General features: G+C 71.4%; 101 protein-coding genes (2 of these 101 only partly in view). 41 read left to right on the forward strand and 60 right to left on the reverse strand.

Annotated elements, in window-relative coordinates:
* Positions 1–640 carry the 5' portion of a protoporphyrinogen oxidase gene (gene hemG, locus AC3A3L_RS12785; protein WP_487640410.1) on the reverse strand. Its footprint begins 710 nt before the window's first position, so only the first 640 of its 1350 coding nucleotides appear in the window; the start codon lies at positions 638–640; its stop codon lies off the left edge, out of view.
* Between the two features lie 55 nt (positions 641–695).
* Between hemG and AC3A3L_RS12790 the strand changes: the two genes are divergently transcribed.
* Entirely contained in the window at positions 696–1496 is an 801-nt protein-coding gene (locus tag AC3A3L_RS12790; protein ID WP_487640411.1) for an NYN domain-containing protein, read from the forward strand.
* A gap of 58 nt (positions 1497–1554) precedes the next feature.
* Positions 1555–2520: a DUF4349 domain-containing protein gene (locus AC3A3L_RS12795; RefSeq protein ID WP_487640412.1), complete on the forward strand. Its 966-nt coding sequence runs from the start codon at positions 1555–1557 to the stop codon at positions 2518–2520.
* 102 nt (positions 2521–2622) lie between these two features.
* Here AC3A3L_RS12795 and AC3A3L_RS12800 read toward each other — a convergent pair whose 3' ends face one another.
* From AC3A3L_RS12800 to AC3A3L_RS12825, 6 genes are all read right to left on the reverse strand, one after another.
* Positions 2623–3969 carry an MFS transporter gene (locus AC3A3L_RS12800; RefSeq protein WP_487640413.1) on the reverse strand — a complete coding sequence of 449 codons (1347 nt, stop codon included), beginning with the start codon at positions 3967–3969 and terminating at the stop codon, positions 2623–2625.
* Positions 3966–4592 carry a flavin reductase family protein gene (locus tag AC3A3L_RS12805; RefSeq protein ID WP_487640414.1) on the reverse strand — a complete coding sequence of 209 codons (627 nt, stop codon included), beginning with the start codon at positions 4590–4592 and terminating at the stop codon, positions 3966–3968. The genes AC3A3L_RS12800 and AC3A3L_RS12805 overlap by 4 nt, the downstream gene beginning before the upstream one ends.
* Complete coding sequence (locus tag AC3A3L_RS12810; protein ID WP_487640415.1) at positions 4589–5179, reverse strand: NADPH-dependent FMN reductase; 591 nt, start codon at positions 5177–5179, stop codon at positions 4589–4591. The genes AC3A3L_RS12805 and AC3A3L_RS12810 overlap by 4 nt, the downstream gene beginning before the upstream one ends.
* Positions 5176–6318 (reverse strand): LLM class flavin-dependent oxidoreductase, encoded by a 1143-nt coding sequence (locus tag AC3A3L_RS12815; protein WP_487640416.1) that lies wholly within the window; start codon positions 6316–6318, stop codon positions 5176–5178. Before AC3A3L_RS12815 ends, AC3A3L_RS12810 begins: the two co-directional genes overlap by 4 nt.
* 45 nt (positions 6319–6363) lie before the next feature.
* Entirely contained in the window at positions 6364–7590 is a 1227-nt protein-coding gene (locus tag AC3A3L_RS12820; protein ID WP_487640417.1) for an SfnB family sulfur acquisition oxidoreductase, read from the reverse strand.
* Between the two features lie 181 nt (positions 7591–7771).
* The gene (locus tag AC3A3L_RS12825; protein ID WP_487640418.1) at positions 7772–9073 is read right to left on the reverse strand and encodes an acyl-CoA dehydrogenase family protein; all 1302 of its coding nucleotides are present in this window, start codon (positions 9071–9073) and stop codon (positions 7772–7774) included.
* A 153-nt stretch (positions 9074–9226) separates the two neighbouring features.
* Here AC3A3L_RS12825 and AC3A3L_RS12830 point away from each other — a divergent pair, with 153 nt between their 5' ends.
* Positions 9227–10249, forward strand: coding sequence for a LysR family transcriptional regulator (locus AC3A3L_RS12830; protein ID WP_487640419.1), 1023 nt, complete (start codon positions 9227–9229; stop codon positions 10247–10249).
* On the opposite strand, the gene hemE is transcribed toward AC3A3L_RS12830, so the two are convergent.
* Entirely contained in the window at positions 10215–11261 is a 1047-nt protein-coding gene (gene hemE / locus AC3A3L_RS12835) for a uroporphyrinogen decarboxylase (protein ID WP_487640420.1), read from the reverse strand. The genes AC3A3L_RS12830 and hemE overlap by 35 nt on opposite strands.
* A 71-nt stretch (positions 11262–11332) precedes the next feature.
* On the opposite strand from hemE, the gene AC3A3L_RS12840 reads away from it, so the two are divergent.
* The gene (locus AC3A3L_RS12840; protein WP_487640421.1) at positions 11333–11953 is read left to right on the forward strand and encodes a DUF3000 domain-containing protein; all 621 of its coding nucleotides are present in this window, start codon (positions 11333–11335) and stop codon (positions 11951–11953) included.
* A 4-nt stretch (positions 11954–11957) separates the two neighbouring features.
* The gene (locus AC3A3L_RS12845; RefSeq protein WP_487640422.1) at positions 11958–13298 is read left to right on the forward strand and encodes a ribonuclease D; all 1341 of its coding nucleotides are present in this window, start codon (positions 11958–11960) and stop codon (positions 13296–13298) included.
* A gap of 6 nt (positions 13299–13304) precedes the next feature.
* Here the strand turns inward: AC3A3L_RS12845 and AC3A3L_RS12850 are convergent, their stop codons facing one another.
* The 5 genes from AC3A3L_RS12850 to AC3A3L_RS12870 form a co-directional block, all read right to left on the reverse strand.
* Positions 13305–14726 (reverse strand): ABC transporter substrate-binding protein, encoded by a 1422-nt coding sequence (locus AC3A3L_RS12850; protein ID WP_487640423.1) that lies wholly within the window; start codon positions 14724–14726, stop codon positions 13305–13307.
* Between the two features lie 9 nt (positions 14727–14735).
* Positions 14736–15191 carry a type II toxin-antitoxin system PemK/MazF family toxin gene (locus AC3A3L_RS12855; protein ID WP_487640424.1) on the reverse strand — a complete coding sequence of 152 codons (456 nt, stop codon included), beginning with the start codon at positions 15189–15191 and terminating at the stop codon, positions 14736–14738.
* A 137-nt stretch (positions 15192–15328) separates the two neighbouring features.
* On the reverse strand, positions 15329–15925 hold the full coding sequence (locus tag AC3A3L_RS12860) for a hypothetical protein (protein ID WP_487640425.1): 597 nt from the start codon (positions 15923–15925) through the stop codon (positions 15329–15331).
* 55 nt (positions 15926–15980) lie between these two features.
* Positions 15981–19805, reverse strand: a complete 3825-nt coding sequence (gene hrpA / locus AC3A3L_RS12865; RefSeq protein ID WP_487640426.1) for an ATP-dependent RNA helicase HrpA — start codon at positions 19803–19805, stop codon at positions 15981–15983.
* Positions 19806–19847: 42 nt separating this feature from the next.
* Positions 19848–20300 carry a hypothetical protein gene (locus tag AC3A3L_RS12870; RefSeq protein ID WP_487640427.1) on the reverse strand — a complete coding sequence of 151 codons (453 nt, stop codon included), beginning with the start codon at positions 20298–20300 and terminating at the stop codon, positions 19848–19850.
* A 197-nt stretch (positions 20301–20497) separates the two neighbouring features.
* On the opposite strand from AC3A3L_RS12870, the gene AC3A3L_RS12875 reads away from it, so the two are divergent.
* The 6 genes from AC3A3L_RS12875 (at position 20498) to AC3A3L_RS12900 (ending at position 25944) form a co-directional block, all read left to right on the forward strand.
* Positions 20498–20902, forward strand: a complete 405-nt coding sequence (locus AC3A3L_RS12875; RefSeq protein WP_487640428.1) for a YciI family protein — start codon at positions 20498–20500, stop codon at positions 20900–20902.
* Between the two features lie 4 nt (positions 20903–20906).
* Positions 20907–22097: an RNA polymerase sigma factor gene (locus AC3A3L_RS12880; RefSeq protein ID WP_487640429.1), complete on the forward strand. Its 1191-nt coding sequence runs from the start codon at positions 20907–20909 to the stop codon at positions 22095–22097.
* 39 nt (positions 22098–22136) lie between these two features.
* Positions 22137–22862: a response regulator transcription factor gene (locus tag AC3A3L_RS12885; protein ID WP_487640430.1), complete on the forward strand. Its 726-nt coding sequence runs from the start codon at positions 22137–22139 to the stop codon at positions 22860–22862.
* Positions 22859–24301: a sensor histidine kinase gene (locus tag AC3A3L_RS12890; protein ID WP_487640431.1), complete on the forward strand. Its 1443-nt coding sequence runs from the start codon at positions 22859–22861 to the stop codon at positions 24299–24301. The genes AC3A3L_RS12885 and AC3A3L_RS12890 overlap by 4 nt, the downstream gene beginning before the upstream one ends.
* A gap of 21 nt (positions 24302–24322) precedes the next feature.
* On the forward strand, positions 24323–25150 hold the full coding sequence (locus AC3A3L_RS12895; RefSeq protein WP_487640432.1) for an SDR family NAD(P)-dependent oxidoreductase: 828 nt from the start codon (positions 24323–24325) through the stop codon (positions 25148–25150).
* Between the two features lie 224 nt (positions 25151–25374).
* Entirely contained in the window at positions 25375–25944 is a 570-nt protein-coding gene (locus AC3A3L_RS12900; protein WP_487640433.1) for a DUF402 domain-containing protein, read from the forward strand.
* Here the strand turns inward: AC3A3L_RS12900 and AC3A3L_RS12905 are convergent.
* Positions 25922–27343 (reverse strand): threonine/serine exporter family protein, encoded by a 1422-nt coding sequence (locus AC3A3L_RS12905; RefSeq protein WP_487640434.1) that lies wholly within the window; start codon positions 27341–27343, stop codon positions 25922–25924. The two genes, AC3A3L_RS12900 and AC3A3L_RS12905, sit on opposite strands and share 23 nt — an antisense overlap.
* A 79-nt stretch (positions 27344–27422) precedes the next feature.
* Between AC3A3L_RS12905 and AC3A3L_RS12910 the strand changes: the two genes are divergently transcribed.
* Both AC3A3L_RS12910 and AC3A3L_RS12915 read left to right on the forward strand, forming a co-directional pair.
* Positions 27423–28556: a glutamate--cysteine ligase gene (locus tag AC3A3L_RS12910; protein ID WP_487640435.1), complete on the forward strand. Its 1134-nt coding sequence runs from the start codon at positions 27423–27425 to the stop codon at positions 28554–28556.
* Between the two features lie 114 nt (positions 28557–28670).
* Positions 28671–30074, forward strand: a complete 1404-nt coding sequence (locus AC3A3L_RS12915; RefSeq protein ID WP_487640436.1) for a WS/DGAT/MGAT family O-acyltransferase — start codon at positions 28671–28673, stop codon at positions 30072–30074.
* 77 nt (positions 30075–30151) lie between these two features.
* On the opposite strand, the gene AC3A3L_RS12920 is transcribed toward AC3A3L_RS12915, so the two are convergent.
* Positions 30152–31360, reverse strand: a complete 1209-nt coding sequence (locus AC3A3L_RS12920; RefSeq protein ID WP_487640437.1) for a site-specific DNA-methyltransferase — start codon at positions 31358–31360, stop codon at positions 30152–30154.
* Between the two features lie 104 nt (positions 31361–31464).
* Between AC3A3L_RS12920 and AC3A3L_RS12925 the strand changes: the two genes are divergently transcribed.
* The gene (locus AC3A3L_RS12925; RefSeq protein WP_487640438.1) at positions 31465–32883 is read left to right on the forward strand and encodes a phosphodiester glycosidase family protein; all 1419 of its coding nucleotides are present in this window, start codon (positions 31465–31467) and stop codon (positions 32881–32883) included.
* A 34-nt stretch (positions 32884–32917) separates the two neighbouring features.
* On the opposite strand, the gene AC3A3L_RS12930 is transcribed toward AC3A3L_RS12925, so the two are convergent.
* Entirely contained in the window at positions 32918–33511 is a 594-nt protein-coding gene (locus AC3A3L_RS12930) for a hypothetical protein (protein WP_487640439.1), read from the reverse strand.
* Between the two features lie 99 nt (positions 33512–33610).
* Here AC3A3L_RS12930 and AC3A3L_RS12935 point away from each other — a divergent pair, with 99 nt between their 5' ends.
* Positions 33611–34648 (forward strand): GTP pyrophosphokinase, encoded by a 1038-nt coding sequence (locus AC3A3L_RS12935; protein ID WP_487640440.1) that lies wholly within the window; start codon positions 33611–33613, stop codon positions 34646–34648.
* Between the two features lie 46 nt (positions 34649–34694).
* Positions 34695–35867 carry a calcium:cation antiporter gene (locus AC3A3L_RS12940; protein ID WP_487640441.1) on the forward strand — a complete coding sequence of 391 codons (1173 nt, stop codon included), beginning with the start codon at positions 34695–34697 and terminating at the stop codon, positions 35865–35867.
* Between the two features lie 68 nt (positions 35868–35935).
* On the opposite strand, the gene AC3A3L_RS12945 is transcribed toward AC3A3L_RS12940, so the two are convergent.
* Genes AC3A3L_RS12945 through AC3A3L_RS12965 form a run of 5 tightly spaced genes read right to left on the reverse strand, consistent with a single transcriptional unit; the run spans position 35936 to position 41508 of the window.
* Positions 35936–36763 (reverse strand): ABC transporter substrate-binding protein, encoded by an 828-nt coding sequence (locus AC3A3L_RS12945; RefSeq protein ID WP_487640442.1) that lies wholly within the window; start codon positions 36761–36763, stop codon positions 35936–35938.
* A gap of 4 nt (positions 36764–36767) precedes the next feature.
* A complete protein-coding gene (locus tag AC3A3L_RS12950; protein WP_056906137.1) occupies positions 36768–37364 on the reverse strand; it encodes a GTP-binding protein in 597 nt (198 codons plus the stop codon).
* Complete coding sequence (locus AC3A3L_RS12955; protein ID WP_299925912.1) at positions 37345–37713, reverse strand: DUF742 domain-containing protein; 369 nt, start codon at positions 37711–37713, stop codon at positions 37345–37347. The genes AC3A3L_RS12950 and AC3A3L_RS12955 overlap by 20 nt, the downstream gene beginning before the upstream one ends.
* Before the next feature lie 13 nt (positions 37714–37726).
* A complete protein-coding gene (locus tag AC3A3L_RS12960; protein WP_487640443.1) occupies positions 37727–38164 on the reverse strand; it encodes a roadblock/LC7 domain-containing protein in 438 nt (145 codons plus the stop codon).
* Positions 38161–41508 (reverse strand): sensor histidine kinase, encoded by a 3348-nt coding sequence (locus AC3A3L_RS12965; RefSeq protein WP_487640444.1) that lies wholly within the window; start codon positions 41506–41508, stop codon positions 38161–38163. The genes AC3A3L_RS12960 and AC3A3L_RS12965 overlap by 4 nt, the downstream gene beginning before the upstream one ends.
* A gap of 192 nt (positions 41509–41700) precedes the next feature.
* Here AC3A3L_RS12965 and AC3A3L_RS12970 point away from each other — a divergent pair, with 192 nt between their 5' ends.
* Positions 41701–42870, forward strand: coding sequence for an endonuclease (locus AC3A3L_RS12970; RefSeq protein WP_487640445.1), 1170 nt, complete (start codon positions 41701–41703; stop codon positions 42868–42870).
* A 4-nt stretch (positions 42871–42874) separates the two neighbouring features.
* Here AC3A3L_RS12970 and AC3A3L_RS12975 read toward each other — a convergent pair whose 3' ends face one another.
* Positions 42875–43087 (reverse strand): hypervirulence associated TUDOR domain-containing protein, encoded by a 213-nt coding sequence (locus AC3A3L_RS12975; protein ID WP_254182300.1) that lies wholly within the window; start codon positions 43085–43087, stop codon positions 42875–42877.
* Between the two features lie 41 nt (positions 43088–43128).
* The gene (locus tag AC3A3L_RS12980) at positions 43129–43689 is read right to left on the reverse strand and encodes a helix-turn-helix domain-containing protein (RefSeq protein ID WP_487640446.1); all 561 of its coding nucleotides are present in this window, start codon (positions 43687–43689) and stop codon (positions 43129–43131) included.
* Between the two features lie 66 nt (positions 43690–43755).
* On the opposite strand from AC3A3L_RS12980, the gene AC3A3L_RS12985 reads away from it, so the two are divergent.
* On the forward strand, positions 43756–45324 hold the full coding sequence (locus AC3A3L_RS12985) for an FAD-dependent oxidoreductase (protein WP_487640447.1): 1569 nt from the start codon (positions 43756–43758) through the stop codon (positions 45322–45324).
* 9 nt (positions 45325–45333) lie between these two features.
* Here the strand turns inward: AC3A3L_RS12985 and AC3A3L_RS12990 are convergent, their stop codons facing one another.
* The gene (locus tag AC3A3L_RS12990) at positions 45334–45849 is read right to left on the reverse strand and encodes a gluconokinase (protein WP_487640448.1); all 516 of its coding nucleotides are present in this window, start codon (positions 45847–45849) and stop codon (positions 45334–45336) included.
* Positions 45846–47213 (reverse strand): GntP family permease, encoded by a 1368-nt coding sequence (locus AC3A3L_RS12995; protein WP_487640581.1) that lies wholly within the window; start codon positions 47211–47213, stop codon positions 45846–45848. Before AC3A3L_RS12995 ends, AC3A3L_RS12990 begins: the two co-directional genes overlap by 4 nt.
* Positions 47214–47378: 165 nt before the next feature.
* On the opposite strand from AC3A3L_RS12995, the gene AC3A3L_RS13000 reads away from it, so the two are divergent.
* The 3 genes from AC3A3L_RS13000 to AC3A3L_RS13010 all read left to right on the forward strand — a co-directional run bounded on the left by AC3A3L_RS13000 (position 47379) and on the right by AC3A3L_RS13010 (position 48388).
* Complete coding sequence (locus AC3A3L_RS13000; protein ID WP_487640449.1) at positions 47379–47699, forward strand: WXG100 family type VII secretion target; 321 nt, start codon at positions 47379–47381, stop codon at positions 47697–47699.
* A gap of 63 nt (positions 47700–47762) precedes the next feature.
* Positions 47763–48092 carry a WXG100 family type VII secretion target gene (locus AC3A3L_RS13005; RefSeq protein ID WP_487640450.1) on the forward strand — a complete coding sequence of 110 codons (330 nt, stop codon included), beginning with the start codon at positions 47763–47765 and terminating at the stop codon, positions 48090–48092.
* Positions 48089–48388, forward strand: a complete 300-nt coding sequence (locus AC3A3L_RS13010; RefSeq protein ID WP_487640451.1) for a WXG100 family type VII secretion target — start codon at positions 48089–48091, stop codon at positions 48386–48388. Before AC3A3L_RS13005 ends, AC3A3L_RS13010 begins: the two co-directional genes overlap by 4 nt.
* On the opposite strand, the gene AC3A3L_RS13015 is transcribed toward AC3A3L_RS13010, so the two are convergent.
* Positions 48378–49136, reverse strand: coding sequence for an MOSC domain-containing protein (locus AC3A3L_RS13015; protein WP_487640452.1), 759 nt, complete (start codon positions 49134–49136; stop codon positions 48378–48380). The two genes, AC3A3L_RS13010 and AC3A3L_RS13015, sit on opposite strands and share 11 nt — an antisense overlap.
* A 30-nt stretch (positions 49137–49166) precedes the next feature.
* Positions 49167–49676, reverse strand: a complete 510-nt coding sequence (locus AC3A3L_RS13020; RefSeq protein WP_487640453.1) for a hypothetical protein — start codon at positions 49674–49676, stop codon at positions 49167–49169.
* 155 nt (positions 49677–49831) lie between these two features.
* Between AC3A3L_RS13020 and AC3A3L_RS13025 the strand changes: the two genes are divergently transcribed.
* The 3 genes from AC3A3L_RS13025 (at position 49832) to AC3A3L_RS13035 (ending at position 52396) form a co-directional block, all read left to right on the forward strand.
* Complete coding sequence (locus AC3A3L_RS13025) at positions 49832–51130, forward strand: hypothetical protein (protein WP_487640454.1); 1299 nt, start codon at positions 49832–49834, stop codon at positions 51128–51130.
* The gene (locus AC3A3L_RS13030) at positions 51127–51459 is read left to right on the forward strand and encodes a hypothetical protein (protein WP_487640455.1); all 333 of its coding nucleotides are present in this window, start codon (positions 51127–51129) and stop codon (positions 51457–51459) included. Before AC3A3L_RS13025 ends, AC3A3L_RS13030 begins: the two co-directional genes overlap by 4 nt.
* A gap of 205 nt (positions 51460–51664) precedes the next feature.
* Positions 51665–52396, forward strand: coding sequence for a matrixin family metalloprotease (locus AC3A3L_RS13035; protein WP_487640456.1), 732 nt, complete (start codon positions 51665–51667; stop codon positions 52394–52396).
* 132 nt (positions 52397–52528) lie between these two features.
* On the opposite strand, the gene AC3A3L_RS13040 is transcribed toward AC3A3L_RS13035, so the two are convergent.
* Positions 52529–54010 carry a cryptochrome/photolyase family protein gene (locus AC3A3L_RS13040; protein WP_487640457.1) on the reverse strand — a complete coding sequence of 494 codons (1482 nt, stop codon included), beginning with the start codon at positions 54008–54010 and terminating at the stop codon, positions 52529–52531.
* Between the two features lie 35 nt (positions 54011–54045).
* On the opposite strand from AC3A3L_RS13040, the gene AC3A3L_RS13045 reads away from it, so the two are divergent.
* Positions 54046–54882: an alpha/beta hydrolase gene (locus AC3A3L_RS13045; RefSeq protein WP_487640458.1), complete on the forward strand. Its 837-nt coding sequence runs from the start codon at positions 54046–54048 to the stop codon at positions 54880–54882.
* 24 nt (positions 54883–54906) lie between these two features.
* Here AC3A3L_RS13045 and AC3A3L_RS13050 read toward each other — a convergent pair whose 3' ends face one another.
* The 6 genes from AC3A3L_RS13050 to AC3A3L_RS13075 form a co-directional block, all read right to left on the reverse strand.
* Positions 54907–55722 (reverse strand): carbohydrate ABC transporter permease, encoded by an 816-nt coding sequence (locus tag AC3A3L_RS13050; protein ID WP_487640459.1) that lies wholly within the window; start codon positions 55720–55722, stop codon positions 54907–54909.
* A 7-nt stretch (positions 55723–55729) separates the two neighbouring features.
* Positions 55730–56626, reverse strand: coding sequence for a carbohydrate ABC transporter permease (locus AC3A3L_RS13055; protein WP_487640460.1), 897 nt, complete (start codon positions 56624–56626; stop codon positions 55730–55732).
* Positions 56623–57921: an ABC transporter substrate-binding protein gene (locus AC3A3L_RS13060; protein ID WP_487640461.1), complete on the reverse strand. Its 1299-nt coding sequence runs from the start codon at positions 57919–57921 to the stop codon at positions 56623–56625. Before AC3A3L_RS13060 ends, AC3A3L_RS13055 begins: the two co-directional genes overlap by 4 nt.
* A gap of 74 nt (positions 57922–57995) precedes the next feature.
* The gene (locus AC3A3L_RS13065; RefSeq protein ID WP_487640462.1) at positions 57996–58505 is read right to left on the reverse strand and encodes a mycothiol transferase; all 510 of its coding nucleotides are present in this window, start codon (positions 58503–58505) and stop codon (positions 57996–57998) included.
* Between the two features lie 4 nt (positions 58506–58509).
* Positions 58510–58749: a hypothetical protein gene (locus AC3A3L_RS13070; protein WP_487640463.1), complete on the reverse strand. Its 240-nt coding sequence runs from the start codon at positions 58747–58749 to the stop codon at positions 58510–58512.
* 53 nt (positions 58750–58802) lie between these two features.
* Positions 58803–59936, reverse strand: coding sequence for a serine hydrolase domain-containing protein (locus AC3A3L_RS13075; protein ID WP_487640464.1), 1134 nt, complete (start codon positions 59934–59936; stop codon positions 58803–58805).
* Between the two features lie 22 nt (positions 59937–59958).
* On the opposite strand from AC3A3L_RS13075, the gene AC3A3L_RS13080 reads away from it, so the two are divergent.
* From AC3A3L_RS13080 to AC3A3L_RS13105, 6 genes are all read left to right on the forward strand, one after another.
* A complete protein-coding gene (locus AC3A3L_RS13080; RefSeq protein ID WP_487640465.1) occupies positions 59959–60786 on the forward strand; it encodes an oxidoreductase in 828 nt (275 codons plus the stop codon).
* The gene (locus tag AC3A3L_RS13085; RefSeq protein ID WP_487640466.1) at positions 60787–61404 is read left to right on the forward strand and encodes a nucleoside/nucleotide kinase family protein; all 618 of its coding nucleotides are present in this window, start codon (positions 60787–60789) and stop codon (positions 61402–61404) included. It abuts the gene before it with no gap.
* Between the two features lie 92 nt (positions 61405–61496).
* Positions 61497–62633 (forward strand): flavin-containing monooxygenase, encoded by a 1137-nt coding sequence (locus AC3A3L_RS13090; protein WP_487640467.1) that lies wholly within the window; start codon positions 61497–61499, stop codon positions 62631–62633.
* Positions 62634–62652: 19 nt separating this feature from the next.
* On the forward strand, positions 62653–64260 hold the full coding sequence (locus tag AC3A3L_RS13095; protein WP_487640468.1) for a LuxR C-terminal-related transcriptional regulator: 1608 nt from the start codon (positions 62653–62655) through the stop codon (positions 64258–64260).
* A 103-nt stretch (positions 64261–64363) separates the two neighbouring features.
* Positions 64364–64663 carry a hypothetical protein gene (locus AC3A3L_RS13100; RefSeq protein WP_487640469.1) on the forward strand — a complete coding sequence of 100 codons (300 nt, stop codon included), beginning with the start codon at positions 64364–64366 and terminating at the stop codon, positions 64661–64663.
* Positions 64664–64781: 118 nt separating this feature from the next.
* Complete coding sequence (locus AC3A3L_RS13105; protein WP_487640470.1) at positions 64782–65432, forward strand: endonuclease/exonuclease/phosphatase family protein; 651 nt, start codon at positions 64782–64784, stop codon at positions 65430–65432.
* Between the two features lie 4 nt (positions 65433–65436).
* Here the strand turns inward: AC3A3L_RS13105 and AC3A3L_RS13110 are convergent, their stop codons facing one another.
* Positions 65437–66705 (reverse strand): TY-Chap domain-containing protein, encoded by a 1269-nt coding sequence (locus tag AC3A3L_RS13110; protein ID WP_487640471.1) that lies wholly within the window; start codon positions 66703–66705, stop codon positions 65437–65439.
* A 203-nt stretch (positions 66706–66908) separates the two neighbouring features.
* Between AC3A3L_RS13110 and AC3A3L_RS13115 the strand changes: the two genes are divergently transcribed.
* Together AC3A3L_RS13115 and AC3A3L_RS13120 are read left to right on the forward strand one after the other, a co-directional pair.
* On the forward strand, positions 66909–67502 hold the full coding sequence (locus AC3A3L_RS13115) for a hypothetical protein (protein WP_487640472.1): 594 nt from the start codon (positions 66909–66911) through the stop codon (positions 67500–67502).
* Between the two features lie 132 nt (positions 67503–67634).
* On the forward strand, positions 67635–68822 hold the full coding sequence (locus AC3A3L_RS13120) for a zinc-dependent alcohol dehydrogenase (RefSeq protein WP_487640473.1): 1188 nt from the start codon (positions 67635–67637) through the stop codon (positions 68820–68822).
* A 14-nt stretch (positions 68823–68836) separates the two neighbouring features.
* Here AC3A3L_RS13120 and AC3A3L_RS13125 read toward each other — a convergent pair whose 3' ends face one another.
* The 3 genes from AC3A3L_RS13125 to AC3A3L_RS13135 form a co-directional block, all read right to left on the reverse strand.
* Positions 68837–69022, reverse strand: coding sequence for a type II toxin-antitoxin system antitoxin (locus AC3A3L_RS13125; RefSeq protein WP_487640474.1), 186 nt, complete (start codon positions 69020–69022; stop codon positions 68837–68839).
* Positions 69023–69078: 56 nt separating this feature from the next.
* Positions 69079–70056 carry an SPFH domain-containing protein gene (locus AC3A3L_RS13130; protein WP_487640475.1) on the reverse strand — a complete coding sequence of 326 codons (978 nt, stop codon included), beginning with the start codon at positions 70054–70056 and terminating at the stop codon, positions 69079–69081.
* 100 nt (positions 70057–70156) lie between these two features.
* Positions 70157–71425: a glycosyltransferase gene (locus tag AC3A3L_RS13135; RefSeq protein ID WP_487640476.1), complete on the reverse strand. Its 1269-nt coding sequence runs from the start codon at positions 71423–71425 to the stop codon at positions 70157–70159.
* Between the two features lie 87 nt (positions 71426–71512).
* Between AC3A3L_RS13135 and AC3A3L_RS13140 the strand changes: the two genes are divergently transcribed.
* Entirely contained in the window at positions 71513–72100 is a 588-nt protein-coding gene (locus AC3A3L_RS13140; RefSeq protein WP_487640477.1) for a TetR/AcrR family transcriptional regulator, read from the forward strand.
* A 13-nt stretch (positions 72101–72113) separates the two neighbouring features.
* Here AC3A3L_RS13140 and AC3A3L_RS13145 read toward each other — a convergent pair whose 3' ends face one another.
* Together AC3A3L_RS13145 and AC3A3L_RS13150 are read right to left on the reverse strand one after the other, a co-directional pair.
* Positions 72114–72734 (reverse strand): VC0807 family protein, encoded by a 621-nt coding sequence (locus AC3A3L_RS13145; RefSeq protein WP_487640478.1) that lies wholly within the window; start codon positions 72732–72734, stop codon positions 72114–72116.
* Positions 72731–73321, reverse strand: a complete 591-nt coding sequence (locus AC3A3L_RS13150) for a TetR/AcrR family transcriptional regulator (RefSeq protein ID WP_487640479.1) — start codon at positions 73319–73321, stop codon at positions 72731–72733. The genes AC3A3L_RS13145 and AC3A3L_RS13150 overlap by 4 nt, the downstream gene beginning before the upstream one ends.
* A 130-nt stretch (positions 73322–73451) precedes the next feature.
* On the opposite strand from AC3A3L_RS13150, the gene AC3A3L_RS13155 reads away from it, so the two are divergent.
* On the forward strand, positions 73452–74390 hold the full coding sequence (locus AC3A3L_RS13155; protein ID WP_487640480.1) for an acyl-ACP desaturase: 939 nt from the start codon (positions 73452–73454) through the stop codon (positions 74388–74390).
* A 62-nt stretch (positions 74391–74452) separates the two neighbouring features.
* On the opposite strand, the gene AC3A3L_RS13160 is transcribed toward AC3A3L_RS13155, so the two are convergent.
* Entirely contained in the window at positions 74453–75181 is a 729-nt protein-coding gene (locus tag AC3A3L_RS13160; RefSeq protein ID WP_487640481.1) for a hemerythrin domain-containing protein, read from the reverse strand.
* A 97-nt stretch (positions 75182–75278) separates the two neighbouring features.
* Here AC3A3L_RS13160 and AC3A3L_RS13165 point away from each other — a divergent pair, with 97 nt between their 5' ends.
* The 3 genes from AC3A3L_RS13165 to AC3A3L_RS13175 all read left to right on the forward strand — a co-directional run bounded on the left by AC3A3L_RS13165 (position 75279) and on the right by AC3A3L_RS13175 (position 81417).
* Complete coding sequence (locus tag AC3A3L_RS13165; protein WP_487640482.1) at positions 75279–78695, forward strand: ATP-binding protein; 3417 nt, start codon at positions 75279–75281, stop codon at positions 78693–78695.
* 108 nt (positions 78696–78803) lie between these two features.
* Positions 78804–80915, forward strand: a complete 2112-nt coding sequence (locus tag AC3A3L_RS13170) for an MMPL family transporter (RefSeq protein ID WP_487640483.1) — start codon at positions 78804–78806, stop codon at positions 80913–80915.
* 112 nt (positions 80916–81027) lie between these two features.
* Positions 81028–81417: a DUF2237 family protein gene (locus AC3A3L_RS13175; RefSeq protein ID WP_487640484.1), complete on the forward strand. Its 390-nt coding sequence runs from the start codon at positions 81028–81030 to the stop codon at positions 81415–81417.
* 15 nt (positions 81418–81432) lie between these two features.
* On the opposite strand, the gene AC3A3L_RS13180 is transcribed toward AC3A3L_RS13175, so the two are convergent.
* The 6 genes from AC3A3L_RS13180 to AC3A3L_RS13205 all read right to left on the reverse strand — a co-directional run bounded on the left by AC3A3L_RS13180 (position 81433) and on the right by AC3A3L_RS13205 (position 86448).
* Entirely contained in the window at positions 81433–81621 is a 189-nt protein-coding gene (locus tag AC3A3L_RS13180) for a DUF1918 domain-containing protein (protein ID WP_487640485.1), read from the reverse strand.
* Between the two features lie 70 nt (positions 81622–81691).
* Positions 81692–82102, reverse strand: a complete 411-nt coding sequence (locus AC3A3L_RS13185) for a hypothetical protein (RefSeq protein WP_487640486.1) — start codon at positions 82100–82102, stop codon at positions 81692–81694.
* Positions 82086–82334 carry a hypothetical protein gene (locus AC3A3L_RS13190; protein WP_487640487.1) on the reverse strand — a complete coding sequence of 83 codons (249 nt, stop codon included), beginning with the start codon at positions 82332–82334 and terminating at the stop codon, positions 82086–82088. Before AC3A3L_RS13190 ends, AC3A3L_RS13185 begins: the two co-directional genes overlap by 17 nt.
* Entirely contained in the window at positions 82331–82990 is a 660-nt protein-coding gene (locus AC3A3L_RS13195) for a DUF2306 domain-containing protein (RefSeq protein ID WP_487640488.1), read from the reverse strand. The genes AC3A3L_RS13190 and AC3A3L_RS13195 overlap by 4 nt, the downstream gene beginning before the upstream one ends.
* On the reverse strand, positions 82987–83673 hold the full coding sequence (locus tag AC3A3L_RS13200; RefSeq protein ID WP_487640489.1) for a hypothetical protein: 687 nt from the start codon (positions 83671–83673) through the stop codon (positions 82987–82989). The genes AC3A3L_RS13195 and AC3A3L_RS13200 overlap by 4 nt, the downstream gene beginning before the upstream one ends.
* Positions 83674–83784: 111 nt before the next feature.
* Entirely contained in the window at positions 83785–86448 is a 2664-nt protein-coding gene (locus AC3A3L_RS13205; RefSeq protein WP_487640490.1) for a winged helix-turn-helix domain-containing protein, read from the reverse strand.
* An 89-nt stretch (positions 86449–86537) separates the two neighbouring features.
* On the opposite strand from AC3A3L_RS13205, the gene AC3A3L_RS13210 reads away from it, so the two are divergent.
* Positions 86538–86726 (forward strand): hypothetical protein, encoded by a 189-nt coding sequence (locus tag AC3A3L_RS13210; RefSeq protein WP_487640491.1) that lies wholly within the window; start codon positions 86538–86540, stop codon positions 86724–86726.
* A gap of 25 nt (positions 86727–86751) precedes the next feature.
* On the opposite strand, the gene AC3A3L_RS13215 is transcribed toward AC3A3L_RS13210, so the two are convergent.
* Positions 86752–88047: an HNH endonuclease signature motif containing protein gene (locus tag AC3A3L_RS13215; protein ID WP_487640492.1), complete on the reverse strand. Its 1296-nt coding sequence runs from the start codon at positions 88045–88047 to the stop codon at positions 86752–86754.
* Positions 88048–88351: 304 nt separating this feature from the next.
* Here AC3A3L_RS13215 and AC3A3L_RS13220 point away from each other — a divergent pair, with 304 nt between their 5' ends.
* The gene (locus AC3A3L_RS13220; RefSeq protein WP_487640493.1) at positions 88352–88720 is read left to right on the forward strand and encodes a hypothetical protein; all 369 of its coding nucleotides are present in this window, start codon (positions 88352–88354) and stop codon (positions 88718–88720) included.
* Between the two features lie 53 nt (positions 88721–88773).
* Here the strand turns inward: AC3A3L_RS13220 and AC3A3L_RS13225 are convergent, their stop codons facing one another.
* The 3 genes from AC3A3L_RS13225 to AC3A3L_RS13235 form a co-directional block, all read right to left on the reverse strand.
* On the reverse strand, positions 88774–90141 hold the full coding sequence (locus AC3A3L_RS13225) for an FAD-binding oxidoreductase (RefSeq protein WP_487640494.1): 1368 nt from the start codon (positions 90139–90141) through the stop codon (positions 88774–88776).
* A 92-nt stretch (positions 90142–90233) separates the two neighbouring features.
* On the reverse strand, positions 90234–91598 hold the full coding sequence (locus tag AC3A3L_RS13230) for an FAD-binding oxidoreductase (RefSeq protein ID WP_487640495.1): 1365 nt from the start codon (positions 91596–91598) through the stop codon (positions 90234–90236).
* 19 nt (positions 91599–91617) lie between these two features.
* Positions 91618–93471 carry an ATP-binding protein gene (locus AC3A3L_RS13235; protein ID WP_487640496.1) on the reverse strand — a complete coding sequence of 618 codons (1854 nt, stop codon included), beginning with the start codon at positions 93469–93471 and terminating at the stop codon, positions 91618–91620.
* Positions 93472–93711: 240 nt separating this feature from the next.
* Here AC3A3L_RS13235 and AC3A3L_RS13240 point away from each other — a divergent pair, with 240 nt between their 5' ends.
* Positions 93712–94992 (forward strand): TIR domain-containing protein, encoded by a 1281-nt coding sequence (locus tag AC3A3L_RS13240; RefSeq protein WP_487640497.1) that lies wholly within the window; start codon positions 93712–93714, stop codon positions 94990–94992.
* On the opposite strand, the gene AC3A3L_RS13245 is transcribed toward AC3A3L_RS13240, so the two are convergent.
* From AC3A3L_RS13245 to nrdR, 9 genes are all read right to left on the reverse strand, one after another.
* Positions 94989–96617: an NAD-binding protein gene (locus AC3A3L_RS13245; protein ID WP_487640498.1), complete on the reverse strand. Its 1629-nt coding sequence runs from the start codon at positions 96615–96617 to the stop codon at positions 94989–94991. The genes AC3A3L_RS13240 and AC3A3L_RS13245 overlap by 4 nt on opposite strands.
* Before the next feature lie 265 nt (positions 96618–96882).
* The gene (locus tag AC3A3L_RS13250) at positions 96883–101517 is read right to left on the reverse strand and encodes a DEAD/DEAH box helicase (RefSeq protein ID WP_487640499.1); all 4635 of its coding nucleotides are present in this window, start codon (positions 101515–101517) and stop codon (positions 96883–96885) included.
* 87 nt (positions 101518–101604) lie between these two features.
* A complete protein-coding gene (locus tag AC3A3L_RS13255; protein ID WP_487640500.1) occupies positions 101605–103410 on the reverse strand; it encodes a UvrD-helicase domain-containing protein in 1806 nt (601 codons plus the stop codon).
* Positions 103349–104380, reverse strand: a complete 1032-nt coding sequence (locus AC3A3L_RS13260) for a DNA cytosine methyltransferase (protein WP_487640501.1) — start codon at positions 104378–104380, stop codon at positions 103349–103351. Before AC3A3L_RS13260 ends, AC3A3L_RS13255 begins: the two co-directional genes overlap by 62 nt.
* A gap of 63 nt (positions 104381–104443) precedes the next feature.
* Positions 104444–104995, reverse strand: coding sequence for a very short patch repair endonuclease (locus AC3A3L_RS13265; RefSeq protein ID WP_487640502.1), 552 nt, complete (start codon positions 104993–104995; stop codon positions 104444–104446).
* A gap of 712 nt (positions 104996–105707) precedes the next feature.
* Entirely contained in the window at positions 105708–107429 is a 1722-nt protein-coding gene (gene drmB, locus AC3A3L_RS13270) for a DrmB family protein (protein ID WP_487640503.1), read from the reverse strand.
* Positions 107429–110527, reverse strand: coding sequence for a helicase-related protein (locus AC3A3L_RS13275; RefSeq protein WP_487640504.1), 3099 nt, complete (start codon positions 110525–110527; stop codon positions 107429–107431). The genes drmB and AC3A3L_RS13275 overlap by 1 nt, the downstream gene beginning before the upstream one ends.
* 271 nt (positions 110528–110798) lie before the next feature.
* A complete protein-coding gene (locus AC3A3L_RS13280) occupies positions 110799–113699 on the reverse strand; it encodes a vitamin B12-dependent ribonucleotide reductase (protein ID WP_487640505.1) in 2901 nt (966 codons plus the stop codon).
* 105 nt (positions 113700–113804) lie between these two features.
* A protein-coding gene (nrdR, locus tag AC3A3L_RS13285; RefSeq protein ID WP_487640506.1) for a transcriptional regulator NrdR crosses the window boundary here: on the reverse strand, positions 113805–113881 show its final stretch. The gene runs 400 nt beyond the window's last position; only the last 77 of its 477 coding nucleotides appear in the window; its start codon lies beyond the right edge, outside the window — the gene reads right to left on this strand; it ends in the stop codon at positions 113805–113807.

Here is a 113881-nt window from a genome sequence, read left to right on the forward strand (position 1 = left end):
CGGGCAGGCGCCCCATCCCGCCGGGCAGGGCGGCGAAGACCGGGGCGACCGAGGTCGGCACCCCCGAGGCCTGCTCGAGGAGGCTGCCCCGGCGGGCCATCGCGAGCAACTGCGGGACGGCCGCGGCCGCGGAGATGCGGCGGGCATGGCCGGCGTACACCCCGCCGAGCAGCGGTTCGACGAGGCGGTCGACGAGCTCGTCGCCGAGCCGGGCCGCGACCAGGTCGCCGACCGAGACGTCGTCGTCGACAGCGGTGTCGGCCTCGGCGCCGGCGCGGGCCAGGCCCTCGGGGCTGAGCACGCCGCTGGCGGCGAGCTGGTCGAGGTCGAGGGGGACGCCCATCAGCGAGCGCGGCATCGCGCGCAGCGCCCCGCGCGACCACACCGCCGACGTGGCCGCCGTCGGGTGGACCACCTCCGCGCCGAGCTCCTCGGCCAGGGCGAGTCCCTCGGGACGGCGGGCGAGCATGGCCTCCGCGCCGACGTCGACGGTGAGCCCGGCGACCTCGGCACTGCGGAGCTTGCCGCCGACTTGGGGCGAGCCCTCGAGGAGCAGGACGTCGCGGCCGGTGGCAGCGATGCCGCGCGCCGCGACCAGACCGGCGATCCCGCCACCCACGACCACCGCGTCACGCCTCACGCCACCACCCTGCCAGAGGGGGTGGCGGCGCTCCGGTGCGCCCTAGGCTGCACGCATGGAGTCCCACGGAGCCGCCGACCGGGTCGCGGTCATGATCGACGCCGACAACACCCGGCCCGCCTACGCCGACGAGGTGCTGGGCGAGGTGGCGAAGTACGGCGACCCGACCATCCGGCGCGTCTACGGCGACTGGACCAACCCGCACCTCACCCAGTGGGCGCGCAAGCTCAACCGCCTCGGCCTGCGTGCGATGCACCAGAACGCCTACACGGCCGGCAAGAACTCCACCGACCTCGCGCTCGTGATCGACGCGATGGACCTGCTGTACGACGGCAACGTCGAGGCGTTCGCCCTGGTGACGAGCGACAGCGACTTCACCAGCCTCGCCCACCGGCTGCGCGAGTCGGGCAAGAAGGTCTACGTGCTCGGGGAGAACAAGGCGCCCGAGTCGCTGCGCAACGCCTGCGACAAGTTCATCGACCTCGCGGTCGTCACCGACCGGCCCGGCGACGGCGAGGACTCCGACGACGACTCCGACGACCCGAGCGGGACGGACACCCCGTCGATCAACCTGCAGAGCGCCCTCACCCGCGCCGTGAACGCGGTCTCCGACGACGAGGGCTGGGCGCTCCTGCCCGCCCTGGGCAACCAGCTGATCCGCACCCACCCGTCGTTCGACGCGCGCAACTTCGCCGGCCCGGGTGCCCGGCTGAGCACCCTCGTCACCGCGCAGCCGTACCTCGAGACCAACGGCAACGGCAACGCGATGCGGGTCCGGCTCAAGGGCCAGAAGCCGCCGAAGGTCACCACCACCACCAAGCGCACGGCGAAGCGGGCGTCGAGCAAGAAGGCCTGACACGTCACAGTTCCGTCACGGCCGGAACCGCCGCCGTCACCGGCGTCGTCGGACGGCCATGACCCTCACCGCGACCCGCACCTCGAACCGGTCCCGCACCGCGGGAGTCCTCACCGCCTTCGCCACCGCCCTCACCATGACGGCCCTGCTGGCCGCCTGCTCCGCCGACGACGGCGGCAGCGACGCGATGTCCGGGGAGGAGTCCGGATCGTCGTCGAGCGAGACGTCCAGCGACTCGGCCGGGAGCTCGGCCGGGAGCTCGTCCGGGAGCTCGGCCGACGACTCCGCAGGCGGGTCGGGCGGGGCGGACGGTCCGACCGCCCCCGAGCTGCAGCGCTCGGTGATCTCGAGCGGCACGGTCTCGCTGGCCGGCGAGGACGTCCGGACGACCCGGCAGGACGTGCAGCGCGTCGTCGACGCGCAGGGCGGCGAGATCACCGACGAGAGCACCGAGACCGACTCCGACGGCGTCACCTCCTACGTGCGGATGGTCGTGCGGGTGCCGAGCCGGAAGTTCGGCGAGACGATGTCCGCGCTGGAGCAGGTCGGGGTGCTGCGCTCGTCCGACCGCGGTTCCGAGGACGTCACCACGCAGGTCATCGACAACGGCGCCCGCGTCCGGGCGCAGGAGGCCAGCCTGCGGCGGGTGGAGCTGCTGCTGGCCGACGCACGTGACCTCAAGGACGTCATCTGGATCGAGTCGCAGCTCACCGGCCGGCAGGCGGAGCTGGACTCGCTGAAGTCCCAGCAGTCGTGGCTGGCCGACCAGACGTCCCTGTCGACCATCACGGTCGACATCGCCGCCCTGGAGGACGTCGAGCTCGAGCCGGACGAGGAGCGACCGACAGGGTTCCTCGCCGGGCTCGACGGCGGCTCGAAGGCCATGGGGACGCTGTTCACCATCGTGTCCACGATGACCGGCGCCCTGCTGCCCTTCGCCGCGGTGGGCCTGGTGCTGGGGCTGCCGGTCTGGCTCGTCGTACGACGCCGCCGGGCCACCACGCCGCGGACGCCGGCGGCGTAGCCACGCGGACGCAACCCGTCCCACGCCTGCGGCGCCAGGCGTGGGACGGGGGTCCGGTCGAGGAATCTGTCCGAGCGTCTCCGCGTCAGCCAGTGTGCACCCTCAGGCCGGGACGCGCTCGCGGACGGGCTCCAGCGTCGGATCGGCGCTGTCGAGCCCCCGGCCGCGGGTCTCGGGCAGGAACCGCGCGCAGGCCAGCGAGATCGCGGCGACCAGCACGTTGTAGGTCGCGACCCACCACAGGGTCCCGTCGCCGCGGGTCACCAGCCACGCCGCGATGAGCGGCGTCAGTCCGGACGCGAGGATGCCGGAGACCTGGTAGAGCGTGCTGAGCGCCGTGTAGCGGTAGCGGGTGTCGAACAGCTCGGACCAAAACGCCGCGAGTGGCCCGTAGACGGTCCCGTAGATGACGCCGAGGCCGACGACGAAGACGAGCGAGATCGCCCAGCGGTTCTCGGTCTGCACGAGGAAGGCCGCCGGGAACGCGAACAGCAGCCCGATCCACGCTCCTGCGCGGTAGACCGGCTTGCGGCCCACCCGGTCGCTGAGGGCCCCGGCGACCGGAACCAGGACGACGCCGAGCGCCGCGCCGGCCAGGATCGCGTCGAGCGCCCAGCTGCGCGGCAGCTCGAGGTTGGTCGCGACGTAGGCGAGCAGGTAGACCGAGAACAGGTTGAACGTGAAGCCCTCGATGTAGCGGGTGCCCATGCCGAGGAGCAGCGGCCGGGGCTGCTCGCGCAGGAGGTCGCGCAGCGGCAGCCGTGAGATCTCCTTGCGCTCCTGCACCTTGGCGAACTCCGGGGTCTCCATCACGGAGAGCCGGATGTAGGCGCCGATGCCGAGCAGCACGATGCTGATGAGGAAGCACGCCCGCCAGCCCCAGGCCAGGAACGCCTCCTCGGGCAGGAGCCCCGCGAGCGAGAAGGCGCCGGCGGCGAGGACGAGCCCGCCGGGCACCCCGACGTGGGCGAAGCTCCCGTAGAACCCGCGGCGCCGGGCGGGGGCGTACTCGACGGCGAGCAGCACCGCGCCGCCGTACTCTCCGCCCACGCCGATGCCCTGCAGCACCCGCAGCAGCACCAGCGCGATCGGCGCCCAGACGCCGATCTGGTCGTAGGTCGGCAGCATGCCGATCAGCGCGGTGCCCACGCCCATGATGACGAGGGTCAGCAGCAGCATCTGCTTGCGCCCGATGCGGTCGCCGTAGTGGCCGAAGACCAGCCCGCCGACCGGTCGTGCGAGGAACCCGACGGCGAAGGTCGCGAAGGCGGCGAACTGCGCTGCCGGACCGTCGAGGCCGTTGAAGTACAGCTTGTCGAAGACCACCGCGGCGGCCGTGCCGTAGAGGAAGAAGTCGTACCACTCGATCGTCGCGCCGACGGCCGAGGCCAGCGCGACACGGCGCGGCGACGGGGGTACGTCGGTCACGCCGGTGCGCGTGTTCCTCATGCGGCGTCCTCCGCGTCGTCGCGGGACTCCGTCGAGGCCTCGGGCTCGCGGTCGCCCCGGTCGACCTCGGCGCCGTTGATCCGGCCGTCGAGGCGGGCGGGGTCGAGGTCGTCGCGGTGGAGCTTGGCGAAGGTGGAGCGGTGGAAGACGAGCGGGTGCTCGCCGTCGCCTCCGCCGACCTCGTGCACCTCGAGCAGCACGATGACGTGGTCGCCGGCGACGACCTCCTCGTGCAGCGAGCAGTCGTAGGTCGCCACGGCCTCGTCGAGCAGCACCGCGCCGGTGCCGGTCACCTTGAACGGCAGGCCCGCGAAGCGCTCCTCGCGCGGCCCGGCCAGCTGCCGGCACACCGCGTCGTGGTGGTCGGCCAGGACGCTGATGCCGAGGTGCTCGGCCTCGCGCAGCAGCGGCCAGGTCGAGCTCGAGGTCGCGATGGAGAAGGACACGAGCGGCGGGTCGATGCTCACGGAGGTGAACGACGACGCGGCGATCCCGGTGAGCTGTCCCTTCACCGACGCTGCGACGGCGACGACCCCGGAGGGGAAGGCGCCGAACGCGTCGCGCAGGGTGCGCTGGTCGATGGCCGGGACGGACGCGGGACGGGAGTGGGCGTGTGCGGTCATGCGGACGACACCTCCAGGGAGGGAGCGGGAGCGGGAGCGGGCAGGGTCGGCAGGAGCTGCTGCGCGGCGGCGAACCAGGCGTCGTACGTCTCGGGCCGGTCGTGCTCGGAGTCGAGGACGTAGAGCCCACGGGTCGGCACCGACGCGCCGAGCTCGACGAGGAGCGGGCGGAGTCCGTGCTCGGTGGCGAGCGAGTGGACCGGCGACGCGCCGAGCATCAGCGGGATCGCGGTCACCCCGCCGAGCCCCTGGTGCGGGAAGCGGTCGAGGAACGCCTTGAGCAGGCCGGTGTAGGTCGCCTTGTAGGTCGGGCTGGCGACGACCACCACCAGGCTGGACGCCACCTCCTCGACCAGCTCGGTGACGCGCGGCGACCCCCAGTCGAAGAGCTCGGACGCGTGGTCGGCGAGGTCGACGACGAGGTCGGCACCGCCGAGCCGGTCGGCGAGGGTCAGCGCGGACTCGTAGGTGCGCGAGCGTGGCTTCGGGTTGCCGACCACGACGGCGACGCGGGCGCTGTCTTGGGGGTCCCCGGGGCGTTGTTCGGGGGAGCGAAGCGGAGGAGAAGAACGTCGTGGGGTGTTCATGAGGCCGCTCGCTGGCCGCCGAACGGCACGGACGCACGGGCGGCGGACGGGACGGGGTTGGTCCACAGGCCGCGCTGCTCGAGCACCGGGAGCACGCCCTCACCGAAGTGGTAGGCGCCCTCGAGGTGCGGGTAGGCCGAGAGCACGAACTCCTCGATGCCCAGCGCGGCGTACTCCTCGATGCGGTCGGCCACCTCCTCGTGGCTGCCGACGAGGGCGGTGCCGGCACCACCGCGGACCAGACCGACGCCGGCCCAGACGTTGGGGTGGATCTCCAGGCCGTCGCGCGAGCCGTTGTTGAGGGCGAGCATGTTCTGCTGGCCGACCGACTCCGACTTCTTGAGGCCCTCCTGCACGCGGCGGATCTCGGCGTCGTCGATGCCCTCGAGCAGGCGGTCTGCCTCGGCCCACGCCTCCTCCGAGGTGTCGCGGTTGATGGTGTGCATGCGGATGCCGAAGCGGATCTCACGACCCTGCTTCTCGGCGAGCTCGCGGATCCAGGCGATCTTCTTCGCCACGGCGGCCGGCGGCTCGCCCCAGGTCAGGTACACGTCGGCGTGCTTGGCGGCCACGACGCCGGCGGCGGGCGAGGAGCCGCCGAAGTAGATGCCGGGGACCGGGTCGGGCAGCTGCTGCAGGCGCGCCTGCTCCACCCGCAGGTGGCGGCCGGCGAAGGTGACCTCGTCGCCGGTCCAGAGCCGGCAGACGATCTCGAGGAACTCGTCGCAGCGCTCGTAGCGCCCGTCCTTGTCCAGGAAGTCGCCGTAGGCACGCTGCTCGTGGGACTCGCCCCCGGTCACCACGTTGAGCAGCAGCCGGCCGCCGGAGAGGTTCTGGAAGGTCGCCGCCATCTGCGCGGCCAACGTCGGCGACGTCATCCCGGGCCGGAAGGCGACGAGGAACTTCAGCCGCTCGGACAGCGGCGCCAGCATCGCGGTCGTGAGCCACGCGTCCTCGCACCATGCGCCGGTCGGGGTCAGCGCGGCCTCGAAGCCGAGCTGTTCGGCGCTGCGGGCGATCTGCCCGAGGTAGGGCACGCTCGCAGGGCGTCCGCCGGCGCCGTGGGAGACGCCGTGGCCGCCGCTGACGACCTGCCGGCCGTCACCGCCGTTGGTGGGCAGGAACCAGTGGAACTTCATCGTTGATCCTTTCGCGGGGTCGGAGCCGGCCGTCGGTGCCGGGAGTCAGAGCTGGCCGTGGTTGGGCGGCGGCGTGCCGTCGGCGACGTACCTGCCGAGGTGCTGCACCTTCCAGGCGGCCGGGTCGTGCAGGGTGTGGGTGCGGGCGTTGCGCCAGTGGCGGTCGAGGTCGAGCGAGGCGAGCGCCGAGCGGGTGCCGGACACCTCGAAGAGCCGGCTCGACACCTCGACCGACACGCGCGCGGAGTGGGCGCGTACGGCGGCCACGGCCAGGCTCGCGGCCGCCGCGGTGTCGGCGGTGAGGTCGGCGTCGGCTGCGTCGACCGCCAGGGCCGCCTCGCGCAGCAGCGCCTCGGAGGCGCGTACGTCGAGCTCCATCTCGCCCAGCGCCTGCACGACCAGCGGGTCGTCGGTCGCCCGCTCCACGCCGGCGTCCGGGTAGGGCCGCGACCTCGTGCGGACGAACGCGGCGGCCTCGGTGAGCGCGGCGCGGGCGATGCCGACGTCGAGGGCGGCGTGCAGCACCTGGGCGAAGGCGCCGTAGGTCTGGGGGCCCTCGAAGGTCAGGTGGTAGGGCGTGATCCGGTCCGCGGCCACCTCGACCTGGTCGAGCCGCACGGTGCCGCTGGCGGTGGTGCGCTGGCCCATGCCGTCCCAGTCGTCGGTGACGCTCACGCCGGGGGCGCGCCGCTCGACCCAGGCCACGTGGAGCGGACCAGTGCCCGGCGCGGCGAGCGTGTCCTGGCGGGCGAGCACGGGGATCCAGTCGGCGAAGAGCGCGCCGGTGCTGTAGCCCTTGGTGCCGCTCAGGGTCCAGCGTCCGTGGCCGGCCGGGGTCAGCGTCGTACGGATGTCGCGGACGTGCCTGGTGCCGGTCTCGGACTGCGCGTTGCCGAACCGCTTGCCGGCCAGCACCTCACGGAAGAAGAACCACTGCTGCTCACGGGTGCCCTGGTGGCGCAGCGCGTTGACGTAGACGAAGTGGCTGTGCGGCACCTGGGCCACGCTCGGGTCGCCCGTCGCGAGGATCCGGAAGACCTCGGCCAGCGTCTCGACGGGGAGCCCCGCGCCGCCGTGCTCGGTCGGCACCGTCAGCGCGAGCAGGCCGGAGGCGGAGAGGCGGTCGAGCTCGCGCCCGGGGAGCACCCGGTCGCGGTCCCGCTCCAGCGAGGTGGCCGCGAGGTCGGCCGCGATCTCGGTGGCGACCGCGATCGCCTCGTCGTGGGACAGGACCGGGACGGCCTCGACCTCCGGGACGACAGCAGCGCTCATCTCTCCTCCAACACAATCTCTATCGATCTTGTAGACAAACGTAGCAGCGACGTACCGGGATCCGGGGACCGGCGTCGCGTGGGGATGTCGAGGGGGTGGAAGGGGATGCCTTGCAGGCAACGCAAGGCACCTCCCTCCACCCCCTCCGGAGCCGGTGCGTGACCGGTCGGTCCCGGGTGCCTCAGCCGGCGTCGCCGGAGCGGGCCGGCGGCGCGTCCCACTCCTGGCGCCGGCGCGTCCCGCCGATCGACCAGGCGTAGGGAGGCGGGGTGCCGTTGACGGCGTGGGCGCCGACGACCCGCGCCTTGAGGATGCGCGGGTTGTGCGACGCGACCGTGCGCGCGTTGCGCCAGTGGCGGTCGAGGGCGAGCGGCCGCGCGGTGGCGGAGGCGCCCAACGCGTCGAAGAGGTCCGAGGTGGCCCGCAGGACCAGCTCGGAGACCGCGACCTGGGCGGTCGACGACTCGATCTCGCTCGCCTCGACGAGGGCAGCGATCTCGTCGGCGCTCGCCAGCGGCGCGTCCGCGACCGCCTGGATGCTGCCCGCCACCCGCAGGGTGGCGGCCTCGGCGGCGTAGACCGCGGCAGCGATCCCGCCGACGAGCGCGAGCACCTGGGCGTCGTCGCGCACGCGTGGCGCGTTGGCGTGGGAGAAGTTGCGCGTGCGCTTCTGCACGGCCTCGACCACGTCGCGCAGCGCCGCCCTGGCGATGCCGGTGAGCGTGGCGAGCAGGTTCAGCTGGTAGAACGCGGTCTGGTAGGGGAACCGGTCCTCGAAGGGCAGCACGTGCTCGGCCGGGACGCCGACGTTGTCGAACGTCGTCGTGCCGCTGCCGGTGCCCTTCTGGCCGAACCCGTTCCAGTCGTCGACCGTGCGCACGCCCGGGTCGCGCGTGTCGACGAGCGCGATGGCGGTGGGCTCCTCGACCTCGTCGGGGTGCCCCGGACGCGCGAGCCGCGCGTGCACGTCGGTCCACTCCGCGAAGATCGTGCCGGTCGTGTAGTACTTCGTGCCGTCCAGCCGGTAGGAGCCGTCGGCGCGCGGGCGCAGCACCGTGCGCGGCAGGTCGATGTCCGAGCCGACCTCCGCCCACGCGTTGCCGGCCATCTCCCCGGCGACGAACCGGTCGAACCAGACCCGCTGGTCGCTGGTGCGGGCGTGGTGCCACAGCCGGTCCTCGACCAGGGCGAAGTGCCCGCGGAAGGCCTGCGGCAGGTTGGCGTCGACGGCGGCCAGGTCGATCCACAGCCGCGCGAGGCCGACGAGGTCGAGCCCGCCGCCCCCGGACGTGGCCGGCACGCGCAGCGCGCCGAACCCCTCGGACTTGAGCAGGCGCACCGCCTCGACGGGCAGCTCGCCGTCGACCTCGCGCTGCAGGGCGCCCTCCGAGATGGAGGCGAGGACCGCGCCCCAGTCGGTGGACCGGGGGCCGGTCGCGGAGTCGTCCCGGCTGCGGGTGGGCGGGACACGCAGGGTGGTCATGGGTGAGTTCCTCCCGTTTTGTATAGTTACTTAGTAGACTTTAGGGAATCGAGGTCGCGGACCACGAACTCCCGGTAGCAGGTTTTGCCGTCCACCCCGCGACACACCCCTCAACACCAGACAGCCAGACCAGACCCCCGGCAGGAGCAGAGCGTGCGGATCGAACAGCTGGAGTACCTCGCGGCGGTGACCGAGCACGGCTCGCTGCGCCGCGCGAGCGAGGCGATGCACATCTCCCAGCCGGCGCTGAGCGAGGCGGTGACCAAGCTGGAGAAGGAGCTCGGCACGACGCTGCTCGACCGCCGGCGCACCGGGTCGCGGATCAGCCGGCAGGGCCTCGACCTGCTGCAGAACATGACCGAGGTGCTCGAGGCGGTCGACCGGCTGCGGCAGGCCGCGGGCCAGCAGTCCGTACGCCGGCGCGACCTGCGCATCGGCACCGTCGTCACCGCCTCGTCCAGCCTGCTCGCCCCTGCGTTGCGCGACCTGCACGCGCGCCACGGGTCCGGCGGCGTCGAGGTCGTCAACGGCCGGCAGGTCGACATCCAGCAGGGCCTCGCCGAGGGGTCGCTCGACCTGGGCCTGGTCAACGTGCTCCCCGGCGACGAGGTCCCGCCGACGCTCGTCGCGGACCGGCTCATCGAGGGCACGCCGGTCGCCTGCCTCCCGGTCGGGCACCCGCTCACCGCCAAGGAGCAGGTCACGGTGGACGACCTCCGCGCCGAGCCGCACGTCCTCATGCGGCCCGGCTTCGTGATGCACCGCTACGCGCACCGGCTCTTCGCCGGCAGCCTGCCGAGCACGACGTACGCCACCGACGGTGCCGAGATGGGCAAGGCGATGGTGGCTGCAGGGCTGGGGATCTCGGTGCTCCCCGACTTCTCCATCGTCGCCGACGCCCTGGTCCGCGCCGGTGTGCTCACCACGCGGCCCATCCAGACCGACCAGACGACGGTCACCCTGCTGATGCTGCGCCGCCGGGCCGAGCGGGTGCCCGAGCCGCTGCGCGACCTGCAGCGGGCCCTCGTCCGGCAGGCCCGGATCTACCTGTCCTCGGTCGACCTGCCGGCGGCCGCGTCCGCCCCGGCCGCCGCCGAGGCGCAGGTCGACCCCGCTGCGGACCTGACGCCGGTGACGCCGATCAGCAGCCGTGCACGAACTCGGTCAGCGCCGTGAGCTGACCTGGGTCGGTCGAGGGGATGACCCCGTGGCCGAGGTTGAAGATGTGGCCCTTGGCCTTGCGCCCCGCCTCGATCACCTCGGCTGCCCGCGCGGTCATCACCTCCGTGGGCGCGAAGACCAGGGTGGGGTCGAGGTTGCCCTGCACCGCCCGGTCACCGACCAGCGGGATGGCCTGCTCCAGCGGCGTGCGCCAGTCGACACCGACCACGTCGGCGCCGGCCTCGCCCATCAGGCCCAGCAGGTTGCTGGTGCCGACGCCGAAGTGGATGCGCGGCACGCCGAGCTCACCGGCCGCGGCGAGCACCCGCTGGGAGTGCGGCATGACGGAGGCGCGGTAGTCGGCCGGGGTGAGGGCACCCGCCCACGAGTCGAACAGCTGGACGGCCGAGGCCCCGGCCTCGACCTGGATGCGGAGGTAGGCGGCGGCGATGCCGGCGATCTTGCGCATCAGCGCGTCCCACACGTCGGGGGCTCCGAACATCATCGCCTTCGTCCTCGCGTGCTCCTTCGAGGGACCGCCCTCGACGAGGTAGGACGCCACGGTGAAGGGCGCGCCGGCGAAGCCGATCAGCGGCGTCGCGCCGAGCTCGGCGACGAGCTGCCGCACGGCCTGCGAGATGTAGGGGACGTGCTGGGGCGTGAGATCGGGGATGGCCTCCACGTCGGCCAGCGTGCGCACGGGCGAGGCGACGACGGGGCCGACGCCCGGCTTGATGTCGAGGTCGACGCCCACGGCCTTGAGCGGAAGCACGATGTCGGAGAAGAAGATGGCCGCGTCCACGCCGTAGCGGCGTACGGGCTGCAGGGTGATCTCGGTGACCAGGTCGGCGTCCATGCAGGACTCGAGCATCCCGATGCCCTCGCGCACCTTCAGGTACTCCGGGAGCGAGCGCCCCGCCTGCCGCATGAACCAGACCGGGGTGTGGGACGGGACCTCACCGCGCGCCGCCGCGAGGAAGGGGCTCTGGGCCAGTCCGGGATGGGGCGTGGGTACGGCGTCGGTCACCCCCGAATCTTCGCAGGTCAGGCGGCGTGGCGGCACATCGGCGGAGCCCGGCGCTGGCCTACTCTGACCTCATGGTGGCCCGTCACGAGACCCACCCGGGCAGTGCTGCCGCGGCTGGGCCCGCGGAGTTCCGCTCGGCTGTGGAGTCGATGCGTCGGGCCTCGCTGCGCCCGGAGGTCTTCTGCGAGGAGATGCCCGCGCCCCAGCGCATCGCGCCGTGGTCGTCGGCGCTGAGCGGTGACGTCACGGTCGACGAGGAGGACCTCGGCACCGGACGCCTGATCCTGCTCCACGACCCGGCCGGCAACGACGCGTGGGACGGCACGTTCCGCTGCGTGGCCTACGCCCGCGCCGACATCGACCCCGAGCTCGGCGCAGACCCGATGCTGGCCGCCGTCGGCTGGTCGTGGCTGGTCGAGGCGCTCGACGCCCACGGCGCCGGTCACCACGCCGCGTCCGGCACCGTCACGTGCGTGACCACCGAGAGCTTCGGCGGGATGGCCGAGGAGGCCGGCACCGCCCAGGTGGAGATCCGCGCGTCGTGGACCCCCGACGTCGACGAGGCCGGCGGCCTCGACATGACCGCCCACGTCGAGGCGTGGGGCGAGCTCATGTGCACCGCCGTCGGGCTGCCGCCGGTGCCCGAGGGGGTCACGGCGATCCCCAGCCGACGCGGACAGCGCGGCACCTGACCCGATGCCCGACCCGACACCCGACCCGATGGCGGACCTCCCGCCGGGCACTGCCGAGCACTTCCCCACCGGAGCCCCGCCCGAGGGTGGGCCGGCCGACTCCCACGACCCCGGGACCGACGCACCGCCCCCGCCGCCCGCCCCGCTGCTCGAGCTGCGCGACGGGCTCCCCGACGTCGTCGACACCGACGCCGGCCTGCTGGAGGCCTGCACCGCGCTGGCTGCGGCAACAGGCCCGGTCGCGATCGACGCCGAGCGCGCGTCCGGCTACCGCTACTCCAACCGCGCCTACCTGATCCAGCTGCGCCGCGAGGGCGCCGGCACCTGGCTGGTCGACCCGATCGGCATGTCGACCCTGGCCCCGCTCCAGGAGGCCCTCGAGGGCACCGAGTGGATACTGCACGCCGCCACCCAGGACCTGCCGTGCCTGCGCGAGGTCGGCCTCACGCCGACCAGCCTGTTCGACACTGAGCTCGCCGGGCGCCTCCTCGGCTACCCACGCGTCGGCCTCGCCACTCTCGTGGAGACGGTGCTGGGGCAGCGGATGCGCAAGGAGCACTCGGCCGCCGACTGGTCGACGCGCCCGCTGCCGACCCCGTGGCTGGAGTACGCCGCGCTCGACGTCGAGGTCCTCGTCGAGCTCCGCGACCACATGGCCACCGAGCTCGAGCGGGCCGGCAAGGCGGAGTGGGCGCGCCAGGAGTTCGACCACCTGCTGGGCTTCGAGCCGGCCGTCCGCGTGGACGCGTGGCGTCGTACGTCCGGGGTGCACCGGCTGCGCGGGCGCCGCGCCCTGGGTGCTGCCCGGGCCCTGTGGGAGGCCCGCGACGCCATCGCCGCTGAGCGCGACGTGACCCCCGGGCGGATCCTGCCCGACTCGGCCATCGTGGTCGCCGCGGCGGCGATGCCGACCGACCGCCGGGCGTTGCTCGCGACGCAGGGCTTCCACGGACGGGGTGCGAGCCGCTACGCCGCGACCTGGGTCGAGGCCCTGCGCGAGGCCCGCGAGATGGACGAGGACGACCTCCCGACCCGCGCCCCGCGCGGCGACGGTCCACCGCACCCCCGCACCTGGGCCGACCGCGAGCCGGTCGCCGACCGTCGCTTCAAGGCTGCCCGCGAGGCGATGCTCAACCTCGCCGAGGTGCACCACCTGCCGGTGGAGAACCTGCTCACCCCCGACTACCTCCGACGGCTGATGTGGGCGCCACCGGCGACCCGTGAGCCCGCCGAGCTGGCCGAGGCGGTGCGCGCGCAGCTGGCGTCCTACGGCGCCCGACCCTGGCAGGCCGAGCTGGTCACCGGCGCGCTCGTCGGCGCGATCCTGGGCGCCGAGCGCGAGTAGTCCGCCTCACTCGGAGGGCGACTCGCTGGGGTCCTCGGTGGGCTCCGTCGTGTCCGACTCGTCGGGCGACTCGGTCTCCTCGGGCGAGAGGATCTCCTGCGAGGTCAGGTCGATCTCCTCGGTCAGACCCTCGAGGTCGAGCGGCCCCGGGGCGGTGACGAGCTGCTCGAGCAGCGGGGTCACGGCCTCGATCAGCTCCTCGCGCTGGTCGATGAACGGCGGGACCACCATGTAGCGGATGCTCTGGTTGTAGACCTCCGAGCTGGCCGGCTCGTCGTCGGGCGCGAGGAAGTCGTCCGACGCTGCCACGGACGTGTTGGCCGGGACGATGTAGCCGGTCGAGGCGACCGTGGCGATCGCCGCGTCGGAGACGGCGTAGGCGATGAAGTCGGCGGCGTCGTTGACCACCTCGGAGTCGGCCGAGATGCACAGCCCGCTGATGTCGCCCACGGTCGCGCGGTTGTCGATGGTCGGCATCGGCAGCACGTCGAAGTCGAGGTCCTCCGCGTCGCGCAGCTGGGGCACGAGGTTGCGGAAGCCCGCGATCATCGCCAGCTCGCCGCGCTTGAAGAGCTGGACCGGCGTCGCCCGGGCGAGCTGGGCGTTGGTCGGCGTGAGCGCGGAGTCGCGCAGGATCGCGAGCGTCTCGCTCAGCGCCTCGCGCGTGTTGTCGTCGGAGAAGGCGAGCGAGGTGGGCTCACGGTCGTCGTCGAACACCTGGCCGTCGCCGGAGTAGATGAAGGGCGCCAGGCCCTGCAGCGTCGGGTCGATCCAGACCCCGCGACGGTCGCCGCGACGGCTGGCGAACTGGGCCGCGGCGCCGAACTGCGCGAGGGTCCAGCGCTCGCGCCTGCCCTCGGAGTTGGCGGTCGGCACGTCGAACCCACGCCGCTCCATCCGGTCGAAGTCGATGATCTCGGTGTTGTAGTAGATGACCATCGGCGACACCGAGTACGCCATGCACTGCAGCTCGTCGTCCATCGCGAAGGCATCGACGGCGTCGCGCGAGAAGCGGTCACCGAAGTCGACGCCCCGCTCGTCGAGCAGCAGGCTCACCGGCTGCAGCGCCTCCCCCTCGACGAGCTGGTCGAGGTCGATGCGCGAGGTGAGGAAGGCGTCCGGGGCGTTGCCGGCGAGCACGTCGGCGACCGCGGACTCGTGGTCCGGCCACGACTTTAGGGTCACCTTGCGGGTCGTGGAGGAGGCGTTGAAGGAGTCGACGACGCTCTGGAAGGCGGCGACCTCCTCGTCGGTGCCGTAGGCGCCGAAGGTGACCTCGCGCGGCTTCTCGGTCGGCTTGCCCGACGAGGCCGGCGGCTTCGACGGCTGCGACTCGGGCTCGGCGCTCCCGGAGCATGCGGCCGTCGTCAGCGCGACCGTGAGGGCGGTCGCGAGGAGGGCGTTGCGGCGGAAGGAGGAGCGAGACACGGCCAGACCCTATCGGGACAGACCACGCCGAGCCGCCACGACGGCAGTGAAGATCGTCTCGTCGAGCGCGGCCCCCTCCCGCCGTACGGCGCCGCGTGTGAGGTGGATCAACCGGTCGAGGCGCACCTCGCTGGGCCGCCCCTGCGAGTCCCACCCGCCGGTTCCGACGTCCATCCAGTGGCGCCCCCATCGGGCCTCGTCCTCGGCGTCGCGGTCGTGGTCCTGGCTGCTGAGCATCAGCCCCACCCAGTCGTCACCGGCGGTGTCGAGGACCAGCACCGGCCGGTCCTTGCCCTGGCTGGGGTCGTCCTCGTAGGGCACCCACGCCCACACGACCTCGCCCGGGTCGGGCTCACCGTCACGCTCGGGGGCGTACGTCGCGTCGCGTGCGGTGGGAGCCGAGGCGGTCGCGCCGGCCCTGGAGATGCCCGAGATGAACGCGCCGAGGCGCTTGCCGATGCTCACGCCCGGAGCGTAGACCGAGACCGACGTGAGTGAGTGCGCCGGACCGGGAGCGCCTCACGGCGCGTGGCCGCTCGTAGCGGCTAATTGTGGGACCCGGGGCTGCCACAGCCCGACGCACTCACGGATATTTTAACGCCTCAGGCGAGCGAGTCCCTGATTTCCACGTGACCCGCCGCCTCGAGCTGCTCCGACAGGGTGAGCATCCGGGAGATCTCCTCGTGCGAGGCGCTGCCGAGCGCGGCGCGGCCGGCAGCCACGATGCGCGCGAAGGCGGAGGCGCGGAAGAGGGTGACGGCGAAGTCGCCGCGGGTGATGCCGCGCAGCACGTCGTCCACCATCCGGCGCAGCTCGTCGGGGCCGGGCGGGTCGGCCACCCCCGCGACCACGCGGGCGACGTCGACACGGCGCTGCCCGGCCTCGTAGTCGGCGGCGACCTGGTCGGGGCTGGCGTGCACCCACGAGCGCAGGAGGAACAGCCGCCACAGGCTCCCCGCCAGCGTGTCCGCGGGAGCGCCCGACCACACCTCGGCCAGCGTCTCGAGGCCCTCGGTGTCGGCGAGGCGGACCACGCGCTCGGCCAGCCCGGGGTCGTGCGACTCCCGGGCGCCGCGCACCAGCACGGTCGCGGCGAGGTCACCGGCCTCCCGCACCTGGGCGGGGTCGGCTCCCCCCACGATGTCGGCGAAGAACCCGTCGCCGGGCGTCATCGGGCGGTGGTGCGTGCGGCCGGTCATCGCTCCACCCTAGGTCGAGTGCGCGGGTCGCGGGCGACCACGGCCCGGAGCGCGCTCAACCGGTGCGCGCCATCACCTTGCGGATGCGCTGGTCGCTGACCTTCGTCGCCGTCCCGAGCTGCTGGGCGAAGAGCGAGACGCGGTACTCCTCCAGCAGCCACCGCGCGTCGCGGAGGTGCTGCGGCACCGGCTGCCCGGCGGGCAGCGCGGCGACGGCGTGCAGCCACGCCTCCTGGAGTCCGGCGAGCTGGTCCATCAGCTGCCGGTCGCGGGCGACCTGGCTCTCGAGTCGCTCGCGGCGGTGGGTCACGGCGGCGAGGTAGCGGGGGTAGTCGCGCAGTCGTCGTACGCCCGCCTCCCCCACGAAGCCGGGCTCCATCAGCCGGCCCACCTGGGCGCGCATGTCGGTGAGGGCCGGGAGCGTCATCAGGTCGGCCCGCCCGGAGATCGCCTTGTCGGTGGTGCGCCACGCCTCCAGCACGCGCATCACGTCGTGCACCGCCGGCCCCAGTCCCGAGGCGACGGCCTCGCGGGAGGCGGCGACCACGGCCTCGTACGCCGCCGCGTCGCGCACGATGGGGTGCTGGTCGACGACCTCGCCGACGATGCCGGCGCGCACGTCGTCGAGGAGGTCGGCCACCGACGGGTAGGGCGACCCGACGAGGGCGAGCTTGGCGCGCTGGTCGAGGCCGGCCGCGGCGAGCACGTCGTCGACCGGGTCGGCCGGGCCCAGCGCGAGCAGCACGAGGCGGCGTACGCCGAGGCGGTGGTGCGCCGCGGCCTCGTCGGCCGTCGCGAGCACCTGCAGGCCGACGGTCGACCCCTCGTCGACGAGGGCGGGGAAGCCCCGGACCTCGTGGCCCGCTCGGCGCTGGACGAAGGACTCGTGGACCGTGCCGAAGGTCCACCCCGTCTGGCCGGTCGCGGTCACGCCCGAGTCGGACGCCACGTCGGCCATCGCCTGCTCGAAGGTCGGCCGCAGGGGTTCCTTCAGCGCGTCGAGGTCCTTGCCGCGACCCGCTTCCACCCCCTCCTCGGTGACCACGCGGTAGGTCGGTCGCAGGTGCGCGGGCACCTTGGACCAGTCCCACGCCTCGCGCGCGATGACGAGGCTCCGGGTGCTCCGCGCGAACCGCTCGAGGGCGTCGAGCAGCGGCTCGGCCCCCGGCGGCGTCGCGTCGAGGAACTCGCGGGCGGTGTTGGGCGCGGGCACCATCGCGACCCGGAGGTTCTTCGGCAGCGACCGGATCAGCTCGGTGACCAGCTCCTCGCGCAGCCCCGGCACGAGCCAGGAGAAGTCGTCGGCCTCGATCCGGTTGAGGGTGGCGACGGGGACGTCGATGGTGAGCCCGTCGTCGGCGGCACCGGGCTCGAAGTGATAGCTGATCGGGAAGGTCAGCCCGGCCTCGTCGCTGTCGTGCCACTCGGTCGGGAAGTCCTTGGCGCGCACCTCGCCCGCGGTGTCGTGGGTGAGCATCTCGGGGTCGAAGGTGAGCAGGTCGGGCTTCTTCTGCCGCGCGCGCTTCCACCACTGGTCGAAGTGCTGCCCACTGACGACGTCGGCGCCGACGCGTGCGTCGTAGAACTCGAAGAGCGTCTCCTCGTCGACGACGATGTCGCGGCGCCGGGCGCGGTGCTCGAGCTCCTCGGCCTCCTCGAGGAGGCGGGTGTTCTCGGCGAGGAACCGGTGGCGGGAGTCCCACTCCCGCTGGACGAGGGCGTGGCGGATGAAGAGCTCGCGTGCGAGCGGCGCGTCGATCTGGCCGTACTGCACGAGGCGGTCGGCGACCAGCGGGACGCCGTACAGGGTGACCCGCTCGCGGGCCATGACCGCGGCGCGCTTGCGCGACCAGTGCGGCTCCGAGTAGGTCCGCTTGACCAGGTGGGCGCCGAGGCGCTCGGCCCACTCGGCCTTGATTGCGGCGTTCTGCCGGGCCCACAGGCGCGAGGTCTCGACCAGCTCGGCGCTCATCAGGAAGTCGGGGTTGCGCCCCTTCAGCACGCTGCCGGGGAAGACCGCGAAGCGGGCGTTGCGGGCGCCGAGGTACTCCCGCATCGGGCGCCGCTCCCCGGGCTTGGCCTTGTCGCGCTCCTCGAGCGCACCGATGTGGCTGAGCAGGCCGGAGAGCAGCGCCTGGTGGATGCCGTCCTCGTCGTACGCCGCTCCGCCCTCGGAGCTGCCCGTCCGGCCCAGGTCGAGCTTGAGCTCCTTGCACACCTGGCGCAGCTGGGACTCGTAGTCCTGCCACTCGCGGATGCGCATGTAGTTGAGGTGCTCACGCCTGCACATGCGGCGGAAGGCGCTGGACGACAGCTCGCGCTGCTGCTGCCTGATGTGGCGCCAGAGGTTGAGCCAGGTGAGGAAGTCGCTGGAGTCGTGCTTGAAGCGGGCGTGCAGCTGGTCGGCGTGCGCCCGCTGCTCCTCGGGGCGCTCGCGCGGGTCCTGGATGGAGAGCGCGGCGGCGATGACGAGGACGTCGCGCAGGCAGCCGAGGCGCTCGGCCTCCAGGATCATCCGGCCCAGCCGCGGGTCGATCGGCAGGCGGGCCAGCCGGCGACCGGTGTTGGTCAGGCGGGGGCGCGCGTCGGCGACGGTCACCGCGCCGAGCTCCTCGAGCAGGTCGGTGCCGGCCTTGACGTTGCGGCGGTCGGGCGGCTCGACGAACGGGAACCGGGCGATGTCGCCGAGCCGGAGCGAGGCCATCTGGAGGATGACGCTGGCGAGGTTGGTGCGCAGGATCTCGGGGTCGGTGAACTCCGGGCGCGCCTCGAAGTCCTCCTCCGAGTAGAGCCGGATCGCGATGCCCTCCGAGACGCGGCCGCAGCGCCCGGAGCGCTGGTTGGCCGAGGCCTGGCTGATCGGCTCGATCGGCAGCCGCTGCACCTTGGTGCGCACCGAGTAGCGGCTGATGCGCGCGACGCCGGTGTCGACGACGTACCGGATGCCGGGGACGGTCAGCGACGTCTCGGCGACGTTGGTGGCGAGCACCACGCGGCGCACGAGGGAGGAGTGGCTGGAGAACACCTTGTGCTGGTCGGCCGCGCTCAGCCGGGAGTAGAGCGGCACGATCTCGAGGCGGTTCGCCCCTCCCGACGAGCCCTGCAGTGCGTCGAACGCGTCGGCGGTGTCGCGGATCTCCCGCTCGCCGGGCAGGAAGACCAGCACGTCGCCGGGGCCTTCGGCCGAGAGCTCGCGGACGGCGTCGAGGATCGCCTCGGTCTGGTCGCGCTGGACCGGCTCGCCGTCCTCGTCGTCCTCCGGCAGCTCCATCAGCGGTCGGTAGCGGACCTCGACCGGGTACGTACGACCCGAGACCTCGACCACCGGGGCGCGGAAGTGCGCGGCGAAGCGCTCCACGTCGATCGTGGCGCTGGTGATGATCACCTTGAGGTCGGGCCGGCGCGGCAGCAGGCGCTTGAGGTAGCCCAGCAGGAAGTCGATGTTGAGGCTGCGCTCGTGGGCCTCGTCGATGATGATCGTGTCGTACCTGCGCAGGTCGCGGTCGCGCTGCAGCTCGGCGAGCAGGATGCCGTCCGTCATCAGCTTGATGCGGCTGGCCTTCGAGGTCCGGTCGGTGAAGCGGACCTGGTAGCCGACGACGTCGCCGAGCTCGGTGCCGAGCTCCTCGGCGATGCGCTCCGCCACCGACCGGGCGGCGATGCGGCGCGGCTGGGTGTGCCCGATCAGGCCACCGCCGTCGGCACGGCCCTTGCCGCGGCCCAGCTCCAGACAGATCTTGGGCAGCTGGGTGGTCTTCCCCGAGCCGGTCTCGCCGGCGACGATGACGACCTGGTGGTCGCGGATGGCGGCGGCGATGTCGTCGCGGCGCGCGGAGACCGGGAGCTCGGCGGGATAGGTGATCTTCACAACGGGCGCCATTCTCGCCCACGACGGCAACCGAATTCGCCGCCGGTCACCGCGTCAGGAGCTCGAGCCCTCCTCGTCGTCCGGCGGCGTGGTCGGCTGGACCTGGCCGGGCACGCCCGGAGGGCCACCGTGCATCGGGCCCCGGCCACCGAAGTCGTCACCGTCACGGCCCATCGGTCCACGCTGCTGCATCCAGCCGTCGCGGTCGTGGTGGTCGTCCGTGACTGCCTGGACCGCCGTCACGCCGAGGCCCCCGACGATCACGCCCGCGAGCGCCGACGCGATGAGGGCGGCGAGGCCGAAGGTCCGGCTGCCGTCGGAGGAGCGGAGCGTGCGGAGGCGGTCGCGGAAGCCACGCCGTCCTGACCCGGCCGCAACGGGTTCGGCGGGCGCAGGAGGCGCGTCCTCGGTCGGCGGCGGGGTGGGCAGTGCGGACTGCGCGGCCGCAGGGCGCACCGGCTGGGTCTCGTCGCCGGGACTGCCGGCGGGGGGCTTGTCGTCGCTCATGGCCGCAGCGTGCGCGTCGTACCTGTGTGCGACCTGTGGGCGGCCCCAGAGCCCGCCCAGACCGCCCTGAGGCCGCCCAGGGCCCGCCCGGAGACACCGCGAGAAAAGTCCTCCCGGCGATGTCGAGAACTGCCGAGCGGCTCCGTCCCCGGGGTGGACGCGGTCAGAATGGGCCGCACCTGACAAGGAGCACCGACATGCCGAAGTACCTGATCCTCAAGCACTACCGCGGCGCCCCCGCCACCGTGAACGACGCCCCGATGGACCAGTGGGCTCCGGAGGAGGTCGACGCGCACATGCAGTTCATGGCCGACTTCGGCAAGAAGCTGGAGGCCAACGGCGAGTACGTCGACGCGCAGGCCCTGTCGCCCGAGGGCGCGTGGGTGCGTGCCGACGAGCAGCGCCAGCCCGCCACCGACGGCCCGTTCGCCGAGACCAAGGACCTCATCGCCGGGTGGTACGTCGTCGACGTCGACGGCTGGGACCGTGCCGTCGAGCTGGCCGGCGAGCTCTCGCTCGCCCCGGGCAAGGACGGCAAGCCGATCCACGAGTGGCTCGAGGTGCGCCCCTTCTACGGCGCACCGTCCGCGACCGACGCCTGAGCCGGTGCCTCCCGTCGACGCCACCCCGTTCGAGTCGGCGACGCTGCGACCGCTCGTCCCGGCGGTCATCGGCGTCCTCGTCCGCCGCGGAGCCGACTTCGCGACGGCCGAGGACGCCGTGCAGGAGGCGCTCGTCGAGGCGTGGCGCACGTTCGGGGCAGGATCCGCGGAGCCGCCGCGCGACCTCAAGGGCTGGCTGGTCACCGTCGCGTGGCGGCGCTTCCTCGACGTCGTACGGTCCGAGACGGCGCGGCAGCGGCGCGAGGTCGCGGTCGACCTCGAGCCCGAGCAGGGACCGACCGAGACGGCCGACGACACGCTGAAGGTGTACTTCCTGTGCGCGCACCCGACGCTGTCGCCGACCTCGGCCGTCGCGCTGACCCTGCGGGCCGTGGCCGGCCTGACCACCCGGCAGGTCGCGGAGGCCTACCTCGTGCCCGAGGCGACCATGGCGCAGCGCATCAGCCGGGCGAAGCGGACCGTCTCGGGCGAGTCGTTCGACCGGCCGGGCGACCTCGCGACCGTGCGGCGTGTGCTCTACCTCGTCTTCAACGAGGGCTACTCCGGCGACGTCGACCTCGCCGCCGAGGCGATCCGGCTGACCCGCCAGCTCGCGGCGCTGGCCGACGGTCGGGACGGGCGGGACCCGGAGACCGACGGACTGCTCGCATTGATGCTGCTCCACCACGCACGGCGTCCGGCCCGGCTGCGCGACGACGGGACGCTCGTCCCCCTCGCCGACCAGGACCGCTCGCTGTGGGACACCGCGCTCGTCGAGGAGGGCGTCGAGGTCCTGCAGGCCGCGCTCGCCCGCCAGCGACGCGGCGAGTACCAGCTCCAGGCGGCGATCGCCGCGCTCCACGCCGACGCCCCCAGCGCCGCGGAGACCGACTGGGTGCAGGTCGTGCAGTGGTACGACGAGCTGCTGGCGCTCACCGGCAGCCCGGTCGTGCGGCTCAACCGGGCGGTGGCGGTGGGTGAGGCCGACGGTGCCCGGGCCGGGCTCGCGGCGCTCGCCGAGGTCGACCCCGACCTGCCGCGCCACCGTGCCGCGGCGGCGTACCTCCACGAGAAGGACGGCGACCTCGCGACGGCGGCGCGGCTCTACGCCGAGGCTGCCGGGCTCGCGACGAACCTCGCCGAACGGACCCACCTGACCCGCGAGGCCGCCCGGCTCAACCGGGCAGCCAGCTGACAGGCCCCGCACAGCAACCTCACAGGTTGCCTCGGCAGGATGCTGCCCGTGCAGCAGCTCACCCGCCCCGACGGCTCCCCCGTGCGCGTCCTCGTCGTCGACGACGAGGTCAACATCGCCGAGCTCCTCGCCATGGCGCTCCGCTACGAGGGCTGGGACCTCCGGATGGCGCACAGCGGGGGCGACGCGGTCGCCGCCGCGCGCGACTTCCGGCCGGACGCCGTGGTGCTCGACATCATGCTCCCGGACTTCGACGGGCTCGAGGTGCTGCGCCGGATGCGCGCGGACGGCAGCGACGTACCCGTCCTCTTCCTCACCGCCAAGGACGCGGTCGAGGACCGCATCGCCGGTCTCACCGCCGGCGGCGACGACTATGTCACCAAGCCGTTCTCGCTGGAGGAGGTCGTGGCCCGGCTGCGCGGCCTGATCCGGCGCGGCGGCACCGCGGCGCAGGCCGAGGCCGGCAACGTGCTGGTCGTCGGCGACCTCACGCTCGACGAGGACAGCCACGAGGTGCACCGCGCCGGCGACGAGATCGCCCTGACCGCCACCGAGTTCGAGCTGCTGCGCTTCCTCATGCGCAACCCGCGGCGCGTGCTGAGCAAGGCGCAGATCCTCGACCGGGTCTGGCAGTACGACTTCGGAGGTCAGGCCAACGTGGTCGAGCTCTACATCTCCTACCTGCGCAAGAAGGTCGACGCCGGCCGCGAGCCGATGATCCACACGATGCGGGGCGCGGGGTACGTCCTGAAGCCGGCGTCGTGACCACGTTCGCCGCCCGGATCCCCCGCACGCTGACCGCCCGGCTCGTCGCCGTGGTGGTGCTGCTCGTGGCGGTGACCGCGGCGGTCATCGGCACGGCGACGACGCTGGTGATGAAGGACTACTTCACCGACCGGCTCGACGACGAGGTGCAGGGCTCCCTGTTCCGGGAGTTCGGGCCGCAGCACGACTTCGGCCCGGGCCCGCGGGGGGACGACCGAGGCCCCGGCGGCCAGCGCACCGGCACCCTGACCGCCGTGCTCGCCGGCCCGGCCGGCAGCTCCTACGGCTCGGTCGTCGAGGACAGCGCGCAGGGCGGGGTCGAGCAGCAGGCGCTGTCGAGCGACGTGCTCGACCGGCTCGCCGACGTGCCCACCGACGGCCGCGGGCACGAGGTGGACCTCCCGGGCCTGGGGACCTACCGGTTGGTGGCAGCCGGGAGCCCCACCGGCGCGACCGCGCTCGCCGGGCTCCCGACCAAGGAGGTCGACGAGACGCTCGCCTGGCTGGTGACGATCGTCGTGGTCGTGGGAGCCGGCGCCGTGGCGCTCGCCGGCGCCGCGGGCACGGTCGTCGTACGTCGCCAGCTGTCACCGTTGCGCGAGGTCGCCGCCACGGCGCACCGGGTCGCCGAGCTGCCGCTGGCGTCCGGGGAGATCGAGATGGCCGACCGGGTGCCGGAGCGCCTGACCGACGAGCGCACCGAGGTCGGCCAGGTGGGCTCGGCGCTCAACGCCATGCTCGACCACGTCGAGCACTCGCTCGGGCAGCGGCACCGCAGCGAGCAGCAGGTGCGGCAGTTCGTCGCCGACGCCTCGCACGAGCTGCGGACGCCACTCGCCACCATCGCCGGATACACCGAGCTGGCCCGGCAGCGGCCCGAGACGAGCGGCACCGCGCTCGACAAGGTCGAGACCGAGTCGGCGCGGATGACGGCGCTCGTGGAGGACCTGCTCCTGCTGGCGCGCCTCGACTCGGGTCGTCCGCTCGAGCGCCGTCCCGTCGACCTCTCCCGGCTGCTGCTCGAGGCGGTCGACGACGCGCGGGTCGTGGACGTCGACCGGTCCTGGCGCCTGTCGCTGCCGGACGAGCCCATCACCGTGACCGGCGACGCGGCCCGCCTGCACCAGGTCGTGAGCAACCTGCTCGCCAACGCCCGCAAGCACACCCCGCCCGGGAGCACGGTGACGGTGACCGGCACGACCGGCCCCACCGGCGCCGGCTTCACGGTGCACGACGACGGCCCGGGCTTCGCCCCCGACCTCGCGCCCCGTGCGTTCGAGCGGTTCACCCGCGGCGACGCCGCCCGCTCCCGGGGCGGGGCGGGCCTGGGGCTGTCCCTCGTGCAGGCGATCGTCGCCGCCCACGGCGGCGACGTGACGCTCGACAGCCGCCCCGGCGACACCACGATCGCCGTCGTCCTGCCCTCCACCACGCCGTAAACGCGAGTTACAATTCATCCCATGAGCCTGACCACCCTCGCCGACAAGGTCGTCGTGATCACCGGTGCCGGATCCGGGATCGGCCGCGCACTCGCGGTCCGGAGCGCGCGGGCGGGCGCCCTCCTCGCCCTGTCCGACTGGGACCGCGACGGCCTCGCCGAGACCGTCACGCTGGCGGAGCAGGCCGGTGCGACGAAGGTCCGTCAGGACGTCGTCGACGTCTCGGACCGGGACGCGGTCGCGGCGTGGGCCGCCGACGTGGTCGAGGACCTCGGACGGGTCAACCTCGTCGTCAACAACGCCGGCGTCAGCGCCACCGGCGACTTCACCGACCTCACCTACGACGACCTGGACTGGATCGTCGGCATCAACTTCTGGGGCGTGGTCCACGGCTCCAAGGAGTTCCTGCCCCACCTCGTCGCGAGCGGCGACGGCGCGCTGGTCAACATCTCCTCGCTCTTCGGGCTCGTGTCCGTGCCCGGCCAGTCGGCCTACAACGCCACCAAGTACGCCGTCCGCGGGCTGACCGAGGCGATCCGCGAGGAGATGCTCGTCAACCGCCACCCCGTGACGGTCACCTGCGTCCACCCCGGTGGCATCCGCACCGGCATCAGCCGCCACGGCCGCAAGGCCGCCGGGCTCGACGCCGCCCGCGTCGACGCGCTCTTCGAGAAGAAGCTCGCCAAGATGCCGCCGGACCGGGCCGCCGAGATCATCCTCGACGGCGCCCTCGCCGGGAAGCCGCGCGTGCTCGTCGGCCTCGACGCCCATGTCATCCACCAGCTCGGCCGCATCCTCGGCGCCCGCTACCAGGACGTCATCGCCCGCCTCGCCCCCCGCACCCGCTGACCGGGCACTTCCTCGCGCTTCATACCGCCGACCGGGCGGTTCCTCGCGCTTCACACCGCCGACCGGGCGGTTCCTCGCGCTTCACACCGCCGACCGGGCGGTTCCTCGCGCTAGCGGCATGCTCATCCGCGAGGAAGTGCCCGGTCGGTGCCTCCTGGCGCGAGGAAGTGCCCGGTCGGCGCCTCCTGGCGCGAGGAAGTGCCCGGTCGCCTAGGTTGAGGTCCATGGATCCCGGGACCGCCATCCGCTGCGAGATGAGCAAGTGGGGCGACCGGCCGCACTGGCGGTTCGACGGTGTCTACCTCGGTGCGGACGAGCACGGCGAGTGGCTCGGGTTCCCCGCGGGCACCCACAACCAGCGTCCCGGCCACGAGTTCCACTCCGAGGTGGCCTGCGTGACGCTGGTCCAGCGCGACCGCTGGCACCTGCCGACGTTCCAGGCGCCGGGGATCTGGTGCGACCTGTACGTCGACGTCACGACTCCTGCGTCCTGGGACGACGGCGTGCTGCGTGCGGTCGACCTCGACCTCGACGTCATCCGGTTGTCCGACCCGCTGCCCGAGAGGGTCTACGACGCCGCCGTCGAGGCCGGGCGCGCGGCCGGCGAGATCTTCGTCGACGACGAGGACGAGTTCGCCGAGCACCAGGTCGCCTACGGCTACCCCGCCGACGTCGTGGCCGCGGCGCAGGCCAGCTGCGACGAGCTGGTCGCGGCCGTGCGCGCCGGCGTGGCGCCGTACGACGGCTCCCACCAGCGCTGGCTGGCGGAGCTCAGTCGCCTGACGACCGCCTGAGCGCGCGCCGCTCGGCCCGGGTCATCGCCCGGTACGGCCCCACCAGGCGGGGACCGGCCAGCCGGCTCTCGAGCTTGCGGGCCTCCCGCTTGAGCGGCTGGGCGACGTACTCACCCAGGATCACGCCCGAGGCCAGCGCGATGGCGACGGAGATCGCGGTCATCAGCGCGAGGATGCCCTGGGAGACGAAGAAGCCGCCCTCGGCGAGGAACGTGAGGCCGCGGTAGATCGACAGACCGGGCAGGAACGGCACGATCGCCGGCACCGCCACGACCAGCGGCGGCACCCGCACCCGGCCGGCGACGGCGTACGCCACGAGGCCGATGAAGAACGCCGCCGCACCCGCTGACATCACCCGGCCGAAGCCCAGCGCGGTGATGCCCTGCGAGATCAGCGCCGCGGCGCCGGTGGTGAGGGCGATGGGGGCGACGGCACGCCGGGGGGCGTACGACGCGACGCTGAAGGCGGCCGCGGACACGGCCGCGCCGCCGATCACCGCCGGGAGCTCCGAGACCCCGAACGCGCCGGGGACGAGCTGGCCGAGCTCGAGCCCGACCCCGTCTGCCACCGCGAGGCCGAGCGCGACGCCGGCGATGATGCCGCCCGTCGCCATCATCGCCTCGATGAGGCGGGCGCTGGAGGTCAGGTAGAAGCCGGTGAGCGCGTCCTGCACGGCGCCCATCAGGCCGATCCCGGCGAGCAGCAGGATGATGTTGGCGGTCACGACCAGCGACGGGTCCACCTCGATCGGCGTCGCGGCCACCGCGCCCGCGAGGAGCGTCGCGATCGCGCCGCCGGCGACCTGCAGGTAGAAGTAGGGCAGCCGCCGGCGTGCGAGCACGATCTGCACCCGGTCGATGAGCGCGGCCGCCACGGCGGCGACGAGCGAGACCACCAGGCCACCGCCGAGGAAGACGCCGACGGCTGCCGCCATCACCATCCACGCGACGGTCACGGCCCAGCGCGGGAAGGCGTGCCCGAGGGAGACGATGGTGGCCATCCGCGAGCGCGCGAGGTAGAGGTCGGCCCGGTCGGTGAGGACGTCGCGCACGAGGTGGTCGACCGCGGTCAGGTCCTCGTAGTCGATGTCGCGCTGCTGCACGTGGCGCAGCATGAGAGTCGGTACGTCGTCCGACGACCGCTGGTGGCTCATCGACAGGGCCGTGAACGTCACGTCGATCTCGGCCGCGCGCAGGCCCAGGTGGTCGGCGACCGAGCGCATCGTCGCGGTGACGTCAGCTGCGCCCGCACCGGACGACAGCAGCATCTCCCCGATGCGCAGGCAGAGGTCCATCGTCAGGTGGATCTCCCGGGCCCGTTCGGCCTCGAGCCGGGCCTCCAGCTCGGCCTGTGGATCGTCCTCGTCCTGGGCGCGCGGTCGTCCGTCCTGCTGGTCCACCCGGCCATGGTGGCAAAGGCCGGATCCCACCCGGCACAGGGGTGAGCCTTGCTCGGTGGGCCGTCCCTAGACTCGACTCATGCGCATCGACTTCCACGCGTCGCCGCAGCCGACGCTCGGCGTGGAGTGGGAGCTCGCGCTCGTCGACCGGTCCAGCCGCGACCTCGTCAGCATCGCCTCGGAGGTGCACGAGCTCGCCGGCGGCCGCCTCGACCAGCCAGAGCGGCTGCACAAGGAGCTGCTGCGCAACACCGTCGAGGTGGTCACCGGCATCTGCGACACCGTCGGGGAGGCCGTCACCGACCTGCGCGAGACCCTCGCCGTCGTCAGGCCGGCGGCGGCCGAGCTCGGGGTCGACCTCCTCGGCGCCGGGTCGCACCCCTTCGCCGACTGGTCGCACCAGCAGCTCACCGAGGGCCACCGCTACGCCGAGCTGATCAACCGCACGCAGTGGTGGGGGCGCCAGATGCTGATCTGGGGCGTCCACGTGCACGTGGGGATGCCCGAGCGCGACCGGGTGATGCCGGTCCTGGCGTCGATGCTGACGACGTACCCCCACCTCCTCGCTCTCTCCGCGAGCTCGCCGATCTGGGCCGGCCAGGACACCGGCTACGCGTCCAACCGTTCGCTGATGTTCCAGCAGCTGCCGACCGCGGGGCTGCCCTTCGCATTCGACACGTGGTCGGAGTTCGAGAAGTGCATCGCCGACCAGACCACGACCGGGATCATCGACTCGATGGCCGACGTCCGCTGGGACCTGCGTCCCGCGCCGCACCTCGGCACCCTCGAGCACCGCGTCTGCGACGGCATGTCCGACCTCGGCGAGCTCGCCGCCCTCACCGCGCTCGTCCACTGCCTCGTCGTCGACCTCGACTCGCGGCTCGCCGCCGGTGAGCACCTGCCCACCCTGCCGCCGTGGCAGGTGCAGGAGAACAAGTGGCGGGCCGCCCGCTACGGCCTCGACGCGATCGTGATCCTCGACGACAGCAACCGCGAGCGGCTCGTCACCGAGGACCTCGACGACCTGCTCGAGCGGCTCACCCCGGTGGCCAAGCGGCTCGACTGCGAGCACGAGCTGCGCAGCGTCGCCGACATCCCCGTCCGCGGCGCCTCCTACCAGCGTCAGCGGGCCGTCGCCCGTGAGTCCGGTGGCGACCTCGTCGCTGTCGTCGACGCGCTCGTCGCGGAGCTCGCCCACTCCCTGGAGTCCTGAGCAGCTCGCCGCCCGCGCCCTTGTGGCGGGGTCGCCGGGGGCGAGAGGATGCCCGGACCTCGCCGCCCCGCCCGGGCGTCGGGGCCGACGGAGAGCCGACCCGAGGAGCAGCCAGTGGTGGACCCGATCGACCCGACCGCGACCGGCTTCCTGCTCGCCGAGAACCGCAACATGCCGATGCACGTCGGGGGCCTCCAGCTCTTCGAGAAGCCTGCCGGCGCCGGGCGCGGCTACGTCCGCGAGATGTACGAGCAGATGCGCGACGTCGAGCAGCTCTCGCCGCTCTTCCTCAAGCACCCGCACCGGTCGGCGCGTACGGCGGGCCAGCTGGTGTGGGTGCCCGACGAGCAGTTCGACATCGAGCACCACGTCCGCCACAGCGCGCTGCCGAAGCCCGGCCGGATCCGCGAGCTGCTCGAGCTCTGCTCACGGCTGCACAGCACCCGGCTGGCGTGGGAGCGACCGCTCTGGGAAGCCACGGTCATCGAGGGCCTGCGCGACGGCCGCGTGGCGATGTACACCAAGACCCACCACGCCCTCGTCGACGGCGTCTCCGCGATGCGCCTGCTGGCCAGCGTGCTGTCGACCGACCCGGACGAGCGCGGCATGCCCGCCCCCTGGGCGATGCGTCCGCGGAAGCCGCGGGAGGAGGCCCCGAGCAGCGGCGACGCGTCGCTGTCCGGCGTCACGGCCACCACGATGCGTACGGCGCTCGCGATCGCGTCGGAGGCCGCCGGGATGCCCGGCGCGCTGGTCCGCACCCTCAACAAGAGCGTCCGCAACGAGACGTCGGCACTGTCGCTCTACGCCCCGCGCACCATGCTCAACCAGAACATCACCGGCTCGCGGCGGTTCGCCGCCCAGGACTGGCCGGTCGAGCGGCTGCGTGCGGTCGGTCGCGCCAGCGGCACCACCATCAACGACGTCGTGCTGGCGATGGTCAGCGGCGCGATGCGGACCTACCTGCTCGAGCTCGACGCCCTCCCCGACACCACCCTGATCTCGATGGTGCCGGTCGGGCTCAACGCCAAGCAGTCGCACCTCGCGTCGGCCGACGGCGGCAACGCTGTCGGCTCGGTGATGGTGCAGCTCGGCACCCACCTGCCCGACCCGGCCGACCGCCTCGCCGCCATCCACCGCTCGATGCAGGCCGGCAAGGACAGCCTGTCGGCGATGACGCCGACGCAGATCCTGGCGATGAGCGCGCTCGGCCAGGCACCCGCCATCCTCGGCCCGCTCCTCCGGATGCAGGGCATCGTGCGGCCGCCCTACAACCTGGTCGTCAGCAACGTCCCCGGCCCGCGCACCACCCACTACTGGAACGGCGCCCGGCTCACCGGCACCTACCCGCTCTCCATCCCGATCAACGGGATGGCGCTCAACATCACCTGCACGTCGTACGACGGCAAGATGTGCTTCGGCCTCACCGGCTGCCGCCGGACCGTCCCCCACCTCCAGGTCCTGCTCCAGTACCTCGACGACGAGCTCACCGCCCTCGAGCGGGCGGCGGGCGCCTGAGTCCGCCCGCGGGAGTCACCGGATATCCGGTGAGACTCCCGCTTGTCACACCAGATCTCGGGTGCCAAGCGTGAGAGTCACCGGATATCCGGGGACTCCCGGACGACCTCCAGCCCCCCGCCGAGCCGGTCGGCGACGGCGGCGAGCCGGGCGCGGGTGATGTCGGCGACCGTGGCGAGGCCGGCGAGCCGGGCGTTGGAGCCCTCGCGGGTGGGTTCGGCGGAGTTGATGCTGATGCAGTGGCGGGTGCCTCCGTCGGCGGCGTTGGCGAGCGCGACCGCGTGACCGGTGGTGCCGCTGCCGGCGAACGGGTCGAGCACGACCACGTCGGCGGGCAGGGTGGACAGGATCCGCCGGACGAGGCCGGTGGGCTTGGGCGACTCGAAGACGTGGCCCACCAGCGCCTTGAGCTCGGCGACCGCGGTGTCGGTCGAGCCGATCTCCTCGGCGAGCCAGATGGTGCGCAGCTTCTTGCGGCGCCCGCCCTCGCGGTGCAGCCAGTCGCGCTGGAAGATGTCGGCGCGCTCCCCGCTGCGGCCGCGGATCACCCGGCACTCGAGGTCGTCGGGCCGCTCCTCCACGCGGGGGCGCGACCACCGCCACACCGCCGGGCGGCCGTCGCCGAACACGGGTGTCAGTGCGGTGCTGCCGTCGAACTCGGTCACCGAGACCCGCCCCGTCTCCGGGTCGCCGTGCAGCGGGTAGTGCAGGGTCGGCGTGCTCACCGGGTTGAACTTCTTGTTGGTGTTGCGCAGCGGCAGGTAGCGGAAGCGCCGCCCGTCGGGGGTGACCAGCGGGAAGTCGGCCTCGTCGACGGCCTCGGTCGTCGACCCGTCGACCACGCAGGACGGCAGGTCGCGGGCGTACGCCAGCACGTACTCGTGGCTCGTCGCGAACCCGCGGCCGAGCTGGCGGCCCTTCGGGTTGAGGTTGACCACGACCTGGGCGAGGAAGTTGGCCTCCCCGAAGACCTCGTCCATCAGCAGCCGGAGGTGGGCGGCCTCGTTGTCGTCGATGCTGATGAACACCGCACCGTGGGGCGCCAGCACCTCGCGCATCGCCTCCAGCCGCGGTCGCATCATCGCCCGCCACGCGGCGTGGCGACCGGCGTACGGGTCCGCGTGCGAGCCGTCGCGGAAGCGGTCGGCGTAGGCGAAGTCGTTGCCCGTGTTGTAGGGCGGGTCGGTGTAGACGACGTCGACAGACCCGGGCGGGAGCAGCGGCAGCACGTCGAGGTTGTCACCGACGTGGAGGGTGTTCCAGACGGGTGCGGGCTCGTCGGGCACGCGCGACAGCCTAGGGGCTGACGGCGAGCGCAGCGCGTCCCGTTGAAAAAACTGCTGATCCCAATTTTCCCACCAGCCCCACGACGTCCTTTACTGTGGAGCGCGTGTCTTCCTCCACGCGCCGCTCCCAGCCCTCCGCCCGCCGCCCGGTGACCGCCCGCGGACGGGCGCTGACGCTGGCGACCGCCGGTGTCCTCGTCGCAGGCCTCGCGCTCAACGTCGGCGTCGGTCCCTCGGTCGCCGACGACGGCGACCGGAGCGACCGCACGCAGGGCCGCGGCCTGACGTACGGCGGCGACAGCGGCTACCGCGGCCGCAACCAGACCTCCGACGGCAAGCCCGGCATCGTGGTCGGTCCCCCGGTCAACGCCCGCGGCCGCTCGGTCCAGGCGGTCAACGACGTCAGCTACGAGATCGCGCCCGGCGTCGTGCTGCGGGAGTGGGACCAGGTCGACGGCCGCCAGCCGGTCGGGCAGGTCCGGATGAACCTGCTCAGCGTCAGCCTCGACGCCCCCAACATCTCCTTCGAGGAGTTCTCCCCCACCTACGTCACCAGCCGCAAGAAGGTCAGCCAGCTCGGCGGGTGGAACCGGGCCCTCGGCGCCGTCAACGGCGACTTCTTCGACATCGGCAGCACCGACGCGCCGCTCGGCGTGACGATCAACCGCGAGAAGGGCCTCCTCACGGGCTCGCGCGAGGGCTGGATCCCGGGCGTGAACTCCTCCCTCTGGTTCGACGACGCCGGTCCGCACGTCAGCCCGCTGGCCGTTGAGTGGACGATCCGCCAGCGCCGGGCGTGGACCATCAGCGGGGTCAACCACCCGCGCGTCCCCTCCGGCCAGATCGGCGTCTTCACCTCCGACTGGCACCGCACCAAGGGCTACAAGGTCACGTCCGGCAAGAAGCGCGCCCGCGAGGTGGTGCTCCGCAAGAACCGCGTCATCTCCAACAAGCCGAAGCTCTCCGACGGCCGCAAGATCAAGCAGAAGGAGCGGGTGCTGATCGGCACCGGCCCGGCCGCCGCCAAGCTGAAGACCCTCAAGAAGGGCAAGAAGCTCACGCTGTCGAAGCGCATGGCCGGCGGCAAGCCGACGGTCGCGATCAGCGGCGACCGCCCGCTGCTCGTCAACGGCGTCCGCGCCGTCGTGAACAACACGATCGCCCACCCGCGCACGGCGGTCGGCATCGACGCCGACGGCCGCAAGCTGCTCATCCTCGTCGTCGACGGACGCTCAGCGGTCAGCCGCGGCTACACGATGGTCGAGCTCGCCGACATCATGACCGCCCTCGGCGCGGAGAACGCCATCAACCTCGACGGCGGCGGCTCCTCGGCGATGTACACCCGCACCGGCACCGGTGCGTTCGGCATCGTCAACGAGCCCTCCGACGGCAACGAGCGACTGGTGCCCAACTCGTTCGGGCTGGTCTACCACGGCGAGCTGCCGCCCGTGGTGCCGATCCTGCCGCCCACCCCGACTCCGACGCCGACCCCGACCCCGACCGTCCCGACACCCACCCCCTGACGTCCCCTGACGCCCCCCTGACGGGGGCGCCGGCTCAGGCGTCGGGGGCGGCGAACACCACGACGTACGTCACCGGCGCGAAGCACTGCACGGTACTCTTCGGCAGCGCCGGCACGACCTGGAAGCCGGCCTCGCCGGCGTCGATCGCGACGCTGCGCGGGGGCTCGCACCCCGTCGAGACGACGGCGCCGTACGGCGTCGAGCCCGCCGCGTGCACCTCGTGGACGGCGGCGGCGACCTCGTCCGGCAGGCCGCCCTGGAGCCCGGCGGTGAAGTCGGCGACGGCCTGGTCGGTGTCGAGCGCGAAGGCCATCTCCGAGGGCGAGCCGCCGCCCTCGGTGGCGTCGACCAGCACGGCGTCGGTGACGCCCGCCGACCCCTCGACGCGGATGGGCGTGGCACCCGGGTCCGCGGACGGCTCCTCCGACGGGCTTTCGGACGGTGACTCGCTCGGCGTCTCGCTCGGGGTCTCCGACGGGCTCGGAGTGCTCGTCCCGCCCGCGGGGTCGGTGGCCGTGCCGCCGTCGTCGTCCCCGCAGGACGAGAGCCCGCCCGCCAGGGCGAGGGCGGCGAGGAGGGCGGCGGCGGGGCGCGTGCGGGCGCCCGAGCGGCGCAGAGAGGTGTTCATGGTGCTTCGACGATATCGGCGTGCGTCCGGCTCCCCCGGCAGGCTCGCACGCGGGACGTCGCGTCGACTCGGCGCGGCCCGCACTGGCAGGCTGGCGCCATGAGTGGCCCCGACACCCAGGAGCCGATCGAGCCGGCCGGGCCGATCGAGCCGCCCGAGCCGGTCAGTGAGGCCGTCCGCGCCTACGCCGCCCGCCAGCCGCGGCTCGTGGCGGCGACCGCCGGGTGGGTGACGTTGATCCGCACGCTGCTCGACGACGCGGGCATCGACTACCTCAGCGTCACCGGGCGCACCAAGAGCGTCGCGTCGTTCTCGGCCAAGGCCAACCGCACCCGCGACGGCCGGCCGATGTACGCCGACCCGCTGCAGGAGGTGACCGACCAGATCGGCGTCCGCGTCATCACGTACGTCCACAGCGACGTGGCGGCCGTCGCCGAGCTGCTCGACGAGGAGCTCACCATCCTCGACGACCGCGACCTCGGCGAGGAGACCGCGCGGGCGGGCCGGTTCGGGTACGCCAGCCGCCACCTGCTGGTGCGCACCGACGCCGGCACCAACGAGCAGCACCCCGAGCTCGTCGGTGAGCGGGCCAGCGTCCAGGTCCGCACGGTGCTGCAGCACGCCTGGGCGGAGTTCGAGCACGACATCCGCTACAAGGGCAACGTCCCCGAGGACGCCGCCGCCGACCTCGACCGCCGCTTCACCCTCGCCGCCGGCCTGATCGAGCTGGCCGACCGCGAGTTCGCCACCATCCGCGAGCGCATCCAGGCTGCCGCGCCCGGCAGCCCCACCGAGGCCGACGCGGACCGCATCGTCGGGCAGGAGCTCGCGACCTTCCTGGCCGGCCACTACAGCGACGCCGGCTGGTCGCACACCGACCACTACGACTGGATCGCCGACCTGCTCACCCAGCTCGGCATCGACACCATCGACGACCTCGCCGACCTGCTCACCTCCGTCGACGCCGACGCGGTGATCCGGCGGATGGGCTACCGCTACCCCGCCGGTGCCGTACGACGCCTCGACGACGCCCTCCTCGCGATCTTCGGCGAGCAGTACGTCACCCTCGAGGGCAACAGCCACCGGGTCCCGCTGCTGCGTGCACGACTGGAGAAGCTGACCACGCCGGAGGGCTGACGGACGGCGCGCGGGCGGACGCGGGTGCGCCCCTAGGGTTGGGCCCATGCCCCGGCTGTCGTGGACCACTGTCACTCCCCTGCTGGCCGCGGTCGCGCTGGCGATCGCCTGGCCGCTGCACCCCGACAGTGCTCCTGTCCTCAGCGTCCTGTCGGTGCTGCTCGTCGGCGCCGTCCTCGCGGCCGTGCACCATGCCGAGGTCGTCGCCCACCGCGTCGGCGAGCCCTACGGGTCGCTCGTGCTCGCGGTCGCGGTGACGATCATCGAGGTGGGGCTGATCGTCACCCTGATGGTGACCACCGACAAGGACACCGCCGGGTTGGCGCGCGACACCGTCTTCGCGGCGGTGATGATCACGCTCAACGGCATCGTGGGCATCTCGCTGCTCGTCGGCGCCCTCAGGCACCACCTCGCCGTCTTCAACCCCGAGGGCACCGGGGCCGCCCTGGCCACCGTCATCGCCCTCGCCGTGCTGTGCCTCGTCGTGCCGTCGGTGACGACGTCCCAGCCGGGGCCGGAGTTCACCGGTGCCCAGCTCACCTTCGCCGCGATCGCCTCGCTGGCGCTCTACGGGATGTTCGTCTTCACCCAGGCCATCCGGCACCGCGACTTCTTCCTGCCGGTGACGCAGGACGCCCACTCTCCGCTCGTCACCTCGAGGGCCGCGGCGGAGGCAGCCGCCGAGCGTGCGGCCGTCGATGCCGGCTCCTTCGAGCACGACCCGGTCGACCTCGACCAGGACGGGCACGCCGACCCGCCCACCAACCGCGCCGCCCTCGCCAGCCTCGGCCTGCTCGTCGTGTCGCTGGTCGCCGTCGTCGGCCTGGCCAAGATCGAGTCGCCGGCGATCGAGTCCGGCGTGGCCGCGCTCGGCTTCCCGCCGGCGGTCGTCGGTGTCGTGATCGCGCTGCTGGTCCTCGCGCCCGAGACGATCGCCGCCGTCCGGGCCGCGACCCGCAACCGGGTCCAGGTCAGCCTCAACCTCGCCCTCGGCTCCGCGATGGCGTCCATCGGCCTCACCATCCCCGCCATCGCGGTGGCCAGCATCTGGCTCGACGGGCCGCTCGAGCTCGGCCTCAACCAGCTCCAGTCCGTGCTGCTGCTCCTCACCGCGGCCGTCGCCATCCTCACCGTCGTACCGGGCCGGGCGAAGCCGCTCCAGGGCGGCGTGCACCTCGTCCTGCTCGCGGCGTTCCTCTTCCTCACCGTCGCGCCGTAGCCGGGTCCGCCGGACCGAGATGCACAACGGCCCGGCAGGAGTCCTGCCGGGCCGCGTGCGCGTGTGGGTCAGCCGAAGTACTTGGCGTAGATCTTGTCGTAGGTGCCGTCCTCGCGGAGGTCGGCGAGGGTGCTGTTGATGGCACGCAGGAGCGGGATGTTGCCGTCCTTCCTGACCGCCATGCCGTACTGCTCACCGGTGTCGAACTCGCGCGCCAGCTTGAGCTTGCGGTTGTCGGAGACGAACTGGCCGGACACGGTGTTGTCGAGCATCGCCGCGTCGAGCTCGCCCGCCGCCAGCGCGGCCTGCAGGCCAGCCGCGTCGTCGTACGCCGTCACCTGGGTGGACTCCGGGGCGAAGTCGCTCAGGTACGTCTCCCCGGTGGTCTCCTTCTGGACGCCGACCCGCTTGCCGGCCAGCTCCTCGAGCTGGTCGAGGCCCGAGCCGCGCGGCGTGATGAGCGCCTGCTTGGCGTCGAAGTAGGGGCTCGAGAAGTCGAGGACGCGGGCCCGCTCGCCGGTGATGGTCATCGCCGAGATGGCGAGGTCGCACGCCTCGCTGTTGAGCGAGTTGCCCGACGTGATGTCGTCGAACGACACGTCGATCACGTCGAGGTCGGCGTCGAGGCTGTCCGCGACCTTGCGCACCAGGTCGATGTCGAAGCCGGTGGGCTTGCCACCCTCCTCGAACTCGAACGGCGCGTAGGGCATGTCGGTGCAGACGGTGAGGGCGCCGCTGAAGACCAGCGACACCTCGCTCAGGGCGTCGGCCTCGTCGGCGCTGGCGCTGCCACCGCAGGCGCTCAGCGTGGCCATCAGGGCCGCGGAGGAGAGGGCGGCGATGGCCGTGCGGGCAGGGCCCATGCGTCGGGGCTGCCGTCGGACGGTGCGGGTCATGGCGTCAGTTCGCATTCACGGTGAGCGACTCGCGCAGTCGCATGAGGGCGTATTCGGTGATCTTCACGAGCGCACCCTTGGCCTGCTCGCGGTCGCGGGCGTCGAGGCTGATGATCGGTACGTCGGCGGGCAGGGCCAGCGCGGCGGCGATCTCCTCGGCGGGGTAGCGCGGGACGCCGTCGAACTCGTTGACGGCGACGATGAACGGGATGCCCTTGGACTCGAAGTAGTCCAGCGGGGAGAACGACTCGTCGAGCCGCGCCACGTCGACCAGCACGATGGCGCCGATGGCGCCGCGGCACAGGTCGTCCCACATGAACCAGAAACGGCGCTGCCCGGGCGTGCCGAAGAGGTAGAGCACGAGGTCCTCGGCCAGGGTCAGGCGGCCGAAGTCCATCGCCACGGTCGTGGTGGCCTTGGTGGGCACGGCAGCGAGATCGTCGACGCCCTCGGACTCGTTGGTGACGAGTGCCTCGGTGCGCAGCGGGTCGATCTCCGACACGGCGCCGACGAGCGTCGACTTGCCGACGCCGAAGCCGCCTGCGATGACGATCTTCGTCGACGCGGCCGCACGCTGTGCCTTAGTAGTTTCGAAGTCCACGGAGGGTCCTTTCGATGAGCTCGAGACGCTCATCAGTCGACGTGCTGTCGGTGATGGTGGCCTGGATGCGGACCAGGCCCTGCTCGATCAGGTCACCCAGCAGCACCCGGGTGACGCCGATCGGCATCTTGGTGAGGGCCGACACCTCGGCCACGGAACGCCGGTCGCAGACCTCGAGAACCTGCGCAGCAGACGGGGAGAGCACGGGGGCCTCCGCACCGGCCTGGAGGCGGAGCGTGGCCTCCATGGCCAGCTCGACCTTCGCGGCCGTCCGACCTGCGGTGAGGGTGTAGGACCGGATCAGCCGAGGGCGGTAGCCCTCGTCCTCCGGCTCGGGTGGCGGCGTCACGGCACAGGTCCGGTCAGCCGCCCGTACCGACGCGGGCCTGGGCCTCGACGGTACGTCCCACGCGGTCCACCAGCAGGGCCATCTCGTAGCCCACCTGGCCGATGTCGGCCTCCTCGGTCGTCAGCACGGTGAGGTTGGAGCCGTCGCCGACGCTCATGAGCATCAGGAAGCCCATCTCCATCTCTACGATGGTCTGCATCACCGAGCCGCCCTCGAAGAGGCGGGCGGCGCCGACCGCGAGGCTGGCCAGACCGGAGGAGACGGCCGCGACCTGCTCGGCGCGCTCGCCCGGGATGCTGGTGCTCGAGGCCATGAGGAGACCGTCGGCGGACACGAGGATCGCGTGCGCCGCGTCGGGTACGTCGTCGACGAAGCGCGACATCACCCAGTCGAGGTCTCGGTCGTCACCGGTGGTGCTGGCGACGGGGGCAGCGGAGGTGTCGTGAGTCATGCGGGGCCTGCTTCCGTGTGCTGAGTGGAACTTTGGGCTGCTCGTCGACCGCGGGAGACTCCCGCGGTGTGTGCCTGGAGACGGCGGCGGATTGCTTCGGGGTCACGCGTCTTGGCCGCCGTGGGCGGTGTCACGCTACCGGGCACCAGCCGCTCACCGGGGGCGCGGCGCGGGAGTCCGACCGGCGTGGACTCGACGACCGGCGCCGGCTCGGCGACGTGCTCGGCGATCTCCCAGCCACGGTCGACCTCGGTCTCGTGCCACTCGCCCTTGCCCTCGCCGGCGAGCCAGCCGGAGCGCATCGACTTGAAGATCGGCGACTCGCCGCCCGCGCGGGCCGGCTCACCCCCGTGCGACAGGCCGTTGCTCCCGTGACCGTTGGAGCCGTGACCGTTGGAGCCGTTCGCGCCGTTGCCGTTGAGGCCGTGGCCGTCGGTGAGCAGGGCGGCGGCGTCGTACGCCGGCACCGGCTCGAGCTCGGGCTCCGGGCGCGCCTCGGGCTCGGACTCCGCCACCGGCTCGGCGGGCTCGGCCGCGACCTCGGCGACGGGCTCGGGCTGGACGACGGGCTGGACGACGGGCTCCGGCTCGACCGGGCGGGTGGGTGCACCCAGGCCCAGCGGGTCGTCGGCGTCGACCTCGACCTCGTCCGCGCGGGACGCAGGCTCGGCGACCGGCTCGGCCTCGGCCTCGGCGACCGGCTGGGGCTGCTCGGTGGCAGCCGGCTCGTCGAAGGCGTCGGCGGGCAGCGGGTCGGACAGCGGGTCGGACAGCGGGTCGTGGGCCCGGGTGGGCTCCTCGACGGGCTGCTCGGTCGCCTCCTCGGCCACCGGGGCCTCGGCGGACTCCGCGGCCGGCTCCGCGGCCGGCTGCTCGGTGGTGGCCTCGGCGCTGCGCGCCTCCTGCTCGGCCTGTGCCCGCTGGCGCGAGGCCAGGGCGGTGATCGGGACGACGCGGGCGACCTTCTCGGCGCGCTCGGTCGCGGCACCCTCGGCGCCGGCGGTGCCCGCCGAAGCAGCGGGGGCGGCCGTGTCGCCGCGCTTGCCGAAGAGCGGGCCGGTGGCCGTGGACGTCTCCGGCGGCAGGAACGCGTCGGCTCCCGTTCGGGGCATGTTGGCGCCTGGGTCGCGCCGCGGCAGGAGGCTGCCGAGCGGCGGACGGTCCGGGGTCGGCTCCGACGAGGCGGACCCAGCCGTGGACGCGGCGGTGGAGGCGGCGCTGGAGGCGGCCGGCGTGGTGTCGGCCGCGTCGCCTGCGGCGGGCGTCGTACCCGTCGTGGCCGGCAGCGGCTCCAGCTCGGCCTCCGCCTTGGCGGCCTTGGCCTTCGCCTTCGCCTCGGAGGCGGCGGCGCGCTCGGCGGCCTTGGCCTCGGCCTTCTCGGCACGGGCCCGGTTGCGGGCCTCGCGCTTGGAGAGGACCGGAGCGGCCCCGGCCCCGACGAGCTCGGAGTCGTCGGACGCGGCAGCGGGCGTGGTGGTCGACGTGGCGGGCGTCGCGGCGGCCGGCGCGACGGGCGCACCGGACTGCGGCACGTCGGGCAGCACCGACGGCGGGAGCAGGACGCTGGCCGTCATGCCGCCACCGGGGTTGCGGGCCAGGTGCGTGTGGATGTCGTGGCGCTCGGCGAGGCGCGAGACCACGAACAGTCCCATGCGGCGGGCGGTGTCGGGCGTTGCCTCGGCACCGTGCTGCAGGTCCTTGTTGAGCTGCTCGAGCTCGGCCGGGGGCACGCCGAGGCCGGAGTCGGTGATCGTGATGGTCACGCCGTCGGGACCCTGCTTGGCAGCGAGGCGCACCGGCTCGGCCGGCGGCGAGAAGCTGAGCGCGTTGTCGACCAGCTCGGTGAGCAGGTGGACGACGTCGGCCGCCGCCTCGTCACCGACGCGGGTGTTGAGGTTGGAGAGGATCTGCACCCGCTGGTAGTCCTGCACGCCGGACGTCGCGGCCTGCAGTGCCTCGCCGACGGTGAGGCTGAACTGGCCGGCGGCACGGTTCGGGGCGTCGGCCAGGATCAGCAGGGAGTCGGCCGTACGACGCATGCGCGAGGCGAGGTGGTCGAGGCGGAACAGCGACTCGAGCCGCTTGGGGTCTTCCTCGTCGTGCTCGAGGCGCTCGATCTGCGCAAGCTGCTGGTTGACCAGGGAGGTCGAGCGGCGCGAGAGCGTCACGAACATCGCGTTGACGGTCTGGCGGAGCTGGGCCTCGCCGGAGGCGAGGTGGATGGCCTGGCGGTGGAGGTCGTCGACCGCTCGCGCGACCTGACCGATCTCCTCGTTGGTGTGGACGTCGATCGTCTTGATCGGCTCCGGCTCCTGGCCGGCGCGGATCCGGGCAACGGCGTCGGGCAGGCGGTGGCGGGCCACCGCGAGGGCGCCGTCGCGGACCTTGCCGATCGGGCCGAGGAGGCTGCGGGCGATGAAGAACGCGAGGGCGATCGCGGCGGCGAGCGCGAGGAGGGTGAGCACGGCGCCGACGAGGGCGTTGCGCTGGGCGGCACCGGCCGCGTCGTCGAGGGTCGCGGTCACACCGGTGACGAGCGTCTGGGTGATCTCGTCGTACGGCGCGTAGGCGTCGCGGCCGCCGAGGTCGGTGGCGGCGTCGTCGCGGATCTCTCCGGCGTGCCGGGTGTTCTGCTGGCGGAGGAGGGCGGTCTGGTCCTCCGCGCCCTCGACCGATCCGGCGAGACGGTCGATGGCGGCTGCCTCGACGCCGATCTCCGAGAAGAGCTCCTGCGAGCTGGACTGCGACAGCGTGGTGGCGATGAGGCCCTGCTGGAGCGCCAGGGACAGGCGGCCGCTCATCGTCTGGGAGAGCTGCTCGAGGCGGGGCTCCGGCGTCTCCTGGGCGGCGTTCACGCTGGTGACGAGCTGGGAGACGCTCGACTCGAGCTGGCGCACGAGCGCGATCCAGGTGGCCGGGCCGAGCGTCTCGGCCCCCTCGCCCCGCATGGCCTGGCTCAGGTCGAGCAGCGCGTTGACGTGGGCCGTCTGGAGCTCGTCGAGCTCGGCCGTGTCGCGGGCCTGGACCAGCGTCTCGGCGTTGGTCGAGATGTCGCTGATCGCGTCGATGAGGTCACCCTGGCTCGCGGCGCTGTCGGTCTGCGCGGCCACCATCGCGGACTCCGCCGCGGTCAGGTAGTCGATCGCCGGCTCGATGATGGTGACCTGCTCGGCGCTCCGCGCTGCCGAGCGGGAGTCGCTGTAGTCGCCGGCGACGCGCAGGCCACCGAGGACGGCCGCGAGCAGCAGCGGGATCGCCAGGGCCAGGGCCATCTTCCGGCCCAGTGGCCAACCGGCGACCGAGAGACCCGCGCCCTTCCGGGCCTGGGCTGCATCCTGAGTCATGTGTGCCTCGCGTTTGGTGAGCGACTACGTCGAAAGTCGAGAACGCCGGTCGGGAGCGGCGCAGGCTCAACCTAAGGAGTTCGGCGACATTCCGTGGCGTTTTCCGAGAACTCGGGTCGGGTCGGTGTAAGGGAGGGTGCGAGGGCGCGGCCCCTTCCCGCGGGGGCCGGTCGTGCGGCAGGCTGCAGCGCCATGACCCTCCATCTCGGGAAGGGCCGCTCGATCGCGGCCGCCCTCGCGTCCTCACTCGTCCTCGCCCTCGCGGTGCTGGTGCTGCCGGCCGCCACGTCGCCCGCCGGTGCCGCGACCCCCTTGACCGTCGGCCAGGCCATCGGCCAGCAGACCGGAGCGACGCAGACCGTCCGCGGCTACGTCGTCGGCCAGCCGACCGCCACCTCCACCGTCGTACGCTCCGGCTTCCCCAACGACTACGCGCTCGCGATCGCGGACTCGCCCTCCCAGACCAGCACGTCGCAGATGCTCTACGTGCAGATCCCGTCGGCGTTCCGCTCGCAGTGGGGCCTGCGCTCCAACCCCTCGCTCATGGGCAGGCAGGTCGACGTCACCGGCGCGCTGTCGGCGTACTTCTCGCACCCCGGCATGACCGGCACGTCCGCCTTCGCGCTCGCCGGCGGTGGCACCTCCGAGCCACCCCCCACCGGTGGGACGAGCCCGTGGGACTCCACCTACTACGCGCCCGCGATCGGGAAGACGGGCTCGGCGCTCAAGACGTCGCTGCACGACATCATCGACGACAACACCCGCCTGTCGTACGACGCTGTGTGGACCGCGCTGAAGGACACCGACCAGGACCCGAACAACAGCAGCAACGTCATCGAGCTCTACACCGGCCGCTCGATCGCCAAGAGCAACAGCGGCGGTGGCACCGGCCAGTGGAACCGCGAGCACGTCTTCGCCCAGTCGCGCGGCGACTTCACCACGAGCGCCGGCCCGGGCACCGACCTGCACCACCTCCGCGCCGAGGACGTCCAGGTCAACGGCACCCGCGGCAACAAGGACTTCGACGACGGCGGCTCGGCCGTCTCCGGCTGCACGGACTGCTGGACCGACAGCGACTCCTTCGAGCCCCGCGACGCGGTCAAGGGCGACGTGGCGCGGATGCTGTTCTACATGGCCGTGCGCTACAACGGCGACGACGGCTTCCGCGACCTCGAGCTCAGCAACGTCTCGAGCAGCGCGGTCCCCCGCATCGGCGACCTCGACGTCCTGCTCCAGTGGAACGCCGCCGACCCGGTCGACGCCTTCGAGATGCGCCGCAACGACCGCATCCACTCCCAGTGGCAGGGCAACCGCAACCCGTTCGTCGACCACCCCGAGTGGGCGGCCGCGATCTGGAACTGAGGGCTCAGGCGCGCTCGACCTCGCTCTGGAGCTTGAGGACGGTGGTGCCGTCCTCCTGCTCGATGACGTAGGCCGGGTCGTCGTCGCTGCCCTTGCGCGTCACCTTCTCGCCCTTGGTCGTGCGGGAGACCTCCTCGTGGTGGACCTCCTTCACGGTGCCCTCGGCCCACGAGGAGCCCCACTTCCACTTCACGGTCGTGCCGGTGCGGATCGCCATGCCTGCCACCGTGCCACCGACCGGGGCGGGGCGGCCCACCCTCAGGATCGGACGTGCATCCGCTCGCCCTGCGGTCCGAAGATCGCCAGCACCTCGGCCGGCGTCGGGCCGGGGTTGCCGACCCAGTGGGGCGTGCGGGTGTCGAACTCGACGACCTCCCCGGGCCCGAGGGTCAGGTCGCGGCTGCCGAGGATGAGCCGTACCCGGCCGCTGAGCACGTAGAGCCACTCGTAGCCCTCATGGGTCTTGAGTGACGGGCCGGGATCGTCGTCGACCGGCATGATCATCTTGAAGGACTGCAGCCCGCCCGGCCGTCGGGTGAGCGAGATGAAGGTGCGCCCGTGCCGCACGACCGGCTTGGAGCGGATGCGGGGGTCCCCGGTCTCGGGCGCGTCGACCAGCTCGTCGAGGGCCACGCGGTGGGCGCGGGCGAGGGGCAGCAGCAGCTCGAGGGTGGGCTTGCGCTGTCCGGACTCCAGGCGCGAGAGCGTGCTCACCGAGATGCCTGTCTCCTCGGCGAGGTCGGTCAGTGTCGCCTCCCGCTCGAGCCGCAGCTGCCGCAGCCGTGGACCCACGGCGCGCAGCACTCCTTCGTCGTCCATGGCCCCAGTTTGCCACTCCAGCAAGATTGTTTGTCAATCGCGCCGTCAGCCTCCATGCTCGACGTCATGAGTGAGAACAAGACGTACGACGTGGTGGTCATCGGTGGGGGCGCGGCCGGCCTGAGCGGCGCGATGGCGCTGGGACGGTCGAAGCGGTCGGTGCTCGTCATCGATGCGCGAGAGCCCCGCAACGCCCCCGCCGCCCACGCCCACAACTACCTGGGGCGCGAGGGCGTCTCCCCGCTCGAGCTGCTCGCCTCCGGCCGCGCCGAGGTGGCGGCGTACGGCGTCGAGGTGGTCACCGACCGGGTGGTCGGCCTCTCCGGGGAGGCCAACTCGTTCCTGGTCACCACGGAGGGCGGTCGGAGGTATGGCGCCCGGCGGGTGCTGGTCACCGGCGGCGTCGTCGACGAGCTCCCCGACGTCCCCGGGCTCGCCGAGCGGTGGGGTGTCGACGTCCTGCACTGCCCCTACTGCCACGGGTGGGAGGTGCGCGACCAGAAGATCGCCGTGCTGGCGACGACCCCGATGGCCGGGCACCAGGCCCTGCTCTTCCGGCAGCTCTCCGACGACGTGGTCGTGGTCGTCCACGACGGCGTCGAGCTGCCCGACGAGGAGGTCGAGAAGCTGGGTGCGATCGGCGTGCGGTTCGCCGACGGCACGCCGAAGGAGGTGGTGACCGACGGCGACGCGCTGGTCGGGCTCCGGCTGGCCGACGGCTCGGTGCTCGAGCGCGACGCGGTCGTCGTCGCGGCGAAGCCCCACGTGCGGGCGGACTACCTCGGCCCGCTCGGCATCGAGCCGCAGCCCTTCGAGATGGCCGGCGCGGTCCTCGGCTCCGTCATCGCGGTCGAGCCCACCGGCGCGACCACGGCCCCGGGCATCTTCGCCGCCGGCAACGCGACCGACATCGCGATGACCCTGATGGCCTCGGCGGCCCACGGCAACCGGGTCGGCGCCTGGATCAACGCCGAGCTCGCCAACGCCGACGCGACGAAGGCCGTCGCGGCACTCCGCGACGACTTCTTCGAGCAGCCGGCGTGGGAGGAGCGCTACTCCGGCGACCGCGTGTGGAGCGGGCGCGTCAACGTCCAGCTCGAGGCCGAGGCTGCCGGCCTGGCCCCGGGCCGCGCGCTCGACGTGGGGGCCGGTGAGGGCGGCGACGCCCTGTGGCTGGCGAAGAACGGCTGGCAGGTCACGGCGTCAGACTTCGCCGACGCCGCGCTGGCGCGCGTCGCCGAGCACGCCGAGGAGGCCGGGGTCGCCGACCGCGTCGAGACCCGGCGCATCGACGTGCGCACGTTCGAGCCGGACGGCGAGACGTGGGACCTCGTCACCTCGCACTTCGTGCACCTGCCCGACGGCGGGATGGTGGACGTCGTACGACGCCTCGCTGCCGCGGTCGCGCCGGGCGGCACGCTGCTCGTGGTGGGCCACGCGCCGAGCGACGTCCACACCGGCCTCCGACACGGCCACCACTCCTTCATGCACACCGCCGACCAGCTGCTCCCGGCGCTCGACGACGGGTGGGAGGTCGAGGTGTGCGAGTCGCGGCCCAGGACGCAGGCGCACCCGGAGACGGGCGAGCAGATCGAGATCGCCGACGCGGTGCTGCGCGCGCGCCGGGTGGCCTGAGCCGGCGGCTCAGACCAGGCCGAGCCGGGCGAGCACCATCGCGGCAAGGCGGTCGACCGGCAGCGCCGGGTCGATGTCCATGCCGTGCTCGTCCGGCTCCAGCCGCTCCAGGGTGTCGAGCTGCGACTCCAGCAGGCTCGGCGGCATGAAGTGCTCGCGGGCGTTCATCCTCGCCAGCAGCATGTGCTTGTCGCCGGTGCAGTGCACGAAGAAGGTGCCCTCTCCCCCGCGCCGCAGCACGTCGCGGTAGGACTTCCGCAGGGCGCTGCAGGTGATCAGCGTCGGCTCGCCGCGGGCGTCGCGCTCGGCCGTCCACTCCGCCAGCGACTCCAGCCAGCCCCAGCGGTCGGCGTCGGTGAGCGGGATGCCCTCGCTCATCTTCGCGACGTTCTCGGGCGGGTGGAAGTCGTCGCCCTCGGCGAGCTCCCAGCCCAGCCGCGCCTGGACCGCCTGCGCCACCGTGGACTTCCCCGAGCCGGAGACACCCATGAACACGAGGTGGAGCGGTGCGTCGGAGACCGTCATCCGACCGCCCAGAGTCCGAGCGAGAGCACGAAGATGCTCACGCCGAGCGTGGTCTCCAGGACGGTCCAGGTCCGGAGGGTCGTCTTCACGTCCATCCCGAAGAACCGGCCGACCAGCCAGAAGCCGGAGTCGTTGACGTGCGACAGGACGGTCGCGCCGGCAGCGATGGCCAGCACCAGGGCCACCAGCTGGAGGCTCGAGGGGTCCGCCTCGGCGACACCGGCGGAGATCAGGCCGGCCGTGGTGGTCAGCGCGACGGTGGCCGAGCCCTGCGCGACACGCAGGATGGTGGCGATGACGAAGGCGCTGACGATGAGCGGCAGGCCGAGGTCGGCCAAGGAGTCGGAGAGCGCGTCACCGATGCCGCTGTAGCGGAGCACGCCGCCGAACATGCCGCCGGCGCCGGTGATGAGGATGATCGCGCAGATGGGACCGAGCGAGTCGTTGAGGAGCGACTCGACCTCACCCAGCGAGTAGCGACGGACGGCGAGGGTGTAGGTCGCGACGAGCAGGGCGATGAGCAGGGCGACCGGCGTCTGGCCGACGAAGACGAGGACGTCGGCCCAGGTGCCCTCCTCGGCGATGGTGCCGTTGGCCCGCAGGGTGGTGAGCACGGTGTTGGCGCCGATGAGCACGAGCGGGAGGAGCAGGATGCCGAGCACGTGGGCGAACGCCGGAGGGTTCTCCGTGTCGGCCTCGCGCCCACCGGTGAGCACCGAGTCGTCGATGGGGACGTAGACCTTGCCGAGCCACGTGATCGTGGCGGCGTAGACCCCGACGAACCAGGCGACGACGGCCACCACGACACCGACCAGCAGGGTGAGCCCGATGCTGCCGCCGATCTCGGTGGCCGCGGTGACCGGCCCGGGGTGCGGCGGGACGATGGCGTGCATGGCGGCGAACGCGCCCGCGGCCGGGAGGGCGTACATCAGGACCGAGCCGCCGAAGCGCTTGGCGACCGAGAAGATGATCGGGAGGAAGACCACGAGGCCGGCGTCGAAGAAGATCGGCAACCCGAACAGCAGCGCGGCGATGCCGAGCGCCAGCGGCGCCCGCTTCTCGCCGAACCGGCTGACGAGGGTGTCGGCGAGCACCTGCGCTCCTCCCGTCACCTCGAGCAGGCGGCCGATCATCACGCCGAGGCCGACGAGCAGCGCGACGGTGCCGAGCGTGCTGCCGAAGGCGGCTATCGCGATCGTCGGGACGTCCGCGACGGGGACACCGGCCGCGACCGCCGTGCCGAAGCTGACGAGGACCAGCGCCACGAAGGCGTGCATGCGCAGCACGATGATGAGGACGAGCAGGGCGGCGACGGCGACCGCTGCGATCAGCAGCAGCGTCCCCGACGCGTAGACGGGGTCCATGGTGTCCACGTGGGGCCTCCGAGGTGGGCGAGTGGGTCGCCCCACCCTAGGCCGTCCGGGCGCCGGCCGCTCCGGCCCCTCGACGAGGCAAGGGCATCTCTGGGTTGTCTCCAGATCTCCTCAAGCCACGTGTAGAGCCACCCCCGGCCGGGGTAATGGCCGTCCATGATCATCTCCGGCCACATCCAGCACGACCGCACGGGCCGCTCGGTGGTCTCCTCGTTCGCCGCGGCCCGCATCGCCGAGGTCGACGCCCGCCGACGCGCGGCCGAGGCGAGCATCGATGCCCTCGTCGTCGCCTGGCAGGGCGGCACCGCGCGTCACCAGGGCTCGGGCTGGCAGGAGTGGGACGCCGCCGCCCGCGACGCCATCGACGCACTGGCGGCGCTCCTCGGTGAGCTGGAGCTCGCCCGGGAGGAGCTGGCGGAGCACGGGCACCGGCCCACGGTCCCGCGCCAGGTCGACCGCCGCGAGGCCCAGCACTGAGTTCTCCACAGATCGGTCCCGTGGGGTGTCGCCCGCTGGCGGGCGGCGACGACGATCAGGACCATGATCCTCTCGGGAACCCTGCAGCTCGACCCGCTCGCCCACGCAGCGGCCGTCGCCTCGCTCGCCGACCGCCTCGCCGACCTCGAGACGCGGCGACGGACAGCGACCTCCGTCGTCGACGGCCTGCTCGCCGCGTGGCACGGTGACGCCGCAGCCGCCTTCGGTGAGCAGTGGGAGGTGTGGAGCCGTTCGGCCGCCGGGGTCGTCGACGACCTCGGTGCAGCCGTCGCCGCGCTCCGGGCCGCGGCGGCCGACGTCGTGGCAGCCGACGACCAGCGGGGCGTCGCCGGTGACCACCTGCGCGAGCGACTCGCTGGGCGGCTGCCGTGACGACCTACGACGTCGACCTCGCCGAGGTCCGGCTCGCCGTGGCGCAGCTCGCCGCCTGCCAGCGCGACCTCCTCGGCCTGGCCGTCGACATCGACCACGCGCAGGACCTGCTGCAGTCGGACTGGCTCGGCCGGGCCGGCGACGCCCAGGCGTCGTCGTACGCGTCGTGGCGCGACGGGTGCGCCGAGATGGTCACCTCGCTCGCGGCGCTGCGCCGCATCGTCGCCGCCGCCGATGACCACTACTCGTCGGCGGTCGAGGCCAACCTGTCGCTGTGGCGCCAGGTCAGCGGGTGACGGTGACCCGGCCGGGTCGGGTGCACGTGGCGTAGACCCCGAGCACCGGCTCGCCGGCCCGGTTGGTGGGCCGTTCACGCGCGAGTGCCTTCAGCAGCCCGATGTCCTTCACGCCCGTCTCCGGGTGGTGGTCGACGACGGCGCACCGCGGGACCACCCCGCCGATCCGCACCGTGGCCTCCCCCACCACGAGGTCCCGTCCCGTCCAGGTGTCCTCGATGTAGGGCGTGTCGGTCTCGACGACCAGCGTCGGCCGGAAGCGTGCCGCCTGGTCGGCGAGGGCGTCGTGGCCCGTACGTCGCGCCAGCTCGCGCAGCGACGCCGTGCCGACGACGGTGAGCGGGGCGCCGAACACCACCCCGCCCCGAGGTGCGGCCGCGAGCTCCACGCGCCGACCCAGCCAGTCGGAGAGCAGCTCGGCGTGCGGACCGTCGGTGAGCTCGAGGTCGACGGGACGGCCCCAGTAGTCGCAGGTGATCGTCCGGCCGGCCGCGGTGGCCGGTGCCGTGACACGGTCGCCGGCCGGCAGCCCCACGTCGAGGACGTCCCCGTCCACCCGTGCCACGACGCTGATCAGCGACGGGTGCTGGACGGTCTTGAGGACGCGTGCCTCGTCGACGTCGACCAGGCAGTGGGAGCGGTCGCCCACGGCTCCCTGCTCGTCGAGGTCGACCGCACCGAGGGCGAGGTGCCGCATGCCCTTGACCGGTGCGAACCCGGCCCGGCGTACGACGAGGTCGGGCGGCATGCGGCCATGGTTCCACTGGTCCGCACGCGGTCATGCTCGGCGCGGCCGGAGCTCGATGACGTTGGCGAACCGCCCACCGTGCGACCGCGCCGGCTGCGACCTCGCGGTCACGTCCTCGCAGGGGGTCGGCACCACCGACCCGGACACCTCGTTGTCCTGAACCATGACCATCCGCGTCGTGGGCTCCTCGAGGCCCCGTCCCACGACGACGCCGGTGACCTCGTGGTCGAAGGTGAAGCCGGCCAGTCTCGGGTGGCCCTCACCCTTCGCGCCCGGCCGCAGCAGGTGGTCGACCACGAAGCGGAGCGACTCGACCATCCACCTCGCGTCCTCGAGGTAGGGGTTCCACTGGAGGCAGCAGCCGTCGAGGCACGGCCCCCACGCGAGGCGTGCGAACGGGACGTCCCTGTCGCCGCGCCCCGTCGGCGTTCCACGCAGCGTGCCGTCGGAGTCGAGGACGCCGAGGAGGAAGTCGCCCTCGGCGTCGTTGAGGGCCGGCTGGATCCGGATGCAGCCGGTGAAGCGTGGGTCGAGCGCCATGCGTCCTCCTCGTCGGTCGGGGTGTGGGGGGTCCCGTGCCCGTCCGGCGCGTCGGGAAACGCGCGGGTCGGCATCTGTGGACGACGAGCCCCTTCCTCCACAGATCCGTCGCGACCCCTGCCACTGCCCGTGCCGGCTCGGCGAGGGTGGACGACGTGCGGATCACGGTGGAGTGCAGCGGCTTCAGCCGGGCGGCGGACGCTTGCCTGACGGCCAACCAGGTCGCTGCCCTTCTCACGCAGTCCCTCGGCTCGAGGCTCGGCGGCACCTCCGGCATGGCCGGCGACGACGCCACCAGCGCCGAGTTCTCCAGGGCGTACGACGCCGGCGCGGCGGAAGCGATGGCGTCGCTCGCGGACCTGACGCACGCCTTCACCGGCGCCGGACGGCTGCTCGCCGCGACCGGCGACAACCACGTCCGCGCGGAGGCCGCGGCCGCCGGGAGCGCGTACGACGACCGCACCGCGCTCGACGACGGCGCCTTCGTGCGGATCCTGCCTCCGGCGGTGCCTGCGAGCGTCGGTGCCGACGAGCCCTCCCTCGGCGTGGTGGACGAGTGGATCCTCGACCAGGTCGAGGGCTTCGTCTGGCCCGGGGCAGACGTCGACGCACTGCGTGCCGCCGCGGAGGCCTGGCGACAGGCTGCCTCCTCGACGTCCCGGCTCGCGGACTACGTCGACGTCGCCGTCACGCTCGTCGAGGTGCAGCGCTCGCCGGAGGTCCCGCTCGCCGTCGACGCCCTCGCCGAGCTCACCACCCTCGTCGGCGACACCGCGTGGCAGCTGTCGGGCATGGCGACGGCCTGCGAGGACTACGCCGCCGCGGTCGAGGCCGCGCGCGACCGGACCCGTGCCCTCCTCGCCGAGGTCGCGCAGATGATCGTCGAAGGTGCCGTCATCTCGGTGATCGCCGCCGGCATCTCCGGCGGTCTCGCTGGCGGAGCCGCAGGTGCCGCTGCCGCCGCCCGCGTGCGGTCGGTGGCGCCCCGGTTCCACGCACTGCTGGTCACCCTGCGCGCCGGCGCGACCACCGCCGCCACGAGGCTCGAGCGCGCCGCGGACGAGCTCGCCACCGTCCGGTCGAGGCTGGAGAAGTTCCTCCGGGTGCCGGCCCGCGGTGAGGCCGGCACGATCAGGCATCCGGGCAGGTGGCTGCCCGACCGACTCGTCCGAGCCTCTCGCTATCTGGGGGACCCAAGGCGCTTCGACCCGACCTCGCTCAGAGGTCTCTCGGCGGACGACGTGAGCCGACTCCTATCTGGGTGGGACGAGGTACCGGCGAGAGCCGGCTCGGGCAGGAAGTTCCTTGACCCGGACCATCTAGGCCGTCAGATTCGTGTCATGGACGGCTATCCGGGAAACCGGCCGGACCCCATCACCCACGGCCCGTACGCGGTCGTGTCGCAGAATGGGACCAGGACCAAGATCCCGCTGGAGGGAAACCCGCTGCTATGACCTCAACAGCCGTCGAGCACCTGTTGGAGGAGGTCGAGGAGGAGTACGCCTTCAACGGGATCCTGCCGCTCTACATGTTCGCTTGGTCTCTCGCCGGCCTCGGCCACGACCGGTCCGAGCCCGACTTCCCCGACCTGTGCCGCGACGCGTTCCGGCGGTTCGTCGACCACCACCCGGAAGCGCGCTTGGTCGAGCTGCCGTGGCCCATCGACGTCGAGCAAGCAAAGCCACTGGCAGCCGACGTCGACCTACTCCTTGACCTCGATCCCGACACGCTGCCGTCGACCTGGCTGCAGGCGCTGGTCTCCTCGGATCGCGTCACCACCTGACCACACGCCTGACGTGCTGCAGCTACGCAGCCACTGTCCCGGGACGTGACTAACGGGCAGATGCCGCACTGGCGGTCGTGCGCGTTGGCGCGGTGGAGCCCCGGAGCAGCCGGTCGGTCGTCCGCGCGCAGGCGCCGAGAGCACCACTCGTCGAGCTCTTGATGAATCACTCACGACACGAGGCGTCACCAGCCACACTGTCCCGGTGCCCCGCTCCGCGACGACCCTGACGCTCGCTGCCACAGCCGCGATGCTGGCGGCGGTCGTGGCATGGCACCCGGCGGAGCAGCTCGACCCGGTCCGGCGAGCGGTCGGCCTCGGCGCCGAGCGACCGCTGGCGGCTCCGAGCGTCGTACGGCAGGGCGGGACGTACACGTGGGCGATGACGCAGCCCGACAGCGACGAGCCGGTCGGGTGGGACCCGTGCGAGGAGATCCGCTACCGGATCAACCCCGCCGGCGGGCCGCCCGGCGGCAGCGACCTGGTCCGCAGGGCGCTGGACCGCGCGAGCGCGGCCACCGGCCTGGCGTTCGAGGACGAGGGCGAGACCGACGACCGGCCGTTCCCCGGCGGCGTGAAGCTCTTCGGTCGCCCGGAGCCGGTCGTCATCGGGTGGGCGGACGCCGGTGAGTACCCCGACCTCGCCGGGCAGGTCGCCGGCGTCGGCGGCGCCGTCGCCGAGAGCGGCAGCGGTGGACGGCTCCGGTACGTCAGCGGCGGCATCGTCCTCGACGTCGAGGCCTTCACCGCCACGACCGTCGCTCAGCAGCCGCGGGTGATGGAGGGGATCGTCCTGCACGAGGTCGCCCACGTCGTCGGGCTCGGCCACGTCAGCGAGCCGATGGAACTGATGTACGCCTCCAACACCGGGCAGGTGGACCTCGGGCCCGGCGACCGCGAGGGCCTCGCCCGCCTCGGCTCCCTCCCCTGCACCTGATCCGGTGGAGACGCCCGCGGCAGGTGCGCACCATGCAGGCAGTTCGCGCGTGCAGTCCGTGGTGCCACGCTCAGCAGGCCGCGGCGAGCCGCGAACTGCCTGCACGGTGCTCTCCCGCGCCCGGTGCAGGGCTCACGGCGCTCGGTTGCCGCGCGCGTCCTCCTGCTCGACGAGCTCGGCGAGGTCCTTCAGCCGGTCGAGCCCGCGCACCGCGCGCGACATGCGGTGGTTGCCCTCGAACCTCTCGCGGTGCCGGTCGAGGAACCACCAGTACCCCGCGCTGAACGGGCACGCGTCCTCCCCCACCCGCACCTTGGGGTCGAATCGGCACGAACCACAGTGGTCGCTCATCGTGTTGATGTAGGCGCCGCCCGAGGTGTAGGGCTTCGTCATCATCTGCCCGCCGTCGGCGTGCTGCGACATCCCGACGATGTTCGGCACCATCACCCAGTCGTAGCCGTCGACGAAGGCCCGGTGGAACCAGTCAGTCACCTGCGTCGGCGCCCACCCGCGCTGCAGGGCGTACGACCCCAGCACCATCAGCCGCGGGATGTGGTGCACCCAGCCGTGCTCCGCGACCTGGTCGAGGGTGTGGGAGAGGCAGCGCGCGTCGGTCGCGTCGCCGTCGAGCTCGGCGAACCACTGCGGGATCCGTTGCGTCGCGCGCAGCTCGTTGGACCGTCGGTAGCCGTCGCCCATGTGCCAGTAGACGTGCCAGACGTAGTCGCGCCACCCGATGACCTGCCGGACGAACCCCTCGACGCTCTCGATCGGTGCCGCACCCGCGCGGTACGCCTCCTCCGCACGCTCGACGACCTCGAGGGGATCGAGCAGGCCGAGGTTCATCGGCGCGCTGACCAGGCTGTGCGCCATCCACGGGTCGCCCTCGAGGATCGCGTCCTCGTGCGCCCCGAACTCGGGCAGCCGGTGCTCGACGAAGTGGTCGAGCGCCCTCAGCGCCTGGCGTCGCGTCGCGGGGAAGATCCGTGGCCCGTCACGCCCGATGAACGACACCTCGCCGTCGCGCTCCCACCTGTCGAGGTCCTCGCGCACCTGTGCGTCGATGTCGTCCTCGTCGGGCCACCACGGCTCGGTGACCCCGAGCGTGTCGGCGTCCTTCGGCGGAGGCTGGCGGTTGTCGTGGTCGAAGTTCCACTGGCCGCCCGCCGGCTCACCTCCGTCGACGAGCACGCCGTGCGCCTGTCGCGCCCGCCGGTAGAAGTCCTCCATCAGCAGCCGCTTGCCCCGGCGGCCCTCGGCCCAGCGCTCGAAGTCCTCACGGGCGGTGGCGAAGCCGCGAGGTGGCAGGACGGTGCAGCCGAGCCGCTCGACCAGCCCCAGCGCGGCGTACGACGTCGGGTGCACGACCTCGACGTCCCCGTCAGCCGCGAGCGGTCGCACCACCTCGGCGTACGTCTCCGCCTTCACGTAGGTCAGCCGGTCGCCCAGCTCGGCGGCACGGTGCCGCATCGCGCTGAGCACGAGGTGCGCCTTGGCCCTGTGGAACCGCCGGCGCCGGAAGACGCCGGTCGACTCGACCATCAGCAAGGGGCCCCGGTGGTCGTCGACGAAGTGCGGGCCGAGCTGGTCGCCGAAGAGCCACCGCGTCGTCATCCGGCCAGCCTAGGCACGCGTGCCAGCATGGAGCGATGGTCCGGTCTCGGCGCGGGAGGTTCGTCGTGGGAGCGGTGGTCGCTGTCGTCGCAGTGGCGAGCGCGCTGCTGGCCCTGACCTGGAGCCTCCAGCGGCAGCACATCTACTTCCCGGACGCCGGCGACGTACCGCCCGCAGGCACGGTCCTGCCGGGCGCCCGCGACGTCATCCTGACGACGTCCGACGGGCTCGAGCTCGGTGCCTGGTTCCTGCCGCCCACCGAGGCCCGCGACACCGGGATGGCCGTCCTGCTCGCCCACGGCAACGGCGGCAACCGCGCCGGGCGGGCGGGGCTCGCCGGGCTGCTCGGCGAGCGCGGGCTCGCGGTGCTGCTCGTGGACTACCGCGGCTACGGCGGCAACCCCGGCAGTCCGAGCGAGGACGGTCTGGCCGCTGACGCGGACGCCGCCGTGCAGGCCCTCGACGACCTCGGGTACCCGCCGGACCGGACGATCTTCTTCGGGGAGTCCCTCGGCTCGGGTGTCGTGGCGGGCCTCCAGCAGCGCCACGAGCCGGCCGCCATCGCGCTGCGGTCGCCGTTCACCGACCTGGCCGACGTCGGGCGCCACCACTACCCGTGGCTGCCGGTGCGCACCCTGCTCCGCGACCGGTTCCCCGTCCTGGAGCCGCTCGCGGCGAGCACGGTGCCGGTCACCGTGATCTACGGCGACCGCGACAGCGTCGTACCGACCGGGCTGAGCGCCCGGGTCGCCGACCGGGTGCCCGTGCTCGCCGAGCGGGTGGTGCTCGAGGGTGCGGACCACAACGACCCGGTCATGTTCGGGACGCGGGTGGCTGACGCGGTCCACCGGCTGGCGCAGGACCGCGGCTGACCGTGCAGCACGGCGTGAGGGACGTCAGCCCCGCACCGAGCCCGCGGTCAGCCCGGCCACGAAGTAGCGCTGCAGGAAGACGTACGCGATCACCAGCGGCGTCGACGCCACGATGACACCGGTGAAGAGAAGCGGGTAGTTGGTGAGGAACTCGCCCTGGAAGTCGAGCAGCGCGAGCGGCAGCGTCCGCTTCTCCGGCGTCTGGATGAACAGCAGCGGGTAGAGCAGGTCGTTCCACTGGATCACCACGAGGAAGATCGCGGTGGCCGCGATCGACGGCAGCGACAGCGGCAGCACGACCGACTGCAGCGTGCGCCACGGGCCGGCGCCGTCGAGGGCGGAGGCCTCGTAGAGCTCGGGCGGCAGCGTGCGCATGAACCCGGCGAGGATGAAGACCGCGACGGGCAGGGACACCACCGTCTCGATGAGCACCAGGCCGACCAGGCTGTTGAGCAGGCCGAGCTGGTCGAAGAGGACGTACTGCGGGATCATGTTGGCCTGCGCCGGCACGGCCATCCCGAGCACGAGGAAGCCGTGGATCACCCAGCCCCGCCACCCCGGGATCCGCGCGACGCCGTACGCCGCCAGGATGGCCAGCACCAGCGTGAGGGTCACCCCGCCGGCCGTGACGAGCGCGCTGTTGCGCAGGGCCGTCGACATCGCCTGCTCGCCCAGCACGGTGCGGTAGTTGTCGAGGCCGAGGGAGTCGGGCAGGCCGAAGGGCGAGGCGAACAGCTCGGGCGTGCTCTTGAAGCTCCCGGTCAGCACGAGCGACAGCGGCATCAGGATCAGCAGCGTGTAGCCGGTGAGGAGCACCCGGCGGCTGACGGTGGCGGTCATCGCGTCGTCACGTTCCCTTCTGGGTCAGCGCGAGCGCCCGCCGCTGCAGGACCGTCACGGCGAGGATGATCGCCATGAAGAGCAGCGACTCGGCTGCGGCGTAGCCGAACTCGGAGTTGGTGAACGTCGTGTAGATGCGGGTGGACAGGATGTCGAGCGAGCGGCGCGGTGGGTTGCCGCCCAGGCCGAGGATCAGGTCGAAGGCCTTGAACGACTGGATCGTCGTGTAGGCGACGACGATCGCCGTCGTCGGCGCGACCAGCGGCCACGTGACGTGGCGGAACTGCTGCCAACGCCCGGCGCCGTCGAGCCGCGCGGCCTCGTAGAGGTCCTCGGGGATCTGCTGGAGGCCGGCGATGAAGATGACCATCAGCTGCCCGGCGTGCGCCCACACCTGGGTCATCGCGACCCAGTAGATCGCCTGGTCCGGGTCGCCGAGGAAGCCCGACTGCAGGGACTCGAGCCCGACCGCACCGAGCGCCTGGTTGATCGGCCCGACGTTGGGGTCGTAGACGAAGCGCCAGATGAAGGCCACCGACACCGACGACAGGATCGCGGGTAGGAAGTAGACCGAGCGCACGAAGACCGACACCTTCGTGTTGCGCAGCAGCATCAGCGCCAGGCCCAGTGAGAGCAGGGTCTGCAGCACCACGACGACGAGCAGGAACTTGAGGTTGTTGGTCAGGGCGTTGGTGAACAGCGAGTCGCCGCCGGTGGCGAGCTTGACGAGGTTGTCGGCGCCGACGCTCTCGTAGTCGGGGCTGAAGCCGTCCCAGTCGGTCGTGGCGTACTGCACCGCCTGCACCGTCGGGATGACGAAGAAGACGACGTAGAGGACGACCGCGGGGAGGGGGAAGAGGTAGAGGGCCGGGTGGGGGCGTCCCGGCCCGGTCAGCTTCTTCATCCGATCTGCTCGTCGACGATCTTCTGGGCCTCCTCGGCTGCCCGCTCAGGGGACTGGCCGCCGACGACCGCCACGCACGCGGCCTCGACGGCAGCCTCCACGTCGAGGTCGAGGAACTGGTAGCGGGGAGCCAGGGCGGTGTTCCTCGACAGCCACGGCTCGATGCGCTTGAGGTCCTCGTTCGTGTACTCCACGCCGTCGACCGTCACGTGCTGCGCGGTGCCGTTGGCGTACTCCCCCGCGACCTCGGGGTCGGACAGGTGCTCCAGCCAGGCGACGGCTGTCTCCTGCTTCTCGGAGCTGCTGTTGACGCCGAGGATGAACGTCGCGTTGTGCACGCCCTCGAAGCGCGCCTCCTCGGCGGTCGTGGTGATCGGCGCGAGGATGTCCATCGCGAACTCCGCACCCAGGGCGCGGGTGGCCGCGATGTGGTAGCTGCCGGTCGCGAGCATGCCGGCCTTCTGCTCGGTGAAGAGCTGCTGCAGCGGCTCGGGGGCGCTGCCGGAGGCGTTCTTCTGCATGTACGGCGCCAGCTCGGCGTACTGGCCCAGCGTCTTGAGGAACCAGTCGTCGGTGCACTTGTACTCGCCGGCCTCGATCTTCGTGCCGAAGTCGTCGGAGGGGGCGTTGTTCATCGTCATCGAGTTGAACAGCTGCGCGGCGTTGCCGGCGTCGCCACCGGGCCACGCGATCGGGGTGACGCCGGCCGACCTGAGCTGCTCGCACAGCGCGAGGAACCCGTCCCAGTCCTGCGGGAGCTCGGAGACGCCGGCCTCCTCGAAGAGGTCGACGTTGTAGATCGGCTGGAGGAAGACGACCTGGTAGGGCAGGCCGTGCTGGACGTCGTCCTTCTGCCCGACCGGGGTGAAGCGGTCGCTGTAGGCGGAGACGAAGTCCTGGTCGGTGAGCTCGGCGAAGAGGCCGGCGGAGACCATGTCCTCGAACTGCGCACCCCGGAACGCGGTGAACGCGTCACCGACCTCGCCGCCGCGCAGCCGCTGGATCGCGCTGGACTGGTAGTCCTGCGACGGCGAGATGTCCTGCTTCACCCCGGCGTCGCCGTTGGCCTCGACGAAGCCCGCGATGATCTTGTCGAAGACCTGCTGGTCCTCGGCGCGCCAGTGCGCGAAGGAGATCGTGTCGGTCGCGGACCCGCCCGTCGGCGCGGCCCCGCCGCCGCTGGAGGTCGAGCCCGGACCGGCGCAGGAGCTGGCGGCGTACGCGATGCCCGCGGCCCCCACCAGTCCCATGAAGCCTCGGCGGTCGATGCTGAACGGGCGGTGGGAGGAGGGCATGGTGATTCCTTTCGGCCTTGACAACTAACTCGACTAGGTTAGTCGGGTTAGGGATGGCCTCGACACCGCCCCCGTCAGGACGTGCGTGACCCGAGAAGTCCCTTCACGTAGGCAGCCTGCCCCAGATGCTGCAGGCAGTCACCCTGGATGCTGATCAGCCGCTGCCCCGCGGTGACCGGCGGGTCCCACCGCTGGTCGACCTCGCGCTCGAGCTCCGCCTCGTCGACGGTCTGCAGGTAGCGCGCGGTTGCGAGCGTGATGTCGTGGTGGTACTCGACGAGCAGCGCCGGGTCCTCGATCCGCAGCGCGTCGACCTGCTCGCTCGTGTGGCCGAAGCCGATGTCGTCGGTGCCGTTGGGCAGGCGGAAGCGGTCCTGGAACCGCTCCCAGACCTGCGTCTCGCCGGCGAGGTCGGCGACGTGGTCGTCCTGCACCCGCGCCAGGTGCCACAGCAGCCACCCGACCGGGTTGCCGGTGCCGCCCGGACGGTGGTGGAGCGTCTCGTCGTCGAGACCCTCGGCGATGCCGGCGTACAGCTCGGTGATCCGGCCGAAGCCCTCGGTCAGCAGTCCGCGTACGTCCATGACGTCACTCCACCGGCGCCGCGGACCTGACCTGCGGAGCAGACGACTTCTCGTCCTTCATGCCGTCGATCTCCGCGAGGATGCGCGTGCGTTCGTCGTCGCTCACCGACACCTTCGCCTTGGCCAGCCCCTGGTCGAGCTGCTCGGCGATGGTGCTGTCCTCCGCGCTGTACTGCCAGGAGGAGACCTCGTCGACCACTCGCTGCGCGGCCTCGATCGCTGCCTGCTTCACCTCGTCAGTCATGCGACCCACCGTAGTGAGGCGCCGTGGCGGGACAACCGTCCAACGGGGTGTGCTCAGCCGGCCGTCACCGTCCAGAACGCCTCGAGCAGCTCCTCGACGCCGGGCGAGCCGAGCACCACCTGCGTCAGGAGGACGGCGACGGTGCCGTCGGGATGGACGTACGCCGACGTGCCGGTGCCGCCGACCCAGCCGTAGCGGCCGACCACGTTCCACGGGTCGATCGGCTCGGTGTCGACGCCACCGCCGAAGCCCCACCCCTGCCCGTCCAGGAAGAAGCCGCCCATCTCGCGGTGCCGCGCGGTGGTGTGGTCGGTCGTCATCAGCCGCACCGAGCCCGCGGAGAGGACGCCGCCGCGCGGGCCTTCTCCTCCGGCGACCAGCATCCGGCCGAAGGCGAGCCAGTCGTCCGCGGTGGTGACGAGCCCGCCCGACCCGGAGGGGAAGGTCGGCGGGCGGGTGAAGAACCCGTCGGGCTCGTCGCGCACGACCAGCGCGCCGTCGTCGGCGCCGTACATCGTTGTGAACCGGTCGACCTTGTCTGCGGGCACGTGGAAGCCGGTGTCCACCATGCCGAGCGGCTCGAGCAGCCGCTCGGCCATCACGTCGGCGAGGTCCTGTCCGGCCGCACGCGCCACGAGGACGCCGAGCACGTCGAAGGACGCGTTGTAGGTCCAGCCGTCGCCGGGCTGGTGCATCAGCGGGATCGTCGCGAGGCGGCGCATCCACTCGTCGGGCTCCGGCACCTCGTGGACGTCGTCCGCGGCCTGGTGCAGCCGTTCCATGAGCAGCGGCGTCACCGCCGACTCCCACGTGCTGAAGCCGTGGCCAGCCGTCCCGGTGAGCAGGTGCCGTGCGGTGATCGGGCGCTCGCACGCGACCGTGTCGTCGATCGGGCTCTCGAGCGTGCGCAGCACCCGCGGCTCCGCGAGCTCGGGGAGCAGGTCGGCGACCGGGGCGTCGAGGTCGATGCGGCCGTCCTCGACCAGCGTCATCGTCAACGCAGCCATCACCGGCTTGGTGATCGACGCCCCGCGGAACAGCGAGTCACGCGCCATCGGCGTGCCGCTCGAGCCCTGGGTGCCGAGGACGACGACGTCGGCGCGCTCCCCCCGCGCCACGAGGGCGACGAGGCCCGGGATGTCGCCGGAGTCCACGAACGGTCGCAACGTCTCCTCGAGGTCGGGCATGTGCCGACCGTACGCTCGTCACATGACCTCCCCCGTCGCGCTGGTCACCGGTGGCTCGTCCGGCATCGGCGAGAGCACCGCCCGCGCCCTGCTCGCCAAGGGCTTCGTCGTGTACGCCGTCGCCCGCCGCGTCGACCGGATGGCCTCACTGTCCGACCTCGGCGTGCACACCTTCGCCATGGACGTCACCGACGACGCCTCGATGGTCGCCGGCATCGACCGGATCGTCGACGAGCAGGGGCGGATCGACGTCCTCGTCAACAACGCCGGCTACGGCTCGTACGGCGCCGTCGAGGACGTCCCGATCGACGAGGCGCGCCGGCAGTTCGAGGTGAACGTCTTCGGCCTGGCCCGCCTCGTCCAGCTCGTCACACCGCACATGCGCGCCCAGCGGTCCGGGCGGATCATCAACATCTCCTCGATCGGCGGGAAGTTCTACGAGCCGTTCGGCGCCTGGTACCACGCCACGAAGTTCGCGGTGGAGGGCTTCAGCGACAGCCTCCGGATGGAGCTGCGCCCCTTCGGCGTGCAGGTGGTCCTCATCGAGCCCGGTCCGATCCGCACGGAGTGGAACGAGATCGCCCGGGACTCGCTGCTCGAGCGGTCCGGCGACGGCCCCTACTCGTCGTACGCCCGCCACGCGCACGGCGTCATGGAGCGCTTCGACGAGCCGGAGCGCGCCTCGACCCCCGACGAGGTGGCGGACAAGATCGTGAAGGCCGCGCTGGCGAAGCGTCCCGCCGCGCGCTACCCGGTCGGTCGCGGCGCACGGGTGATCACCACGTCGCGCGACCTGCTGCCGGACCGGGTCTTCGACGAGGTCGTGAGCCGGACCTACGGGACGCGGTAGGTGCTGACCTCGCTCGTCGCCCGCGCGCGGGCGCTCGTCCCGCCCGAGGGTCGAGCGGTGCTCGGTGTCACCGGACCACCCGGGGCCGGCAAGTCGACGCTGACCGCTGCCCTGCTCGAGTCGCTCGGCCCCGACGTCGCCCACCTGCCGATGGACGGTTTCCACCTCGCCGACGTCCAGCTCGACCGCCTCGGAAGGCGCGACCGCAAGGGCGCACCGGACACCTTCGACGTCGACGGGTTCGTCGCGACGCTGCGGCGCCTTCACGACGAGCCCGACCGCACGCTGTTCGCGCCCGGCTTCGAGCGCGAGCTCGAGCAGCCGATCGCCGCGGCCGTCGCCATTCCTCCGACCGCTCGGCTCGTGGTCACCGAGGGCAACTACCTCCTGCTGCCGTCCGGCGGCTGGGAGCGCGTACGCCCCCTGCTCGCTGACGTGTGGTTCGTCGAGGTCGACGACGACGTACGCCGTGAGCGGCTGGTCCGCCGGCACGAGCAGTTCGGCAAGCCCGCCGACGCAGCGCGCGCCTGGGTGGACCTGGTCGACGAGCCCAACGCGCAGCTCGTGCGGGCGACGCGCGAGGCGGCTGACCTGGTCGTCACCCTCGACGCCCTCTGACAGCCCGATGGGTGGATCCACCCATCTGCGGCTGTCCGAGATGGGCATCGCGCCCGACGCGCGCCGGGACGTCGGCGAAATAGCGTCGCGGCATGGACACCGACGACACCATCACAGACACCACTACCGACATCGACACCGTGGTCATCGGCGCGGGCCAGGCCGGCCTCGCGACCGGCTACCACCTGCAGCGCCGCGGCATCCCCTTCGTCATCCTCGATGCCGCGGGCCGCATCGGCGACAACTGGCGCCGCCAGTGGGACAGCCTGAGGCTCTACTCGCCGTCGCACGTCGACGGCCTCCCGGGCCTGCCGTTCCCCGCTCCGCGCTGGACCTTCCCGGGCAAGGACGCGGTGGGGGACTACCTCGAGACCTACGCCCGCACCTTCGACCTGCCGGTGCGCCTCGGCACGCGGGTGCGGGCACTCGACGCCGACGGCGACGGCTACGTCGTCTCCACCGACCGCGGTCGGTGGACCTGCCGCAGCGTCGTCGTGTGCACCGGGACGTTCGGCCGCACCGGCGCGGTCCCCGACCTCGCGGCGGAGCTCGACCCGGCGATCCTGCAGCTGCACTCCAGCGAGTACCGCCGCCCCGGCCAGGTCAACGACGGCCCCGTGCTGGTCGTCGGGGCGAGCCACTCCGGCACCGACATCGCCTACGAGCTCGCCCAGACGCACCCGACGATCCTCGCCGGTCGCGACTGCGGCGAGATCCCGCCGCGGCTCGGGTCGCCCGCGTTCCGCGTCGTCTTCCCGGTCATGCTCTTCGCCTGGCGGCACGTGCTGACCCGCCGCACCCCGATGGGACGCAAGCTGGTCGGCGAGCTGCGCAACCACGGCGGGCCCATGCTGCGCGTGAAGCGGCGCGACCTGATCGAGCGCGGGGTCGAGCGCGTCACCAGCCGGGTCGAGGAGGTCCGCGACGGACGCCCGGTGGTCGACGGGACGCCGCGCGACGTCTCGACCGTCGTGTGGGCCACCGGCTTCCGGCAGACCTTCGACTGGATCCACCTGCCCGTCCTGGGAGCGGACGGCTGGCCGAAGGAGATGCGCGGCGTCGTCGCCGACGAGCCGGGACTGTTCTTCTGCGGCCTGTGCTTCCAGTACGCGTTCAGCTCGATGGTCCTGCCCGGTGTCGGTCGCGACGCGGCGTACGTCGCCGACCGGGTCACGGTCCGCTCCCGCAGGCTGGGGAAGCCCATGACGAGCCTGCCCGCGGCGGCCTGAGCGGACGTACCCTCGGACCGTGAGTCAGGCCTCTGACCACTTCGCGCGCGGTGACTGGCAGGCCGCGTACGACGCGTGGTCCCGCGAGGGGCTCGACGGCCTCGACGCCGACGAGCTCGACCGGTTCGGCACGGCCGCCGGACTCCTCGGCCACCACGACGACCTGGTCCGCGCGCTCCAGCGCGCGTTCCGCCGCAACCAGGAAGACGGCGACCCGTGCCAGGCGGTGCGGTGCGCCTTCCGCCTCGCGATGAGCGCGTCGAGCCACGGCGAGCCGGCCCTCGCGGCCGGCTGGACGGCCCGGGCGGCCGACCTGGTCGAGGAGATCGGCGAGGACTGCGCCGAGCGCGGCTGGGTCGCGTTCCTGCTGATGTTCCGTGCGATCGGCGAGGGCGACTTCGCGGCCGCACAGACCTGTGCCGACGAGGCCAACGCCGCCGGTCGCCGCTTCCACGACAGCGACCTGATCGCCACGAGCACCTGCGCACAGGGCCGCGTCGCCCTCTACTCCGGACGGTTCGCCGAGGGTCTCGCGCACCTCGACGAGGCGATGGTGCGCGTGATCGCCGGGGAGGCCACGCCGTTCACGGCCGGCAACGTCTACTGCACCGCGATCGAGGGCGCCCAGGAGATCAGCGACTTCGCCCGGGTGGCCGAGTGGACGACAGCTCTCGAGCGCTGGTGCGACGCCCAGCCCGGGCTGCTCGCCTTCACCGGCCAGTGTGCCGTGCACCGCGGCCAGCTCCTGAGGCTGCACGGCACCTGGGACGACGCCCTGCGCGAGTACGCCCGCGCCGCCGAGCGCTACGCGCAGCTCGGCACCCACGACGCCATCGGCCTGACCGCCATCGAGACGGGCGACGTGCTCCGCCTGCGAGGGGACCTGTCGGGGGCGGACGAGGCCTACCAGCGCGCCGCCGACCTCGGTGTCGACCCGCAACCGGGGCTCGCGCTGCTGTGGTCGGCGAGCGGCCGCAACGAAGCGGCGCGTGCCGCGGTCGACCGTCTGCTGGCCGCCCCGGCCGGTCCGGTGCAGCGGTGCCGGCTGCTGCCGGCAGCGATCGAGGTGCTGCTGGCGTGCGGACAGGTCGAGCCGGCGCGGGTGCTCGCGGAGGAGCTGTCCTCGCTGGCGGACTCGTCGGGCGCCACGGCGCTCGTCGCCTCGGCCGCCCAGGCACTCGGTGCAGTCGAGCTCGCCGCCGGGGACGCCGCGGGCGCGCTGCCCTACTTCCGCAAGGCCCACCAGCTGTGGACCAGGTCCGCAGCGACGTACGACGCCGCCGTCGCGCGCCTCTCCGTCGGTCGCTGCCTGCTGGCCCTCGCCGACCCGTCCGCCGAGCACGAGCTCACCGCCGCGCGCACCGTCTTCCGGCAGGTCGGGGCTGCGCCGATGGCCGACCTCGCCTCCTCGCTCCTGGCCCCCGCAACCCTCCCCGGGGGCCTGACCGCCCGCGAGGTCGAGGTGCTCCGCCTCGTCGCGTCGGGTCGCAGCAACCCGCAGATCGCGGCCGAGCTGGTGCTGAGCGAGAAGACGGTCGCCCGCCACCTCTCCAACATCTTCGCCAAGCTCGACGTCGGCTCGCGCACGGCTGCGGCGGCGTACGCCTTCGAGCGCGGACTGGTGTGAAGAAGACGTGACGAGGATGGGTCGTCCTTCGCACCCGGCCCCCGCGGCAGGATGCACGTTTCGGCCGATGCGTCGCGGAGGGTGGCGGGCCTAGCGTCGCGACATGGACACGACACTGCCGATGATCGCCGGGACGGTCTCCACGATCGTCTTTGCCGGCAGCGTCCTGCCGATGCTCCGCAAGGCGCTCCGGACGCGCGAGCTGTCGTCCTACAGCTTCGGCAACATCGCCCTGGCCAACGTCGGCAACGCTATCCACTCCGTGTACGTCTTCAACCTGCCGCCGGGTCCGATCTGGGTCCTGCACACCTTCTACGTGGGCAGCTCTGCCCTGATGCTGTTCTGGTACCTCCGGAGTCGTCAGGCGCACCGGGAAGCGGCCGTGCCGGTGGGCGCGCCGTGACCGTTCCGGGGTGCACGCCTTCTCCCGCCGACGACTACCGCGCAGCAGTCCCGCGCTACCTGTGACCGACGTCCGGACCTGTGCGCGCGGAATGAGGTCCTTCCGACAGGATGCGGGCGTGCGCATCGGGACGTGGAACCTCGCCGGACGCTGGTCGGACGAGCACCGGAGGCTCCTCCTCGACGCCGACTGCGACGTCTGGCTGCTGACCGAGGTCAACGAGCGGACGTGCCTGCCCGGCTACGCGATCAGCACGTCGCGGGCCACGATGGCTCGCCGCCGCCGGTGGGCCGCGGTCGCGAGCCGCCAGCCGATGACATCGAGCCCGGACCCACACCCCGCGAGCGCTGCGGCACAGGTCGGCGCGACCACGTACGTCAGCTCGGTGCTGCCCTGGAAGTCGTGCGGGTCGCGCCACCCGTGGGTCGGCGACCGTCACGCCGTCAAGACGAAGCACGTTGTCGACGACCTCCTGCTCCGCCTCCACGCCGCCGGCTCGCTCGTGTGGGGAGGCGACTGGAACCACGCCATGCAGGGTCGTGAGTACGCCGGCTCGCAGGGCGGTCGCCGCGAGATCACCCGTGCACTCGACGAGCTCGGTCTCGTGGTCCCGACCGCAGAGCTCGCCCATCCCATCGAGGGCCTGCTCTGCATCGACCACATCGCCGTCCCGCAGGGCACCAAGGCGAGCGGTCGCCGGACAGCGGCCGTGCACGAGGGCAAGCGGCTGTCGGACCACGACGCCTACGTCGTCGACACCGACCTCTGAGCCGTCACCTCCCGGTCCCGGCCTCGTCCTCGTCGAAGAGCGCGAGCTGGTCGAGCTGCACCTTGCGGACGGGGGCGTCGACCATCAGGCGCAGCCCGGCGCGCATGCGAGCCGCCAGGTCGCGGAGGTAGTCGTGCCGCGCCTGCAGCACCTTCTCCTTGCTGCGCTGTCCGGCAGCGCGCGCCTCGCGCACCCGCGTGCGGGTCTCGCGGCGACGCTTCTCGGTGATCCGGATTGCCTTGAGCAGCAGGCCGGTGTCGTTGGCGTAGATCCGCACCATCGCGGCCGGCCCCACCGAGCCCCGGTCGTCGCGCTCGAGCTCGGCCATCACGGCGTACGCCGTCGCGAACCGGTCGCCGGGCCGCTCGCCCGTGGGCTCGGGCGCAGTGCGGACGCGCTTGCCGAGGTCACCTGCCCAGCCGTCGACCTGCGACAGCAACCGGAGGATCTCGGTCCGGACCGCGGACGGCAGTGCCGCCTCGAGCCCCAGCTCGCGCGTCACGCTGATGCGCTGCTCGGCGAGCGAGAACGTCAGGCCGAGCTCGGTGCGGTTGAGCCGGTCGACCTCGACGAGCGCGGCGTGCCGGTCGGCGACGCCGTCGACCAGGACGCACGACAGCAGCACCCGCGGGGCGCTGTTGTTGACCGACACCCAGACGAGGCGGTCCCTCGTCGGGAGCGGGAGGTCACCGTCGTCGTCCCACGCGGGCGCCTCGTCGTAGGTGCCGGCGACCGCGAGGTCGACGACTGCCCGCACCTCGTCGACGGACGTGGGCCGGACGACCTCGTCCGGGTCGGGCACGGCCCGCTCGGGCTCCGGCGGCAGAGGGCGTACGGCACCCTCCGGCTCGAGCCCGTCGGCGTCGAGGTAGACCGGGTGGAGCACGCCGTGCACCTCGCGCAGCGCCCGGACGACCATCACGGCGGCACGGTCCGCCTCACGCTGCTCGAGGTCGATCCAGAAGTTGGTCTCGCCCTCCGACCAGTCCTCGGCCTCGGGCCGGTGGAACCCGATGCGCTCGAGGGCACGCTCCTGCTCCTCGTCGAGCTCGCACGCGGCCGCGAGGTGGACGTTGCTCACCGCCTCGACACGGACCACCCCGGCACCACCCGCCACCTGGCAGTAGGGCGCAGCCCCCGCCTCGTGCTGCTGGGGGACCTCGACGACGACCGAGTCGTCCTCCCCCAGGCTCGCGACGCGATCGCCCAGCCGCTGGCGGAACGCCCGCCACGCAGTCTCGACCGCGTCGTCCCACCGATGCCCCAGCTCCATCTCCGACCCCTCACCGGATCGCCCCCGCGACCCCCACGACGACGACCCTAGGGACGACCACCGACAGTGCGGATCCTCCGCCGGACGGGCGGTCCAGACCGATCCGCCGTTCCTGTGACCGACCCGCGCATCGGCGTAGATTCGAGGACTGCCCTCCCACCCCCGATCCCGAGAGGTGGGTGACCACACCGAGGAGGGGCAGCGTGTTCATCCAGATCATCCAAGGCAGGTGCACGCGCCAGCAGGAGCTCCACGAGCACCTGGACATGTGGCGCAACGAGCTCAGCTCCGGAGCACAGGGCTGGCTCGGAGGGACCTACGGGTTCACCGACGACGACATGTTCGTGGGCGTCGTCCGATTCGATTCGCGGGAAGCCGCGATGTCCAACTCCGGCAGGCCCGAGCAGGACGCCTGGGCCGCCCGCATGATGGAGCTCTTCGACGGCCCCGTCGAGTTCCACGACTGTGACGACGTCACCCTCCTGATGGACGGTGGGTCCGACAGCGCGGGCTTCGTCCAGGTCATCCGGGGCAAGGTCGACGACGTCGACCGGCTCAGGTCGATGATGACCGCCGACACCGACTCGTTGCACGAGATGCGTCCCGAGATCCTCGGCGGCACGCTCGCCATCGAGCCGGACGGCACCTTCACCGAGACCGTGGCCTTCACCAGCGAGGACGCGGCCCGGCAGGGTGAGCAGATGGAGCCGCCGGCCGAGATGCGGTCCGACCTCGAGTACGCCATGGCGGACGCGCAGTTCTACGACCTGCACCGCCCCTGGTTCGCGTCGCGCTGAGACGTGCCTGCGGGTGCACCGGGGCGCTCGGGAGCCCCGGGGACGTCGTACCCCGCCCGTCGTTGCATGCACCACGCGCCCTCGGGTACGGAACGCCTTCGACCACCCCCGACCCGAAGGCGGTTCAGCGCGATGAAGGCAGTCACCTGGCAGGGCGTCCACGACATGCAGGTCACCGAGGTCCCCGACCCCCGCATCGAGGAGCCCACGGACGCGATCATCAAGATCACCTCGACCGGCCTGTGCGGCTCCGACCTGCACCTCTACGAGACCCTCGCGCCCTTCATGGAGGCCGGTGACATCGTCGGCCACGAGCCGATGGGCATCGTCGAGGAGGTCGGGTCCGGGGTCAGCAACCTGAAGGTCGGCGACCGCGTCGTCGTCCCGTTCAACGTCTGCTGCGGCTCGTGCTGGATGTGCGGACAGGGCCTCTACAGCCAGTGCGAGACCACGCAGAACCACGAGCACGGCACCGGCGCGAGCTTCTTCGGCTACAGCAAGCTCTACGGCCAGGTCCCCGGCGGCCAGGCGGAGTACCTCCGTGTCCCGTTCGCCGACTTCCTGCCGGTCAAGGTGCCCCACGAGCACGCCGACGACCGCTTCCTCTTCCTGTCCGACGTCCTGCCGACCGCGTGGCAGGGGCTGCAGTACGCCGACGTGCCCGACGGCGGCACGCTGCTCGTCCTCGGCGCCGGCCCGATCGGTGACATGGCGGCGCGCATGGGCGTACGCGCCGGCCACCGGGTCTTCTCCGTCGACCGCGTGCCCGAGCGCCTCGCCCGGGTCGAGGCCTTCGGCGCCGAGCCGCTGAACTTCGACGACGCCAACGACGTGGGCAACGTCGGCGACATCATCCGGGAGGCCACCGGCGGCCGCGGCCCCGACGCCGTCATCGACGCGGTCGGCATGGAGGCCCACGGCTCCGGCGGCGCCCAGGTCGTGCAGAAGGCCGTCGGCCTGCTGCCCGACGCGGTCGCGGAGCCGATGATGAAGAAGGCCGGCCTCGACCGCCTCGCCGCGCTGCACACCGCCATCGACGCCGTACGACGCGGCGGCACGATCTCGATCTCCGGGGTCTACGGCGGGTCGGCCGACCCGATGCCGATGTTCCAGCTCTTCGACAAGCAGGTCCAGGTCCGCATGGGCCAGGCCAACGTGCGCCGCTGGACCGACGAGCTGCTCGCCATGCTGGTCGAGGACGACCCCTTCGGCGTCGACGCCTTCGCCACCCACCACCTCCCCCTCACGGAGGCCCCCGACGCCTACGCGCACTTCCAGAAGAAGGAGGACGGCATGGTCAAGGTGGTCTTCCAGCCCTGAGCCCCGAGGCGGGGTCAGTCCTCCCTGTCCTTCGGGGGACGCCCCCGCCTCGGCACCGGACCTGCGTCACGCGGGGCCCGGCCGGCGGCCCGCAGCGCGTCGCGCAGGACCAGCTCGATCTGGGCGTTGACGCTCCGCAGGTCGTCGGCCGCCCAGCGCTGCAGTGCGGAGTGGACAGCAGGGTCGAGGCGCAGCAGCACGGACTTGCGCTCCGCGCCTCGCCTGGGGGCCGGCCCCCCCGCCTGCTCGCCCACGATCAGGTGTACAGGGATCCGGTGTTGACGACGGGCGTCGTGCCGCGTTCGGAGCAGAGCACCGTGAGCAGGTTGGACACCATGGCTGCCTTGCGCTCGGCGTCGAGCTCGACGATGTCCTTGCGCTCCAGCTGCTCGAGCGCGCTCTCGACCATGCCGACCGCGCCGTCGACGATCTTCTCGCGCGCGGCGATGACCGCCGAGGCCTGCTGCCGCTGCAGCATCGCCTGCGCGATCTCGGGGGCGTACGCGAGGGCCGAGATCCGCACCTCGATGACCTCCAGGCCGGCCAGGGCGATCCGCTCCGCGACCTCCGCGGCGAGCTCCGCGGAGATGACCTCGGTGTCGCCGCGCAGGGTGACCTCGGTGGCGGCGTTGTCGTAGGGGTGGCTCATCGCCACGTGCCGCAGGGCCGACTCGGCCTGCACCGCCACGAAGTCCTCGTAGTCCTCCACCGCGAAGGTCGCCCGCGCCGTGTCGGCCACCTGCCACACGACGATGGCCGCGATGTTGACCGGGTTGCCGTCCGCGTCGTTGACCTTGAGCTCGTTGGTCTCGAAGTTGTGCACGCGGACCGAGACGTTGCGCCGGGTGGTCAGCGGGACGGTCATCCGCAGCCCCTGCTTGCGCACGGTGCCGACGTAGCGGCCGAAGAACTGGACGACCCGCGTCTGCCCCGGCGCCACGATCGTCAACGAGGCGGAGAGCAGGAGCCCGAGGACACCGATCGCCATGCCGCCGACGATGAGCCCGATGCCGCCACGTCCGGCGTCCGCGTCGATGATGCCCGCGACCGTCATCCAGCCGCCCAGGCCCAGGAGCACGAGCGACACCGCGAGCCCGGCGAAGCCGTCGACCGACCACGCCTCCCGCTCGGTCACGTCCACCCGCGTGCCCTCGTGCCCCACCGGGTGTCCGGCCGGCGGGCCACCCTCCGACTCGCCGGTCTCCCCCTGCTGCACTGCCCGGTCCCCGTCCATGCCCCAACCCCTCTCCAGAATGTGATGGCAAATAGATATCACATTCTGCGTGCGGACGCCCGCCGGAGGTGGGGTCTCCGACGGGCGTCCGCGGTGGTGGTCAGCGACCCGCTGCGTCGCCCTCCTGGCCGGCGGCCCTGACCGCGGGGCGTACGAGCGACAGCGCAGCGTCGGCGAAGCGGGCGGGCGCCCCGGACGGGTCCAGCCGGCGGGACACCCCGCGCGCCTGGTCGGCCATGTCCATCGCCTGCCGGACCGCGCCCCGAAGGCGCTCGGGCGTGAGTCGTGACGCCTTCAGCGAGACGCCGGCACCCGCCTCGGTCACCCGCCGGGCAATCTCCGGTTGGTCGCGACCGAAGGGGACGACGACGCTCGGCACCCCGGCGGACGCCGCCTTGGTGACGATGCCCATGCCGCCGTGGCAGACGACCGCCGCCGCCTGCGGGAGCACGTGGCCGTGGGGCACGAAGCGCTCGACCCGCACGTTGCCCGACGTGGTGACGGCGGCCTGGTCGTAGGCGTCGGCCAGCGTGACCAGGACCCGGACGGGCTCGTCACGCAGCGCCTCGGCGGCAACCCGGGCCAGCTGCTCGTCACCCTGGTAGTCCGTCGAGCAGGTGACGAGGACCCACGGGTCGCCGGGCTCGTCGAGGTACGCCGGCCGCTCGGCAGGCGGCTCCCACGGCTGGCTCCCGACGAGGTGGATGTTGTCCGGCAGGTCGTGCCGGGCGTACTCCAGCGGCTCGGAGGTGAGCGCCAGGATGGTGTTGGGCGGGCGCCAGTTGTCCAGCGGGGTGGACAGCTCGCGGAGACCGAGCTCGCGGCGCAGCTGGTTGAGACCGGGCAGCATCGCCTTGCCGAACATCCGCTCCACCACCTTCCACATCACCCGGTCGCGCGCGGCTCCGAGTGGCCCGCGGGCGGGCTTCATCCCGAGCCCGTAGGCCGGCACGCCCTTCCCGGGGACCGGGACCACGGTCGGCATGAGGACCGCACGCGGCAGGTCGAGCCGCTCGGCCTGGAGCTGGGCGCCGTACGCGTTCACGTCGACGAGGACGACGTCGGGGCCGAACGAGTCGACTGCCGCCAGGAAGTCGGGGCCGTCGTGGCGGCCGCGGCCGATGAGATCGACCTGCCCGGCGTGCAGGCGGTCCGCGTCGGTGGCGGCCCGGTAGTCGGTGATCGGCACGGCGATCACCTCGGGCGCGACGGGCGAGGCATCGAGGCCCGCCACCTGGAGGACCGGCACCAGCGAGGGCAGGGTGCGGACGTCGACGGCGTGGCCGCGGCGCTGCAGCTCGAGCAGGCCCGGCACCAGCGGCAGGGTGTGGCCGACGGCGGGCGAGACATAGGCGAGGAAGCGGGTCATGGGTGGACTCCTGGACGGAACTGGCGTTTTGATTAGTGTCCCGCTATATTGATTTGTGTCAAGCGCAAATTGAAGGGTGGTCCAGACATGGCACGCCGCTACGAGATGACCGGCCGGGCCGCGGCGATGCAGCGCACCCGCGAGGCGATCCTCGACGCCGCGGTCGAGCTCTTCGCGCCTGCCTGGTTCGACGAGGTGACCCTCGCCGACGTGGCGCGCGCGGCCGGTGTCTCCCAGCAGACGGTGGTCAACCACTTCGGCAGCAAGATCGGGCTCTACCTGACCGGGGTGTCCGAGCGCTTCGCCCCCGCGCTCGCCGAGCTCCGCTCGCAGGCGGTGCCCGGCGACGTGGCCTCGATAGTCGGGACCGCCGTCACCGACTACGAGGCCTCTGGCGACGCGACGTTCCGCCTCGTCGCGCTCGCCGGCCGGATGCCCGAGCTGGACCAGGTCCTCGACACTGGCCGCCGCGCGCACCGCGAGTGGGTCGAGCACGTCTTCGCCCCCCAGCTGAAGGGGCTGCGCGGCAAGCGGCGCGAGCGCACGGTCGTCCTGCTCGCCACCTCCCTCGACGTGCTCACGTGGAAGGCGCTGCGGCGCGACCAGGGGCTCGGCCCCGACGCGACCGCCGACCACCTGCGGGTCCTCGTCGAGGGCGTGCTGGGCGCCGCGTGAGCGCAGGGTCGCGTCAGCCGACGGGCATCCGTCGCCGCCTCCCGAGGGCACCCGCTCGCACGTAGACCACGGTCGTCACGACGTTGAGCACGACGGCGGTCGCGACGTACATCCCGACGTTGAGCCCGGGCACGACGTCGGGAGGGAGCGTGTACGCCATCACCACCCGCCCGCCGGCGTCGAGCAGCGTGCCGATCGCCCAGAGGGTGCTCGACGTGCGCCACATCTGCCGGAACCACGACTCGCGCTCCCACAACCCCTCCCAGTCGCCGGGCCAGCCGAGCCGACCCTCCACCATCGGCCGGGCGAACTGGTAGGCCAGCGGTCGGTCGGCCCACCACAGGCTGGCGACGAACCACAGGCCGACACCGCTGGTGACGAGGGCGTCCTTGGCGAGCAGGAACCGCTCGTCGCCGGGCAGCAGGGAGATCGCGAAGCTCGCGAAGAGCAGGACCGTGAAGAACGCCTCGAGACCGCTTGGCCGGATGCCCCGGACCAGTGACACGCACGCCGGCACGAGCGACAGCACGGCGCCGACGACGAGCGCCGCGTAGACGCTGACGCCGAGGTGGCGCATCAGGTAGTAGAGCGCGGTCGACCCGACGATGCCCAGGGCCGGTCGCACGAGCGTCATGCGTCGGCCCTCGTCGCGCGGTCGAACAGCTCGACCAGCTCGGCGGCGTACGCCGTGCAGTCCGGGCCGGGGTCGGCCTGCAGCTGGAAGGGCACGGCCTCCACGGCCCGCTGGATCGTGCTGGCCATGACGTGGGTGTCGAAGTCGCGCATCACCCCGGAGTGCTGGCCGTCGGCGAGGATCCGCTCGAGGTGGCTGACGTCGCTCGGCGCCGGTCGGCCGTCACCCCAGGCGCCGGACAGCACCACCTGCAGCAGGGCGGCCATCGGGGCGCGGTGCGAGTCGGCGTACCCCACCACGCCCTCGATGTACGCCGCGAGGCGTGCGCCCGGCGACTCCGCCGCCATCACCAGTGCGCCCACGTGGCGGCCGATGTCGTCGACGACGTGCTCGACCAGGGCGGCGACCAGCTCAGCCTTGCCCGCGAAGTGGTAGCTGATCAGCCGGGTGCTCGACAGGCCGGCCCGCTCGGCGATCCGCACGAACGACGCCCGGGCGAAGCCCTCCTCCGCGACCACCGCAATCGTCGCCTCGACGATCTGGGCCCGCCGGGCGGTCGCCGCGGCCGAGCGCTCGGTTACTTGCATGAGTAAGACGCTAGCGCCGGTGGTCGTCGCGTCGCAATGCCCTCCTGAGCCCTATCCACCGGCCCGCCCGCGGGTGTAGGCAAGGAGGGCGAGGCGGCTCGTCCTCGCGCCCGCCGGACGAGGAGATGGCATGGCCGCACTCGAGAGCACCCAGCTGCTGACCGAGCTCGAGCCGGTGGTCGAGGAGAACCTCAACCGGCACCTCGCGATGGCCGACGAGTGGATGCCGCACGAGTACGTCCCGTGGAGCCTGGGCCGGGACTTCGCGGACCTCGGTGGCGAGCCGTGGGAGCTGGCGCAGTCACAGCTGTCCCCCATCGCGCGCACCGCGCTCGAGGTCAACCTCCTCACCGAGGACAACCTCCCGAGCTACCACCGCGAGATCGACCGGGCCTTCGGCCGCGACAGCGCGTGGGGCACCTGGGTGAACCGGTGGACGGCTGAGGAGGGCCGGCACGCGTTCTGCATCCGCGACTACCTCCTCGTCACGCGCGGCGTCGACCCCGTCGAGCTCGAGCGCGCCCGGATGGAGACGATGGAGACGGGCTACGAGGCGATGGACAAGTCGCTGCTCAACGTCTGCGCGTACGTCTCCTTCCAGGAGCTCGCCACCCGCGTCTCGCACCGCAACACCGGCAAGTACACCGAGGAGCCGATCGCCGACAAGCTGCTCGCCCGCGTCGCCAAGGACGAGAACCTCCACATGATCTTCTACCGCAACCTCGTCACCGCGGCCCTCGAGATCGCGCCCAGCCAGACGATGCGCGCGATCACCGAGGAGGTCGTCGGGTTCGAGATGCCCGGCAGCGTCATCCCGGGCTTCTCCCGCAAGGCGGTGCAGATGGCCAAGGCCGGGATCTACGACCTCCGCATCCACCACGACGACATCGTCACGCCGCTGTTGCGGCAGTGGGGCGTGTGGGAGCTGACCGGCCTGGACGAGGACGGCGAGGCCGCCCGCGACGAGCTCGCTGCCGCCGTCGCCGCGCTCGACGGTGAGGCGGCGCGGTTCGTCGAGCGGCGCGACGAGGCCGCGGCGAAGAAGGCGGCGCGCTCGGCCGCCGGCTGAGCAGGCCGGCCTGCACCGCTGGCCGGTGCCCCACCCGGCGTCGTACGACGCGTGAGCGAGGGTCAGGCGTACCGGAAGGCGAGCCGCTCGCCGCGCTCGTAGCGGCGTCGGAAGATCCGCAGGACGAGCCCGTAGCCGGGCGGGGTGGACTCGAGGAGGCGCTCGCGGGCGTCGGCCGGCACGCCGTCCATGGCCCACGGCAGGATGAACGGGACCGAGCGCAGCGGGTAGCGCTTCTCGACCGCCTTCTCGAAGGCCGCGTTCTCCTCCTCGCTCAGGGTGCGCTGCAGCATCGGCAGGGCGTGCTGCTCCTCGTGGGCGAGGTGCGACAGCAGCAGCTCGTGGGCGGCACCGAGCCGGATCTCGAGTGCGTTGCGGTGGTCGGCGCACGGGTGCTGGCTCATCGAGGAGAAGGCGTCACGCACGTTCGCGAGCGCGGGGTCGATGTAGGCATGCTCGTCCTCCATGTCGGCGAGCACCTTGATGTCGGTCGCGTTGCCAGCGGCCTCGGCGTGCTGCTGCAGCAGCGGCCACAGCTCGTCGTCCTCGGCTGAGTGGTGGTGGTGCAGCACGTCGGCCATCGCGACCCAGCGCCGCTCCAGCGCGGCCCACACCTCCCGCTCCGCGACCGGCGTGGCCTCCACGGCCGCGGCGAACCTGTCGAAGTCGCGCCGCAGGGCGTGGTGCATCACGTACATCCCCGTCTGGTCGTGCGGGCCCTCGGCGGTGTGTGCCTGACCGGGCAGGGTCAGCTGCGGGCGGTACGACGGGCTGGTGTCGGTGTGCTTCATCGGGTTCTCCTCGGCTGGTGGTGCGAGCACGATCTCCCCCGACTCTTGAGCCGCACTCCAGGGCGACTTGAGGTGCTTTCCCGCTACGTTGCTGCGCGTGTGGGTCCGTGTGCTCGGGACGAGCCAGGTGGCGCTCGCCGACGAGCCGGCAGCCACCGTGGCCGTCGGCGCCCGCAAGCCGCGCTCGGTGCTGGCCGCGCTCGCCCTCCGGCTCGGCAGCGACGTCCCGCCCGACGCCCTGGTCCGGCTGGTCTGGGGCGAGGACGCGCCCCGCGGCGCGCACGGCACCCTCCACTCCTACCTCTCCGGCGTACGGCGCGTCCTCGAGCCCGGCCTCGGCCCGCGGGAGAAGCCCCGGGTCCTGCTGACCAGCGACCACGGCTACCGGCTGGCGCTCGGCCGCGAGCACGTCGACGCTCACCGCTTCGCCGACGAGGTCCGCACCCTCCACCGGACCCTCGCACCCCTCGCCGGCCAGCTCACCACCGGGCCGAGCGACGACTGGCCCACCCGCGCCGAGGTCTCGCAGGGCGTGGACCGGCTCGAGGAGCTGCTGGCCCTGTGGACCGGTGACGCGTACGCCGACCTCCCCGACGAGCCCGAGGTCGTGCTCGAGCGCACGTCGCTCGACCAGCTCCGGCTCGACGCCGAGGAGGCGCGCGTCCTGGGCCTGCTCGCCCTCGGCGACCACGCGGTGGTGGTCGCCGCCACCGAGGAGGCGACGGCGAGGTACCCGCTCCGCGAGCGACTCTGGGCACTGCACGCGCTCGCCCTGACCCGATCCGGTCGGCAGGCCGAGGCCCTGTCCGCGCTGCGCCAGATCCGGTCCGTCCTGGCCGACGAGCTCGGCCTCGACCCCGGGCGCGAGCTGCGCGACCTCGAGCAGGCCGTGCTCGTCCAGGACCCCGCCCTGCACCAGTGGCTGCGGGCGAGCTCGAACGGCGCTGCGTCCGCCCCTGCGGCCGACTCCCCGGCCCCGTCCGCGGCCGCATCTCGGAGCGGTACGACGACGGGCTGGCCGACGGTCGGCCGCGAGGCCGAGGAGGCCGCCCTGCTCGACGTGCTGGCCGGCGCCGAGGCGGGCACCCCGGCGACCGCCCTGCTCGTCGGCGAGCCCGGCATCGGCAAGTCACGGCTGGTGTCCAGGGTCATGGCCGTGGCGCGCGAGCGCGGCTTCCGGGTGGCGACCGGCCGGTGCTCGCAGGACGACGGCGCCCCCAGCCTGTGGCCGTGGAGCCAGGCCCTGCGCGAGCTCGCCGGAGGCGACCTCGACAGCCACGTCGCGGAGCTGCTGGCCGGCGCACCGACGGGCACCGGCGAGAGCGCCGAGCGCGAGGCGTTCCGTGCCCGCGAGGCCCTGGCGCACGAGGTCACCTCCCGGTCGTCGTCCGGGCCGGTCCTGCTGGTGCTCGACGACCTGCACTGGGCCGACACCGCCAGCCTCAAGGTGCTGCGCCACCTCGTCACGAGCGCCGCGCCCGGCCAACACCTGGCGGTCGTCGTGACGCGGCGCAGGCTGCCCGAGCCGACCGGCGACCTGGCCGAGGTCGGCGAGGAGCTCGCCCGTCACCACGTCACCCGGCTGGACCTGTCGGGCCTGACGCCGGAGGAGGCCCGGAGCCTGGTGGACGCCGTGGCCGGCACCGACGTACCCGCCGAGGTGGTGGACGACTGGCACAGGCGGTCGGGCGGCAACCCGTACTTCCTGGTCGAGCTCGCCCGGCTCGACGCCCGCGACAGCACCACGCTTCCCGCGACCGTCCGGGACGTCATCGTGCGGCGCCTGCAGGACCTGCCCGAGCGGACCCGGCAGCTGCTCCTCCTCGCCGCAGTCCTCGGCCGACGGTTCTCGCTGGACCTGCTGGCGGCGGTGGCGGGCGAGCCGGCGGAGGACGTCGATGAGGTCCTGACACCGGCCCGCGAGGCGGGGCTGGTCGAGGACCCCGAGGCCGGGGTGGTGGCCTTCACGCACGCCCTCACCCGCGACGCCGTCGTCACGACCGCCAGCCCGTCGCGGCTCGCGCGGCTGCACGCCCAGGTCGCGCACACCCTCGCCGACGACGCAGCGGTCGGCGGGCTGGTCGGCCGCGACGAGCGCGTCGCCGAGCTCGCGCGGCACTGGCTCGCCGCCGGACCCACCCACGTCGGTCGGGCCTGGCGGGCGGCGGCCGACGCAGCGGCACAGGCCCGTCGTACCTTCGCGTGGGTCGAGGCCGAGCAGCTCGTCGCCGCCGCGATCGACGCGCACCGGCGCGACCCCCTCGGCACGACCGCCGAGCGGATCGACCTGCTGCTGACCCGGGCCCGCGACTGCCGACCCAACGCGGAGTGGGACCAGGTGCTGCCGTGCGCTGAGGAGGCGATGGCGCTGGCGCGGCGCGAGGACGACCTGCCGAGGCTGGCGGCAGCAGCAGCGGCCACCTCGGACGGATCGGTCTGGATGCCGCAGCAGTGGAACGACGTGCCGGAGGACGCCATCGAGGACCTGCGCTGGGCGATGGCCGAGCTGCCCCACGGTGACTCGGCGGAGCGCTGCAGGGTCATGCTCGCGCTCGCGGTGCTGCTCTACTACGCCCCCTCGGCCGAGGCGGAGGTGCGGGCGCTCACCGAGGAGGGCGTCGCCATGGCTCGCCGGATCGGCGATCCCGCGCTGCTGGCCTGGGCGGCGGAGTCCGCCTGGAAGGCCATCTGGACCCCGGCCCACGCCGAGGTCCGGCTCGAGCTGGCGCGAGATGCGCTCCACGCGACGAGGGAGGCCGCCGATCCGGATGCCGAGGTCGTCGCGTCGGTCCTGCTGACCGGCAACCTGCTCGAGCTGGGCGAGCAGGCGGCGTACGTCGACGCCGCGGCGGCGACCGCCCGCCTCGCGTCCCGCCGTCGCAACTCCTACGCCCAGGTGGCGCTGGGGTGGGTGGATCTCAGCCTCGCCTCGCTGCGGCGCACCCGCGCCGAGGTGGACCGGCTCGCCGCCGAGCTCCACGCGCTGCGGCCGCGACTGAACCCCGGCAACGAGGCGCTGCACCTGATGGGCATCCACCTGATGTCACACCTGTGGGACGAGGGCATCGGTGAGCTCATCGAGCCGATCACGGCCGCCATGGCGGTCGCGGACAACGACATGGCCGCCGACGTCCTGCTCCTCGCCATGGCCCGCGCCGGCGAGCCCGACCGGTTGCGCGCCCAGCTGGTCACCCCGGTCACGCACCGGGTGGACAACTGGAGCAGCACGAGCACCTGGTGCTCCGTCGCCGAGGCCGCCGCCGTCGCAGGCGACGTACCGCTGGCCGGGCGGATGGCCGCGCGCCTGGCGCCGCTCCACGGTCGGATCTCGATCAGCGGCATCTCGACCGTGATGGGCCCGGTCGACGGCTACCTCGCGCTCGCCCTTGCGGCCACGGGCCGCATGCACGAGGCCGCCGACGCGGCGGCACGTGCGCTGGAGCAGTCCGACGCGTGGGGATTCACGGCGTACGCCGACTGGCTGGGCGAGCGCCGCGAGCGACTCGGCTTCTGAGGGGTTGGGAACGCTCTTGGGTCGAGCACCCAAGCGCCGTCCAAGTACGCCCGAAGGTGGCGGCCGCAGGGTCGTCGGGTCAGCCCGACCCGCACCCAGGAGATCACCATGTCGTCGTACCTCTACCGTCTCGGCCGCTCGTCCGCCGCCCATCCGTGGCGGGTGGTCGGCGCCTGGATCCTGCTCGTGGCCACGGCCGCGGCACTCGCGTCGTCCTTCGGCGCCCCGATGGAGGACGACTGGGACGTCCCCGGCGCCCGCGCCCAGCAGGGCATCGACCTGCTGCGCGAGCACGGGGTGGGCGGCTTCGCCAGCGCCCGAGTCGTCGTCCACGACCGCGAGGGCGACGCGCTCCCCCGTTCCGAGGTCGGCGCGCTGACCGAGCGCCTGCGCGGCCTCGAGCACGTCGCGGACGTCGGGCCGGCCCGGCTCAGCGACGACGGCGACACCGCGGTCCTCACCGTGCAGTACGCCGAGCCCATCACCCACCCCGACCTGATGGGCAACACCGAGCCCCTGGAGGGCGCGATCGCCGAGACGATCGACTCCGGCCTGCAGGTGGAGCTCGGCGGCGACCTGCCCGACACCGCCGGTGAGGCCATCGGGGGCACCGGCGAGCTCGTCGGCGTCGGCGTCGCCCTGCTGATCCTCGTCATCGCCCTCGGCTCCGCTGTCGGGGCCGGGATCCCGATCGGCGCGGCGGTCGCCGGCCTGGCGGTCGGCAGCTCGGGCATCGCCCTGCTCGCCGCCACCATGTCGGTGAGCACCTCCGCGCCGATGGTCGCCTCCATGGTGGGGCTCGGCGTGGGGATCGACTACGCCCTGCTGATGGTGACCCGGCACGTCGAGAACCTCCGCCTCGGGCACGACGCCGTCGAGGCCGCCGGCCGCGCGGTCGCCAGCTCCGGTCGGTCGGTCGTCTTCGCCGCGGTGACCGTGCTCGTCTCGCTGATGGGCCTGCGCCTCGCCGGCCTGTCGTCGTACGACTCCTTCGGCCTGGCCACCGCGATCGCCGTCGTGTTCGTGGCGGCCGCCGCCCTCACCCTGGTGCCGGCGCTGTGCCGGCTGGGTGGTCGAAAGCTGCTCCCCCGCGCCGTACGCCGCAACCGTCCGGTGAGCACCCGGGAGCCGCTCACGGCCCGCTGGGCCGCGCGGGTCGGCCGCCGGCCGCTCGCCTGGGCGCTGGTCAGCCTCGGCGCCCTGCTGGTGCTCGCCGCGCCCGTGCTCGACCTGCGCACCTGGCCCGGCGACGCGAGCAGCCAGCCCGCCGGCAACACCACGCGCCAGGCGTACGACATCGTCGCCGCCGAGCTCGGCCCCGGCGCGAACGGGCCGCTGACCGTCGTGGTGCCGACCTCCGCTGCCGGTGCCGCGGACGAGGTGGTGGCCACGCTGGGCGCGGACGACCGCATCGCCGGCGTCGAGCCGACCGTCACGACGCCGGACGGCGCGCTCGCGGTCATCACGGCCGAGCCCACCTTCGGTCCCACCGACGAGCGCACCCCTGACCTCATCGAGGACCTGCGTGCCTCGCTCCCGGCGAGTGCCGAGGTGACCGGGTGGACGCCGTACTTCTCCGACATCTCGGACATGCTGCAGGAGCGGCTGTGGCTGGTGATCGCCTTCGTCGTGGGCGTCTCCGTGCTGCTGCTCGCGCTGATGTTCCGGTCGCTGCTCGTGCCCCTCAAGGCCGCCGCGATGAACCTGCTCTCCATCAGCGCCGCCTACGGCGTGCTGGTCGCGGTCTTCCAGTGGGGCTGGGCCGCGGAGCTGATCGGCGTCGACCAGCCGATGCCCGTGTCGAGCTGGATGCCGATCCTGCAGTTCGCGATCCTGTTCGGCCTGTCGATGGACTACGAGGTGTTCCTGCTGTCCCGGGTCCGGGAGGACTACCTGCGCACCGGCGACCCGCGCGGCAGCGTGGTCCGCGGCCTCTCGTCCACCGGCCGGGTGATCACCTCCGCCGCCGCGATCATGGTGGTCGTCTTCCTCGGCTTCGCCAGCGAGGGCGACGTGGTCGTCAAGCAGCTCGGGCTCGGGATGGCCGTCGCGATCCTCCTCGATGCCACCCTCGTCCGGATGGTCCTCGTCCCGGCCACGATGTCGCTGCTCGGGCACTGGAACTGGTGGCTCCCCGGCTGGCTCGACCGGCTGCTGCCCACCGTGCGCGTCGAGGTCGAGGAGGAGCCGGCGCCCGAGCGCGAGCTGGTCGGCGTCTGATCGTCGGTCTCCGTCCCTCCTCAGCCGCTGGTTGAGGAGGGACGGAGGGCGTGTGCGCTGGTTGAGGAGGGACGAAGTCCCGTCACGAAACCAGACCAGCGATGATCGACCCATGACGGAGCGCAACGTCCTCGGCGGCGACCTCGAGCCTTGCGGCACCGACCCGCTGACCGGCTTCCACCGCGACGGAACGTGCACGGTCGGCCCGCAGGACGTCGGCCTGCACGCGATCTGCGCCGTGATGACCGAGGAGTTCCTCGCCCACCAGGCGTCGGTCGGCAACGACCTCGCCACCCCTCGCCCGGAGTGGCACTTCCCCGGCCTCGTCCCGGGCGACCGCTGGTGCGTGGTCGCCGTGCGCTGGCTGCAGGCGTACGACGCCGGGGTGGCCGCGCCGGTCGTGCTCGCGGCCACGTCGGAGCGCGCGCTCGACGTCGTACCCCTCGAGGTGCTGCGGACGCTCGCCGTCGACGTGCCCCCGGACCTCAGCTCGCTGGACTGATCCGGCTCCCGCTCGTCAGAACCCGGCCCGCACCACGTGGGCGTCGTCCCCGGGGTAGACGAGTCCTTCGTGGCCGTCGGCCCACTTGACGACGTACGGCGGTGCGCCGTCCGCGCCACGGACCTCGACGATGTCGCCCTCACGCCTGGGTGAGTCGACCTTGTTGCTCTCGGTCACCAGCCGGTCACCGACCTGCGCGTGCATCGCTGCTCTCCCTCCGTCGTGCTCAACTCCACGATGCGCCCGGGTGCCGGGGTCGGCAAGGGCCAAACGGTCAGTTGCGGGAGAGCCTCCGCCACGCGTGACGCCACGGCACCGCCGCCGCGATGACGACGAGGAGCGAGCAGTTGACGGCGACGTCGACGAACGCGCCGTCCAGCTCCCCCGCGAGAGCCCGCGGCAGGGCGACGACCGAGAGCCACAGCACCTTCCACAGCACCTCGAAGACCAGCAACGGCAGCAGGGGGACCGGGCGCCAAGCGCCGACGAACGCCAGGAGCGACAGGGCGGTGAGCAGGCAGAGCGTGACGCCTTCGTAGAGCGGCATCGTGTGTGCGTCCGGCACCAGCGGCCACTTCACCAGCACGAGGCCGACGCCGATCACGAGGTAGCCGCCGCGCATCACCTGCACACGGAACGGGGACAGCTGGGTGGCGGCGGGCACCGCCTCAGTCATCACGGACATGGACTTCTCCTTCTCGGTGGGGGTGCCCGTCGCCCTCGACCGAGAGCAACGCGGCGCCGATGTCGCGCAGCCCCGAGAGCACGCCGTACAGCTGGGACTGGTCGGCCAGCGCGCCGGCCAGGGTGGTGGTGCCGTCCGCGTTGCGGGTGACCGCCAGGCCGCCGAACCGGTCGGACCAGTGGTCGTCGAGGTGCCCCGCGACCTGGATCTCGTACGTCGTCGGGCCGGTCATCGCGACCCGACCTCGACGGGCATCGGGCGGTGCGTACGACGCCGGACGGGGCGCCGGACCACCCACTCGGCGACGGCCATGTTGATCACCCAGCCGGCCGCCTTGAGCAGGTCGCCGTGCAGCTCGCCGTGCCCGACGAGAGCCTCGCCGAAGCCCTGCGTAAAGACCTGGGTCCCGGCGGCGACGGCGAGCGCGTAGGCCCGGATCATCCAGGCGCGGTGGGTCGCGAAGTCGCGGCGGCGGGCGGCGGCCACGCCCACGACGAGGCAGCCGACCATCGCCGGTGCGACGACGAGACGCAGGACGTAGAGCAGCGGACCGGTGCCGGGCTGCGGGTCGTGGAAGAGCGTGAGCCACAGCGCCGAGCCGGCGACCATCAGGCCGGCCACGGCGACGACCCGGCCGGCCCGTCGGTGCCAGCGCGGGTGTCGGCGCCGGACGCCGGGGACGAGCTGGAACGCGCCGATCACGGCGAAGACGGCCGATCCCACGATGTGCACGACCAGGGCCACGGGCCACCCGGCCCAGCGGTCGTCGGGCGGCATGATCTCCGGGCCTCCGGCCAGCTGCGCCAGCCGGAGGCTTCCCGACATCACGGGCACGAAGCAGAGCGCGAGCAGGGCGACCGGGAGCGCCCAGCCGGTGCGGCGGCTCATCGGACTGCGGGCTCGGCGACCGCGGCGGCGGGCCGGGTCGCGGTGGACCCGGCGCTGTCGCTCGGGTTGCGCCAGAGGGCGACGCCCAGGCCGATCAGCGCGATGGCCTCAGGGATTGCGAAGGGGCGGTTGAAGGCGTGAGGCAGGAAGGCGAGCGCCGCGGTGCCGACCGTGCTGAGGGCGAGCAGCGCCGCCGCCCAGCGGGGCAGGACGCCGGCGCGGAGGAGGGCGATGCCGAAGACCAGGCCGCCGAGAAGGTAGCCGGCGCCGGCGACGTTGAGGACGACCTGCATGCCTCCGATGTCACCGACCGGCGTGCCACCCGCGGCGGCGTTGACGACGTCCATGACGTAGCCCGGGTTGCTGTCGAGCAGGGTCGGGAGGACTGCGGCGGCGACGACCTCGACGCTGAGGAGCGTCAGGTAGCCGATGGTGAACAGGACGTAGCCGACCAGTCCCAGCAGGCCCGCCTGTCGGTGCTGCCGCAGGTACATGCCGGCGATGCCCACGAGCGCGAGGACGCACATCACGGCCTTGGCGCAGCAGCGCACGACCCACTCGGTGGTCTCGGTGTCGAAGGCCGCCTCGGAGGGGTGGTTGACCTGGACGGCGATGAAGATGCTGCCGGCGACCGCGGCGGCGGCCCCGGCTGCCTTGGCGAGGCCGGTGCTGGTGACGTTCATGGTGGGCTCCTGGACAGGTGCCGGGCGGAGTGTCCGGCGATGTCCAGGACGTTAGGAAGCGACGGGGTGACCCCACATCGCATCGTCATGTGATCGACGTGGTGATCCGCGTCAGAGCAGCCCGCGCTCCGTCGCACGTCGTACGGCGGCGCGCCGCGTGTTGACGTCGAGCTTGGCGAAGATGTGGCGGGTGTGGGTGCGCAGGGTGTTGAGGGAGACGTAGAGCCGCTGCGCGATCTCCGGTCCGGTCAGCTCGGTTGCGAGCAGCCGCAGGACCTCGACCTCGCGCATGCTCAGCCCGTCGGTCTGAGCCGGGCGGGGCGCAGGCTCGTCCGGCACGGCCGCCGCCAGCACCGTCGTCGCGAGCTCGCCCGCGTGCGCCTGCAGCAGCTCGACCATCGCAGCACCTTCGTCGAGGTAGAGGCGGCGGTACCCATGGGGCACTCCGAGCTCAAGCGCCTCCCGCAGCGCTGTGAGCGCCGCGTCCCGGTCTCCCCTCGCGTGGTGGGCGAGGGCGCGTACGACGTGAGCGTCGACGACACTTCCTTCTCGGCCTGCTGCCCCGGCCTCCGTCGCGATCCGCTCGGTCGCGGCGACGACGTCGTCGAGTCGGTCGCCGTCCGCCACGAGCAGCCGGGCGAGCGTGAGCCGGTGGACCTCGCTGAGGTGGGTCCCGTCCCCGAGGTCGACGCTCTGCTCGGTCGCCCACGCGCGGGCGTCGTCGAGCCGGCCCTGGGCGACGCGGATCCGCGCCCGCAGCGCCGGGATGGGACGTACGTCGGGGAAGTACCCCGGCAGGAAGAGCGCCTGCGCCTCGCCGAGTGCCGCGACCGCGCCGTCGAGGTCGCCGCGCGCCCGGAGCAGCGCAGCCCGCGCCACGTCGACGCGGTGCCGGTTCTCGATCAGCGACCCCCGCTCGCCCAGGTCCGCAGCCGCGTCCAGGTGCGCCTCGGCCTCGGCGAGCACGCCCTGCTCCACGAGCACCTCGGCGAGCGCCACGTGCAGGTCACCGGTCGTCGACAGCGGCGCCGGGGTCGACTCCGCAGTCACGAGCGCGCCCTCGACCAGGCGCCGCGCCTCGTCCGGACGGCCACGCCCGCGGGCGATCTCGGCCAGCACGACTGTCATCCCGAGCCCGTCCGCGACGTTGCCCGCGGCCCGGATGTGGCGCGCCGCCTCGCCGAACGTGGCGGCAGCCGCCGCCAGGTCCCCGGCCGCCCAGGCGGCCAGCCCGAGGAAGCCCGACGACGCCCCGCGCACGAAGTGGTCGTCGGGCCCGACGAGGTCGAGGGCTCGGCTTGCGTGGGCGGTCGTCCCGGCGACGTCACCGCGGGCCTGGGCGACGGTGGCCCGGTAGACCTCGACCATCGCCGGCAGGGTCGCGAGGTCCTGGTCACGGGCCTCCCTCGCAGCCGTCGGACCTGTCGACGGCGAGCGCGCCGGCTGCGACCCGAGCGCCGCTTCGGCCGCGTCGAGCCACCGGTCGAGCCCGTCGAGGTCGCCCTCGGAGAGCCGCGCCCACGCGAGGTGCATCGCCAGCAGCGGCCGACGTCGTACGACGTCCTCCGGCAGTGCGCGCAGCCACTCGCGCATCGTCCGGTCCTCGCGTCGCTGGCGCATCCCGGGAACGGCGAGCTCCACCAGGTCGGCGGCCTGGTCGACGTCGCCGCCGGCGAGGGCGTGCCGGACGCCGTACGGCAGCCGGTCGTGCTCGGCGTACCAGTCCGCGGCGCGCTGGTGCAGGCGCCCGACGCGGTCGGCGCCGTCGGCCGCGAGCCGCGCGCGAAGCGCCTCGGCGAAGAGGTGGTGGTAGCGCCACCACTGTCGTTCGTCGTCGAGCGGGACCACGAAGAGGTTCGCCCGCTCGAGCGCCTCCAGGACCTGCTGGCCGTCAGACCGGCTGGTGACCGCGTCGCACAGCGGCCCGGACAAGTCGTCGAGGATCGAGGTGTCGAGCAGGAACGACCGGACGTCTGCGGGCTGGCCGGCGAGCACCTCGTCGACGAGGTAGTCGAGGACGAACCGGTGGCTGCCGGCGAACGCCTCGACGAACCCGTCGCGGTCGGCAGTGCTGGCCGCGGACAGCGCGGCGAGCTGCAGGCCCGTGGCCCAGCCCTCGGTCCGCTGCTCGAGGGCGACGACGTGCCGCGCCTCCAGGCCCAGCCCCATGACGTCGTTGAGGAACGCCGTCGCCTCCGAGGTGGTGAACCGGAGGTCGTCGGCCCGGACCTCGAGCAGCTCCCCGCGGGCCCGGAGCCGCGACAGCGGCAGTGGCGGGTCGGACCGAGTGGTCATCGCCACCGTGACCTGCGGTGGCAGGTTGTCGAGCAGGAAGGCGACCGCCTCGTGGACCTCGGTGCCGTCGATGACGTGGTAGTCATCGAGCGCGATGACCGTCGGCCCCGGCAGCGAGTCGAGCTCGTCGACCAGGCCGGCCAGCACGTCCTCCGCGCGCACCGTCCGCTCCCCCTCGAGCAGCGCCACCGCCTCGGAGCCGACCTCGGGCGCGCACACCCGGACGGCCGCGACGAGGTGGGTGAGGAGTCTTCGCAGGTCGGCATCCGCGGCGTCGAGCGACAGCCACGCGGTCCGGACGTCACCGGCCGCCAGCCACTGGGTCAGCAGCGTCGTCTTCCCGGACCCGGCCGGCGCGGCGACCAGCACCAGCCGCGGCATCTGGCCGCGCCCGGTGGGCAGCCGCTCCGTGAGGCGGCTGCGGTCCACGAGCTGTCGGCGCGACAGCGGGACGCGCAGCTTCGTGCCGGGCGACGCCATGGCGTCAGGTTAGTGACCCGTTCGGGTCGAAGGACCCTGCCCGTGCCGGTCTCCCCCGGCCTAGCGTGATTGGCGAAGGGAGCACCACCGTGAGCGACCGCACCAGCACGGCCTCGGGCCACGCGGGCAACGCCATCTACGGGCTCGGCATCTTCGGAGCCTGGGTCTACTTCTGGATGCAGGCGGACGGCGTCTGGCAGCACCTCCTCGCCATCCTGGAGGGCATCGTCTGGCCGGCCTTCGCCGTCTACTACGGCCTCGACGCGCTGGGCGCGTGACTCGTGTCCGTTAGGTCGAGAACGCCTATCTGCGTCGGTGGAAGCGGATGTCACCACTGGTGAGGCGATCGGTGCGGTAGGCCGCATCGTGTACTCGATGGTGGTGGTGACTGCAGAGCAGTACGCCATCGTCGAGGTCCGTTCGCCCGCCGTGCTCCCACGGGTGCAGGTGGTGGGCCTCGCACCAGGTGGCGGGGACGTCGCAACCCTCCGCACGACACGTCGTGTCGCGCACACCCATCGCCAGGCGCTGGGCGGGTGAGAACAGCCGACGCGCCCGGCCGAGGTCGAGCGGCACGCTGCGGCCGCCGAGGACAGCGGGGATGATCTGCGCGGTGCACGCGAGCCTGCGGGCCTGGGCGGCGGTGATCCGATCGCCGGTGAGGTCGTCACCGGGGACCAACCCGGCGCCGAGGAGACCGGCGCTCGCCAGCTCGGACTGGAGCGCATCGAGCGGGATGGTGACGACCACCGTGGTGGCGTTGCCGCCGTGGATCGGCAGGCGGTTGGCGTCAGCGGTCTCGAGGAACGCGACGAACGCCTCACCCATCATGCGTGGGTAGGCCAGCCGGGCCACGGGGTCGTGCGCCGCCGCCGTGTCGCCGCTGCATGGTCGATCCGCGTCCTCGCCGCCGACAGCGATGCGACGAGGGTTGGCGAACGACTCGAGGTAGGTCGCGAGCCGCGTCGCGGCGGCATCGGGGATCCGCGCGGAGAGGCGGGTGCTGCCGTCACCGAGCCGGCGCATGGTCAGCCGGGTGACGTCCCGCGCAGCGGCCTCCAGCTCCGCCAGCCGGGCGCCTTCAGCCGCCTCGGCGAGCTCCGGGGCGACGACGTCGAGGATGTGGCGCCCGATCCGCCCCAGCTCCTTGGGCCCGAACTCGGCCGCAGCCTCGACCAGGTAGGCCTCGGCACGGTCCACCGTCCCGGCATCGACGAGGGCGGGAAGCGCGTTGAGGGCGCGATCGATGACGTGGGCCTGGGCCACGGTCGTGGCGCCGTCGCGCATGGCAGCCGCGAGCAGCGGCCGGTCACGGTCGAGCGCTCCCGCGAGGCGCAGGTCGGCGCGAGCGTCGGCGTACCGCGTGCGGGTCTGCTGCGCCAGCCACCCCGCTGCGTCCTTCGCCGCAGTCTCCGCGGCTAGGTCGCCGGCGTCCGCGAGGATCCTCAGCCGCAGCTCGGCGACCTGGGCCTCCGCCGCTACGAGCTCCCGCAAGGCCGCAGCCTTCTCCCCGGTCGCCATGAACGTCGGGTTGGCGTCCGCGACGGCCTTCAGCGTCGAACGGACGCCGAAGGCAGCGACGAGGATCGGGTGACTCACGATCGGCCTCCTCACGGCAACGACGACAGGTCCGCCGCGCACGCGCGCGGCTGGTCAACGGTCGTCGCTCCTGGAGGCCCCCAGCTGGGGAGGCAATTACATGACCCTCGCAACTCGCCCCACGAGCCAGGGTTTGGCGCACTGGTGACTCGTCCTGGTGGCCCTGATCTGGTGGAACGTAGCTTGATTCTAGCCCGATACCACCACTATTCGCAAGCATGTTCTATCAACCGCCCATCATGCTGGTGCAGAGGACCCCTCTTCGGGGGTGCCCCACCGTGCAGGACAGGGGAACCGTGAAGGCATGGCTGTGACGAGCTTCCAGGACCTGCCCCTCGCCGACCGCGACCACGACTGGGACGGCGACGCCGCCGAGAAGCGCGTACGCGAGTGGGCCGGCGCCGAGGACGAACCGAACGAGAAGTACCGCGACGCCCATGTCTGGTACGACGCGGACAAGAAGGACAACTTCACCGCCTACAAGCTGCTGATCGCCGACGTCATCGACGGTCGGCTGCGCGCGGTCCCCCATGGCGTGATGGCCGCCGGCAACGTCATGGTGGGCGGCCGTGGCGGTGTGAACCTGCCGTCGAAGGACGTCGAGCGCGTCAAGAGCCACCTCGCGAAGTACTACTCGAAGATGGGTGACGAGGCGCCCTGGGAGCGGGACTGACGCCAAACGACCCGTGGCCCCACCAATCAAGGAGCCACGGGTCGTCGCGGGGCTCACGCCAGCACGCCGCCGATCATCAGCACGCCGTCCGGGTCGTACGTCCGGCGCGCCCGGCGCAGCCGCGCGAGGGTCACGTCGTCGTACGCGTCGACGTACTCCTCCGGGGTGAACGTGAAGTTCGGCAACCGGTGCCCGCCGACCCACGGCGCCATCGCGTCGAGGACCGCTGCGGCATGGTCCTGCACGCCCGGGATCTCCGCGATGCCGACGACGAGCAGCGAGTACGCCGCGTCGCGCGAGGCGAAGGCAGCCGGGTGCTCGCCCGGCCGGGCGTACGCGCCGCCGAGCTGGCGCACCTCGACCAGGATCTGCGGCGACGGGACGCCCGGTCCCGTCAGCTCCAGCAACGCGGACGCCGCCTCGGCGGGGAACTCGCCGAGCACCTCGGCCGCCTCGAACGCCGGGGTCGGGTCGAGCGGGTCGGTGTGGACCGAGTCGATCGCCGTGTAGGGCTTGTCGGACACGTCGTCCAGGATCACCGGGGCAGCGGCCCGCATCGGGGCGAACCAGCGCTCGCCGTCCTCGGCCGAGCCGGTCCACACGTAGCGGATCGACAGCGTCAGGCGACCGGCCAGCATCGGCGGCACGCCCTCCATGTCGGGCAGCTGGAACAGCGCGAACGACGTGGTGCCCTCCTCGGGCAGCTCCGACGACCACGCGCGCCAGGCCTCGATGACCGCGGGCGCGTCCGCGCCGTCGAACCACATCGAGCCGCCGTAGAAGCTCGGCTGGTCGACGAGGTCGAACTCGATCGCCGTGACGATGCCGAGCATCCCCTTGCCGCCCCGCAGGGCGAAGAACAGCTCCGGGTGCTCGGTCGGCGTGACCCTCCGCATCACGCCGTCCCCGGTCACGACCTCGATGGCGCGCACCTTGTCGATCGCGAGGCCGTGGGTGCGGGCCATCGGCCCGAGCCCGCCGCCGGTGGTGTAGCCGACGATCCCGACGTCGGTGATCGAGCCCGAGAGGGGCGCCAGGCCGTACGGCGCGGCGGCCTCCACGACCTTGAGCCACTTCACGCCGGCTCCGGCGCGAGCCCAGCCCTCCTCGGGGTGGATGACGACCTCGTCGAGGTCCTTGGTGGTGACGAGGAGGTCGGTGGTGAGCGCAGCCATGGGGCCGTGGCCGGTGGCCTGCGGGGTGACGCGGATGCCGTTGCGGCCGGCGAACTGCACGGCCTCGACGACGTCCCAGGCGTCGAAGGCGGCCAGGACGGCGGCCGGCCGGACCGGGACGGCCACGTTCCACGGCGAGACGAGGGCGTCGTACGCCTTGTCGCCGGGCACCGCGACGGTCCCGATCGTGAGTGCGTCCAGCTCCGCGAACGGTACGGCTGCGGTGCTGGTCTGTGCGATGGTCATTGCTTCCTCCGTGTGATGTCGTCGTTGACGTCACGAAGGTGCACCCGGACGGTTGAGATCGACTTGAGGCCGACTTGAATCGCGCCGTTGATTCAATCGTCAACAGACGCGCGGGGTGCGACAAACACGCGATTCGGGTCGACAGACTCACGAATCCGCACCAGCCGCTCGTACGCCTCCGCCGCGAACCCACGCCGCGCGGCAGCCTCGTAGGCCATCGAGAGGTACGACGCCCGCGACGACCAGGGGGCGAGCGAGTCGAGGATCCGCAGGGCGTCCGCGCGGACGGCGTCCCACCCGGTGCCCACGTCGAGCCCGACGCCGAGCACCAGGAAGGCGGCGGGCAGGTGGTCGAGCGCACCGCCGCGGGGCGAGGGCCGCGCGAGCGCTCCCCCGAGCTGGCGCAGCTCCACGAAGAGCAGGTTGCTGCCGGACTCCGGGCCGGCGGCCTCGACGAGCGCGTCGACCGCGCCGGCCGGGAAGCCCTCGACGAGGACACTGTTGGCGTAGACGGCGGTGGGCTCCTGCGGGTCGAGCTGCAGGTGGGCGATGTCGGGGGCGAGCATCTCCGTGAACGTGTCGATCTCGGGCTTCAGCGCGCGCAGCGGCGCGATCGAGCGGGCGCCCGTCTCGGGGTCGCCGAGCGCGACGGCGTCGATCATCACCATCTTGCGGCCGCGGAGCTGGTCCGGCAGCCACTCGATGTCGGGCACCTGGAAGATCCGCGCGACGCTCGTCACCGACTCCGGCGCGTCCGCGGTCCACTCGCCCCACGCGGTGAGCACGCGCTGGGCGTGCCGCCAGTCCCACGCGAGCATGCCGGCGTACGCGGTCCGGATCGGCAGCAGGTCGAACTCCAGCGCGGTGACCACCCCGAAGCCGCCGCTGCCGCCGCGGGCGGCCCACAGCAGGTCGGGGTCCTGGTCCTCGGTGGCGCGCACGAACCGGCCGTCGGCGAGCACCAGCTCGACGGCTGTGATGGCGCTGCACTGCAGGCCGTGCTGGCGGGAGTACCAGCTCACGCCGCCGCCGAGCGACGAGCCGACGACGCCGACGCCGGGGCTGGACATGTGCTGCCCGGCCAGCCCGACACGGCCGGCGCGGGCGACGACGTCGCCCCACAGCACGCCGGCCTCCGCGCGTGCCGTACGGGTGGCGGCGTCGACGCGCAGCCCGGTCATCGCCGACGTGCGCAGGAGTACGGCGTCGCCGAGCCGGCCCGCGAGCGGCGGGGCGCCGTGGCCCGTGCCCTGCGGCGCCACCCGGAGGCCGGCCTCCGTGGCGGCGCGGACGATCCGCGCGACCTCGTGGGGATCGGCCGGGTAGGCGACCGCGGCCGGGTGCTCGTCGACCTGGAGGTTCCACGGCATCCGCGCCTCGTCGTAGAGGGGGTCGCCGGGCAGGTGGACAGCACCGCCTGCCAGTGGGCGTAGACCCTCGGCCTGCTGCACCGTCACCACCTCACGATCTCGGTGCTCAAGCATGGTCGGCGGAACTTGAGGATGACTTGAGCCGGCGGTTCAGCCGCTCCACGAGCAGGGCACGCTCGCCTGTGGGTACGTCGGCGTGGATGGCGTCGCGGACCAGCGGGTTCACGAAGTCCAGCGGGTGCCCGTCGCGGAGGATCTCGCTGCGGGCGAGCAGGTCCAGGGCGCTCGCGACCTCTTCCTCGCCGAGGCGCGCGAGGTCGGCGACATTCCCGAGGTCGGCCATGGGCCCGAGCATCGCGACGGCGCGGGCGACCGTGGTGACCTCCCTGGGCATCCGGCGCAGGCGGAGGGTCACGAGCGACGTGACCGCGCGCGAGCCCACCGCCCGGACGGTGTCGACGTGGGCCGCGTCCGGCGGGACGCCCTGGTCGGCGAGGGCGCGCAGCAGCTGCCGCAGCAGCAGCGGGTTGCCCGAGGTCATCCGGTGGCAGGTCGCGACGAACGCGTCCGCGCCCCGCCCGAGCCGGTCCGTCACCAGCGCGGCAGTGCCCTCCTCTGTGAGCGGCGCGGGGCGTACGACGGTCACCGTCTCGTCCGCGACCAGCTCGGCGAGGTCGTCGGCGGTCTGCTGCTCGCCGGTCCGCATCGCCAGGACGATGAGCACGGGAAGCCCTTCCAGACGCCGGACCAGGTAGGCGAGGAACTGCAGCGACGCCTCGTCGCACCGCTGGACGTCGTCGACGCACAGCACGAACGGCGCCTCCTCGGCGAGCTGGGTCGTCAGCTCGCAGAGCGCGCGGAGCACGGCGAACCGCTCCTCTTTTGCTAGTACGTCGTCCACGCCGGCGCCGAACAGCTGCCGAGCCACTCCCCACTCGAAGTCCTGCTCGAGCGCGCTGCACCGTGCCGAGCGGACGAAGACTCCCTTCCCCACCGCCAGCCGGCGGAGCTCCTCGAGCAGGCGCGTCTTGCCGATGCCGGCGGGGCCCTCGATGAGCACGCAGCCGGCCGTCCCGTCGGCGAGGTCGTCGAGCTTCTCCCGCAGCAGGGACATCTCGTGGTCGCGGTCGACGAGGCCGTCGGGGGTGCGCGGGCGTGGGATCGTCACGCTCGTGCTCTTCTGTGCCACTCCGTCGAGGTTGGGCGACTGCGCGAGCACCTCCGCCTCGAGCGCGCGCAGGGCGGGGCCGGGGTCGACACCGAGCTCGTCGGCGAGCACCGTCCGTGCCCGCCGCAGCGCCTCGAGCGCGGCCGCCTGGCGGTGCGCCCGGTAGAGCGCGAGGGTGAGCAGCCGCCAGCGCTCCTCGCGCAGCGGGTCCTCCTTGACCAGCGCCTCGAGGTCGCCGATGACGAGCTGTGCCTCCCCGAGATCGAGGCGCGTGGCGAGCAGCCGCTCGCGGGCGACCCCGCGCAGCTCGGTGAGCCGGGCAACCTCCGCCTCGGCCCACGCCTCCTCGGCATAGTCGGCGTACGCCGGCCCGCGCCACGTCCGCAGCGCCGTCTCCAGCGTGCACACCGCGTCTCCGGGCGCCTGGCCCGCGGCCGCCTCGACCGCGGCCTCGAAGGCCCACGCGTCGACGGCGTCCGGTGCTAGCCGTAGCACGTAGCCGGGGCCGGCGCGGGCGATGACGCCCCCGCGCTGCCGTGCGGTGGCGTCGGGCTCGAGCGCGCGGCGGAGATGGCTGACGTACGCCTGCAGCGCGCCGTTCGCATTGGCGGGCGGGTGGTCGCCCCAGACGCACTCGACGAGGTGGTCCGCGGTCACGACCTGGTCGCGCTGCATCGCCAGCGCCGCCAGCACGGCGCGCTGACGTCGCCCGCCGAGGTCCACGACCGCGCCATCCCGGGTGGCCGTGAGCTCGCCGAGCACGTGCAGGTTGAGTTCCGGTTGCCCGTCCACCCCACTTCCTCGTGTAGACCTTGATCGAGAGTACGGCTGCCGCCGGCCCGCCTGCTGCCCCGAATTTGGGCACGCCTCACGGCTGGCGCGAGCTGATGAGCCGCGTGAGCGCGAGGACTACCGTTCGCCCGCCGCCAACTTCGGTTGAATCTGGGGATGTAATGCCGCGTTCTTGGGTGAGAATGCCGTGCATCCACAACGATGGATCACAAGTAAAGGCACCACGCAGACGGGGAACTGATGACCACGACAGCCGAGCAACGAATCTTCATCTCCTACCGGCGGGATGACTGCCAGGCACAGGCCAACGGGCTGAACGACGGGCTGCGAAACCGGCTGCCGGAGGCGCGCGTCTTCATGGACATCGACTCGATCCCGATCGGCGCTGACTTCGAGGAGCACATCCGCGGAGAGATCGAGCAGTGCCACGTCGCGCTGATTCTCATCGGGGACGACTGGCTCGCGTCCCGTCCCGGGACGAACAAGCGGCGGATCGACGAGTCCAACGACTTCGTGCGACTGGAGGTTGAGTCCGCGCTCTCGGCGGAGAACCTGAGGGTCATCCCGGTGCTGGTCGAAGGCGCCACGATGCCGACCGCGGAGGAGTTGCCGCGGAGCATCCGTCGGCTTGCGCGCCTGAACGCCTTCGAGCTGTCGGACAAGAGGTGGACCACTGACATCCAGTACCTGACCCAACAGTTGCGGGAGCTGGCCGGCGGCACGACGACCACCCCTTCGACGCCGACGTACTCCCCACCTCCGCGTACGTCCAACCCCGAGCCTTCGTCCCCGCCGCCGCCGGCGCGTGCGTCCTACCAAGAGCCTCCATTCGCCCCGTCCAGGCACGTTGGGTCGTATCAGGCACCGCCACCCGCACCCGTCGAGAAGGGGCGGAAGGCGCGCACCATGATCTTGTGGTGCGTGCTCACCATGGGTCTCGCCTCGTTTTCCGCGCCGCTCTGGGCAGCGAATCGTCGCCCCTACGACAAGCCGTTCCGCATGCGCATGCGCGTTCTCGCGGCCATCCTTGGGGTTGCTGCCCTCGTCGGGTTCCTGCTCGTGGGGTCCGGGCCCGAGGACGCCGATGGCACGCCTACCGGCGCCGCGTCCGACTTCGGCGCCAGCCTGCTTCTGCTGTCGCTCGCTGCTGGCGTCGTCACCGTCCTTGTCTTCAGGAAGCCGCAGGTCGCCCTCGCCGGCACGCAGTCGGTGCTCGCCCGTCGCGACAGCCGGGAGCGCTACCGGCAGCTCGTCGACAAGGATCGCCCGCTGGCCAGGTCGATGAACGTCGGCCGACCCGACCTTCCCCGCGACTACGACGATGGCGGACTCCTGGACCTCAACAGCATCCCCGCGCACGCCCTGTCGCGCCACGCGGGAATGACCGATCTGGAGGCCGCCAGGATTGTCGAAGTCCGAGGTCAGCTCGGGCGCTTCGTGAGCATGGACGAGCTGCTGGCGTACGTCGAGCTCCCCGAGTCGACCGCCACGCGGCTGCGGGACGTCGCCGTCTTCGTCTAGCGGGAAGGCACGTCCAAGGCGTAGCCCACGCGAGCCAGCATCCGTGGGATCGCGCGGATCGCGTGCCGGTCCTTCTCGCGCTCCGGTTCGTCGAGCTCGCCCCAGCTGACCAGCAGCGGATGGGTCTTGCGGCCCGGGTCCTTCGGGCCGGAGGAGTAGGTCCACCCGTCACGTACGAGGTCGTTCATCCACCTCTCGTGCTCCTGCTGCGCGAGCGTCTCCAACCGATCACGACCGACGGGCATCGCATCGGCGTCCAGCGGCCGGCCAAGAGGCACCAGGCCAGCCCCGATCTCGCCAAGGACGGACCCAACAGCAACGGCGAACCGGCGGTTGGAGTCCTTGAGGCTCTCGGGCAGCTGGTCCCAGGTCACCAAGGACGGGTTGTCGGCGCTTGTGATGCCGCGCAGGCGCTCCGTCGCGCAGTAGTCCTCGTGCCGGGCCATGGCCATGAGCTCGATCCACGAGTGACCGAAGAACGAGTCGGGCTCGCGGAAGGCGGATCCGGCCGGGACAAGGTGGATCTTGTCCGACACTCCCTTCAGGTCCAGGACGGCGCGCCCGCTCGGGAGGGTCGAGCAGACGAACACGTCGCTGACGTGCCGTTCCCCCGCAATCTCAAGCGCTGCGCTCAGCGCTCGTCCGTCCGAGCCTTCTCGGCACACCAGACCGACGGTGCACGTCGTAGGCACCGTGGCGTCGGTGATGACGAGTGTCTCGAGCCACGGTTGCGTCACGAGCATCGGCTCCACCACAGCGCAGTACGTCGCCGCGTTGATGTGCACCGTCGCGCGCACTCCTTCCGCGAGTCGTCGCTGACACCACCGCACGAGTACGCGTTGCGCCAGAGCACCCTCGCCGGACAGGTACACCGCTGAGGGCGCCGCGTCGAGCGACCGGTCCACGGTGTCGATGAAGGCAAGTGCCTTGCGATCGTCCGCGTGGAAGAAGTCGAACGAGCCCGTGTCGCTCGTCTCCTCGATCTGGACCCGTCCCAGCACTGCCCATAGGGCTTCATCGTCGATCGCCGCATGGACCGTGGTGGCGTCGCTGACCTGATGCGTCAGCGCCTCGCACACCTCGACGTTGGTTGAGTCGCTTCCCGTGGTGACGACTACCTGGTGCGCGGTGTCCACCCGGCACCGCCTCAACAGACCGGGTTGCCGCGCGTCTCCGGTCACGACGACCGCACCGAGGCTCTGCACCTCAGCGAGCGCCGGGTGTCCGGGGTCCGCCTCGAGGACGACGACCTTGCGATTTCGCTCCCGTAGGGCACGTGAGAGCTCCGTCCCTGTCTCGCCGAGGCCGACGAGGACCACGTGGTCCCTGCCTCGCCACCGGAGGATGCCGCGCCGGATCTGCTGCCCCGCGAACGCCAGTACGGCCGCGAGCGTTGCCGCTGCGAGCGACAGGGGCGCGGTGAATGGAGCGATGTTGAGCGCCACCGGTGGATCATCGAGATCAGTCTGAGTCTCCATGAAGAACAGCTGGATCGCTCCGAAAGCGGCATCGGTCCGTGACATCGACGCGTCGGCAAGGCTTCGGTACCCGACGTAGCCGAGCAACAACGACAACGGGATGAGGATGACGCCCAACCAGACGCTGACACGGTTGAGCGTTCCCACCAGTCCCCCTTCACAGCCCGCTGTCTGATTGGTGGTCACCTTAGAGGCACGAGAGCGTGCAGCGCCGATCCAGGAGACCTTGACTTGGATCGGACTACCTACAGCCCGATCTCCGCGAGGAGATCACCACTCCCGTATCCACTGGTCGCTTGGCGCCAGCTCCATGGCGGGGAGGCGACGATCTCCAGCAGATCGGTTCATTGTTGTCTGACTAGGTGTACTTCCCCGTGAGGTCGTGAACGCGGCCGGCGCCAGAGTGGAGTAGTCACTCCGATGGCTCCTCAGTCCACAGATACTCAAACTCTGTAAAAGCGAGCTTTTGCCCGTATTGCTCCAGGTTGTCCCTGACATTGACAATAAGGACCTCGGCCGAGCCACCGTTGAGTGGGCCGCGAAGCCCTCGGCCGATCATCTGCTGATACAAGTTCGCACTGAAGGTTGGCCGTGTGACGTAAACGGCCCGCACCTTGGGCGCATCGAACCCCTGGGACAAGACGTTGTAGTTTGTTAGCACCCGGATCTTGCCAGCTTTGAACTGCTCGACATACCAACGCCTGACGGAAGGCGGTGTGCTGGCGTCGAGCGACGCCGTGGGGACGCCGCGATGGACCAACTGAGCAGCGAGAGCACGCGCATTGTCCACCGAGCTTGCGAAGACCAAGGCTGGCCAGTCCTCTGGCAGCGAGCACACGTCGTCAACGATTTTGCGGTTGCGGTCCACATCCGCACCTAGGCGGGCTTCCACGTTGCGGGGTACACGGCCGAACTGCTTCATTTCAGTCTGCTCACTGACCGAAAGCTCCACCTCGACACCGTCGAGCACACGTTGCTCGACGTTCGCCAGGACACCCATCGCCTGCAACACCGGGTAAGGCTCGTCGTCCGCAAAGGCCTCCCCATCGAGTCGGTTGCCGTCGTAGCGCTGAACGAGGCGACGTGTCTCCTCGATGTTGGTGTTCCTGAATGGCGTGGCCGTGAGTCCGATCAGGGGCTTGTCATCCCGCCTCGTGCGCGCCCGCCGACCCAACCACTGAAGTACTTGGGTGTACATGGGCGAGACGGACGTGTGGGCCTCATCAACGATCACGACCGCCGTCTCGGTCAACCACGTGTATGCAGGCTGGTCGTCCTTCTCCTTGAGCTTCTGCGGAGTGGCAACGACGAGTTGGACGAACGAGGTCTCCTCCGAAACCTCGTTCCCGCCCCAAAGCCGTCCGATTGCCAGTCCCTCGCGCGGCCCAATTGACCGCCAGATGTACGACCAAGTCTCAACCGCCTGTTCGCACAGTTCGTCGCTCTGAGCGATCCAAACGATCGGTCCGCGGAGGTTTCCATCTCTGATCTCCTCCACGAGCGCCTGGACGGCGACGCGAGTCTTTCCTGCGCCTGTAGGCAGGGACACCAGGCCTCGGCGCGACTTCCCGCCTTGCACGAGAGCGCGGATATTGTCGACACAAATCTTCTGGTAGTCGTGAAGCTCTCCGAGTTCGGTCGGTCCTTCCACAACGAAGCTGGAAGGTCGGGACTGTCCAGCGAAGCCGGCCAATTCCGGGGAGAAGCCCAACCCCGCCACCCACGCCCGAGTAGATCGCAGGCCCGCCCACTGTTGTGGGGGGTTCAATCCGCACTCTTCAAGTACCCCTCGAAAGTGCGTGAGGGTTGAGACTCCTTGAACGGCCAGCACTAGCCGTGCCAGTTCGACAGGATCTTCAATCGGTCCCGACTCGCGTTCGATACCCTCAAGCGCTGCCGCTGGCAGAGTACGTCGTAACACCTCCTCGCTGACCAGCAATGCAAGCCTTGCCGCGTCGTCTGGGGATCTCTTGAGTTTTGCGACGAGCTTGCGCCGCTCGTCGTCCTCAACTTGATCGAGAACGGACCGGATGTCGTCGCGACCCATCTCCAATCCAAGAGCTGACGAGACACCCGACAAGATGGCAACTGGCTCACTCGACGACACGAGAACCATTCCTTCGTGCAGGACACTCTCCACGGAGCGGGTTCTCTGCCCGGTCGGAGTCGCCGACACAATGTTGATCTCTGAGCACAGTTGAAAACGGACGTCCTGCTGGTCGGCAGGCAGCCAGAGCTTCATGGCGGGATAGTGGAAGACCACAGATTCGACGTCACCACTCGTGCTGAACACGAGCTCCTGCTCAAGAAGTCGAGTACCGTCCGCAAGTCCCCATGTCGACTGGAGTGCAGCAAAATCGTCCTCCTCCGTGACCATCAACACCGGAAGCTGTTGTTCGCGAAGTGAATGCATCGCCTCGCGTGTGCGTACGACAGCCACTTCCTCTGGGCGTCGGGTACCAACACTGTTTCCGATGAACGCGAGAACGCGATCCGGTGCTGGCGCGAAGTGGACCGCCCAAGCGTAGAATCCGAATGCTCGCTCCGGCTCCTGTGACCATGACAGGACCGCGCGACTAAACCAGGCCCACACCTCTGGCCCCAGCTGATCCAGCTCGGTCTTGACGCCGAGCTCGTCCGCGACTGACTCCGAGAGATCAACGAGGGGCAGGAGAGTTTCGGGCAATGCATCGTTCGACCGGACGCACATCGCTGGAGGCAGGGGGCCGAAGGCCACAGTTTGCAGGCGCCCTTCATCGCGAAGGCGATGCATAGCAGGATTGCGGTATGTCCGCTTTCCGTATTGATTCTGAGTTGCATGTTGAACGCGAACGGGATCACTGGACGCGAGTTGCAGCACCCGAGTAGTGATTGCAACACGGGCGTCGTCCGTGACCTGGTCCAACGACTCCAAGGGCCACGGCCGGGCTGCTTCACCCAGCACCACCAGCTTCTCTGATTGTGGCTTAGAAGGGGAACACTTGGAGATGAAGTGCTCCTTGAGCCTTCGGTGGTAGTCCGCCAGCCAAGGCTCCATCGGGGCGTCCTGTCGGACAAGGGGCTGATCCACCGCTCCCAAACTGCTGAGAAGAGCTCGTTCGCGCTCATGAAAACGCGTGTCGATGCAACATGAAGCGTCCTCCCGCCGGTTTGACGAAACGACCGGGCCCGGGAAGAACACCTCACCGAGAGGCTTGAACTCCCCCGACAGGGTGCGCGCGCGCACGTGCGCCTCGACGGGTGCAGGCAGCTCGTCGCGTATGACTCGCTCAGCGACGTCGACCGTGCATTGACGTGCAAGCTCCCACGCTCGTGGCCAATGGATGCTTCGCGAATCGGTTGCGCTGGCCAGGAGTGAACGGAGTTCTCCGGCCCGGTCGAGCACTTCGACGCCGAGTGCGGCGAGTGCGTCTCGAGCGTCCGGCAGGGCCGCCAATGATGGATGAATGAACGCGAAGCCTTCGTCGTCCGGCGAGGACCGGACGAAAATCCTTCCTCGAACAGGCTTGGCCCACGACCCATCCTCGAGCAATACAACCCGTGCGTTGCGGGCGTCCCCGTCCCCACGAGGGCCGAGGCGCATGACCGCCATCATGATCTGGAGAGCGCGCGCGGAGCCCGATGCGTCGCCAGGCCCGCGGACCGCCTCGATCCACCGCTCAACCGTAGGCTGGGCAGGCAATGCGGGGCCCATCAGGCGCTCCGCCTTAGAGCGGCGCTCCGCGTTGGATACGCATCTCGGATTGATCCAGACTCCTACGGGTGCGGGACCATCTGCCCACTCCCGCATGATTTCCTCGGGCAGTTGATCCGGATGAATGTGCAAGTCCCTGGGATGGCGAAGCTGTCCGTTCGTGTCAGGAAGGCACTTGATCCGACGCAGGCCCGCGAATATGGGTTCGTTGAGCTGGCTGTCCGCCCACGACCGGTTCTCGCGTCCACGCCCAGGTAGCAGGTCGAGCCCCCTCTGCGGCTCCCGGGTGTCGACGACACGAGACCAGGCGGATGAAACCATCGCAGGCAGAACCTCCGTGAGAAGCTCCTGATTGAATGCGCCCGCCAATAGTCGACGGCGATCCTCTGACAGCTTCCAAGGCGCGTTCACAATGCCTGCCAAGGTGCTCCGGTCATCCGTTGGGAAGAACGCCCAGAACTGCCCGTCCTGCCTACGCCCCGAACGAGGTACAGCCCAACTCACCTGGACAACATCGCGGCGCGCGAGCTCGCCCGCATCCTCGAGGGCGCGTGTCGATGGCTTGTGCATCTGCGAAACTACGACCCACTCCGAGCGTTCCTCACCGACAGTCAGCTCAAGTACACCAGTACTATCGCGCGGCGACACCTTTATGCGCCTGGTGCTGTCGTTGACGCGATCCTCGAGGATGAGTTCGTGAGCTTGCGGAGAAAAAAGCATGAACTCTGATGGGAATTCGCCCAGGTCGTCTTGCAGCGCCGCGTGTTCGCGGTCGAGCGGGATACGAACGATCGTGACCGCCCACGTCATCAGATCCGCAAGAATCGAGTCCTGTCGGGCCTCTGCGGCCGGATCGAGAGGCGATGCAAGGCGGAGTACGGGGAACCGAGGCGCATCCGGGACGACTGCACGTATTCGCTCACGAGCTTCATGTCGATCGAACCCGAAGGATCCGGAGCGACTAAACAACTGCGGGCGATCACTCAGCGCTACGACCGACTTGAAGCCAAGGCCGAAACGACCTATCTGCCCCTCGCGCTTGCCTGATTGATGCGAGCCGAGCAAGGACCGCACACCTTCAGGGCTAAGCGGTGATCCTTCGTTGGCGACGTACAACACGTCGTCTGTGAGGACGACATGAATCCGGCCAGTGCTGCCAATCAACGCGTCAGCAGCGTTCTGCACAAGCTCGAAGATCTGTTTGCGTCCGTAGCCGCCCTCAAAGATCGTTGTCTCGATGTTGGCGTCGGACTCCACCCGAATGGGTTGTTCTCTGTAGGCGGCCAGGCACCGAGCAGACTCTTCATCGACAAGGGTCGACAGGCCCTCATGGGGCCCCGCCCACTGCGTCATGATGTCCCCCGTTTGTCCGTTCGAACGAGCACGTCTTGTTCTATCAACGGAGCCGGATCGCACGCAGCGATTCTCAGCAATGCGCCGCTACCGGTACAACACCGCGAGTCCCGAGACGCTAGGAACCTTGGCCAATGATGGTATGCCTCTACCGTCGCGGGTGACACCAGTGAACAGACCATCGATGCCCAAGCCCTCTCCGAGGTCTGGCCACCCCCAGGTCGGACCGACCTTCCCGGGCCGCACCCGCCGAGCGATCAAGTCACCGAATGCCGGCGTAGTTCGGCCGAGCCGACGGTCACTCGTTCGGACCTCCCACACAGGCACTTGGAGCGTGGAGGATCGTCGATCGAGAACCGCGGTTACAACTGCGCCGACGTCTTGCTCCCCGATCGCACATCCATGATCGATGACAACATCCTCCGCCCTCAACTCGAACGCGGTAGTCGCCCAGCGCTGATGGCCGCCCACATACCAGCGACCGCTTGCCTTGTCACGACGCAGAAAGCGTGGCCGATCGATCCCCGCGCCCACGAGGCGCTCGCGCGCTCGGGTCAACGCAACATAGGCCACAGCGGTTTCGCCAGGCTCCGCCATCCCCGCGGGGTCGACCACGACGACGTGATCGAACTCAAGGCCCTTGGCCCGATGGACTGTGGAGACTACGAGCGGGCCCGGGCCGGCGACCAGGGCTGCCGGGAAGTTGCCCAGATCGACGCGAGTAGCCAGTCGTGCGACATCGATCCGATCGCCGACGCGGAAGTTGCGCTCGGTGGCCTTCAGGAGGCGCCAAGCAGCCTCTGGGTCAGGCACCGCGCCGCCTTCCAACCGCTCCAAGACCTCCGCCTTAGCCAAAGTCGCGTCGGCCCCGCCGACGGCCTCAGCGACCCACGGTTCGATTTGCCGGGCCTCGGCTCGAGGTTGAACCCGCGCAGTCACGCCCGCCCCCCGCAGCGCCTCAACCGCGACGAGGGCATCGCCGTTCGTTCGGCACAGGAATGCCGTGGTTCCGCCCCACCGAGCAGCAGGGCGGGCCACCTGACCGATGTCCCCAACGGTCAATACGGCGGCGAGCCGATCCTGCACCGCATTCCTCCACTCGGCTCCTTCGAGGTCGCTAGAACCGAGCTCTGCCACCGCCCTCGCATCGCTAGAGCGTGCTCTGTACTGCCCCCTAAGGCGCGTCCTGCTCACAGCCCGCGCCCCGTGGAGGACTGAAGCCCGATCGAGAAACTCCTGCGCCGTGATGTCGTCGTCATCTGCGAGCTGGAAATCGTAGAGAGCTTGCCGTGGGTCCCCGAGCAATGTGAATCCGGCATCGCTGGGCAGAGCCCGCAGGAGGTCGAGGACGAAGAGGGCCCGAATGCCGACCAGATCCTGAACCTCGTCGACGAGCACATGGCGCACCAACGAAAGCGCCTCGCTGGTCGCCGCGTGGCCCAGATGCTGTCGAACACGCTCGATGCGAGCGTCAAAGTCCAACCCGCTCAGGTCCTCTTCGCCCATCTCGTCCAGCAGCATCGTTGCCGTGCTGTCGATCGTTCGGATCGTGGGAAGTGGGCGTCGCGCCCGAGGACCCAGCCGTGACCTTAGGGCAGCCACCGCGGCACGGGAGAAGCTGAGCACAATCACCTCGTCGACCGTGCTGAGACCATGACGCTCGTGTAGGGCAGAAACGCGCGCTGCTACAACTTCCGTCTTGCCACTCCCGGGCGGAGCGAGCACGACCTGCCGCTCTTGGGGCTCGGCCTGGGCCACCGCGAGCTGTTCCGTGTCGAGTTCTCGTGCGGAGTCGCCGGGGCCTTCACTTGCCATGGGAGCAGCCAGCAGATCAGCCGAGTCGGTGGGCCACGGAAGACGCGATGGAGCGGGCAAGGAGCGGCGGCACGGCATTGCCGATCTGACGAGCGATCGAGGCCTTTGTGCCACACCACTCGAAGTCCTCCGCGAAGCCCTGGATGCAGGCGGCCTCCGCGTGTGTGATGGGCCTGTTCTCGGTCGGGTGGAGGTAGCGGCCCTTCTCAGGTTTGAAGAACTCGGTTCGAATTGTCACGGACGGGCGTTCCCACCGCAGCCGGCCCATGACGTCACCAGATCCAGTCCGGTGACGTCGCCAACACGGGGTGGAGAGCTCGTCGGGAAGATCGAACCTGTTCCCGCCCGGTGGGATGGCGGCATAGCGGGCCCGGGAGAGATCGCTCACGTCCCTAGTGATGTGCAGATCGCGCATCTTGTAGGGCCCCGGCACGACTTCGCCACGGAACTCCACGGAGCTGTCGGAAAGCTCGGTGCGCTTGACGCGTGGAGTCAGCCATTCGGGGAACGCGTCCCGCAGGGGCCGCATATCGGACAGCTCGGGCAAGCCGACCTCCCGGGTACCACGACGACGGCCGATAACGACGGCCCGACGTCGGGCCTGCGAGACACCGTGGTTGGCCGCATTGACAACGTGCGCCTCGATGTCGTAGGCGCCGAGACGGCCACGGGGCCGTACCAGGGCAGTGAGCTCGGCGAACTGCGTTGATTTAAGGAACTGGGGGACGTTCTCCATGACGAAGAATGCCGGTCGAACACGCTGCAGTGTCTCGACGTAGTGTTCCCACATTGCGTTGCGAGGGTCGTCCGGATCGCGGGTACCGAGTGCGGAGAAGCCCTGACACGGGGGGCCACCGACAACCACGTCCGCCTGAGGCAGTGAGCCGCGGGTCCATTCCGCGATGTCGCCCACGTGGATGTGGTCGCCGAAGTTCTGCGCGTACGTTGCCGCGGCGTGAAGATCCCATTCGACGGCGGCAACAGGTAGGAAACGCCCCGTGTCTACGAAGCCCGAGGTCAGTCCCCCACAGCCGGCGAAGAGGTCCATGAGCCTTGCTTCTCCCGACACGGGAAACAGCCTATGCGAGCAGGCGGACACTTCTGCGCAGGCTCACCGGGCGGCCAACGCATCGAGGACGCGTGCAACGGAATCGTCAACTGACTCGTGCTCCCACAATCGCACCACCAACCATCCGGCCTCGAGCAGCGCGGCATCCGTGTCTCGATCGCGTCGAATGTTGGCAGCAAGCTTCTCGGACCACCATGCGGCGTTGGCCTTTGGCGCTGTTGCGTGGACCGGGCACGAGTGCCAAAAGCAACCGTCCACGAAGACTGCGACTCGACGACGTGTGAAGGCGATGTCGATGGTGCGACGTGGCCTTCCGGGCACCGGCCAGGCGACCCGATAGCGAAGCCCCACCCGGTGCAGCCCACGCCGCAGCCGAAGCTCCGGGGCGGTCCCCTGACTCCGCTGCTGGCTCATCCGAGCGGCGACCTCCTTCGACGAGGCTGTTACCGGCCGGTGGCGCCGTCCTGTCGCGAAGTCGGACACACTGGACCTCAGACAAGCACCCATGGAACGCCAGCGCGGCGACCATTGACCGGTCGCAGGACTCCGGTGTTTCGGAGCTGCTGCGCGGCCCACCGGATGTCGTACTGCCATGTGTAGAAGAGATCCCCAGAGGCTCGCAGGTCGTGCTCGTGCGTTTGCCACACCTCGCGGGCCACCTGAACGACGGTGCCGCTACCGCCTAGACGCACCAATGCCTCGACTACCCACTCCCCGAGCTCGGCCTTAGTTGCCACCGCTGTCCTTCCTGTGTTCACGCCTCTCCGGCGATGAACTCTCTTGGTTTGCCGTGCACAGGACGACGAGTTCATCCCGGGCGCAGGTCGCGATGCATCGTCACCACGATCCTTCGCTAGCTGTGATGTTTGGACACCACTCGAGCTTCTCACTTCCCATTCTTCGAGCCCTCGCAACGCCTGCTTCGCCTGGGCGCCTCTCGCACCACGATACCGACGGTCTCGGAACCGATCCCCGCGCCGACCCAGCGACGGACGAGTGCACAAAGCCTCCAGTCCGGCGGTCACCGTCGGCCCTTACGAAGCGGGGGCGGGATCTCGGCGAACGGATCGATGACCCTCCATTTACTTGCTACATTCGAGATCGCCGCATCCGCCTGTCTCCAGCACCTGCACGGCGAGATGAATGTTCTGGCGGTGGTCCGAAACATCAACCGGAGGCGGCGCAAGCGGCTCAAGATTCGGATGACCTTCTCCTCCAAGATGGCATTACCGATGCGAGCGCTCGCGCAGCAACTGGCTAAACAGCGCAGACCAACCACTCACTGTGCGGTTGCGCAAGACCGGTGTCAGTCGACGAAGGGAGTGAGAAAGCCATCGGCGGGATGCGCGGGCGTTCCGATAAGGCAGGCGCGGTCGAGCTCCCTATTGGCATGCTCGCAGCTTGTCTCCGGGAGCAGCAGGCAGGCGTGACATGCTGCGAGGTTGAGCGCGTCGGCCCCGCCTGACACCGTCTCGATGCAAACCGGGTCGGATGAGCACCACCGCGCCCGGCGGGCCGCCGACTGCACCACCGCCCACACACGATCGGCCTGCGACTGCGCTGCAAGTCCGCCAAGGCTTCCGGCGGAATCAGCAGACGCCGTGTAGACCAAGATCCCGGCCTGCCCCTCCATGCTGTACACGCGCTCTCTAAGCGACGCCACGGGGTAGCCCGCGTCGAGGCTGAGCTCCGTGAGCAGCGCATGAGCCAGCGAGTGCAAGAGGAGCTCGCGAGGCGTCACCTGGCGGGTGTAGGGGACACCCATCGACTCGGCCCGCATGCGGTACGCGTCGTCCACCGCCTTGGCGCGGGACTTGGCGAACTCACCGCACTCCCACGCAGCGACGGCGGATTCGGACACCTGGAAAAAGACGCCTTCACCCAGCACCTCGATCGCTGGCAACCATGACGGCTTCTCGGCAGCGAGCGGCGCGATGCGGCTGTCGTCCTCGCCCTCGTTGTACGGCGTAACACGAGTGAATCCCTGGAGTGCGCGCACCTCGCGGAGCCGAGCCACGGCGGAGACTCCCAAAAAGAGCATTCGCGCCTCAGCGGGCAGGTCGCTCACCGGGGTGCAGACAAACTGTTGGCGTGGGTCCTTCTCCAGACGGCCCTTGACGAGTGCGTCGTACTCTTCGGCTCGGAGGTCGTCGTCATCTGGCACCTCCTGGGTCGCCTCCCCCCGCATGACGAGGATCGCCTGGGCAAGGTCGTCGACGGCGACGCCCGCCTCCTTGTCGATTCCCATGCCGGCCAGCGTGGCACCCAGCGCAGCTGCAGGTATGTGGGCTACCACAGGCCAGTACTTGCTGATGATCCGGTGGGCTCCCTCGGACCAAGGTGGGATGGAGATGGCCGAGCGGACCGAGGCGAACCACACGTTAGAAGCGCCGCGCTGAAGCGTGCGCGGCAGCTGGTCGCAGACGTCATCGGCTGCGTCACGCAGCCACGGTCGATGACCCCAACACTTCGTCACGTCAGCCATCGCCTGTGGGCCGAAGGAGCCGGCGAGGTTACGGCTGGGCACACCGCACGTGCAGGAGATGACGATGTCGGCGAGTGACGAGCTCTGGCCTCGCGTACGCAAGAAGAGCTGGTGCTCCTTCTCGGATTCCGGTCGCATGCCGCGGTGAACCCATGAGGAGTAGGGGAAGTCGTCTATGTGCCCGCGAGGACAGCACACCACGAACCGCGACGGGACCAGGGTGCGCTGACAGCGGTCACAGTCGTTGCCGTCCCAGCCACAGAAGTCCTTCAACCGCCCGAGACGATGGCACCCCGGGCAGTGGAACATCCGCGGAAATCGGATGACCGCCAGGTCCTTGCTGCCTCGCGAGGACGGCATCCGGAACGTGCGCACGCCCATGGACCGCGCCAGCCTCGGTTCGGTGACCTCCGGACAGTTGCTCTCGTACCAGTCGTCGATCCCGAGCAGCATGAAGCTCTCGTCGCGGGCGGGGAAGAGCGCCCCCACGCCGTAAGTCGTCACCATTTGGCTTCGCCGTGCCTCGGCCACCTTGCGGACCATCAGCGCTTCACTCCCTTGGTCGGTGGCACGAGGAACAATGCTGTCGTCGCGTCGACTTCCCTCAGACTCGTCATGGTTGCCCAGGCCGGATCGCCAACCGGGAAGACGACGTCGTCTTCGTTCAGCACCATGCTGGGGTCGACCAGGAGAAAGCCTTCCGACTCACGCCAGCCGGGGTATTTCAAACTTCCCGCGTCGGCGGCGTCCGCCCATGCCTGCACCAGAAGGTCGAGCTGAGCCCGGACCTTGTCGAATTCGTCAGGCGCAATTCGTCTCGCGCGATCTAGAAAGGCACCCAGAACCGTTTCCAGGGCCGAGCGGTTCGAGACGATTGCGCGCGCCTGGCCGTCGCCCGCGAGGCCATCGACCAGGAGCCGTGCGTAGGACACCAGTACACCGTGAAGGCCGCGATCTCGGGCTCGGGCAGCAAACGGCGTTGCGCTGGTCGCCTCGACCTGGCGATAGAGCGCGCGATGGTAGGAGCCGAAGCTCTCGTAGTGCGAAAGATCGCGCGAGCGCGCCGCGTTGTAGAGCACGACGACCAAGCCGGGGTGCTGACGACCGACGCGGCTCGTGGATTGGATGTACTCCGCGGTGGCCTGTGGCTGTCCCATCACGACCATCAGGCCGAGGCGATCTACGTCAAGGCCGACTGAAATCATGTTAGTCGCCAGAACGACGTCCTGCGTCTGCGTGTCTGGAAGGGCGCGGCTTAGGCTCGCGAGGGCCTCGGGGATGTCTGCCGAGTCGACACGTGACGTTAGCTCGCCAGGCTCCGGAATCTCCCGCACCCCAGTGCTGGCCCGACCGGCCAGGACCTTCAGGCGGTCCGGGACATCGTCGAGCACCTGCATATAGGCTCCGCCGAGCACTCGAAGACTGTTGAAATAACCGAGCAGCGTCCAATACGTGTCGCGTACGGCCTCGTCGCCCGGCAGGTCCTTGGCCGCTTGAAGCAAAGCGGCGTAGGTACGCACCAATAGGGTCGTGTGGCTGGTTGACGGTGCAGCGAGTCCGACGTACCGCCGCGTTCCCTTCTGATCAGGCGGTGCCTGAACGGAGAAGTACGAGTCCGTGCTGTCGATTCCGGGCGGCGGGAATTGTCGCGACTCGCGATCGAACACCGCCTCGACCTGCTTCTTCGCACGACGAATTGTCGCGGTCGACGCGACTACTTTCGGCCGAGCCACCCCAGTGCATGCGGCGTCCACGGCCGCCTCGTATAGCCCCACCATGGTGCCAAGCGGCCCGCTGATCAGATGGAGCTCGTCCTGGACGATGAGGTCCGGCGGGGGGTTAGCGCCGTCGCGAGAGAAGAGGCTGCGGACCTGCTCACGCCAAGCCATCATGGCGAACTTGTCAACGGTTCCGATCACAAGCGAGGGACGCTCTCGGTAAACGTCCTCGTCGACGAGATAAACCGGAAGCGCGTCGGCGAACTCGCAGTCCGCATCCCCGCAACGCACCACCATCCGGTCGGGAGACTTCTTGATCATGTAGTCGTCCAGCGTCAGGTCGCTTCCGCAGACGGGGCAGTGCAGCAGCTGAAAGGGATTACCGGTTTTGGGAGATTCACCGTTACGGAGCTTGTTCAGTGCGGCCCTTGCGTCGGATACCTTATTGGGCGTTGCACCCATGCCGACCCAAAGACCAAGAGAAATCGGCTTCGCGTCTGTAAGGCGCTGCCGCCGGATGGACTCGAGCGCGCATATAAGGCCAGCTGCCCGTTCGAATTGCTGGATGGTGAGCAGACGAAGGGTGTACCGCATAATCACCGACACCCCCCCGTGTGCCGGGTCTCGTAAACGACGAAGCAGTATCGAGAAGGCGATGAGGCCGAGGTATGCCTCCGTCTTGCCACCGCCCGTCGGGAACCACAGAAGGTCGGCAACTTCACGGTCGTCCGAGGTCGGGTCGATCAGACCTTCAAGGTTTAGCAAGATGAACGCCATCTGGAACGGGCGCCAGGTCTGTGGCCTGGCTGCGACGCCGCGCTGGCTATCCTGACGCGTCCGCTGGAGGTCCATGGCCTCGTTCATGAGCTGAAACGCACGCCCGGCATCCTCATCGGCCGCCAGCTTCCGGAGCCCTTGCTGCATGCGGTCGGAGGCTTCCGTCGCGTCGGCAAGATGACGTAGCGCCGTCGACTGAACCTCGGCAGGCAACTCGGCTACTTCAGCTCTCTTCTCACCGATCCATCGTCGGTAGGACGCAACCAGCGCGTCGAGCTCCGCGATGCCGCCGGCAGCTAGCTCGTCCATTCGCAGCGTGATGCCTGAACCGCCTGAAGGCTCGGCCAGCGGCACGTCATACGACGGAGTGAAGGTGGTGGCGAGTTCGACCACGGGCAGGTCGTCGGACCATGAAACCCCGCACCCGTGACCGACCGCCATGTCCTGGACGTCCCGGAACAGCAGCGCGTATGAGTCCAGGTCGTCGTCGTCCAGTCCAGCGGAGGCGCTCGCGCGTCGAGCACTGAATGCGCCTTCATCCACCTTCACGACGATCGACGGCTGGAACCAGCACCACTCGTCCTTTCGCTCGCGCCTTGGCACGACCCCAACGTTGAGGAGAACGCACGTGATCGAAGCAAGACCGTCGCGCGGCGGTCGCACCACCACAAGAAGGTCCAAATCCTCGTCGATGTGATAGGTCCTTCGGTCTGCTAGACCCGTGTTAACGCGTACTGAATCGGGGTGGACCGCCAGGCGCTCCCACCCCTTCGCCGATCCAGGGGTGCCCGACTCGTCCCTGGACTCGCGGTAGCGCGCCGCTTCGACCTCCACCACGACCTCAGGGACGAGACCGGGATCGACTGCAAACGTCAGTCCCATAGTCGACGGGTAACGCACGTGCGAAAGCGCTACGGCCGGATCGAAGGCGGAATCGGCACCACCGGCACCACCGGCCTCACCGCTCTCGATGTCGGCGGCTTCCTCCTCAAGCACGGCATCATCCCTGGGATGCAGGATGCCAACCACAAATCGGTCGAGCGGAGGTTCGTCAATGATGGCGTCGTCGGGGCCTCCAACGAGGTCACGCGCTAGAGCCTGCACCAGATCGTCGCGAAACTCGTACCAGGGCTGAAGATCTGTCATCGCATTGATCCCCTCGCGTCGGCAACGACCACGATCCTCGAACCGATGATCCCGTTCACTCACGTCCCCCGTTGCGCGTTCTGATTGCCAGCCGACCCGACCAGGCCACGTTAACCGGCTCAGAGCGCATACGGTTGCCTCAGTTCCGAGAGCGTTGCCAGGACTCGCGTCGGACCGCCCTTTGGGGTGAACCACAGACCATCGGTTCTCTCACGTGGGATACAGCTAGTGCCCCGCCTGTTGTGAGACGGGGCCCTAGCTGCACAGATCCTCAGCTGCAGCCGCTGGTGCTCCCGCAGCCCTCGCAGACGTAGCAGGACCCAGCCGGCCGCATCTTCGTGCCGCAGGTCATGCAGAGCGGGGAGTCGACCGCGGTGCCGGTGAGCTTCTCGAAGAGCTCAGCGGTGGTCTTGGCCTCGCCGGTGGTCACCTGGGCCGGGACCTCGCGGGCCTCGGAGCCGTGGGTGTCCTTGGTCTCGACCTCCTCGGCGTCCACGACCGAGGCCGACGACGAAGAAGACGCGCCGGGCTCCACGAGCTCAGCAGCCGAGCCGGTCTCCTCCACGAGCGGCTCGTAGGAGCCGGTCTCGAGGTGGCGCTGGCGCTCCTCGGCGGAGTAGATGCCGAGCATCGACCGCTCCTCGAAGGACAGGTAGTCCAGGGCGAGGCGGCGGAAGATGTAGTCCATGATCGACTGCGACATCCGCACGTCCGGGTCGTCGGTGAGGCCGGCGGGCTCGAAGCGCAGGTTGGTGAACTTCGAGACGTAGGTCTCCAGCGGGACGCCGTACTGCAGGCCGATCGACACCGCGATCGAGAAGGCGTCCATCACGCCGGCCAGGGTCGAGCCCTGCTTGCCGAGCTTGAGGAAGACCTCGCCGAGCTGGCCGTCGTCGTGGGCGCCGGAGGTCATGTAGCCCTCGGCACCGCCGACGGTGAACGACGTCGTGCGGGAGACGCGCGACTTCGGCAGGCGCTTGCGGACCGGGGCGTAGACGACCTTCTCCACGACCTTGGTCTCGACCTCGGCGGACGCAGCAGCCTTGTCGGCAGCGTCCTTCTTGGCCTTGCCGCCACCGTCGGCCAGAGGCTGGCCGACCTTGCAGTTGTCGCGGTAGACCGCGGTGGCCTTGAGGCCGAGCTTCCAGGACTGCAGGTAGACGTCCTCGATCTCCTCGACCGTGGCGTCCTCGGGCAGGTTGACCGTCTTGGAGATCGCGCCGGAGAGGAACGGCTGCGCGGCCGCCATCATCCGCACGTGGCCCATCGGCTTGAGCGAGCGGGCGCCCATCGCGGTGTCGAAGACCTCGTAGTGCTCGGTCTTGAGGCCCGGGGCGTCGACCACGTGGCCGTGCTCGGAGATGTAGGCGACGATCGCCTCGATCTGCTCCTCCTGGTAGCCCATCTTCTTCAGGGCCCGGGGAATCGTCTGGTTGACGATCTGCATCGAGCCGCCGCCGACGAGCTTCTTGAACTTCACCAGCGAGAAGTCGGGCTCGATGCCGGTGGTGTCGCAGTCCATCATGAAGCCGATGGTGCCGGTGGGCGCGAGGACCGAGGCCTGCGCGTTGCGGAAGCCGTTCTTCTCGCCGAGCTTGATCACGTCGGCCCACGCCTTGGTGGCCAGCTTGTGCACGCGGCCGTCCTCGGTGTGCAGCACGCGGACGACGTCGTTGGCCGCCTGGTGCTTGCGCATCACGCGCTTGTGGGCGTCGGCGTTGCGGGCGTAGCCGGCGTACGGGCCGACGATGCCGGCGATCTCGGCGCTGCGCTTGTACGACGTACCGGTCATGAGCGACGTGATCGCGGCAGCCATCGAGCGGCCGCCCTCGGAGTCGTAGCCCAGGCCCATCGCCATCAGCAGGGCGCCGAGGTTGGCGTAGCCGATGCCGAGCTGGCGGTAGTCGACGGTGGTCTTGCCGATCGCCTCGGTCGGGAAGTCGGCGAAGCAGATGGAGATGTCCATCGCGGTGATGATGAACTCGACGGCCTTGGCGAAGAGCGCGGCGTCGAAGGTGTCGTCGTCCTTGAGGAACTTCAGCAGGTTGAGCGACGCCAGGTTGCAGGACGAGTTGTCGAGCGACATGTACTCCGAGCACGGGTTGGACGCGGTGATGCGGCCGGTCTCGGGGTTGGTGTGCCAGTCGTTGATCGTGTCGTCGTACTGCAGACCCGGGTCGGCGCACTCCCACGCGGCCTGGCTGATCTTGCGGAACAGGTCGCGGGCGTCGACGGTCTCGATGACCTCGCCGGTGCCGCGCGAGCGCAGGCCGAACTCGGTGCCGTCCTCGACCGCGCGCATGAACTCGTCGCTGACGCGGACCGAGTTGTTGGCGTTCTGGTACTGCACGGAGGTGATGTCGGCGCCGCCGAGGTCCATGTCGAAGCCGGCGTCGCGCAGCGCGCGGATCTTGTCCTCCTCGCGCGCCTTCGTCATCACGAACTCCTCGATGTCGGGGTGGTCGACGTCGAGGACGACCATCTTGGCCGCACGACGCGTCGCGCCGCCCGACTTGATGGTGCCTGCGGACGCGTCGGCGCCGCGCATGAAGGAGACGGGGCCGGACGCCGTACCGCCGGAGGAGAGCAGCTCCTTGGAGGAGCGGATGCGGGAGAGGTTGAGGCCGGCGCCGGAGCCGCCCTTGAAGATGAAGCCCTCCTCCTTGTACCAGTTGAGGATCGAGTCCATCGAGTCGTCGACCGAGAGGATGAAGCAGGCGGAGACCTGCTGCGGCGACGGGGTGCCGACGTTGAACCACACCGGGGAGTTGAAGGAGAAGTACTGGTTGACCAGCAGCCAGGTCAGCTCGTGCTCGAAGATCTCTGCGTCGCCGTCGGTGGCGAAGTAGCCGTGGTCGATGCCGGCCTTGGTGTACGTCTTCACGACCCGGTCGATGAGCTGCTTGAGACTCCACTCGCGGGCGTCGGTGCCGACCGCGCCGCGGAAGTACTTGGTGGTGACGATGGTGGAGGCGTTCACCGACCAGAAGTCGGGGAACTCCACGCCGCGCTGCTCGAAGACGGTCTCGCCGGTCTTCCAGTTCTGCTGGACGACGTCGCGACGCTCCCACGTGATGGCGTCGTAGGGGTGGGTGCCCTCGGTGCTGAAGACGCGCTCCAGCTTCAGGCCCTTGCCCCTCGCCTTGGCGCGGGTGCTCACCGTCTCGGTCATGCCGTCTCCTGTGGTGGTGGTGGGTTTCAACATCGCGAGTCGTCTCGCGGGTGCTTGGTGAGCCCGGCAGGCAGCTTCCCCACTACCTGCCGGGCCGATTGGGGGTCAGCCCGTCTGGACGGGCTGATCGTCCGCGGCTCGCTCGAGCCGCAGCATCTTGATCTCGGCGTCGAAGTCGTCGA

This window comes from Nocardioides sp. Soil_C_8 (assembly GCF_057656315.1).

Bases quoted from the DNA above. Each gene is read 5' to 3' on its own strand.
- AC3A3L_RS13155 (WP_487640480.1), top strand. From the start codon at position 73,452: ATGGCCGCACTCGAGAGCACCCAGCTGCTGACCGAGCTCGAGCCGGTG.
- AC3A3L_RS12980 (WP_487640446.1), bottom strand. From the start codon at position 43,689: ATGGACGACGAAGGAGTGCTGCGCGCCGTGGGTCCACGGCTGCGGCAG.
- AC3A3L_RS13020 (WP_487640453.1), bottom strand. From the start codon at position 49,676: ATGGCGCTCGACCCACGCTTCACCGGCTGCATCCGGATCCAGCCGGCC.
- AC3A3L_RS12860 (WP_487640425.1), bottom strand. From the start codon at position 15,925: ATGACCGGCCGCACGCACCACCGCCCGATGACGCCCGGCGACGGGTTC.
- AC3A3L_RS13065 (WP_487640462.1), bottom strand. From the start codon at position 58,505: ATGGACGTACGCGGACTGCTGACCGAGGGCTTCGGCCGGATCACCGAG.
- AC3A3L_RS13255 (WP_487640500.1), bottom strand. From the start codon at position 103,410: ATGCCGTGCCGCCGCTCCTTGCCCGCTCCATCGCGTCTTCCGTGGCCC.
- AC3A3L_RS12990 (WP_487640448.1), bottom strand. From the start codon at position 45,849: ATGACGGTCTCCGACGCACCGCTCCACCTCGTGTTCATGGGTGTCTCC.
- AC3A3L_RS13180 (WP_487640485.1), bottom strand. From the start codon at position 81,621: ATGCACGCGCAGGTCGGTGACCGGCTGGTGACCGAGAGCAACAAGGTC.
- AC3A3L_RS13200 (WP_487640489.1), bottom strand. From the start codon at position 83,673: ATGAACGTCACCAGCACCGGCCTCGCCAAGGCAGCCGGGGCCGCCGCC.
- AC3A3L_RS13195 (WP_487640488.1), bottom strand. From the start codon at position 82,990: ATGAGCCGCCGCACCGGCTGGGCGCTCCCGGTCGCCCTGCTCGCGCTC.
- AC3A3L_RS13120 (WP_487640473.1), top strand. From the start codon at position 67,635: ATGAAGGCAGTCACCTGGCAGGGCGTCCACGACATGCAGGTCACCGAG.
- AC3A3L_RS13075 (WP_487640464.1), bottom strand. From the start codon at position 59,936: ATGCCCGACCTCGAGGAGACGTTGCGACCGTTCGTGGACTCCGGCGAC.
- AC3A3L_RS12995 (WP_487640581.1), bottom strand. From the start codon at position 47,213: ATGGACCCCGTCTACGCGTCGGGGACGCTGCTGCTGATCGCAGCGGTC.
- AC3A3L_RS13150 (WP_487640479.1), bottom strand. From the start codon at position 73,321: ATGCAAGTAACCGAGCGCTCGGCCGCGGCGACCGCCCGGCGGGCCCAG.
- AC3A3L_RS12820 (WP_487640417.1), bottom strand. From the start codon at position 7,590: ATGAGCGCTGCTGTCGTCCCGGAGGTCGAGGCCGTCCCGGTCCTGTCC.
- AC3A3L_RS13160 (WP_487640481.1), bottom strand. From the start codon at position 75,181: ATGAAGCACACCGACACCAGCCCGTCGTACCGCCCGCAGCTGACCCTG.
- AC3A3L_RS13005 (WP_487640450.1), top strand. From the start codon at position 47,763: ATGATCCTCTCGGGAACCCTGCAGCTCGACCCGCTCGCCCACGCAGCG.
- AC3A3L_RS12840 (WP_487640421.1), top strand. From the start codon at position 11,333: ATGGTGGCCCGTCACGAGACCCACCCGGGCAGTGCTGCCGCGGCTGGG.
- AC3A3L_RS13275 (WP_487640504.1), bottom strand. From the start codon at position 110,527: ATGACAGATCTTCAGCCCTGGTACGAGTTTCGCGACGATCTGGTGCAG.
- AC3A3L_RS13225 (WP_487640494.1), bottom strand. From the start codon at position 90,141: ATGACCATCGCACAGACCAGCACCGCAGCCGTACCGTTCGCGGAGCTG.
- AC3A3L_RS13260 (WP_487640501.1), bottom strand. From the start codon at position 104,380: ATGGACCTCTTCGCCGGCTGTGGGGGACTGACCTCGGGCTTCGTAGAC.
- AC3A3L_RS13140 (WP_487640477.1), top strand. From the start codon at position 71,513: ATGGCACGCCGCTACGAGATGACCGGCCGGGCCGCGGCGATGCAGCGC.
- AC3A3L_RS12790 (WP_487640411.1), top strand. From the start codon at position 696: ATGGAGTCCCACGGAGCCGCCGACCGGGTCGCGGTCATGATCGACGCC.
- AC3A3L_RS13090 (WP_487640467.1), top strand. From the start codon at position 61,497: ATGGACACCGACGACACCATCACAGACACCACTACCGACATCGACACC.
- AC3A3L_RS13185 (WP_487640486.1), bottom strand. From the start codon at position 82,102: ATGTCCGTGATGACTGAGGCGGTGCCCGCCGCCACCCAGCTGTCCCCG.
- AC3A3L_RS12940 (WP_487640441.1), top strand. From the start codon at position 34,695: ATGCCCCGGCTGTCGTGGACCACTGTCACTCCCCTGCTGGCCGCGGTC.
- AC3A3L_RS12805 (WP_487640414.1), bottom strand. From the start codon at position 4,592: ATGACCGCACACGCCCACTCCCGTCCCGCGTCCGTCCCGGCCATCGAC.
- AC3A3L_RS12910 (WP_487640435.1), top strand. From the start codon at position 27,423: ATGCGCATCGACTTCCACGCGTCGCCGCAGCCGACGCTCGGCGTGGAG.
- AC3A3L_RS13040 (WP_487640457.1), bottom strand. From the start codon at position 54,010: ATGACGACGCGGTGGCTCTTCGGCGACCAGCTCGGCCCGCACTTCGTC.
- AC3A3L_RS13000 (WP_487640449.1), top strand. From the start codon at position 47,379: ATGATCATCTCCGGCCACATCCAGCACGACCGCACGGGCCGCTCGGTG.
- AC3A3L_RS13130 (WP_487640475.1), bottom strand. From the start codon at position 70,056: ATGGACGGGGACCGGGCAGTGCAGCAGGGGGAGACCGGCGAGTCGGAG.
- AC3A3L_RS12945 (WP_487640442.1), bottom strand. From the start codon at position 36,763: ATGACCCGCACCGTCCGACGGCAGCCCCGACGCATGGGCCCTGCCCGC.
- AC3A3L_RS13205 (WP_487640490.1), bottom strand. From the start codon at position 86,448: ATGGCGTCGCCCGGCACGAAGCTGCGCGTCCCGCTGTCGCGCCGACAG.
- AC3A3L_RS12900 (WP_487640433.1), top strand. From the start codon at position 25,375: ATGGATCCCGGGACCGCCATCCGCTGCGAGATGAGCAAGTGGGGCGAC.
- AC3A3L_RS12870 (WP_487640427.1), bottom strand. From the start codon at position 20,300: ATGAGCGACGACAAGCCCCCCGCCGGCAGTCCCGGCGACGAGACCCAG.
- AC3A3L_RS13145 (WP_487640478.1), bottom strand. From the start codon at position 72,734: ATGACGCTCGTGCGACCGGCCCTGGGCATCGTCGGGTCGACCGCGCTC.
- AC3A3L_RS12795 (WP_487640412.1), top strand. From the start codon at position 1,555: ATGACCCTCACCGCGACCCGCACCTCGAACCGGTCCCGCACCGCGGGA.
- AC3A3L_RS13135 (WP_487640476.1), bottom strand. From the start codon at position 71,425: ATGACCCGCTTCCTCGCCTATGTCTCGCCCGCCGTCGGCCACACCCTG.
- AC3A3L_RS13170 (WP_487640483.1), top strand. From the start codon at position 78,804: ATGTCGTCGTACCTCTACCGTCTCGGCCGCTCGTCCGCCGCCCATCCG.
- AC3A3L_RS12960 (WP_487640443.1), bottom strand. From the start codon at position 38,164: ATGACTCACGACACCTCCGCTGCCCCCGTCGCCAGCACCACCGGTGAC.
- AC3A3L_RS12815 (WP_487640416.1), bottom strand. From the start codon at position 6,318: ATGAAGTTCCACTGGTTCCTGCCCACCAACGGCGGTGACGGCCGGCAG.
- AC3A3L_RS13175 (WP_487640484.1), top strand. From the start codon at position 81,028: ATGACGGAGCGCAACGTCCTCGGCGGCGACCTCGAGCCTTGCGGCACC.
- AC3A3L_RS12825 (WP_487640418.1), bottom strand. From the start codon at position 9,073: ATGACCACCCTGCGTGTCCCGCCCACCCGCAGCCGGGACGACTCCGCG.
- AC3A3L_RS13100 (WP_487640469.1), top strand. From the start codon at position 64,364: ATGGACACGACACTGCCGATGATCGCCGGGACGGTCTCCACGATCGTC.
- drmB (WP_487640503.1), bottom strand. From the start codon at position 107,429: ATGGTCCGCAAGGTGGCCGAGGCACGGCGAAGCCAAATGGTGACGACT.
- AC3A3L_RS13110 (WP_487640471.1), bottom strand. From the start codon at position 66,705: ATGGAGCTGGGGCATCGGTGGGACGACGCGGTCGAGACTGCGTGGCGG.
- AC3A3L_RS13045 (WP_487640458.1), top strand. From the start codon at position 54,046: ATGGTCCGGTCTCGGCGCGGGAGGTTCGTCGTGGGAGCGGTGGTCGCT.
- AC3A3L_RS13070 (WP_487640463.1), bottom strand. From the start codon at position 58,749: ATGACTGACGAGGTGAAGCAGGCAGCGATCGAGGCCGCGCAGCGAGTG.
- hrpA (WP_487640426.1), bottom strand. From the start codon at position 19,805: ATGGCGCCCGTTGTGAAGATCACCTATCCCGCCGAGCTCCCGGTCTCC.
- AC3A3L_RS12935 (WP_487640440.1), top strand. From the start codon at position 33,611: ATGAGTGGCCCCGACACCCAGGAGCCGATCGAGCCGGCCGGGCCGATC.
- AC3A3L_RS12975 (WP_254182300.1), bottom strand. From the start codon at position 43,087: ATGGCGATCCGCACCGGCACGACCGTGAAGTGGAAGTGGGGCTCCTCG.
- AC3A3L_RS12875 (WP_487640428.1), top strand. From the start codon at position 20,498: ATGCCGAAGTACCTGATCCTCAAGCACTACCGCGGCGCCCCCGCCACC.
- AC3A3L_RS13030 (WP_487640455.1), top strand. From the start codon at position 51,127: ATGACCTCAACAGCCGTCGAGCACCTGTTGGAGGAGGTCGAGGAGGAG.
- AC3A3L_RS13240 (WP_487640497.1), top strand. From the start codon at position 93,712: ATGACCACGACAGCCGAGCAACGAATCTTCATCTCCTACCGGCGGGAT.
- AC3A3L_RS12885 (WP_487640430.1), top strand. From the start codon at position 22,137: ATGCTGCCCGTGCAGCAGCTCACCCGCCCCGACGGCTCCCCCGTGCGC.
- AC3A3L_RS13280 (WP_487640505.1), bottom strand. From the start codon at position 113,699: ATGACCGAGACGGTGAGCACCCGCGCCAAGGCGAGGGGCAAGGGCCTG.
- AC3A3L_RS13265 (WP_487640502.1), bottom strand. From the start codon at position 104,995: ATGGCAGTACGACATCCGGTGGGCCGCGCAGCAGCTCCGAAACACCGG.
- AC3A3L_RS13015 (WP_487640452.1), bottom strand. From the start codon at position 49,136: ATGCCGCCCGACCTCGTCGTACGCCGGGCCGGGTTCGCACCGGTCAAG.
- AC3A3L_RS13250 (WP_487640499.1), bottom strand. From the start codon at position 101,517: ATGACGCAGTGGGCGGGGCCCCATGAGGGCCTGTCGACCCTTGTCGAT.
- AC3A3L_RS13055 (WP_487640460.1), bottom strand. From the start codon at position 56,626: ATGAAGAAGCTGACCGGGCCGGGACGCCCCCACCCGGCCCTCTACCTC.
- AC3A3L_RS12895 (WP_487640432.1), top strand. From the start codon at position 24,323: ATGAGCCTGACCACCCTCGCCGACAAGGTCGTCGTGATCACCGGTGCC.
- AC3A3L_RS13060 (WP_487640461.1), bottom strand. From the start codon at position 57,921: ATGCCCTCCTCCCACCGCCCGTTCAGCATCGACCGCCGAGGCTTCATG.
- AC3A3L_RS13220 (WP_487640493.1), top strand. From the start codon at position 88,352: ATGGCTGTGACGAGCTTCCAGGACCTGCCCCTCGCCGACCGCGACCAC.
- AC3A3L_RS12845 (WP_487640422.1), top strand. From the start codon at position 11,958: ATGCCCGACCCGACACCCGACCCGATGGCGGACCTCCCGCCGGGCACT.
- AC3A3L_RS12985 (WP_487640447.1), top strand. From the start codon at position 43,756: ATGAGTGAGAACAAGACGTACGACGTGGTGGTCATCGGTGGGGGCGCG.
- AC3A3L_RS12810 (WP_487640415.1), bottom strand. From the start codon at position 5,179: ATGAACACCCCACGACGTTCTTCTCCTCCGCTTCGCTCCCCCGAACAA.
- AC3A3L_RS12970 (WP_487640445.1), top strand. From the start codon at position 41,701: ATGACCCTCCATCTCGGGAAGGGCCGCTCGATCGCGGCCGCCCTCGCG.
- AC3A3L_RS13080 (WP_487640465.1), top strand. From the start codon at position 59,959: ATGACCTCCCCCGTCGCGCTGGTCACCGGTGGCTCGTCCGGCATCGGC.
- AC3A3L_RS12800 (WP_487640413.1), bottom strand. From the start codon at position 3,969: ATGAGGAACACGCGCACCGGCGTGACCGACGTACCCCCGTCGCCGCGC.
- AC3A3L_RS13050 (WP_487640459.1), bottom strand. From the start codon at position 55,722: ATGACCGCCACCGTCAGCCGCCGGGTGCTCCTCACCGGCTACACGCTG.
- AC3A3L_RS13190 (WP_487640487.1), bottom strand. From the start codon at position 82,334: ATGACCGGCCCGACGACGTACGAGATCCAGGTCGCGGGGCACCTCGAC.
- AC3A3L_RS12930 (WP_487640439.1), bottom strand. From the start codon at position 33,511: ATGAACACCTCTCTGCGCCGCTCGGGCGCCCGCACGCGCCCCGCCGCC.
- AC3A3L_RS12965 (WP_487640444.1), bottom strand. From the start codon at position 41,508: ATGACTCAGGATGCAGCCCAGGCCCGGAAGGGCGCGGGTCTCTCGGTC.